The sequence below is a fragment of the Kitasatospora sp. NPDC018619 genome (assembly GCF_044391605.1).
In the GTDB taxonomy this organism is placed as follows: domain Bacteria; phylum Actinomycetota; class Actinomycetes; order Streptomycetales; family Streptomycetaceae; genus Kitasatospora.
This window is the reverse complement of record NZ_JBISAI010000015.1, coordinates 123,486-204,783: the sequence shown is the minus strand read 5'-3', so window position 1 is coordinate 204,783 and position 81,298 is coordinate 123,486. Positions and strand designations below refer to the sequence as shown.

At 75.7% G+C, this 81,298-nt stretch carries 73 protein-coding genes; 40 read left to right on the top strand and 33 right to left on the bottom strand.

All coding sequences use genetic code 11. The features are described from left to right. Window positions 1–708 precede the first annotated feature (708 nt). On the top strand, window positions 709–2,115 hold the full coding sequence (locus ACH5AR_RS24420; RefSeq protein ID WP_396303614.1) for a family 2B encapsulin nanocompartment shell protein: 1,407 nt from the start codon (window positions 709–711) through the stop codon (window positions 2,113–2,115). A 935-nt stretch (window positions 2,116–3,050) separates the two neighbouring features. Here the strand turns inward: ACH5AR_RS24420 and ACH5AR_RS24415 are convergent. Further along, entirely contained in the window at window positions 3,051–3,434 is a 384-nt protein-coding gene (locus ACH5AR_RS24415; RefSeq protein WP_396303613.1) for a hypothetical protein, read from the bottom strand. A gap of 313 nt (window positions 3,435–3,747) precedes the next feature. On the opposite strand from ACH5AR_RS24415, the gene ACH5AR_RS24410 reads away from it, so the two are divergent. Both ACH5AR_RS24410 and ACH5AR_RS24405 read left to right on the top strand, forming a co-directional pair. After that, window positions 3,748–3,891, top strand: a complete 144-nt coding sequence (locus ACH5AR_RS24410) for a hypothetical protein (protein WP_396303612.1) — start codon at window positions 3,748–3,750, stop codon at window positions 3,889–3,891. A 67-nt stretch (window positions 3,892–3,958) separates the two neighbouring features. Further along, complete coding sequence (locus ACH5AR_RS24405) at window positions 3,959–4,723, top strand: hypothetical protein (protein WP_396303611.1); 765 nt, start codon at window positions 3,959–3,961, stop codon at window positions 4,721–4,723. A 90-nt stretch (window positions 4,724–4,813) separates the two neighbouring features. Here the strand turns inward: ACH5AR_RS24405 and ACH5AR_RS24400 are convergent, their stop codons facing one another. Next, on the bottom strand, window positions 4,814–7,174 hold the full coding sequence (locus ACH5AR_RS24400; protein WP_396303610.1) for a glycosyl hydrolase family 18 protein: 2,361 nt from the start codon (window positions 7,172–7,174) through the stop codon (window positions 4,814–4,816). Between the two features lie 284 nt (window positions 7,175–7,458). Here ACH5AR_RS24400 and ACH5AR_RS24395 point away from each other — a divergent pair, with 284 nt between their 5' ends. Beyond that, window positions 7,459–8,115, top strand: coding sequence for a class I SAM-dependent methyltransferase (locus ACH5AR_RS24395; protein ID WP_396303609.1), 657 nt, complete (start codon window positions 7,459–7,461; stop codon window positions 8,113–8,115). Between the two features lie 1,145 nt (window positions 8,116–9,260). Here the strand turns inward: ACH5AR_RS24395 and ACH5AR_RS24390 are convergent. After that, window positions 9,261–11,663 (bottom strand): hypothetical protein, encoded by a 2,403-nt coding sequence (locus ACH5AR_RS24390; RefSeq protein WP_396303608.1) that lies wholly within the window; start codon window positions 11,661–11,663, stop codon window positions 9,261–9,263. Between the two features lie 377 nt (window positions 11,664–12,040). Here ACH5AR_RS24390 and ACH5AR_RS24385 point away from each other — a divergent pair, with 377 nt between their 5' ends. Then, window positions 12,041–12,628: a TerD family protein gene (locus tag ACH5AR_RS24385; RefSeq protein ID WP_396303607.1), complete on the top strand. Its 588-nt coding sequence runs from the start codon at window positions 12,041–12,043 to the stop codon at window positions 12,626–12,628. A gap of 669 nt (window positions 12,629–13,297) precedes the next feature. Here the strand turns inward: ACH5AR_RS24385 and ACH5AR_RS24380 are convergent. Then, the gene (locus tag ACH5AR_RS24380; RefSeq protein ID WP_396303606.1) at window positions 13,298–14,737 is read right to left on the bottom strand and encodes a lytic murein transglycosylase; all 1,440 of its coding nucleotides are present in this window, start codon (window positions 14,735–14,737) and stop codon (window positions 13,298–13,300) included. 535 nt (window positions 14,738–15,272) lie between these two features. Here ACH5AR_RS24380 and ACH5AR_RS24375 point away from each other — a divergent pair. Together ACH5AR_RS24375 and ACH5AR_RS24370 are read left to right on the top strand one after the other, a co-directional pair. Next, on the top strand, window positions 15,273–15,695 hold the full coding sequence (locus ACH5AR_RS24375; protein WP_396303605.1) for a hypothetical protein: 423 nt from the start codon (window positions 15,273–15,275) through the stop codon (window positions 15,693–15,695). 18 nt (window positions 15,696–15,713) lie between these two features. After that, complete coding sequence (locus ACH5AR_RS24370) at window positions 15,714–16,022, top strand: hypothetical protein (RefSeq protein ID WP_396303604.1); 309 nt, start codon at window positions 15,714–15,716, stop codon at window positions 16,020–16,022. A gap of 67 nt (window positions 16,023–16,089) precedes the next feature. Here ACH5AR_RS24370 and ACH5AR_RS24365 read toward each other — a convergent pair whose 3' ends face one another. Then, a complete protein-coding gene (locus ACH5AR_RS24365; protein WP_396303603.1) occupies window positions 16,090–17,427 on the bottom strand; it encodes an alpha/beta hydrolase in 1,338 nt (445 codons plus the stop codon). Between the two features lie 1,066 nt (window positions 17,428–18,493). Continuing rightward, a complete protein-coding gene (locus tag ACH5AR_RS24360) occupies window positions 18,494–19,348 on the bottom strand; it encodes a methyltransferase domain-containing protein (RefSeq protein WP_396303602.1) in 855 nt (284 codons plus the stop codon). A 29-nt stretch (window positions 19,349–19,377) separates the two neighbouring features. Between ACH5AR_RS24360 and ACH5AR_RS24355 the strand changes: the two genes are divergently transcribed. Beyond that, on the top strand, window positions 19,378–20,964 hold the full coding sequence (locus tag ACH5AR_RS24355) for a PLP-dependent aminotransferase family protein (protein WP_396303601.1): 1,587 nt from the start codon (window positions 19,378–19,380) through the stop codon (window positions 20,962–20,964). Between the two features lie 34 nt (window positions 20,965–20,998). After that, a complete protein-coding gene (locus ACH5AR_RS24350; protein WP_396303600.1) occupies window positions 20,999–22,192 on the top strand; it encodes a glycoside hydrolase family 3 N-terminal domain-containing protein in 1,194 nt (397 codons plus the stop codon). A 68-nt stretch (window positions 22,193–22,260) separates the two neighbouring features. Here ACH5AR_RS24350 and ACH5AR_RS24345 read toward each other — a convergent pair whose 3' ends face one another. Then, window positions 22,261–22,983: a polysaccharide deacetylase family protein gene (locus tag ACH5AR_RS24345; protein WP_396303599.1), complete on the bottom strand. Its 723-nt coding sequence runs from the start codon at window positions 22,981–22,983 to the stop codon at window positions 22,261–22,263. A 221-nt stretch (window positions 22,984–23,204) separates the two neighbouring features. Between ACH5AR_RS24345 and ACH5AR_RS24340 the strand changes: the two genes are divergently transcribed. From ACH5AR_RS24340 to ACH5AR_RS24330, 3 genes are all read left to right on the top strand, one after another. Further along, complete coding sequence (locus tag ACH5AR_RS24340) at window positions 23,205–23,666, top strand: hypothetical protein (protein ID WP_396303598.1); 462 nt, start codon at window positions 23,205–23,207, stop codon at window positions 23,664–23,666. Between the two features lie 237 nt (window positions 23,667–23,903). After that, window positions 23,904–24,245, top strand: a complete 342-nt coding sequence (locus ACH5AR_RS24335) for an ArsR/SmtB family transcription factor (RefSeq protein WP_396303597.1) — start codon at window positions 23,904–23,906, stop codon at window positions 24,243–24,245. Between the two features lie 43 nt (window positions 24,246–24,288). After that, window positions 24,289–24,450 carry a DUF6126 family protein gene (locus tag ACH5AR_RS24330; protein WP_396303596.1) on the top strand — a complete coding sequence of 54 codons (162 nt, stop codon included), beginning with the start codon at window positions 24,289–24,291 and terminating at the stop codon, window positions 24,448–24,450. Window positions 24,451–24,469: 19 nt separating this feature from the next. On the opposite strand, the gene ACH5AR_RS24325 is transcribed toward ACH5AR_RS24330, so the two are convergent. Next, window positions 24,470–27,034, bottom strand: a complete 2,565-nt coding sequence (locus ACH5AR_RS24325; RefSeq protein WP_396303595.1) for a cytochrome P450 — start codon at window positions 27,032–27,034, stop codon at window positions 24,470–24,472. Window positions 27,035–27,373: 339 nt separating this feature from the next. On the opposite strand from ACH5AR_RS24325, the gene ACH5AR_RS24320 reads away from it, so the two are divergent. The 4 genes from ACH5AR_RS24320 (at window position 27,374) to galE (ending at window position 31,260) form a co-directional block, all read left to right on the top strand. Further along, window positions 27,374–28,138 carry a sigma 54 modulation/S30EA ribosomal C-terminal domain-containing protein gene (locus tag ACH5AR_RS24320; protein ID WP_396303594.1) on the top strand — a complete coding sequence of 255 codons (765 nt, stop codon included), beginning with the start codon at window positions 27,374–27,376 and terminating at the stop codon, window positions 28,136–28,138. Window positions 28,139–28,191: 53 nt separating this feature from the next. Further along, on the top strand, window positions 28,192–28,719 hold the full coding sequence (locus tag ACH5AR_RS24315) for a hypothetical protein (protein ID WP_396303593.1): 528 nt from the start codon (window positions 28,192–28,194) through the stop codon (window positions 28,717–28,719). A 791-nt stretch (window positions 28,720–29,510) separates the two neighbouring features. Continuing rightward, window positions 29,511–30,146 carry a hypothetical protein gene (locus tag ACH5AR_RS24310; RefSeq protein WP_396303592.1) on the top strand — a complete coding sequence of 212 codons (636 nt, stop codon included), beginning with the start codon at window positions 29,511–29,513 and terminating at the stop codon, window positions 30,144–30,146. A 97-nt stretch (window positions 30,147–30,243) separates the two neighbouring features. Continuing rightward, window positions 30,244–31,260 (top strand): UDP-glucose 4-epimerase GalE, encoded by a 1,017-nt coding sequence (galE, locus tag ACH5AR_RS24305; protein WP_396303591.1) that lies wholly within the window; start codon window positions 30,244–30,246, stop codon window positions 31,258–31,260. Window positions 31,261–31,322: 62 nt separating this feature from the next. Here the strand turns inward: galE and ACH5AR_RS24300 are convergent, their stop codons facing one another. Beyond that, entirely contained in the window at window positions 31,323–32,015 is a 693-nt protein-coding gene (locus ACH5AR_RS24300; RefSeq protein WP_396303590.1) for a lytic transglycosylase domain-containing protein, read from the bottom strand. Window positions 32,016–32,086: 71 nt separating this feature from the next. After that, the gene (locus tag ACH5AR_RS24295) at window positions 32,087–32,293 is read right to left on the bottom strand and encodes an antitoxin (protein WP_396303589.1); all 207 of its coding nucleotides are present in this window, start codon (window positions 32,291–32,293) and stop codon (window positions 32,087–32,089) included. Between the two features lie 290 nt (window positions 32,294–32,583). Between ACH5AR_RS24295 and ACH5AR_RS24290 the strand changes: the two genes are divergently transcribed. Together ACH5AR_RS24290 and ACH5AR_RS24285 are read left to right on the top strand one after the other, a co-directional pair. Next, on the top strand, window positions 32,584–33,216 hold the full coding sequence (locus ACH5AR_RS24290) for a DUF6542 domain-containing protein (RefSeq protein ID WP_396303588.1): 633 nt from the start codon (window positions 32,584–32,586) through the stop codon (window positions 33,214–33,216). Next, window positions 33,209–34,840, top strand: coding sequence for an LCP family protein (locus tag ACH5AR_RS24285; RefSeq protein WP_396303587.1), 1,632 nt, complete (start codon window positions 33,209–33,211; stop codon window positions 34,838–34,840). Before ACH5AR_RS24290 ends, ACH5AR_RS24285 begins: the two co-directional genes overlap by 8 nt. A gap of 160 nt (window positions 34,841–35,000) precedes the next feature. Here ACH5AR_RS24285 and ACH5AR_RS24280 read toward each other — a convergent pair whose 3' ends face one another. Beyond that, window positions 35,001–35,810: a nucleotidyltransferase gene (locus tag ACH5AR_RS24280; RefSeq protein ID WP_396303586.1), complete on the bottom strand. Its 810-nt coding sequence runs from the start codon at window positions 35,808–35,810 to the stop codon at window positions 35,001–35,003. A gap of 125 nt (window positions 35,811–35,935) precedes the next feature. Here ACH5AR_RS24280 and ACH5AR_RS24275 point away from each other — a divergent pair, with 125 nt between their 5' ends. Then, window positions 35,936–36,373, top strand: a complete 438-nt coding sequence (locus ACH5AR_RS24275; protein ID WP_396303585.1) for a DUF4259 domain-containing protein — start codon at window positions 35,936–35,938, stop codon at window positions 36,371–36,373. A 7-nt stretch (window positions 36,374–36,380) separates the two neighbouring features. Here the strand turns inward: ACH5AR_RS24275 and ACH5AR_RS24270 are convergent, their stop codons facing one another. Next, window positions 36,381–37,604, bottom strand: a complete 1,224-nt coding sequence (locus ACH5AR_RS24270; RefSeq protein WP_396303584.1) for an MFS transporter — start codon at window positions 37,602–37,604, stop codon at window positions 36,381–36,383. A 150-nt stretch (window positions 37,605–37,754) separates the two neighbouring features. Here ACH5AR_RS24270 and ACH5AR_RS24265 point away from each other — a divergent pair, with 150 nt between their 5' ends. Beyond that, window positions 37,755–38,198, top strand: a complete 444-nt coding sequence (locus ACH5AR_RS24265; protein ID WP_396303583.1) for a winged helix-turn-helix transcriptional regulator — start codon at window positions 37,755–37,757, stop codon at window positions 38,196–38,198. 40 nt (window positions 38,199–38,238) lie between these two features. On the opposite strand, the gene ACH5AR_RS24260 is transcribed toward ACH5AR_RS24265, so the two are convergent. After that, window positions 38,239–38,613: a DUF1304 domain-containing protein gene (locus ACH5AR_RS24260; RefSeq protein WP_396303582.1), complete on the bottom strand. Its 375-nt coding sequence runs from the start codon at window positions 38,611–38,613 to the stop codon at window positions 38,239–38,241. A gap of 210 nt (window positions 38,614–38,823) precedes the next feature. Here ACH5AR_RS24260 and ACH5AR_RS24255 point away from each other — a divergent pair, with 210 nt between their 5' ends. Then, the gene (locus ACH5AR_RS24255; protein WP_396303581.1) at window positions 38,824–40,173 is read left to right on the top strand and encodes an acyltransferase; all 1,350 of its coding nucleotides are present in this window, start codon (window positions 38,824–38,826) and stop codon (window positions 40,171–40,173) included. 104 nt (window positions 40,174–40,277) lie between these two features. Here ACH5AR_RS24255 and ACH5AR_RS24250 read toward each other — a convergent pair whose 3' ends face one another. The 10 genes from ACH5AR_RS24250 to ACH5AR_RS24205 form a co-directional block, all read right to left on the bottom strand. Then, window positions 40,278–41,246 (bottom strand): alpha-ketoacid dehydrogenase subunit beta, encoded by a 969-nt coding sequence (locus ACH5AR_RS24250; RefSeq protein WP_396303580.1) that lies wholly within the window; start codon window positions 41,244–41,246, stop codon window positions 40,278–40,280. Beyond that, entirely contained in the window at window positions 41,243–42,247 is a 1,005-nt protein-coding gene (locus ACH5AR_RS24245; protein WP_396303621.1) for a thiamine pyrophosphate-dependent dehydrogenase E1 component subunit alpha, read from the bottom strand. Before ACH5AR_RS24245 ends, ACH5AR_RS24250 begins: the two co-directional genes overlap by 4 nt. A gap of 95 nt (window positions 42,248–42,342) precedes the next feature. Next, entirely contained in the window at window positions 42,343–44,277 is a 1,935-nt protein-coding gene (gene hppD, locus ACH5AR_RS24240; RefSeq protein WP_396303579.1) for a 4-hydroxyphenylpyruvate dioxygenase, read from the bottom strand. Between the two features lie 179 nt (window positions 44,278–44,456). Beyond that, window positions 44,457–45,734 carry a beta-ketoacyl-[acyl-carrier-protein] synthase family protein gene (locus ACH5AR_RS24235; protein WP_396303578.1) on the bottom strand — a complete coding sequence of 426 codons (1,278 nt, stop codon included), beginning with the start codon at window positions 45,732–45,734 and terminating at the stop codon, window positions 44,457–44,459. Then, on the bottom strand, window positions 45,731–47,347 hold the full coding sequence (locus ACH5AR_RS24230) for a class I adenylate-forming enzyme family protein (protein WP_396303577.1): 1,617 nt from the start codon (window positions 47,345–47,347) through the stop codon (window positions 45,731–45,733). The genes ACH5AR_RS24235 and ACH5AR_RS24230 overlap by 4 nt, the downstream gene beginning before the upstream one ends. Before the next feature lie 187 nt (window positions 47,348–47,534). After that, entirely contained in the window at window positions 47,535–48,155 is a 621-nt protein-coding gene (locus ACH5AR_RS24225) for a beta-ketoacyl synthase N-terminal-like domain-containing protein (RefSeq protein WP_396303576.1), read from the bottom strand. Next, entirely contained in the window at window positions 48,152–49,306 is a 1,155-nt protein-coding gene (locus ACH5AR_RS24220; protein WP_396303575.1) for a beta-ketoacyl synthase N-terminal-like domain-containing protein, read from the bottom strand. Before ACH5AR_RS24220 ends, ACH5AR_RS24225 begins: the two co-directional genes overlap by 4 nt. Further along, on the bottom strand, window positions 49,303–49,569 hold the full coding sequence (locus ACH5AR_RS24215) for an acyl carrier protein (protein ID WP_396303574.1): 267 nt from the start codon (window positions 49,567–49,569) through the stop codon (window positions 49,303–49,305). Before ACH5AR_RS24215 ends, ACH5AR_RS24220 begins: the two co-directional genes overlap by 4 nt. Next, a complete protein-coding gene (locus ACH5AR_RS24210; protein ID WP_396303573.1) occupies window positions 49,566–49,841 on the bottom strand; it encodes a phosphopantetheine-binding protein in 276 nt (91 codons plus the stop codon). The genes ACH5AR_RS24215 and ACH5AR_RS24210 overlap by 4 nt, the downstream gene beginning before the upstream one ends. A gap of 81 nt (window positions 49,842–49,922) precedes the next feature. Further along, window positions 49,923–51,344 carry a class I adenylate-forming enzyme family protein gene (locus ACH5AR_RS24205; RefSeq protein ID WP_396303572.1) on the bottom strand — a complete coding sequence of 474 codons (1,422 nt, stop codon included), beginning with the start codon at window positions 51,342–51,344 and terminating at the stop codon, window positions 49,923–49,925. 180 nt (window positions 51,345–51,524) lie between these two features. Here ACH5AR_RS24205 and ACH5AR_RS24200 point away from each other — a divergent pair, with 180 nt between their 5' ends. The 4 genes from ACH5AR_RS24200 (at window position 51,525) to ACH5AR_RS24185 (ending at window position 55,847) form a co-directional block, all read left to right on the top strand. Then, complete coding sequence (locus ACH5AR_RS24200; RefSeq protein WP_396303571.1) at window positions 51,525–52,625, top strand: alpha-hydroxy acid oxidase; 1,101 nt, start codon at window positions 51,525–51,527, stop codon at window positions 52,623–52,625. Window positions 52,626–52,759: 134 nt separating this feature from the next. Continuing rightward, window positions 52,760–53,554: a class I SAM-dependent methyltransferase gene (locus ACH5AR_RS24195; RefSeq protein WP_396303570.1), complete on the top strand. Its 795-nt coding sequence runs from the start codon at window positions 52,760–52,762 to the stop codon at window positions 53,552–53,554. 74 nt (window positions 53,555–53,628) lie between these two features. Further along, window positions 53,629–54,564: an alpha/beta hydrolase gene (locus ACH5AR_RS24190; RefSeq protein WP_396303569.1), complete on the top strand. Its 936-nt coding sequence runs from the start codon at window positions 53,629–53,631 to the stop codon at window positions 54,562–54,564. After that, window positions 54,561–55,847, top strand: coding sequence for a PLP-dependent aminotransferase family protein (locus ACH5AR_RS24185; RefSeq protein ID WP_396303568.1), 1,287 nt, complete (start codon window positions 54,561–54,563; stop codon window positions 55,845–55,847). Before ACH5AR_RS24190 ends, ACH5AR_RS24185 begins: the two co-directional genes overlap by 4 nt. 195 nt (window positions 55,848–56,042) lie before the next feature. Here ACH5AR_RS24185 and ACH5AR_RS24180 read toward each other — a convergent pair whose 3' ends face one another. The 4 genes from ACH5AR_RS24180 to ACH5AR_RS24165 all read right to left on the bottom strand — a co-directional run bounded on the left by ACH5AR_RS24180 (window position 56,043) and on the right by ACH5AR_RS24165 (window position 59,535). After that, window positions 56,043–56,807 (bottom strand): ABC transporter permease, encoded by a 765-nt coding sequence (locus ACH5AR_RS24180; protein ID WP_396303567.1) that lies wholly within the window; start codon window positions 56,805–56,807, stop codon window positions 56,043–56,045. Between the two features lie 143 nt (window positions 56,808–56,950). Then, entirely contained in the window at window positions 56,951–57,925 is a 975-nt protein-coding gene (locus ACH5AR_RS24175; RefSeq protein ID WP_396303566.1) for an ATP-binding cassette domain-containing protein, read from the bottom strand. 147 nt (window positions 57,926–58,072) lie between these two features. Next, window positions 58,073–59,239: a glycosyltransferase gene (locus ACH5AR_RS24170; protein WP_396303565.1), complete on the bottom strand. Its 1,167-nt coding sequence runs from the start codon at window positions 59,237–59,239 to the stop codon at window positions 58,073–58,075. After that, complete coding sequence (locus ACH5AR_RS24165) at window positions 59,236–59,535, bottom strand: hypothetical protein (RefSeq protein ID WP_396303564.1); 300 nt, start codon at window positions 59,533–59,535, stop codon at window positions 59,236–59,238. The genes ACH5AR_RS24170 and ACH5AR_RS24165 overlap by 4 nt, the downstream gene beginning before the upstream one ends. Window positions 59,536–59,676: 141 nt before the next feature. On the opposite strand from ACH5AR_RS24165, the gene ACH5AR_RS24160 reads away from it, so the two are divergent. From ACH5AR_RS24160 to ACH5AR_RS24140, 5 genes are all read left to right on the top strand, one after another. Further along, on the top strand, window positions 59,677–60,609 hold the full coding sequence (locus ACH5AR_RS24160; RefSeq protein ID WP_396303563.1) for a 3-oxoacyl-[acyl-carrier-protein] synthase III C-terminal domain-containing protein: 933 nt from the start codon (window positions 59,677–59,679) through the stop codon (window positions 60,607–60,609). Between the two features lie 127 nt (window positions 60,610–60,736). Then, complete coding sequence (locus ACH5AR_RS24155) at window positions 60,737–61,027, top strand: phosphopantetheine-binding protein (protein ID WP_396303562.1); 291 nt, start codon at window positions 60,737–60,739, stop codon at window positions 61,025–61,027. Between the two features lie 4 nt (window positions 61,028–61,031). After that, window positions 61,032–61,913: a hypothetical protein gene (locus tag ACH5AR_RS24150; RefSeq protein ID WP_396303561.1), complete on the top strand. Its 882-nt coding sequence runs from the start codon at window positions 61,032–61,034 to the stop codon at window positions 61,911–61,913. Next, the gene (locus ACH5AR_RS24145) at window positions 61,910–62,587 is read left to right on the top strand and encodes a 4'-phosphopantetheinyl transferase family protein (RefSeq protein WP_396303560.1); all 678 of its coding nucleotides are present in this window, start codon (window positions 61,910–61,912) and stop codon (window positions 62,585–62,587) included. Before ACH5AR_RS24150 ends, ACH5AR_RS24145 begins: the two co-directional genes overlap by 4 nt. Before the next feature lie 134 nt (window positions 62,588–62,721). Then, on the top strand, window positions 62,722–64,476 hold the full coding sequence (locus ACH5AR_RS24140; RefSeq protein WP_396303559.1) for a condensation domain-containing protein: 1,755 nt from the start codon (window positions 62,722–62,724) through the stop codon (window positions 64,474–64,476). Window positions 64,477–64,505: 29 nt separating this feature from the next. On the opposite strand, the gene ACH5AR_RS24135 is transcribed toward ACH5AR_RS24140, so the two are convergent. Together ACH5AR_RS24135 and ACH5AR_RS24130 are read right to left on the bottom strand one after the other, a co-directional pair. After that, window positions 64,506–65,327 carry a hypothetical protein gene (locus ACH5AR_RS24135; protein ID WP_396303558.1) on the bottom strand — a complete coding sequence of 274 codons (822 nt, stop codon included), beginning with the start codon at window positions 65,325–65,327 and terminating at the stop codon, window positions 64,506–64,508. Beyond that, window positions 65,324–65,923: a sigma-70 family RNA polymerase sigma factor gene (locus tag ACH5AR_RS24130; RefSeq protein WP_396303557.1), complete on the bottom strand. Its 600-nt coding sequence runs from the start codon at window positions 65,921–65,923 to the stop codon at window positions 65,324–65,326. The genes ACH5AR_RS24135 and ACH5AR_RS24130 overlap by 4 nt, the downstream gene beginning before the upstream one ends. 283 nt (window positions 65,924–66,206) lie before the next feature. Here ACH5AR_RS24130 and ACH5AR_RS24125 point away from each other — a divergent pair, with 283 nt between their 5' ends. The 5 genes from ACH5AR_RS24125 to ACH5AR_RS24105 all read left to right on the top strand — a co-directional run bounded on the left by ACH5AR_RS24125 (window position 66,207) and on the right by ACH5AR_RS24105 (window position 70,852). Further along, window positions 66,207–67,010 carry an SAM-dependent methyltransferase gene (locus ACH5AR_RS24125; protein WP_396303556.1) on the top strand — a complete coding sequence of 268 codons (804 nt, stop codon included), beginning with the start codon at window positions 66,207–66,209 and terminating at the stop codon, window positions 67,008–67,010. Between the two features lie 132 nt (window positions 67,011–67,142). Then, window positions 67,143–68,087, top strand: coding sequence for a class A beta-lactamase (gene bla / locus ACH5AR_RS24120; protein ID WP_396303555.1), 945 nt, complete (start codon window positions 67,143–67,145; stop codon window positions 68,085–68,087). 186 nt (window positions 68,088–68,273) lie between these two features. Then, window positions 68,274–69,161 carry a hypothetical protein gene (locus ACH5AR_RS24115; RefSeq protein WP_396303554.1) on the top strand — a complete coding sequence of 296 codons (888 nt, stop codon included), beginning with the start codon at window positions 68,274–68,276 and terminating at the stop codon, window positions 69,159–69,161. Window positions 69,162–69,239: 78 nt separating this feature from the next. After that, the gene (locus ACH5AR_RS24110) at window positions 69,240–70,082 is read left to right on the top strand and encodes an SDR family NAD(P)-dependent oxidoreductase (protein WP_396303553.1); all 843 of its coding nucleotides are present in this window, start codon (window positions 69,240–69,242) and stop codon (window positions 70,080–70,082) included. Further along, window positions 70,079–70,852, top strand: coding sequence for a polysaccharide deacetylase family protein (locus tag ACH5AR_RS24105; protein ID WP_396303552.1), 774 nt, complete (start codon window positions 70,079–70,081; stop codon window positions 70,850–70,852). The genes ACH5AR_RS24110 and ACH5AR_RS24105 overlap by 4 nt, the downstream gene beginning before the upstream one ends. 109 nt (window positions 70,853–70,961) lie before the next feature. Here ACH5AR_RS24105 and ACH5AR_RS24100 read toward each other — a convergent pair whose 3' ends face one another. The 3 genes from ACH5AR_RS24100 to ACH5AR_RS24090 are packed head-to-tail and all read right to left on the bottom strand — an operon-like array spanning window position 70,962 to window position 74,157. Then, window positions 70,962–72,053, bottom strand: a complete 1,092-nt coding sequence (locus ACH5AR_RS24100; protein WP_396303551.1) for a hypothetical protein — start codon at window positions 72,051–72,053, stop codon at window positions 70,962–70,964. A gap of 12 nt (window positions 72,054–72,065) precedes the next feature. Further along, window positions 72,066–73,010, bottom strand: a complete 945-nt coding sequence (locus ACH5AR_RS24095) for an NAD-dependent epimerase/dehydratase family protein (RefSeq protein ID WP_396303550.1) — start codon at window positions 73,008–73,010, stop codon at window positions 72,066–72,068. A gap of 22 nt (window positions 73,011–73,032) precedes the next feature. After that, window positions 73,033–74,157: a DegT/DnrJ/EryC1/StrS family aminotransferase gene (locus ACH5AR_RS24090; protein WP_396303549.1), complete on the bottom strand. Its 1,125-nt coding sequence runs from the start codon at window positions 74,155–74,157 to the stop codon at window positions 73,033–73,035. A gap of 382 nt (window positions 74,158–74,539) precedes the next feature. On the opposite strand from ACH5AR_RS24090, the gene ACH5AR_RS24085 reads away from it, so the two are divergent. From ACH5AR_RS24085 to ACH5AR_RS24075, 3 genes are all read left to right on the top strand, one after another. Next, the gene (locus tag ACH5AR_RS24085) at window positions 74,540–76,741 is read left to right on the top strand and encodes an MMPL family transporter (RefSeq protein ID WP_396303548.1); all 2,202 of its coding nucleotides are present in this window, start codon (window positions 74,540–74,542) and stop codon (window positions 76,739–76,741) included. Window positions 76,742–76,929: 188 nt separating this feature from the next. Then, on the top strand, window positions 76,930–78,291 hold the full coding sequence (locus ACH5AR_RS24080) for a sensor histidine kinase (RefSeq protein ID WP_396303547.1): 1,362 nt from the start codon (window positions 76,930–76,932) through the stop codon (window positions 78,289–78,291). Then, entirely contained in the window at window positions 78,288–78,965 is a 678-nt protein-coding gene (locus tag ACH5AR_RS24075; RefSeq protein WP_396303546.1) for a response regulator, read from the top strand. The genes ACH5AR_RS24080 and ACH5AR_RS24075 overlap by 4 nt, the downstream gene beginning before the upstream one ends. Window positions 78,966–79,339: 374 nt before the next feature. Here the strand turns inward: ACH5AR_RS24075 and ACH5AR_RS24070 are convergent, their stop codons facing one another. Next, window positions 79,340–80,155: an SAM-dependent methyltransferase gene (locus ACH5AR_RS24070; RefSeq protein WP_396303620.1), complete on the bottom strand. Its 816-nt coding sequence runs from the start codon at window positions 80,153–80,155 to the stop codon at window positions 79,340–79,342. 288 nt (window positions 80,156–80,443) lie between these two features. On the opposite strand from ACH5AR_RS24070, the gene ACH5AR_RS24065 reads away from it, so the two are divergent. Further along, window positions 80,444–80,791, top strand: a complete 348-nt coding sequence (locus tag ACH5AR_RS24065) for a PRC-barrel domain-containing protein (RefSeq protein WP_396303619.1) — start codon at window positions 80,444–80,446, stop codon at window positions 80,789–80,791. Between the two features lie 98 nt (window positions 80,792–80,889). Continuing rightward, a complete protein-coding gene (locus ACH5AR_RS24060; RefSeq protein WP_396303545.1) occupies window positions 80,890–81,156 on the top strand; it encodes a metal-sensitive transcriptional regulator in 267 nt (88 codons plus the stop codon). Window positions 81,157–81,298: the final 142 nt, after the last annotated feature.

Here is an 81,298-nt window from a genome sequence, read left to right as displayed (position 1 = left end):
GACACACATGACAGTGATCTTCTCGGATGCCCCGATCGCGAAGATCACCGCCGGTGCATCACGCCACGGAGTTGATCACTTACCCAACACTTTCTGACCCGCCGCCCCGCCTGACCGGTCGGATTCGCCCGACCCGCCTGACCGTCGGCCCCGGCCGGGCCGACGGCCCGCCCGCCGGCACCCGCGCCCCGCGCGCACCGCCCCGGGGCGGCTCCTCCCCGTCGCAGACCCCCACTGCGCACCCCCCCAGTCACCCGTCAGGTGCCGGCTTCCCCCGTGCCGGCACCTGACGGGCCGTCGGCATGCCCGGCGGCCGTCCGCGCCGTGCCGCCGCCACGCCGCAGGGGTGCGCCGGATTGACGCCGGGGTGCCCCCGGGCCGTCCCATGGCGCCCCGGCCGGGGCGGGGAAGCCGTTGGTGACACGGGGGCCGCAGGGGCGAACGGATGTTCCCGGAGTTGATGGGGCCGCGGGGGTGCGATAGGAGAGATTCACCCTATCGGGGGGTAGTCAGCCGCTCTGCGGGCTCCGTCGGGCCCCGATGATCTAGGGTTCCGGATGGGCCGCCGGGAGACGGTGGTCGCCTTTCGCGTCAATCGCCAACGCCCCCACCGATAAACGGATCTGATGATCCGTCATGGCATGCGTCAGGGCGGGCCGGTGTGCCCCTGTACGCGTGAACCGATCACAGGAATGGAGAGCCCTGCCGATGACCGTGGACACGAGCCCGGAGGCAGTGCAGGCCAAGCAGCAGAGCCTTGCGACGGCTGCTGCCCGGAACCTTGCCACCACGACCAAGTCCGCACCGCAGATGCAGGAGATCACCTCCCGCTGGCTGCTCAAGGTGCTCCCCTGGGTCCAGGCGGCCGGTGGCGCCTACCGCGTCAACCGCCGGCTCACCTACGCCGTCGGCAACGGGGTGGTGGAGTTCATCAAGACCGGCTCCCAGGTCCGGGTGATCCCGGCCGAGCTGGGCGAACTGGCGCTGCTGCGCGGTTACGAGGACGAGGAGGTCCTCACCGCGCTGGCCGACCGCTGCCAGCAGCGGGACTTCGGCCCCGGCGAGGTGCTCACCACCCAGGGCGAGGCCGCCGACAGGATCTTCCTGATCGCGCACGGAAAGATCAACAAGATCGGCACCGGCAAGTACGGCGACGACACCGTGGTCGGCGTGGCGGGCGACGGCGACCGCTTCGGCGACGACGCGCTGCTGAACCCGGACGCCGTCTGGGAGTTCACGGCCAAGACCGCCACCTCCGGCGTCGCGCTGACGCTGAGCCGGGCGGACTTCGCCGCCGTCCGGGACAACGCGCCCGGCCTCCAGGAGCACCTCCGGGGCTTCCTGGCCCTGCCGCTCCAGGCGCAGAACGAGCGCGGCGAGGCCGAGATCGCCATGTCGGCCGGTCACCACGGGGAGTACGAGCTGCCCGGCGCCTTCGTGGACTACGAGCTGAAGCCGCGCGAGTACGAGCTGAGCGTCGCGCAGACCGTCCTCAAGGTCCACACCCGCGTCGCCGACCTGTACAACCAGCCGATGAACCAGACCGAGCACCAGCTGCGGCTGACCATCGAGGCCCTGCGCGAGCGCCAGGAGCACGAGATCGTCAACAACCCGGAGTTCGGCCTGCTCAACAACGCCGACTTCGACCAGCGCATCCAGACCCACTCCGGCCCGCCCACCCCGGACGACCTGGACGAGCTGCTCAACCGCCGCCGCGACCCCGACTACCTGCTCGCCCACCCGCGGACCATCGCCGCGATCGGCCGGGAGTTCAACGCCCGCGGGCTGTACCCCACCCACGTCGACCTCGGCGGGCAGCAGGTGCCGGCCTGGCGCGGGGTGCCGATCCTGCCGTGCAACAAGATCCCGATCACCAAGGAGAACACCAGCTCGATCCTGGTGATCCGGGTCGGCGAGGACAACCAGGGCGTCATCGGCCTGCACCAGACCGGCATCCCGGACGAGTACCAGCCGTCGCTGTCGGTCCGTTTCATGGGCATCGACGAGAAGGCGATCATCTCGTACCTGGTCAGCGCCTACTACTCGGCCGCCATCCTGGTGCCGGACGCGGTCGGCGTGCTGGAGAACGTGGAGATCGCGCACCGCCGCGGCTGAGCGGGTGGAACGGCGAGCAGGGGCCGTAACCGGTCGGCTCGATGATCGTTTGACCTGAAGACGGACGGCCCGCCCCCTCGATGGCGGGCCGTCCGCCTGACCGCATCTGATCATTTCCGGTCGCACTCGATGGAGTTTCCGTCGGGAGAGCGACCGGATTCGACTGTTCATCCATGCTGCTCATTTCCCAGCGGCCGGTCGGCCCGAGCCCGATCCGTCCTCTCCGGACGGTCCGAGAGGTGTGTGGAGCCCATGCCCCAGCTTCGGCAGATCCGCCGGATACCGCCCGGTCACGGCGGGGGCGCGGCGCCCGGGCGGCGGGTGCGGCTGGCCGGTGCGGCGGCCGGTGTGGTCGCCCTCTGCGCGCTGGCCGCCGGCGCGAGCGCGTCCGGAGCCGGGAAGCCCGGCTGGCACCCGCCCGAGCCGGCGGTGGACATCTGCGTGTGCAGTGAGACCGGCATGTCGATGTCGGTCCGGCCGAGCGGGCAGGTGAGCGTCGGCGTGGACGTGGACGTGGACGTCCAGGCCGGCGTCACACCGGGCGCCGGGCCGGGGCAGCACTGGTCCAGGCCCCCGCACTGGCACCACCCCTGCCATCCCCACGAGCCCACGCCGAAGCCCACTCCGACGACGACATCCCGCCCGACCGGGCCCAGGCCCACCGCGCCGCACTTCCCCTCGCCCTCGCTGCCCTCGCCCCACGACCCCCTGCCGTCCTTCTCGCTGCCGTCCTTCTCGTTGTCCGCCCTTCCCGCGCCCTCGCGGCCGGAGGGGTTGCGGAGCGCGTCCGCTCGGCCGACCGGGGCGCAGGCCGCCGCCGGGCAGGGGGGCCCGGGCCATGACCACGACGGGTCCGAGGACGACGGGTACCAGGACGGCGACGACGGTCACGGCGGCGACGGGCACGGTGACCACGGCTGGCACCATCACCACCATCACCACCACCCGTGCCCGAGCCCGAGTCCGAGCCCGTCGCCGAGCCCCTCCCCGTCGCCGAGCCCCAGCCCGAGTCCCTCCCCGTCGCCCACCCGCACGCCGAGCCCCTCCCCGTCGCCCACCCGCACGCCGAGCCCCACACCGACGCCCACACCCACGCCCACACCGACGCTGACCCCCACTCCGACCCCGACGGCCACCCCGTCGCCGTCGCCGAGCCCGAGCCCGAGCCCCAGCCCCAGCCCGAGCCCGAGCCCGACGGTGACCCCGAGCCCGACCCCCACGCCGTCGCCGTCCCCGTCGCCGGCCAGCCCGACACCGGCTCCCACCCCCTCGCCCGCGTCGCCCGCGCCCCCGGCCTCCCCGGCAGCGCCCGCACCCACGCCCGCGCCGGTGCCACCGGCCCCAGCCCCGCCAGCCCCGGCCCCGGCCCCGCCAGCCCCGGCCCCAGCCCCGCCGGCCCCGGCCCCGCCGGCCCCAGCCCCGGCGGCACCCGTACCGGTGGTGCCGGTACCGGCCGCCCCGGCCCCCACGCCGCCGGCCCCCACGCCGGCGGTTTCCGTCCCCACGCCGCCGGCCCCCAGCCCGGCCGTCGTCAACCCGGTGACCCCGAGCCCCGCCGCCTCACCGAGCTCGGCGCGACCGAGCCCGCTCTGGCCGACCCCGTCCGCGCGGCCGACCTTCCACCCCCGGGGGGTGAAGCCCGCGCTCTCCCCGCCGACCCACCACGGGACCCCGACGATCACCGTGCTGCTGGTGATCATGGTTCCCGGCGTGGTCGCCGCAGTGGCCCTGCGCCCGGGCAGGGGCCGGGGCGGCGGCCGGTCGGGCCGCTCCTGACGCGGTTCCCGGCCGGTCCGCGGGCCCGGTCGTCCTGTCACAAGTCCTGCCAGAGAAGGGAGTTCCCATGTCCGAGTGGGTGGCGTTGACCGTCGCCATGGCGTCGGCCGTCGCCGTGGTGGTGGTGATCCTGCTGCTGAGGCGCCGTCGAATGGGCGTCGAGGAGAGCACTGACGAGACCCCGGACGTCATCGAGTACATCACCATGATGATCGGGGTGGTCTACGCGATCGTCCTCGGTCTCGCCATCGCGGGTGTCTGGGAGGCGCGCGGTGCCGCCCAGGGCGACCTGTTCAACGAGGCGCAGTCGCTGCGCCAGGTGAGCGACCGCGCGGTGATCTACCCGGCGGAGTTCCGGGACCAGGTCCGGGCCGACGTGGACGCCTACGTCTCGTACGTGGTGAACACCGAGTGGAGCTACATGCAGGAGAACGGCGGGATCACCGACAAGGGCGACCAGCTGCTGCGGAAGCTCCAGACCGACGTCGCCACCCGCCCGCCCGCCTCCGACGTGGAGTCGGGGGCCTACCAGTCGATGAACGACCTGATCGGGCAGGCCTCCGAGGCCCGGAACTCGCGCGGGCAGAACGCCGGTCCGACGATGCCGGGCGTGGTCTGGTTCGGGCTGATCGGCGGTGCGGTGGTGACCATCGGCATGCTGTTCGCGCTCCAGATCCGGAACACGCCCAGGGAGCTGATCCTGGCCCTCTGCTTCAGCGTGCTGATCGCCTTCGCGCTGTTCATGATCTGGGACTTCGACAACCCGTTCGCGCGGAGCGTCTCGGTGACCACCCAGCCGTTCGAGGACCTCTTCCCCTCGCTCTTCGGCTGAGCGGGCCGACGGGGGCGCGGAGCGCTCCCGGAACGGCGGACGGCCCGCGCGGAGTGTCCGCGCGGGCCGCCGACCGTAGCCGGTGGGCGGTCAGCGAAGGCTGCTGTCCATCGCGTTGAGCATGGTGGCGGAGGCGTCGTCGTTCTCCAGGGAGAAGGCGAACAGCCCGGCCAGGCCCTTGCTCTTGGCGTAGGCCCCGCGCGCCTGGACGGCCTGCGGGGTGTCACCGGTCCAGAAGTTGGTGCCGTCGTAGACCCAGCTGCTCTCGGTGACCGGGTCCCAGTGGGTCTGCGCCGCCGTCGGGTTGAGCTCCTTCCAGGCGGCCAGGCCGGCCTCCTGGCTCAGCGGCTTCTTCGCCGTCGGGCCGGTCGCGCTCTGGTAGAGGCCGAAGTCGGAGCCGGCCGGGACGCCCGTCCAGCCGCGCCAGTAGAACGGGATGCCCAGCACGATCTTGTTCGCCGGGAAGCCGCCGGGGACGCCGTACTCGGGCAGGCCGGTGGTGTACGCGGCGAGGGTGGTGTCCACGTTGTACTTGCGGGTGCCCGGGGTGATCGGCGTGGTCGGGTCGGCCGGGCTGTCGTGCAGCGGGTCCTGGTGGTTCGTCGGGCCCGTGGCGTCCCAGGCCCCGTGCATGTCGTAGGACATCACGTCGGCGAAGTCCAGGTAGGCGCCGATCTTGTCGGTCTCCAGCTGGGCGATCTTGTCCTGGCCGCTGGGCAGTGCGGCGGTCAGCAGGTAGCGCTTGCCCTGGGCGGCGCCGAGGGCGTCCAGCTGGGTGCGGAACTCCTTGAGCAGCAGGGTGAAGTTCTGCTTGTCGGCCGCGGAGTAGTGGTTGCCGGTGTGGCCGCCGGCCGAGCCCGGGTACTCCCAGTCGAGGTCCACGCCGTCGAAGAGGCCCGCGGCCGAGGCGGGGCCGCCGGAGGCGTCACCGGCCACGCCGGTCGGCAGGTTCCCCTTGAGGAACATGTCGACGCAGGAGGAGACGAAGGCCTTGCGGGAGGAGTCGGTGGCCGCGGCGTCCGAGAAGTACTTGGAGTACGTCCAGCCGCCGATCGAGATGGTGAACCGCAGGTTCGGGTACTTGGCCTTCAGCTGGCGCAGCTGGTTGAAGTTGCCCTTGAGCGGCTGCTCCCAGGTGTCGCTGCTGCCGTCCACGCTGGTGGCGCCGCTGTAGTCGGCCTGGTAGTCGGCGTAGGCGTCGCCCGCGCCGTCACCGGCGTTCGGGTTGGACTCGTTGGCCGAGTCGGAAGCCTTGACGGCCTGGAAGCAGGTGAACCTGGTGGGGTCGATGTTGGCGAACGCGTAGTGGACGACGTCCAGCTTGGCCGCCGCGCCGCTGGTGTCGACGTTCTTCGCGTTGTACGCGTTCTCGTAGACGCCCCACTGGTCGAAGTAGGCCGAGCGGATCGGCTGCTGGGCGGGCGCGGCCGCGGTCGTGGTGCTCACCGGCGCGGACTGGGCGGAGGCGTGGCTGCCGGAGTACCCCTGGACGCTGAAGGTGTAGCTCCGGCCCGGGAGCAGCGAGCTGACCGCGACGGAGGTGCCCATCGAGGTGGCGACCAACTGGCCGTTGGACCACACCTTGTAGGCGATCGGGCCGTCCCCGCTGGTGAGGGTGGAGGGCTGCCAGGTGAGGACCACCGCGTTGGACGTCGTCCGGGTGACCGCGAAGCCGGTCGGGGTGGTGACCTTGCCGTCCCCGGCCGGGCCGGTCGCGGTGGCCGTCGGGGTCGGGGTGGTGGTCGTGGGCGTGCCGGACGGGCTGCCGGTGGCCGTCGGGGTGCCGGTGGCGGTGGGGCTGCCGCTCGCGGTCGGGCTCGCGGTGGCCGTCGGGGTGCCGGTGGGGCTGGGGCTGGCGGTCGCCGTCGGGCTGGCGGTGGAGGTCGGCCCGGCCGGGCCGGTCAGCGTGAGGTCGTCGGCGTAGTAGGTGCCGGTGCCGTACCAGCCGTGGGTGAAGACCGTGACGGAGGTCGTGGTGGCGCCGGTGGTGAAGGTGGTGCTCAGCTGGTTCCAGCCGGTCGCCCCCGGGGTCCAGACCGAGGAGTTGACGCCGGTGCCGGTGGCGCCCAGGTAGACGTAGCTGCCCTGGACCCAGCCCGCCAGGGTGTACGTGGTGTTCGGCTGGACGGTGACGGTCTGCTGGCACTGCGCGGCGTCCGAGGCCGAGGCGGCGCCGCTGAGCGCGCGGCTCCCGCCGTGCACCGGGGTGGTGACGACGGACCCGTTGGAGCAGGTCCAGCCGGCCAGGGTGCCGGTCTCGAAGCCGCCGTTGGCCAGCAGGTTGACCGGGGCGGCGGAGGCGGAGCCGAAGGTCAGGGCGAGGGCGGCGCCGCTGGTGGTCAGGGTGGCGGCCAGGGCCAGCGCGGTGGCCCTTCTGCGCTGGGCGGCCCGGCGGCCGGCGCGCTCCCCGGTGGGGTGAGCGGGCCGTGCGGGCAGGACACGGTCGTGCATGCGGTGGGTCCTCCGGATGTGTGGGGGTTCCGGCGGTGCGGTGGCCCGGGTGGGCCGAGGGAGCCGGCCCGGGCGCGGTGGGGGCGCGCGGGCTGGTGGTGCCTGCGGACGAGCGGTGCGCGGACCCGGCGGGCGGCCGACCCGTGCACGTCACGAGTGAACAGATTGGACTGGACCAATATTCGCCGTCAAGGGTGTCCGCCCGCCGGACGGTTCCCTGCCGGGCCGGCGGCGGCCGGGTAGGTTGGCCGGTACGAGCAGGCCCGTCGAACGGAGGAGGCGCGATGGACAGCCAGGACTGGGACGACCGCTACGCCGCGAGCGAGCTGGTGTGGGGCGCCGCGCCCAACCAGTGGGTGGTCCGCGAACTGGCCGGACGCACCCCCGGCCATGCGCTGGACCTGGCCGCCGGCGAGGGCCGCAACGCCATCTGGCTGGCCGCCCAGGGCTGGGAGGTCACCGGCCTCGACTTCTCCGCCGTCGCCCTGGAGCGCGCCGAGCGGCTCACCGCCGACCTGCCCGACGCAGTCGCCGACCGGCTCACCTGGCGCCACGGCGACGCCCGCGCCTTCGAGGCCCCCGCCGCCGGCTACGACCTCGTCCTGGTCGCCTACCTCCAGCTCTCCGCCGCCGACCGCCGGGCCGCGCTGCGCCGCGCGGCCGACGCACTCAGCCCCGGCGGCACCCTGCTGGTCGTCGGGCACGACCTGAGCAACCTCACCGAGGGCGTCGGCGGTCCGCAGGATCCGGCCGTGCTCTTCACCCCGGAGGACGTCCTGGCCGACCTCGCCGACCGGGGGCTGCGCACCGTCCGGGCCGAGCGGGTGCACCGGACGGTCGGCGGCGAGCCGGGCCACAGGGGCGCCGACGGCGAGGGCGGAGGCGGGGCCGCCAGGGTCGCGGTGGACGCGCTGGTGCGGCTGGAGCGCGGCGCCGGGTAGCGGGCCGGCCGGGCCGCCACCCGGCGCCCCCGGCCGTCCGGCGGCGGCCGATCCACCGTGCGATGTACGGTAGTTGACGACTCGTCAACTACCGTGTGGGGCATGAGGACTCGCACGCTTCCGGCGGCCCTGGTGGCCGCCGCGCTGCTGCTGGCCGGGTGCGGCGGACGGGATCCCGGCTCCGGTGCCGCCGACCGGGCCGGCCCCGGGCCGACCGGCGGGCCGACGACCGGTGCGCCCGCGACGGGTGCGCCGGCGACCGGTGACCTCGCCGCCGGTGACCCCGCCGCCGGTGACCCCGCCGCCGGGGGCCCGACGGCGGGCGGCACCGAGCGCCGGGCCGACGGCGCCCGGCTGCTCTACCGGGCCGGCGGCGGCCGCAGTGCGCAGAACCCGGCCTTCGCCCCCGACGGCCGCTCGGTGCTGCTGACCGAGTTCAGCGGGGGCTACAACCGGGGCGCGGCCGCCCTCGGCATCCTGCCGTTGGACGGCGGGGCGCCGCGCACCGTGGTGGAGGATCCCGACAAGGCGGCCGTCAACCTGCCCGGCAGCAGCTGGAACGCAGCCGTCGGTGCCTTCGCCTTCGCCACCGACCGGGAGTCCGAGCACGACGAGGTCTGGCTGATGCGGCCGGACGGCGCCCCCGAGCGGGTCACCAGGCACGCCGACGGCAGCGGCTACAGCGAGCCGAGCTTCTCCCCGGACGGCGAGTGGATCGTCTTCCAGCGGAGCCCGGAGCCGGAGCGCGCCGCCGGGCGGGGCGACGCCGCCGGGCAGGACGACGCCGCCGAGCAGGGCGCGCTCTGGAAGGTCCGCCGCAGCGGCGGCGCGCCCGTCCTGCTGGTCGACGGCCGCAGCACCGGGACCGACAACCGGCAGCCGAACTGGTCCCCGACGGGCGACCGGATCGTCTTCCAGCGGCGGAGCGCGGGCCGCGAGGACTGGTCGCTGTGGACGGTGGACGCGGACGGCGGCGGGCTGCGGAAGGTCGTCGACGCGCCGGGGGAGCACACCGACCCGAGCTGGTCGCCGGACGGCCGCTTCCTGGTCTTCTCCTCCACCCTGGGCGGCCTGCCGAACGCCCAGGTCTTCGTGGTGGACGCGGCCGGCGGCCCTCCCGTCCGGGTGACGAGGGACGACACCGCCTACGACGGCGCGCCCAGCTGGTCTCCGGACGGGCAGTGGATCGCCTTCGAGTCCGCCCCGGGCGGCGAGGCCAACCCCGCCGCCCTGTGGCGCATCCCGGCGCCGTCCGGCCGCAGCGGGCCTTGACCGACGGTGATCGTCACCACCGAGTACTGGGCGACGGTCAGCGGCACGCTGACCGTCGCGCCGGTGACGGTGTACGGCACGGCCCTGGGAGCCGGGTCGGTGCCGTCCGGGCTCGCGACCGTGACGGCGGTGACGCCCGCCCCGTCCGGGAGCGCGTAGGAGAGCGTGCAGTTGGTGGAGGTGCTGCGGAACGCCGCGGGGGAGTCGCCGAAGTTGGTGAAGTTCACCAGGTGGACGACGGTGTCGGCGCCGAGCCGCCGGGCGTCCAGGAAGATCCGGCGGTCTCCGGCCAGGGTGACGGCCGGCGGGGCGGACTCCCGGACGGCGGCGAGCAGTTGGTCCGCCGAGGCCTGGTCGGTCCTGGTGAGGTAGCTCAGCCCGGGCAGCGCCTTGACGTACCAGCAGGTGCCGCTGCCGAAGGCGTTCTTCCGGGTGGCGGGCAGCGGGTCGGCCCGGCGCAGGCCGAGGACGTCGGAGAGCGCGAACTCGTCGCGTCGGCCGCCCAGTTCGTCCAGTGCGGTGGGGGCCGGGCCGGTGATCACGATGGTGCCCCCGGCCGAGACGAAGGCGCGCAGCAGCGACGCCTCGGTGTCCGAGACCGCCTGGAGGTTGGGCAGCAGCAGGACCTTGAACCGGGCGAGGTCGTCGGCGGTCAGGCCGGGGCTGGGCACCGTGTCGAAGGGCACGTGGGCGTAGACCAGCGCCTTGACGGTGCCCCGGAACTCGCCGAGCCAGGGCAGCGAGGCGCAGCTCATCTGGGGGTCGTCGCCGCCCCACCAGTCGGTGACCCCGGCCGGCGCCGTGGCGTTGACGTACATCCCGTTGCCCTCGCCCGGGGCCACGTAGTCCCGGGAGGGCGCCGAGTGGTAGACGCCGACCTGCGCGATGGGGGCCGGGTCGTAGAGCTTCGCCTGGTTGACGCGCACGAAGCGGTACATCCGGGTGCGCATCGCGGCGTCCACGGTGTCGTTCTTGAACGGCGTCTTCACCTCGTACGGGTTGCAGCCGGCCGCGATCAGCTGGGACATCACCAGCGAGGCGTCGTCGGCCTGCCAGCCGTAGGAGAACGCCCAGGCGGGCTTGGTGCCGCTGGCGGCGCGGGCGTACTTGTACATGGAGATCAGACAGACCCAGTCCGAGGCGGTGGCGTGCCGCATCCCGTCGTAGTTGCCGAGGATGTCCACCTCCCAGACCTGGCTGACGGCGCCGGGGGCCTGGCGCAGGTAGCCGCCGTCCAGGCCGATCGAGGTGGCGTAGCGGTAGTCCATCGACACGGTCTCGACGAAGGTGACCAGGTCGGGGTTGACGGAGCGGCCCGCCTCGGCGATGTCCAGCTGGAACCGGAGCAGGTTGCGGTGGCGCCACTCGACGTAGCGGCGGAAGACCGGGTCGGCGTAGTTCGCGGCCTTGGGCAGGTCCAGGCCGGTGTCGGCCTTGAACGCGGCGGCGCCCCAGCTGGAGGCGTCGCACCAGGAGAGCACGCCGTCGAAGTAGATCGGCACGTCCGGCCAGATGCCGTCGACACCGGTCGCGGCCACGCCCTTGACCCGCTTGAGGTAGTAGTCCCGCCAGGGCGAGTCGGGGCTGAGCCAGACGCTCTCGTCGCCCGGGTCGACCCAGACCACCACGCTGCCGTAGAAGACGTTCGGCTTGCCGGCGAGGTCGCGCTGCACCCAGTTCTTGCCCTGGTCGTTCTTGTAGAAGGAGCGGCCCTTCTCGCCGCCGGGGGAGATCAGCTCCAGCGACGGGTAGTACATGACGACCTTGAGGCCGGCCGCGTGGGCCAGGCCGGTGAACTGCTTCACCTCGGCCATGTGGGCGGCGAACTGGGCGTCGGTGAGCCAGTCGGAGAGCAGGGTGTCCAGCTCGATGACGCTGACCTCCTGCGCCTTGAGGGCGTCCACGGTGCCCTGCATGTCGGCGGGCTCGTTGAAGGTGCCGTCGGCGATCCGGGCGTAGCGGGCCCAGTCCGGCCAGGCCGGTGCGGTGGTGGCGGGGCGCGGCGCGGCGAGCCGGGGGCAGAGGCCGTCGTACGTCGCCGAGCCGAAGTCGGTGTCCGGGGCCGGGGCGGCCCAGGCCGCGCCGCCGGGCAGCAGCCGGACGGTGGCCAGTGCGCCGCCGGCGCCGAGGCCGGCCCGGAGCAGTCCGCGCCGGCCGAGCCGGGAGCCCCCGGGGCGCCGCGGCGTCGCGTGCGGTGCGGTTCCTTCGTGCTGCTCGGGTCCTTCGTGCGGTGCGGTTCCTTCGTGCTGCTCGGGTCCTTCGTGCTGCTCGGGCATGGTGGTCCCCCCAGCGTGAGCGGGCCGGCGCCGGTCGGCCGGGCCCGGGAACGGTCGTGAGCACGGCGAGTCGCGGGCACTGCGGGTCGCGGGCGAGGCGGGTCGGGCGCGCCGTGACGGGTCCGCGGACGGCGTGCCGTCGCCGCCGGGCGCCGTCCCGGAGCCGACCCTAGACCGTGCGCCGCCCCGGTCGTCCGTTCACGCCCCACGGCTACGCCAGACGTCGGACCGCCCGTTCCCCCAGGGTGCGGACCGTCGTCGGGGTGAGGGCCGGGGGAGTTCGGGGTAGGGGGACCGCAGAGCGCCGTCGATGATCACAAATTCTCTACAGTGCTGTAGATTCGCGGCACGGGCGGTGGCAGAACGAGGAGGACGCGGTGAGCGTTTCGCTGGCCAAGGGGCAGAAGATCAGCCTGGAGAAGCCGGGCGGTGGGCAGCTGAGCCTGGTCCGGATGGGCCTCGGCTGGAAGGCGGCGGAGCGCAAGGGCTTCCTGGCCAAGCTGCTCGCCGCCGGGCGGGAGATCGACCTGGACGCCTCGGCGGTGCTGTTCGCCCAGGGGCGGCCGGTGGACGTGGTCTTCTTCCAGCACCTCAACAGCAACGACGGCTCCGTCCGGCACAGCGGGGACAACCTGGTCGGCGGCGCGGGCGACGCGACCGACGACGAGTCGATCACGGTCGACCTGACCGCGGTGGCCGCCGAGGTCGACCAGATCGTCTTCACCGTCAACTCCTTCACCGGGCAGACCTTCCAGGAGGTCGAGGCGGCCTTCTGCCGGCTCGTGGACGAGACCACCGGCGTCGAGCTGGCCCGCTACACGCTCACCGGCGGCGGCCCGTACACCGCCCAGGTCATGGCCAAGGTGCAGCGCACGGCGACGGGCTGGCAGATGACCGCGATCGGCCAGCCGGCCAGCGGGCGGACCTTCCAGGACCTGATGCCGGAGCTGGTCAAGCACCTCTGACCGCCGCGCGCCGGTTCCGGCACCGGGCGTCAGCCGACGTCACGGCGCCGGAACCCGGCCGGGACCAGGGCGACCAGGGCCGCCGCGACCGGGCAGAGCGCGGCCAGCGGCGTCCAGTCCGTCGCGGCCGCCCGGAGCCGGGGCACCCGGTCGTACGGGGAGAGCGCCGCCAGGCCCGCGGGGAGGTCGAGCAGGGGCCCCGGGTGCCGGATGCCGTCCCGGGTCTTCTCCTGCCTGATGGCGGGGGAGAGCGGGGTGCTCGCCTCCGCGGAGCTCTCCGAACGGCTGAGGATCAGCCCGGCCGCCGTCTTCGGGGCGATGCGGGACCTGGTCCGGGTCGGTCTCGTCGCCAGGGAGCGCGAGCCCGGCTCCCGGCGGGACCGCTACCGGGTGCTCGACGACGCCTGGTTCGAGTCGCTGCCCCGGCGCGACGAGAACCTGCTGCGCTGGGTCCGGGTGCTGCGCGAGGCGAGGCCACCGTCGGGACGGGCTCCGCGGCGGGGAGCGGCCGGCGGAGAGCGCGGCCTTCTTCGAGTTCATGGTCGACGAGCGACACGGGACGCCGGTCCGCCGGCGCGAGCACCGCGCGGCCGGGGAGCGGGAGGCACGGGCCCGCGCCGGCCGGGGGGCCGGGGCGCGGTCCCCGGTGCGGGAACCGCGCCCCCCGGCTCACTTCGTCGGGGCGGCCGACGGCGAGAACGCGGCGCTGGGGGTGGCGGGAGCGCCGCTCGGGGTCTGCGTCGCGGTCGGGTCCGGGGTGGGGCAGCCCGGCAGGGGCGTCGCCGTCGGGCTGCCGGTCGGCGTGGCGGCCGGGGACGGGGACCCCGTCGGGGTGGGCGCGCCGGACGGCGACCCGGTGGGCGTGGCCGTCGGGTCCGGGCAGGCGGTGGGCGTGCCCGTCGGGGTGCCGGTCGGCGTGCCGGTCGGGGTGGTCGTGGGCGTGCCGGTCGGCGTGGCCGTCGGGGAGGCGCCGCCGCTCGGGGTGGTCGTCGGCGTCGCCGTGGGCGAGGTCGAACCGCCGGGCGTGGGTGCGACGGTGGCGCTCGGGCTCGGCGACGGCTGGGCGCTCGGCGACTGCTCCGGGGCGGGTGTGACCGGGACGGTCGGCTGCGGCTCCGTGCCGGGCGTGGTGCCGGTGCCCGCGCCCGGACCGCCGGTGGGCAGGCCCGGCAGGCCCGGCAGGCCCGGCAGGCCCGGCAGGTACGGCGTGGGCAGCGGGGAGGGCGGCACCGGGGAGCCGGGCCGGTTCGGGACGGTCGTCACCGTGCCGCTGCCGTAGTGCGCCATCCAGTTGCGCACCGTCCGCAGGTACTCGCCCGAGTTGTTGTAGCTGAGCACCGCCCGGTCGAGCTGCGCCGGGTCGGCGAGGTCGCGCCCGCCCGCGCACAGGTATCGGCCGGCCGCCTCGGCGGCGTCGAAGACGTTGTTCGGGTCGGCCTTGCCGTCGCCGTTGGCGTCCACGCCCCAGGCGGCCCAGGTGGAGGGGATGAACTGCATCGGGCCGACGGCGCGGTCCCAGCGGGAGTCGCCGTCGTAGCGGCCGCCGTCGGTGTCGGGTATCGCGGCGAAGCCGTTGCCGTCCAGGGCCGGGCCGAGGATCGGCGTCAGCGTCGTCCCCGCGGCGTCCACCCGGCCGCCGTTGGCCTGGCCGGACTCGACCTGGCCGATCGCGGCGAGCAGCTGCCAGGGCAGGTGGCAGCCCGGCGAGCGCTGCGCCAGCGAGGCCTCGGCCTGGCGGTAGGCGGCGAGCACGGTGGCGGGCAGCGCGGGGCCGGTGGCCGCGAAGGGCCCGGCCGAGGACAGGCCGGGCAGCGTGCCGGGCGGCTGGGGCAGCAGGACGGTGCCGCCGCCGTCGGCCGGCACGCCGGTGCCGAAGGTGCCGGGGAACTCCGTGGAGGCACCGGCTCCCGGCAGCGAGCGGCCGGCGTCCTGGCCGTCGGCGCCGGCCGCCTGGCCGGCGTCGGCGGCCGCGACCGGGGCGAGCCCGAGGCCCGTCACCTGAGAGCCGGTCAGCGCGGCCAGCGCCGCGAAGGCCGCCGCCGTCCCCGTGACCCGCTTGCCGATCCGGACCTTCCGCCCGCCCCCGGCCTTGCCGATCCGCACCGTCATCCGCTACCCCTCCCCGTCGCCGTCCGGACCCTCCCGGAACGGTTGAGCTGCCGTCATCGTCCCCGCCCGGTCGAGGGCGGGGCCCGCTGCCGGGACGATTAGTATCACGACGATCTGACAGGGACAGGGTGGCCGGGGGGCGGACCGGGGCCCTCCGAGGGGTAAACGCTGCACCTCAGCGGGGGTGCGGCCGGGCGCCGCGCCGTCCCGGGGCCGCGCCGCGTACCGTCTCCCCGCCGCGGCCCGTGGGCAACTGCCGTTCCGGTACGGAAAGTTGACCGGGGAACCAACGGCGGTGGGACGGGCGCTTCCGGGCGCCGGACCGGCGGTCCGGGGCACGGGGGTGGTGCGGGCCGGGCGCTTCGGGCCCCCCGGCGCCGCCCGCCCCCCGTCCCCCTGACCTGCCGGAACGCCGCAGGACGGGCACGGCGCCCTCTACCAGGACGGGCGGCCGGGCGCCAGGGGACGGCCCCGACTCGGCCCTGGACGGGTGACGTTCTGGTGAAAATGGGCATGCCAGGAAGCACCGCCCGGCATGCTGTGGCGCGTGATGATGCGGATGGAGGTCCAGACCGTGAGCCCGAACCTGCCGGAGACCCTCACCGAGGGAGCGGTCGTCCTGCCGGCTCCCCCCCGGGTGGTCGACGACCTGGCCCGTGACCTGACCCAGGCCGCCGCGGCCGTCCGGGCGGTGTCGCGCACCCGCCGCTCCGGCGGGGACGTCGCGGTCGCCGCGTACACCGCCGTGGTCTGCACCGGGCGTTCGGCCGCCGCCGCACTGGAGGAGGCCGCCGCGTGGTGCCGGCAGGCCCCCGAGGCCGAGGTGCACTCGCTGGCCTGGGCGCGGGTGCCGGGGCACCGCGAGGACGTCCACGAGTACCGCGTCACGATGGCCGTCAGCTTCCCCGACGGCGAGACCGGGGAGCACCTCGGCGACACCCACCACGCGTGCCGCTGACGGCATATCATCGCCCCCATGGTCGATGGGGGTACGAACGAGATGGCGCAGGATCCGAGCGCGGACCCGGACGGCACGGTCGCGGGGGAGCGCCCCGACGGCCCGCGGGAGCTCTCGCGGGCCGCCGCCGTCGCGGCCACCGTGCTCGCGGCGGCCTGCGGCGCCGCGGTCCTGCTGGCGGTGTTCCACTGGCTCGGGTGGGGCATCCCGTGGGTCGGCTGGCTCGTCGCCAAGGCCGGGATCAAGCTCGCCGTCGGGGGCTTCGCCGGGCTGGCCGTCGGCCTCGCCTGGTTCCGGGCCAGGCTGGGGGCGTGGCGCCGGGGCTGACCGGGGCCGGGCCGGCGGCCCGCCGGCGTATCGGCCCGGTGGCGTACCGGCCCGGTGGCCTGGTGGGTCAGCCGGCCTGCGGGGGCGGGCAGGTGAGGTCGTGCTCGGGGGCGGTGTCCTCCAGCAGGTAGCGCTCCACCACCCCGCTGACGCAGGCGTCGGAGGTGGGGTACTGGCCGTGGTCGCCGTTCCCGGTGACGGTGACCAGCCGGGAGCCGCGCAGCGCGCGGTGGGCGCCGAGCGCCGCCTCGTAGGAGGTCACCGGGTCGTGGACCGAGTTGAGCATCAGGGTGGTCGGCAGGTGCGCGCCGGTCACCGTGACCCGGGGCGCCGGGGCCACCGGCCAGGCGGCGCAGACCGCGGAGAAGGCGAGCGTCCGGGCGCCGACGAGAGGGAAGCGGGCGGTGTTCTCGGCACTGCGCCCGACCCAGGTGTCCAGGTCCCTGGTCCACGGGGTGTCGTTGCAGGTCACCGAGAAGTACTCGGCGAGGAACTCCGGGCTGAGGTAGCTGTCGAAGGCCTTCGCCGCTGCCGCGCGGGTGGCCGGGTCGGCGCCCTGCCAGTCGTCCAGGGTGACCAGCAGCCGGGCCAGGTCGGGGTAGTTGGCGGCCCGGTAGAGCGCCGAGATGGCGACGTTGTCCAGCTGGTTCGGGCCGATCGTCACCGTGCCCTCGACGACGGGCGCGTCGTGCAGGGCGGCCCGCCGCCGCTCCCAGTGCGCCCGCACCTGCTCCGGCGTGGCGCCCCAGTGGTAGGTGGCGTCCCGGGCCGCGAGCCAGGGCAGGAACTCCTCGTCGAAGCTGCGCTGGAAGCTGGCCGGCTGGCCCAGCTCGAACGCCTCCCAGGTGCCGTCGAAGCCGACGTTGCTGTCCAGCACCATCCGTTCCACCCGGTGCGGGAAGAGCGTCCCGTAGTAGGCGCCGACCATCGAGGCGTAGGACGGGCCGAAGTAGCTGATCCTGCGCTCGCCGAGCAGGCCGCGGAACAGGTCGATGTCGCGGGCGGTCTGCTCGGTGGTCAGGTACGGGAGCAGGTCCCCGCTGCGCTCCTGGCAACTGGCGGCCAGTTTCTCGGAGTTGGCGATGACGCGGTCGATCGCGGCGGGGGACTGGTCGCGGTAGTCGCCGGCCAGGAACTCCCGGAACTCCTCGCGCGTCTGGCAGACGGCCCGGGTGCTCTCGCCGACCCCGCGCTGGTCGAAGCCGACGATGTCGTACGCGGCGGCGACCGCCGGGGCGCCGGCGGCCAGGTTGGCCGGGCGCACCAGGCCGGAGCCGCCGGGGCCGCCGGCCGCCATCAGCAGGGTGCCCCTGCGCTTGGCCGGGTCGGTGGCGCGGTGCCGGGAGACGGCGATGGTCAGGTCGGCCCCGGCGCCGGGGTGGTGCCAGTCGCGCGGGGCGGTCATGGCCGCGCAGTCGAGCGCGGGCTGCCGGGCGCAGGGCCGCCAGTCCAGGATCTGGTGGGTGTAGCGGGCGGGCGCCGGGGCGGCGTCGCCCGGGGCCCGGCCGGTGGCGGGGGCCCCGGGGGGGGGGGCCCCCCCCCCCCCCCCCCCCCCCGCGGCGGCCGCCCGCCGGGGCCCGGCGCCCCGGGCGGGGGGCCCGGGGCGGGGCGGGGCGGGGCGCGGGGCGGCCGGCCCCGGGGGCGGGGGGGGGGGGGGGGGGGCGCGGGGGGGGGGGGCCCGGGGCCCCGGGGGGGGGGGCCCCCGGGGGGGGGGGCCCCCGCGAGCCCGGCCGGCAGGACGGCGGCGACGGCGGCGAGGGCCAGGGCGCCGCGGCGGGTGCGCCGGGCGCGGGGAGGGGCGGCCGGGGTGTGCGGGGCTGCGGGGTGCTGGGCTGCGGTGTCGGTCACGGGAAAGATCCTGTCCGGGCCCGGTCCGACGGTCGATCACCCCTGCTGCCGTCTTCGGGGTGGTGCTGGCTGCACCTCGTCCGGGCGGTGGGCCCGCCGACGGTCGGTCACCCCCGTGTGGTCCGCGGGGTGGTGTGCGGTGCACCTCGGCGTCGCCGACGGCCGTGCGGCAGCAGCCGGTGCGCTCGCCCCGTTCCACCGGCGCGGCCGGGCCCGGCTCGTCGCCTCGGAGCCCCGGGCGGTGGCTCGGTGGGGGTCGAACTGCCGGCCGCAGGCCGGAGCAGCTCCGGGGCCGGGGACATCGGCTGCCCCGGCTCCGGGCCCGCGTTCCCGGCCCGGTCGGGGGGGGGGGGGGGGGCCCCCCCCCCCCCACCCCCCCCGGGGGGGGGCCGGGCGGGGCCCCCGGGGCGGGGGGGGGCGGCCGGCGCGCCCCCGCGGGGGGCGCGGCCCCTCGGGCGGCGGGGCCCGGGCGCCGGGGCGGCGCCCGGGGGGGCCGGCGGCCCTACCCCCCCCCCCCCCCCCCCCCCCCCCCGCGACCGCCGGGCAGCGGCCCCGGGCCGGGCGCGGCCCCGGGGCGGGGCACCTCCCGGCCGGGGCGGGTGAGCCGGCCGGGCAGACGCGCCCTACGGCCGGACCGCCACCGCCTTGAAGAAGGTGTAGTGGAACGTCCCGCCCGGTCCGGCCGCGCGGCGCAGCTCCGCGAGGCCCCCGTCGAACTCCTCCGGGGTGGACAGCCCGGCGGCCAGCGCCTCCGCCCGGACGGCCTCGACCATGGCGACGAAGGTCCGCCGGGTGAAGCCCTCCACCAGGGCCGGCCGGGAGCCGTCGGCGTAGACCGTGCGCGGCTCGACCGTCACCCGGCCGAAGCCGGCCGCCGTCAGCAGCGGGTGCAGGCGCCGGCCGAGCAGGCCGTCCCCGCCCGTCCGGGCCTGGAGCCGGACCAGGTGGTCGATCGTCCGGCGGGCCGCCGGGCTGTCCGGGTGGAAGAACGCCGAGCCGTGGTCGCCCTCGATCACCGTGATCGTCCCGCCCGGCCGCAGCACCCGGCGCAGCGCCGCCAGCCCGGCGGCCGGGTCGGGCAGGTGCTCCAGGACGAAGCACAGGAAGACGTGGTCGAAGGAGCCGTCCGGGAACGGCAGCCGGTGCAGGTCGCCGTGGTGCCAGGTGACGTCCGCGCCGGGCGCCTGCGCGGCGACCCTGGCACGGGCCCGGTCCAGCGAGTCGGCCGACAGGTCGGCCGCCGTCAGCCGTACGCCGGGGCTGGCGGCCAGCAGGTGGACGGTCTGCGCACCGACCCCGCAGCCCGCCTCCAGCACTCGGCTGCCCGGCGGGTAGGCGGTGCCGGTGTGCAGCAGTGCGGCGAGGGTGTCCGCCTGGTCGCCGAGGCGCCGGGCCTCGGTCCGCGAGTAGCCGTGGACGTAGTCGGGGCCCTGCTCCGGCGCCGCCGCTCGCGCGGTCGCCGTCGTTTCCGTGGTCATGGACCCACCCTCGCCGCCACTATGGTCCGGTGAACAGGTCCAAAGCCGAGGCATCCGACCGGTCCAAAGACGCCGGCGCCGACTTCCTCCAGCTCGACACCGCCGACGCCCCGCCCGGCGGCCTCACCGAGTGGCTGGCCCGCCGGCTGCGCGGGGCCGTCGCCGACGGGCGCCTGCCGGCCGGCTCGCGGCTGCCCGCCAGCCGGGTGCTGGCGGCCGAGCTCGGCGTCTCCCGCGGGGTGGTGACCGACGCCTACCGGCGCCTCGCCGAGGAGGGGCAGGTCGTCGGCCGCGGCCGGGGCGGCACGGTGGTCGTCGCGGCCGCCGCCGCGACGCAGGAGGCCCCCGTACCGGCACCGCCCGGCCCGGCGCCCGCGCTGTTCCGGGACGACCCCCACCCCGAGGTCTTCGAGCTGCTCCGCGCCGCCCCCGCCCGGATCGACCTCACCCCGGGCGTGCCCGACCTCGCGGCCTTCCCCCGCGCCGCCTGGCTGCGCGCCGAACGGGCCGTGCTGGACGGCCTCGCCGCCGCCGACCTCGGCTACGGCGACGTGCGCGGCACCCCCGCCCTGCGCCGGGCCGTCGCCCACTGGCTGGCCCGCAACCGGGGCCTGCGCGCCGACCCGGACGAGGTGCTGGTCGTGGCCGGCACGGCCCAGGCGCTCGCCCTGCTCGGTCGCGCCCTCGGGCGGGCCGGCATCGACGAGGTCGCTGTGGAGGACCCGGGCTCGGTCGGCGCCCGGCAGCACCTCGCCCACTGGATCGCCGCCACCCCGCCCGTCCCGGTCGACGCCGAGGGCGTCCGGGTCGACGCGCTGCGCGCCACCGGCGCCCCGGCCGTCCTGCTCACCCCCGCCCACCAGTACCCGACCGGCGTCGTCCTCGGCGGCGACCGGCGCCGCGAGCTGTTGCGCTGGGCGGGGGAGGGCGGCCTGGTCATCGAGGACGACTACGACGCCGAGCACCGCTACGACCGCCCGCCCGTCCCGGCCCTGCGGGCCGCCCTGCCGGAGCGGGTCTGCTACGCGGGCAGCGTCTCCAAACTGCTCGCGCCCGCGCTGCGCACCGGCTGGCTTCTCGTCCCGGCCCGGCTGCGGGACGCCGTCCTGGAGGCCAAGCGCTTCGCCGACCTCGGCAGCCCGGTGCTGCCCCAGCTGGTCCTGGCCCGGCTGATGGAGTCCGGCGAGCTCGACCGCCACCTGCGGCTGCTGCGCCGCCGCCACCGCCGCCGCCGGGACGCGATGATCACCGCCATCCGCACCCACCTGCCGGGGGCGACCGTGCACGGCGCGGCGGCGGGACTGCACCTGATGCTGACCCTCCCGGAGGGGGCCGTCCGCAGCGACACCGAGCTGGCCGCCGCCGCTCTGGCGGAGGGCGTCAAGGTCCAGCCGCTGTCCTGGCACGCCCGGCTCCCGTACCCGCCCGGCCTCGTCCTCGGCTATGCGGCGGGCTCGGTGTCCGAGATCGCCGAGGGCCTGGCGGTGCTGGGCCGGCTGGTCCGCCGGCCGACGCCGGCCGCCGTCGGGCCTGGGCCGGACGGAGGTCGGGTCGTCGGGGCATCGGATGAATCCGGCGCGAAGGGGAGTGTGCCGTCGGCCCGCGGGGTACGTTGACATGCCGAAGTCAAATACCGGTCCGGGAGGCGTGATGACCGCGATCCGAAGTGTCGCCCAGTGCGGGGTGGTGCTCGCCGTCATGGGGGCCGCGCTCGGCCCGGTGCAGCTCGGCTCGCCGGGGCGCCCGGACGGCGGACCGGGCGCTTCGAGCGTCTCGGGCGTCCTGGGTGCTGCGGGTGCGGCGGAGGAGAGGACCACGGGGATGGCCGGCCAGGAGCGGGAGGACTCCCGGGTGCTCGCCGGGCGGCGGATCGTGCTGTCCTACCCCGGCCCGACGCCGCCGGCCGGGGTGCTCCAGGCGATCCGGGAGGGCCGGGCCGCCGGGGTGATCCTGTTCGGGGAGAACGTCACCAGTCCGGACCAGCTCGCCCGGGCGGTGGGCGAGATGAAGCAGGCGGCGGCCGAGGCCCCGCACCCGCGCCCGCTGCTGCTGATGACCGACCAGGAGGGCGGCAAGGTCCGCCGGCTGCCCGGTGCGCCCGAACTGTCCGCCCGGCGCGTCGGGTTGGCGGCGGACCCGCCGGCCGCCGCGGCGGAGTCCGGGGCCGGCGCCGCCCGCACGCTGGCGGACGCCGGGCTGAACCTCAACCTCGCCCCGGTGCTCGACGTCTACGACAAGCCGGACAACTTCATCGACCACTACGAGCGCTCCTACGGCCAGGACCCGGCCGCGGTGGCGGAGCTGGGCAGCGCGTTCCTCAGTGCCCAGCAGGGCCTCGGGGTGGCCGCGACGGCCAAGCACTTCCCCGGCCTCGGCGCCGCGCCGCTGGGCGCGAACACCGACGAGCGCCCCGTCACCCTGAACGTCCCGCTGGCGCAGCTCCGCACCCGCGGCGAGGCCCCGTACCGGGCGGCCATCGCGGCGGGCGTGCGGCTGGTGATGGCCTCCTGGGCCGTCTATCCGGCCCTGGACCCGGAGCGCCCGGCCGGGTTCTCGCCCGCCATCATCCAGGGCGAGCTGCGGGGCCGGCTCGGCTTCGGCGGCGTGACCGTCACCGATGCCATGGAGGCCGAGGCGCTCGCCCCGTACGGCGGCGCGGGCGACCGCGCGCTGGCGGCCGCCGCGGCCGGGATAGACCTGCTGCTCTGCTCCGCCCGCGACCCCCGGCAGGGCGAGGAGGCCGCCGAGGCGCTGGCGGAGGCCCTGGACGACGGCCGCCTGGACCGGCACGCCTTCACCGAGGCGGTGGCCAGGGTCGACGCCCTGCGCGGCTCGCTGGGCTGAGCCCGCCGCCCGGCCCGGCCCGTCCGGTGGGCCCGGCCGACCGGCGCGCGGGCCGCGGCCACGGCCGGTCACCCGTCGAGCACGGTGCGCAGGTCGATGACGCGGTAGCCGCGGGCACGGGCGCCGTCGATGATGCGGGGCAGCGCCTCGGCGTCGAGGCAGGTGTCCGGCCCGCTCTCCTGCGAGGCGCCGACGTGCAGTTGGAGCACGGTGCCCGGCGTGAGCGCGGCGAGGGCGCGCTCGACGGCGCGGTCCGCCGTCATGCCGTGCCCGGGGCCCAGGTAGCCGTTGGTGTCGGCGGTGAACTCGAGGTCCGCGTAGCCGAGCCGGTTGACGGTGGCGATCCCCTGCGGGGTGGTCGCGCTGTACGGGAAGCGGAAGAACGGCAGCGGTTCGGCGCCGGAGGCGCGGCGGATCGCCGTGTCGGCCCGGCGCACCTCCGCGCGGACGCGGTCGGCGGTGAGGTCGGAGAAGTCGGGGTGGCTGTAGGAGTGGTTGCCGAGCCCGTGGCCGGCGGCGGCGATCGCGTGGACGGCCCGCGGGTGGCGGTCGGCGAAGTCCCCGGTGGGGAAGAAGGTGGCGGGGGCGCGACGGTCGCGCAGCACGGCGAGGACGGCGTCCAGCCCGGTCTCGTTCCAGGCGGCGTTGAAGGTGAGGGCGAGGACCCGCTCCTCGGTCGGCAGGCGGCGGACCTCGGCGCCCAGGAGCGAGGGCGGGGGCGGGCCGGCGGCCGACAGGGCGAGCAGGGCGAGGAGGACGAGGACCGTCGCAGTGGTTCGGATGCGGTTCACCCGGGCTCAACGCGGGCGTTGCCCGGCTGGGTGCGGATGTTGGGCCATTCGAGAGTGATTGCGCCATCTAAGGCTCGGTTTCGGTCGAGCCCTCATTTCCATGGGTCAAACCGGGCTGACGCTTAGGAATCGCATGGCAGAGTTTCTGTCGTGGGCCTATGCAATGTCATATGTGCAACGCCACCTGTCTCAGCCCGTCCTTCCCCGTCCAGGAGGAACCCGTGAACCGGATCACCCGGATCGCCGCCGGCGCCGTCGGTGCCGCCGCCCTGCTCTCGGCCCCCGTCCCCGCCTTCGCCGTGGCTCCGGCCACGGCCGCCGGCACCGTCACGACCTGCGGCTCGTACAGCCTCCAGGCGGGCCTGGCCACCTACGCCTGCGCCGACGTGACGGGCGACAGCGTCGCGGTCTACGGGAAGGTCGGCCTGGCCGGCCCGCCGTCGCCGGGCACCCCGTGGCCGCCGGCGCCCAGGGAGCTGGTGACCCACCTCTCCGCCGACGTGACCGGCGGGGCCCCGCTCGGCACCGTGAGCGGCCGCACCGTGTTCCAGGTGTCCACCGTGCGGGTCGACGGCATCACGGCCACGGTGGCGTGCGGTTCCACCGTGCACGTCTCCTTCGACGTCGAGGGGTTCTGGAGCGGCCAGGTCCCCGCCACCGCCGAGGTGCCGGTGGTCTGCTGACGTCTCGCCATCAGCACCGCCGAGCCCGGGAGTCCGCAGCCTCCCGGGCTCGGCTCCGGCGTGTCCCCGCCCGGCCGCGCCGCCGCGCGAGCCCGTCCGGCCGACGGTCGCCGAGCGGCGACGCACGGTGACGATTTGAAGAAATCTTCATCCGTCGCGATGATGCCTACCGGCCGCGGCACCGATACCCGCCCGGCCGAAGGACCACCCAGCCGGAGCCGAGGGAGGACACGGACGATGCCGGTGCCGCTGTACCAGGCCAAGGCGGAGTTCTTCCGCACCCTGGGCCACCCTGTGCGGATCCGGGTCCTGGAGCTGCTCCAGGACGGCCCCCGGCCGGTGCGCGAGCTGCTGGCGGAGATCGAGGTCGAGCCGTCCAACCTCTCCCAGCAGCTCGCGGTGCTGCGCCGCACCCGGCTGGTCGCGGCGAGCCGCGAGGGCAACACCGTGGTGTACGCGCTCAGCACCCCGGACGTCGCCGAGCTGCTGCGGGCCGCCCGCCGGATCCTGACCGAGCTGGCCGCCGACCAGGGCGCGCTGCTCACCGAGCTGCGCGCCTCCGGCGGGCGGCCCCGCTGAGCCGCGTCCGGCCCGACCGACCGATCCGAGGAGAAGCACCACCATGAGCGACAGCACGAGCGGAGACAGCGCGAGCGGAGACAGCACGAGCGAGGAGAAGCGGCGCCGCAAGGCGATGCTGATCCGCGCGGGCATCTACATCTTTGCCACCCACCTGTTCGCCGGTTTCGTGCTGCTGCTGTTCGCGCTCGGCGGCCGGAAGTAGCGTTCCGCGGGCCGGCCCCTCACCGGCCCGGCCCGCGGCCCTGCACCAGGTAGCGGTGGCTGGTGCTGGTCCAGGCCTGGACGCCGCTGACCAGCTCCCGAGTGCCGTCCAGGTACCAGCGCCCGGCCGGGTGGCGGCGCAGCAGCTCGCGGCGCAGCTCCTCGCTCTCCTGGCACAGCCGCGCCACCCGGGTGCGCACCGCGTGGACGGCCCGGGCGCGGGTGCAGCCGTGGACCCGTTGGAGGGTGAGCACGGTGTTGAACGCCGTGCCGCCCTGTCGTTCCTCCCGCCTCAGTGAGTAGAGGTCGTTGATCAGGGTCGCGGCGTCGGCGGTGTTGGCCCGGAGCCGGTGCAGCGCGGGCTCCGCGTGCAGCGCGGCCGGGGCGTCGGCACCGTGGACCAGTTCCAGTATGTTCATGAACGGGTAGAGACAACTGCCGTGCCGGCGCAGCCACATGGTGTCCGTCAGGTCGAGCCCGAGGGCGGGCACCGTGCCGCGGGCGCGGTGTTCGGCCTCGGCGGGGAAGGTGGCCAGGCAGGCCCGCCACTCCCGGGCGGCCCGGGCGCGCCACTCGGGGGACATCGAGGCCGTCTGCCGGCTCCACAACTCCCGCCAGGCGAGCAGGACGTGGCTCTCCGGGGAGTTCCCGCCGCGGACGCCGTCGAGGACCGCGACCAGGGGGTCGACCACGGCGCGGGCCTCGGCGGGGTGGCGGCCGAGCGGGCCGTCGAAGCGGTCGTCCAGGATGGTGAACCAGCCCAGCATGTCCACCAGGAGGTCGAGCTCGGCGCCGCGGGCGCGGGGGTAGGCGTGGCCGATCAGCTCGTGCAGCTTGTAGGCCCGGTAGCGGGGCAGCTCGGCGGGGGTGAGCAGGCCGCGGCGGACCGCCCAGTCGGCGTGCCGGTCCGCGGCGAGGCGCAGGTAGGCACGCGGCCGGGGGCCCTCGGGGGCCGCGGAGCCCTCGGAGGCGGCGGGGCCCGGAGGGGCGGCGGGCGGTGCGGGGGCGGCGGGCGGTGCGGGGGCGGCGGGGGCGGTGGCGGGGGCGGTGGCGGGGGCGGAGCCGGTGAACGGGCACCGGCCGGGCGGCTCACCGCGCCGCGAGGGTGTTGTGCCCTCCGGTGAGGAGGCGGCATCACCCTCCCGGGAGGAGGCCGTGGAGCCGCCGCGGGGGGAGCGCGCACCGCGCGGCGCGAGCCGCACCCGCAGGCCCTGCGCCTGGACGGTGGTCCAGACCACTTCGCGGGCCCGGGAGCCCGGCACCGCCACCGGCCGCCAACGGCGCAGGATCGCCGCCGCCGCGACGGTCAGCTCCGCCCAGGCGAAGGCCTCGCCGATGCACTTGTGCTTGCCCGCCCCGAACGGCAGGAACGACGGCCGCCCGGATCCGCCGCCGTCCTGCCAGCGCTCGGGGCGGAAGGCCGTCGGGTCGGGGTAGCGCACCGGGTCCCGGTGCAGCGCGGTGAGGCTGTACAGCAGCTCGGTGCCGGCCGGGACGCGGTACGGGCCGAGCTCGACCGGCACCTGGGCGGTGCGCATCAGGAAGGCGTTCGGCGCGTGCAGCCGCACCACCTCCTGGGTGACGCTGCGGGTGTACGTGAGCCGGGCCAGCGCCTCCGGGGTGGGGACGGTGCCCGCCGGCAGGTGCTCGTCCAGCTCGGCGAGGATCCGGGCCTCCGCCTCGGGGTGGCGCAGCAGCTCGTCGAGCAGCCAGGTGAGCGTGGTGGAGACGGTCTCGGTGCCCGCCCCGAACATCGTGATCGCCTCGGAGCGCACGTCGTCCTCGGTGAGCGGGCACCCCGTGGCCGGGTCGGTCGCGGCGCGCAGCAGGTCGGGCAGGGTGCGCCGGCCCCCGCGGGTGCTCGTGGCACGGCCGTTGACGGCCTGGTCGACCACCCGGTTGAGCACCCGCACGGCCTCGTCGAAGCGCCGGTTGACGGGCAGCGGCAGCCGGGCGAGCGCCGGGTTCGGGTAGAGCGACTGGACGATCTGGCCCTTCACCAGGTCCGGCAGCGCCCGGTGGAACGCGACGGTGGCCTCCTCGCAGAGGCGGGCGTCGAACAGCGAGCGGGTGACGATCTCCAGTGCGAGGTGGTTCATCTCCTTGGCCACGTCCAGGACCTGCCCGGGGCGCCAGCGTGCGGCCCGCTCCTCGGTGACCTGCTGCATCACCGCCAGGTACTCGCCCATCCGGTCCGGCCCGAAGGCCGGCTGGATGATCCGGCGGCGGTCCCGGTGGGCCTGCCCCTCGGACATCAGCAGGCCGTCGCCGAAGGCCGTCTTGAGGGTGTCCTGGACGGCCCCGCGGGGGCAGTCGTGCGCCAGGGCGACGAGCAGGGTGTGCACCAGCCTGGCGTCGGTGACCACGCAGACGGTGCGCGGGCCGAGGCGGACGCGGACCACCCCGCCGTGGCGGGAGAGCGAGCCGAGGAAGCCGAGCGGGTCGCGCAGCAGGGCGCCGGCGTGCCCGAGGCCGGGCAGGGCGCCGGGTGCCAGGGGCGGGACGGCGGCGCGGGCCAGCGGAGAAGGGCCGGGTGCGGTTCTCGGGGGGACGGTCAGCTTCCGCTTCTCGGTCAGCAGGGACATGACACTACCTCTCAGCAGAGGGCCGGAACGGGCGGTGCCGGGTGGCAGCGGCGGACCGGCCGCGGACGGGGGCCCGCCCAGCGCGGGCCCCGCGCGCGCCCCCGGCGGGAGGGCGCACGTTTGGCAAACGCGCCGGTTTCCCGAGCGTTGCGCCGAATGTGCGGGGATCACTCCAACGGCCGAGTGGATCGACCCTTTCGTGCGTGCCCGAAGACCGGGGTTGACCTGCGTGGATGCGTCCGTCCGGGCGATCGCCGGACCGCCCGTGAGGCAGGGTCTTTGGACCCTCGCCGCACGGGCGTGCGAAGGCCAGCATGGATGCGGAGAAGGAGGAAGCTGATGACCCGTCTGCGCCACCGGCCGGCCCTCGACGTCCGGGTGGAGATCCGCGGTGAGCTGCCCCGCGGGGACGCCGAGTACGCCCGGGCCCGGGCGCTGGCCACCGCCGAGGCGCTCGGTCCCGACGCCCACGCGCTGCGGCTGCGGCTGACCCGCTCGCGCAACCGCTCGGTCACCCGGCCCGCGCTGGCCCAGGCGGACGTCGGGCTGGCCGGCGTCGGTCCGGTCCGGGTGCAACTGGCCACCGGCACCGCACGGGAGTCCGTCGACCTGGTGCTGGGCACGCTGGCCGGCCGGGTCGTACGGCTGCGCGAGCAGGGCGACATCGGCTTCGCCGCCGTGTACGGGAGCGCCTACCGCCCGCAGTTCGCCGACCGCCCGCTCGCCCAGCGGCGGATCGCCCGGCACAAGACGGTCGTGCCCGCCCGCCGCACCCCCGAGCAGGCCGTGCTCGAACTGCTCGCCCTCGACCGGCGGTTCCACCTCTTCGCCGACGCCGCGACCGGCCGGGACGGCCTGGTCCACCGCTGCTCGCCGGGCGGCGCGGTGGAGTTCTGCGTCGCGGGCAGCGGCTCGATGCCCACGCTCGACCTCGCCGAGGCGGCCCGCCGGCTCTGGCTCACCGGCCGCCCGTTCGTCGGCTGGACGGACCCCGACGACCACCGGGCCCGGGTGCTCTACCGCCGCTTCGACGGTCATTACGGCCTGATAGCGCCGGTACCGGACGGCCGGAACGGGGCAGGAACCCTTTCGGCACAGGACTGACACCACGACCCGACGACCACACCACGAACTCTCCACGACAGGGGGCCGGGACCATGGACTGCGACGAGGTCATGCTGACCGTCCGGATCACCGCCGCCGAGCGCGCGCTGCTGCGCGACCTCGCGCGCGGGCACGGCGGCGACGTCTCCGACGTGGCGGTGGACGGGCTGCTGGAGGTCATTCCCGCGCTCCACGACGACGCCTGCGCCCTGCCGCTGCTGCGGGTTCTGGCCAGACCGGCGCCGTTCGCGCTCACCCTGTGGCTACCCGCCGCCGTCGCGGACCTGCTGCCGCTGCTCGGCGAGCGGCTGGTGCGGACCGGCGGCCCCTCGACCGGGCCGGCCAGTGCCGCGCTCTCCGCCGCGCTGCGGCTCTGGCTCGCCGGGGACCGGGCGGCGCTGGCGGCCGGGCTGGCCCGGCTGCACGGGGGCTGCGGCCTCGGTGCGGCTCCGGCTCCTGCCCCGGTGGCGACTCCTGCCGCGGTGCCGGCTCCTGCCCCGGTGTCAACTCCTGCCCCGGTGGCCCGCTCCTGGACGGGGGTGACGGCCTCGGTGTCGGAGCCGGTGAAGGCCGCGGCCTGACACGGGAGCTGACGATTCGTCAGGTCTCCTGCGGGGTAATGCCGCCGTCTCCCCGGTCGGGGCGCTCGTCCCTCCCGGCCCCGCCCGGCCCGGGGAGTTCCGCAAGGGGTTTCTGCTATTCCCGCTCGCCCTTCCCGCTCTCCGGCGTGTCGGAAGGTCCGGGCCCCGCCGCGGGGCGCGGGCCGTCGCGCGAGAGGGGAACGCGATGGGACAGCGCAGCGCCGGACCGCGCCGGCGTCGGTGCCGCGGCCACACCGGCAGGGCGCCCCGACCCCGACCCGGCGGGGCTTCGGAGCCGAGGGGGCGTCGGACCGCGGGGTGGCGATCAGTCGGATCACGCCGAATTCCGCGGGCCCGGGCGGTAGCGCCGAGGCCGCCGACCGCGCCCCGAGGAAGCGGCGCCCCGGGGGCTGCAGTGCCCTGCGCCGCCCGGTGGCCGCAGTCCACCCCGGCCGCGCACGCGTGCCAACCCGCCCCCGTCGGCCACGGGTTGGCTCGTACCACCGGGCGACGGCCGGACCGCCCGGCGTCGAACGGCGGCCCCTACCAGAACTGTTCGCTGCCGAAGACCTCGTGAGCCGATCGGGGTAAGGCTGTTCCTGTGAGTCCGTAAAACCGGTCGGCCCGTACGCCGGCCGCACCCTTCGACCCGAGCCGCCGACGCCCGCGGGCCCCGAGCCCCGCGGGCCCGGGAGTCCGTCGCGCCGGGAACCGCCGTCCTCGCCCGGCGGCCGTCCCGGTGCCCGCCGTTCCCGCGTCCCTGCCCCCACACGCCCCGAGGACCCTCCCGTATGCGAACCCGCCCCCGCCTCACCGCCCTCGCCCTCGCCGCCGCGGCCCTGCTCTGCCCCGCCGCTTCCGCCGCCGCCGACGGCGAGAGCGTCCACCTGGACGTCACCGGCCAGCAGAACGGTCGCGTCAGCACTGTGGCCACCTGGGAGAACGACCACGACCCGGTGACCGGGGAGTTCACCGGCACGCTCTCCGCGGCGGCCGCCGACGGCCGCGCCGTGGGCCCCTGGCGCCTGGTCACCGTCCCGGACCGGCCCGGGACGTACACCACCCGGGAGATCCTGCCCGTCGGGCACTGGCGGGTGACGGTGGACTGCGCCTTTCCCGCCCCCGGGCACGGCGAGCGGGAGCTGGACGTCGAGGCCCTCGTGATCACCGACGCGGTGCCCCCGGCGGCCGGCGGCACCGCGCAGGAGGAAGCCTCGCCGCGCCCCGGCGGGGTGACGCCCGCACCGCTGCGGGAGGCCGACGGCGCGACGGGGACCACCGCGGCCCCCGTCTCCGCGCGGGAGGCCTCGCGCGTCCCCGTCCACGCGACCACCTCCGACGCCACCGCCTGGGCGGCGATCGGGACGGCCTGCGCGGCCGTCGTGCTGGTCGCCACCGGGCTCTGGCTGCGGCGCCACCGCGGCTGAGCGGGCCGGCTGCGGAACCGAGCGGATGCGAACCGACGTCCCTTCCGGTCACCGGGCACCACCGGGCGCCCGGACGACCGCAAGGGAGCGTTCGCCCATGAAGAAGGTCCTGATCACCGGCGGTGCGGGATTCATCGGCAGCACCGTCGCCTCCGCCCTGCTCGACCAGGGCATCACCCCGGTCGTGCTGGACGACCTCTCCCGGGGGCGGACCGAGTTCGTGGCGGACCGGATCTTCTACCGGGGCGACATCGCCGACGCCGCCCTGTTCGAACGGATCTTCGCCGAGCATCCCGACATCGACGCCACCGTGCACTGCGCCGCGAAGATCGTGGTCCCGGAGTCGGTGGCCAAACCCCTGTTCTACTACCGGGAGAACGTCGCCAAGACGGTCGAGCTCCTGGACGCCCTCCAGCGCCACGGCTGTACCCGGGTCGTCTTCAGCAGCTCCGCCTCGATCTACGCACCCACCCCCGACGCCCGGGTGGACGAGAGCAGCCCGGTCGACGCCGCCAGCCCGTACGCGCGCACCAAGCAGATGATGGAGCAGGTCCTCCAGGACTGGACGCGCGGTGAGGGCGCCGAGCGCCAACGGGTCATCGCCCTGCGCTACTTCAACCCGATCGGCGCCGACCCGCAGCTGCGCACCGGCCTCCAGGACCTCAATCCCACCCATGCGCTCGGCAAGCTGATCGAGGCGTACACCACCGGCACCCCGTTCACGGTGACCGGCACCGACTGGGCGACCCGGGACGGCTCCGGCATCCGCGACTACGTCCACGTCCAGGACCTCGCCGAGGCGCACGTCGCGGCGCTGCTGCGGTTCGACGAGGTGATCGCCCCGGGCGCGGCGGACCGCTACCGGGTGATCAACGTCGGCACCGGCGACGGGACGACCGTGCGCGAGCTGATCGCCGCCTTCGAACAGGCCGTCGGCGCCGGCGTCGAGGTGCGGGAGGCGGGGCCGCGGCCCGGGGACGTGATCGGCTGCTACGCCGTCGTGGACACCGCGCGGGACCTGCTCGGCTGGCAGCCCCGGCGCGGCATCGCGGAGGGGGTCGCCGACGCGCTGGCCTGGCGGCGGGTCTGGTCCGCCCGGATCGCCGTCGGCTGACCGGCGGAAGGCGCGCCGCCGGGGCGCCTTCCGCCCGGCGGCGGCGCGACCGCTCCGCGGGGCTACTTCACGGCCTCGCCCGACTTCGACCAGTTGTCCCGCAGCCGGTCCAGGTAGGACTGCGCCTGGGAGCCGACCTTGACGCCCCGGGCGAAGGCCAGCATGTTGCCCGCGCCCGCGTTGTAGCCGAGGGCGACCAGCTCGTCCCGGCTGAGCGACACGCCCGGGCGCTCGGGCAGTCGGGCGGCGAGGTCGTGCAGGTGCCAGGCGGCCGCCTGGACGGCCAGCTCGCGGTCGTCCGGGAGCTCCTCCCACTGCCGGGAGGCGAACGGGCGGCCGGGCTTGGTGTCGTCGAAGGCGGCCCGGTGCATGTTGGCGATGCCGAAGGAGGCGTCGGGCTTGCCGCGCTGCCAGGCCCGTTCGAGCTCCGGGTCGTGCGGCTTGTACGCCTCGTTGTAGAGGATCGCCATCAGCAGCTGGGGGTTGACCCCGGCCTCGGCGGCGTACTGGCGGACCGGAGCCGCGTAGTCGGCCGGGTCGTAGCGGCCCGAGGCCTTGGGGGGCTTGGCCGTCGCGCCCGGGGAGCCGGTCGACGGTGCGGCGCCCGAGGAGGGGGCGGAGGCGGCGGGCGGGGAGGCGTCGGCGGAGGCCGCGCCGTCGTGGCCGTTGCCGCGGACGAGTCCCAGCCCGGCCACCACCACGACGCCGATCACCAGCCAGCGACCCCGGCCGCTCCCCTTCTTCTCCTCGCCCACCGCTGCCGCCCCTCCCCGTTCGCCCGTGCGCCCGTTCGATCGCCGTGCGGGTGATCGTGCCCCGCGGCAGGTTACTCGGTCGGCTTCTGGCCGCCGTCGAGGTTGCGCAGGAAGTCCTTCGCCTTCTCGACGCCGGTGTCGATCTGCCCGCTGTACTTGCCGTCCGTGCGGCCGTCGATCGCGTCGCCGACCTTGTCCAGGCCCTGCCCGATCACGTCCCCGTGCTCACGGGCGAGGTCGGTTGCCTTGTCCGCGAGGTTCTTCAGACTCTCAAACATGGTGACGCTCTGCTCCTCTGATGCGTTCCTGATGATGTGCCGACGTGGCGGGGATCATGACCATCCTAACGACGGCCCACCGGGCCGTCCGTCGCTGCCGGGTGGCGGCGGGTGACTTTGCTGAAATGGGTTTGTATGCTCCAGCCCGTCTTCTACAGCGATGTAGAGGTCGGGTTCCCACCAGGACGCCACCGGACCGCCACCGGGACAACCACCAGGACCGACGGCGGGCCGGCACGCGCGGCGGTGCGATCGCGCCGCCGCAGCCGCAACGATCGAGGGAAGTGCGCATGGCCGGCCAGCGGGCGAGAACGCCGTACCAGGACGCGGGACGGCGCACCGAGGACCGCGCCCTGCCCGCCCAGCGCCCCTCGGCGCCCGGCGCCGCGGCCCCCGGTAGTGCCTCCGCCCCCGGGAGCGCGCCGGACGGAGCGGCACCCCGGAGGGAGCGGCCCCCGCGCCCCGGGTCGGCCCGCCGGCGGCAGCAGGCGCGGCGGCGGGCCGGCACGGCGGCCGCGCTCTCGGCGGTCGGCCTCCCGCTGCTCGGGGCGGTCGCAGACGAGCTCGACGGGCCGGGCGTCGGCCTCCTCTTCGCCGTCGGCTCGGTGCTGGGGACGGCCGCCGCGGCGCTGCTCTGCAGCCGCACCGGCCGGTGGTGGGTGGTGACGGCCGCCCCGGTCGTGGTGCTGCTCACCGCCTCGGGCGTCGAGTACCTGGCGCACCCCGGGACGTACCGGGGGAGGAACCTCGGCACCGGAGCGCTGCGCTGGGTGGTCGGGGCGTTCCCGGTGATGGCCGCGGCGGTGGCCGTCGCGCTCGCCGTGGTCGCGCTGCGCGCCGCCGCGGCCCGCCGCCGGTCGGTGCCGGAGCGTCGACGAACCGGCAGGACGGCTGCCCCGGCCGGAAGGGGCCGCCGTGGCTGAGCGCGGCAACAGCCCTACCGGCGGCCGCGGCCGGCGCGGCCACGACCCGCACCGTGCCGCCGCCCCGCTGACCGTCGCCGGGCGCACCCTCGCCTGCACCGTCTCGGTCGCGGTGCTCGGCGCCAGCGGCTTCACCTGGTACGAGTACCGCAGCCTGGACGACGGCATGGTCAAGTCCACCGCGCTGAGCGAGGCCAGGAAGAACGCCCCGCCGCACCTCGACAAGTCCGTCAACCTGCTGCTGATCGGCCTGGACAGCCGCAAGGACATGGACGGCAACGACCTGCCGAAGCAGTTCGTGGAGGACGAACTGCACGCCGGCTCCAGCGAGATCGGCGGGTACAACACCAACGCCCTGATCGTGCTGCACATCCCGGCCAACGGCGGCAGGGTCACCGCGCTCTCCGTCCCGCGCGACGACTACGTGCAGACCGTCGGCGCGGACGGGAAGATGCACAAGATCAAGGAGGCGTACGGCATCGCCAAGGAGGCCGCCGAACAGAAGCTGGCGGGCAAGGGGCTCTCCAAGGCGGCGCTGGAGCGGCAGAGCCGGGAGGCCGGGCGCTCGGCCACCATCCAGACCGTGCAGAGCTTCCTGGACGTCCCGATCGACCACTTCGCGGAGGTGAACCTGATCGGCTTCTACGACATCGCCAAGGCGGTCGAGCCGATCCAGGTCTGCCTCAACCACCCGGTGGACGACCCGATCATCGCCCGGACCGCCACCCACGAGGGCGGCGGCACCGGCCTGCGGCTCCCGGCCGGGATCAGCTCGCTCAACGCCGCGCAGGCGCTCTCCTTCGTCCGCCAGCGCCACCACCTCACCAACGGCGACCTCGACCGCACCCACCGGCAACAGGCGTTCCTGTCCTCCGTCGAGTACAAGCTCAAGCAGCAGGGCATCCTGAACGACCTCGGGCAGATGCAGAAGCTGTTCGCCGTCGTGAAGAAGGACGTGGTCATCGACAACGAGTGGAACATCCTCGACTTCGCCCAGCAGGCGCCCAACCTGACCGGCGGCAACGTGGAGTTCAACACCCTGCCGATCAGCGGCTTCAGGACGGTCGGCGGGCAGGAGGTCAACACCGTCAACCCGGAGCTGATCAGGAAGATCGTCCGGCAGCTGTTCAACCACGAGCCGGCGCCGGCCGTCCCGGCCGTCCCGGCTGCCCCGCCGTCCGGGGACGCGCCGGGCGAACCGTCCCCGTCGCCCACCCCGACTCCGACCCCCACGCCGGCGCCGAGTGCGACGCCCAGGGCGGTGGTCGACGTCAACGCGGCCGCGGGGGCGGGGGTGGCGGCCGACGAGTCCAGGGCCCTGGCCGAACTCGGCTACCAGGCGGGCCGGATCGGCGACGCCCCGGCCAGGACCAGGGTCACCACGGTCGCGTACGGGGCCGGTGCCAGGGCCGACGGGCAGCGCCTCGCCGCCCGGTACGGGGTGACGGCGGGCTACTCGTCGGCCGTTCCGGCCGGCCGCGTCCTGGTCACCCTCGCCGTCTCCCGCACCCCGAGCCCGACGGCCGTGTCCCCCGCCGCGGCCGACCCCTCCGCCGACCCGGCGGCCGGGCTGCCGATGCAGGGGCCGCCGGTGAAGGCGGGGGGGATCCCGTGCGTGGACTGAGGGTCGGTGCCGCGCCGGGTCCCCGGCCCGGGGCGGTCCGCTGGCGTCTCCGCCGCCGCTGCCGCCGCTGCCGCACGCCGCTGCCGCACGCCGTGGCCGGGCGTCGAGGCCGGGTGAGTGCTCGGCCTCCCGACCCGGGAGGCCGACCGGGCGCGCGCCGTCAGGGGCGGGGCGCCTTCACCCCGTGCACGGCGGCGTACTCGGCGGCGAGCCAGGGGCCGAGGTCCTCGACCAGCTCGGTCAGGGCGGCCCGGTCGGCGGTCGGAGTGCGGGCGATCGCGGCGGCGAGGCGCGCCTGGCGGGCCCGTTCGGGGTAGTAGCCGGCGAACGCCTCGGCGGAGGCGGCGAGGTCGCTCGTCCAGCCGCCCCAGCGGGGCATGACGAGGGTGAAGCAGGTCCGCACGAGGCGGCGGGAGACGGCACGGGAGAGGCCGCGCAGCTCGGCCTCCGTCGTGGCGGCGCCCAGGCGTTCGTGCCAGCCGGCCAGGGCCGGGGCGAGGTCGCCGTTGGTCTCCCGGGCGAGCAGGGAGGTGGGGCGGTAGCGGGGGAGCCGTGCGGCGAGGTCCTCGCCGAGCAGCGGGGTGCAGAGGCAGGCGACGAACCAGCCGAGGTCGTGCCGTTCGAGCTCGCTGAGCAGCGTCCCCGTGCCGAACAGCAGCACACCGACCCCGTTCACCTGGGCGCACTCCGCGTCGAGCGCGGTTTCGAGGGCGTCGGCCCGCGCCCGGTCGGCGGCCGTCGGCTCGTGGTGCAGGGCGAGCAGCAGGTCGAGGTCGGAGACGCCCGGGACCGCGGTGCCGCGCGGGACGCTGCCGTAGAGGTAGGCGCTGTGCAGCCGGTCCGGGCCGAAAGCGGCCGCGATCCGCGCGCGGGCGGCGGAGACCACCGGCGCGAAGGCCGGCGGCACGCGGTCGAGCGAGCCCTCCCGTGCGATGTACCCGTCCCGGTCGAGCCCGTGAGTGCTGGTCATGACGGCACTATGACCGAGAAGAACGGCGCTGACCAGCGGTTTTCGCGTGGCGCGGGGAATTGTCAGCGGTGGGTGCAAGCATGCGTCGGACACGGACACGGACACGGAAGGCGTGGGGCACGACCATGGGCACCTGGGACATCGGGCACTTCGACAACGACTCGGCGGCGGACTTCTGCGGCGGCCTGGACGACGCGGCGCCGGGCGAGCGCGAGGGTCTGCTCCGGTCGGCGCTGCTGCGCGCCCTCGGGGCGGAGGACTTCCTGGACTCCGACGAGGCGGCGGAGGCGGTCGCCGCCGCCGCGCTGGTGGCGGCGCAGTGCCCGGGCGGGGCGGCGGTGACGACGGCCTACGGGCCCAAGGAGCCGATACCGCCGCTCTCCGCCGAGCTGCGGCCGCTCGCGGCGCAGGCGCTCGACCGGGTCGTCGCGGAGGAGTCGGAGCTCGCCGAGCTGTGGGACGAGACGGGCGAGGGCCCGGCGTGGCGGCGGGGCATACGGGAGCTGCGCGCCGTCGTCGAGCCGGCCGCGCCGACGAACGGCGCGCCGTCTTCCGCGCGCTGAGCTCCCGTCAGCGTCGGGCCGCCGTCCACCAGTAGCCGAGCGCGGTGAGGCTGGTGACGGCCCCGAGCAGGCAGACGGCCGTCCAGCCGCCGCGGTCGTAGACGACGGTGGAGAGGATCGCGCCGGCGCCGCAGCCGGCGGAGTAGAGCAGCATGTAGCCCGCGGTCAGGCGGCTCTGTGCCTCCGGGCGGACCTGGTAGAGGAGGTGCTGGTTGGCGACGTGGAGGGACTGCAGGCCGTAGTCGATCACCACCATGGCGAGGACCAGCCACCAGACCGAGTGAGGCAGCAGGGCGGCCGGCAGCCAGCCGACCAGCATGGCCAGCAGGCCGATCCCGGCGGTGCGTTCGGCCCGGCCGCGGTCCGCCTGGCGGCCGGCGTACCCGGCGCCGAGCGCTCCGGCGGCACCGGCCAGGCCGAAGAGCCCGATCTGGGTGTGGCTGAGCCCGAAGGGCGGCGCGGCCAGCGGGAGCACCATCGGGGTGAGCAGCACGGTGACGGAGGTGAAGCCGAGCAGCGCGAGCACCGCTCGGACGCGGAGCACGCGCTCCTGGGCGAAGAGCGTGAAGACGGAGCCGACCAGACGCGGGTAGCCGATCCGTTCGGCCGTCCGGTGCCGCTCGGACGGGACGGCGGCGGCGACGGCGAGGGCCATGGCGGCGGTCGCGACGGCGGAGGCCACGTAGACGGCGCGCCAGCCGGCCAGGTCGCCGATGGTTCCGGCGACGGTGCGGGCGAGCAGGATGCCGACCACGATGCCGCTGGTCACGGTGCCGACCACCCGGCCCTGGTCGCCCGGGGCGGCGAGCTGGGCGGAGTAGGCGACGACCACCTGGGCGACGACCGCGAGGACGCCGACGGCGGCCATCGCGAGGAGCAGCAGGGGAGCGGAGGGGGAGAGTGCGACGGCCAGCAGGGCGAGGACGGACAGGCCGAGCTGGGAGGTGATCAGGGCGCGGCGGTTGACGTGGTCGCCGAGCGGTACGAGCAGGAGCAGGCCGAGGGCGTAGCCCGTCTGGGTGAGGGTGCCGACCAGGCCGATGGTCGCCGGGGCGATGCCGTAGTCCCGGGCGATCAGGTCGAGCAGCGGTTGGGCGTAGTAGACGTTGGCCACGGCGAGGCCGCAGGCGACGGAGAGCAGCCAGGCGGCGGCGGGTGACAGTCCGCGCGGCGGGGCTCCGGCGTGGGCGCCGCTCGGCTCGGAGGTGCCGGTGCGGGCGGGAGAGGTCATGGCGGGACTCCCTCGTGGGGCACGGTGGTTTCAAAGTGCTACCGCAGCACCCTGGCACATCCTGGTTTCAATAAGCAACCGCGCTCGGGTCGGTACGCTGGGCGTCGAACGGTGGGAGCCGGAGAACCGGAGAGCCGAGAGGTGGGAGAAGTGCCCAAACGCACCACGCACGAGGAGTCGGCCTGTCCGGTCGCCCGCCCGCTCGACGTCGTCGGCGACGGCTGGACGCTGCTGATCGTCCGCGACGCCTTCGACGGGCTGCGCCGCTTCGGGCAGTTCCAGAAGAACCTCGGCCTGGCCAGGAACATCCTGTCGGCGCGGCTGGCCAACCTGGTCGCCAACGGCGTGTTCGAACTCGCGCCGGCCGCCGACGGCAGCCCGTACCAGGAGTACCTGCTCACCGAGAAGGGCCGCGCACTGTTCCCGGTCGTCACGGCGCTGCGGCAGTGGGGCGACGAGTGGTTCTTCGCGGAGGGCGAGCCCCGGGCGCGCCTGGTGGACCGCGAGTCCGGCGCACCCGTCGCGCCGGTGGAGGTGCGCGCGGCGGACGGCCGGGTGCTCGGGCCGGACGACGCGAAGGTGCTGCTGCCCTGAGGGGGTGCCGATCCGGTGCGGCGAAGGCGCCGGCGTACCGTCAGGTAGCCCCGGCCACCAGGATGACCGCGGCCGGGACGGCCTGCCCGAGGGCGCCGCGCCACAGCTTCGGCTCCGAGAGGGCGAGGGTGATCCCGCCCGCGAGCATGAACGCGGCGACGTACAGCACCACCGCCCGCCCGGCTGTCGGGTGCCCGGAGTGCAGCAGGACCAGCCCGGCCGCCAGGCCCAGTGCCAGGAACAGGTTGTAGAAGCCCACGTTGACCCGCCAGAGCCGGACCTCCGGGGCGTCCGCGGTGCTACCGGTCAGTAGGCGGCGCACCTGCGGGTGCCCGTACAGGAAGCTCTCCAGCGGCCAGACGATCAGGTGGACCGCGGCGGCCAGCACGGCGAAGGCCTGGCTCACGGTGTTCATGGCGGACGGCTCCCTCGGGTGCTTTCCCCCTCGTGCGCATCCTATCGCCGCCGCTGCCGCGACGGCGTCCCGAAGAGCCCTTCCGGAGCGCGGGATTGGACTGGACCACTACCTCCGCGCAGCACTATCGTTCGGCGTGCCCGCGCAACGCGCGCCACCGGTGCGCCTCGCGCGCAGCCGGGAGTCGTCGAGTGCTTCGGAACGGAACCCATGAGCATCTGGCCGCAGTTGCGACGATCCCGGAGCGTCCGGGCGGGGAGGGCCACCGGCCGGGTACTGCGCTGCGGGCTGATGGACACCATGCTCGCCGACCTCGCCGTCTCGGTCGTGCTCTGCTTCGAGCACCCGCTGGACGACGACCGGCTCGCCGCCGGCCTGGCCCGCGCGCTGGAGCGGGTGCCCGTCTTCGGCGGTCGGCTGCGCACCGTCGAGGGCGTCCTGGAGGTGGTCTGCGACGACAGCGGCGTACCGTTCGAGGTCTACACCGTGGAGGGCACGCTCGCCGAGGCGATGGGTCGGGTGACGGCGCCCGGCTCCGAGCTGATCGCCCCGCTGGACGCCCCCGCCGCGCGCGAGGGCGGCGTCCCGCTGCTCACCGTGCGCCTCACCCGCACCGCCGACGGCGGCACGCTGCTCGGCTGCTCCTGGCACCATGCCGTCGGGGACCTGCACAGCTTCCTCCTGCTGCTGCGCAGCTGGTCCGCGGCCGTCGAGGGAGGGCAGCTCCCGGAGGTCGAACTGGTGGACGACCAGGACGAGTTGCTGGCCTCGCTGCTCCCGGAGGAGGACTGCGGCCGCCCCGGCTTCCGGCTGCCCTCGGCGCAGGAGGCGGAACTGCTGGCCCGCGAGGTGGCCGCCGGTCCACGGACCAACCGGATCGTCCAGATCGCCTTCACCGACGCCGAACTCGCCCGGATGCGTGAGGAGTTCGGTTCGGCGGCCGGGCGCAGGCTCTCCTCCGGAGACGTGCTCTGCGCCCACCTGCTCGGCACCCTGCGGGAACTGGACGGGGACGGCGCCGAACGGATGCTGACGGTGCCGGTCAACGTGCGCCGGTGGCTGGGCCTGTCGCCCGCGCTGGTGGGCAACCTGCTCAGCGAGGTCCATCTGCCGCACCGGCCGGAGGAGGGCCCGGCGGCGCTGGCGGGCGCGCTGCGCACGGCGATCGAGGAGTTCCCGACCGCGCACCTCAACCTCCGGGCCAACCTCTGGTTCCTGGCCGCCCTCGGCCGCTCGCGGCTGCGCGACTGCGTGCCGCTGGGCTTCGACCCGCAGGCCCGCCGGTTCAGCTTCTCCCACTGGAGCGGCTTCGGCGCCTATGCGGTGAGCTTCCAGGGGCGGTGCCCGGTGCTCTTCAGCCCGGCCGCCAACTACCCGATCCCCTGGGTCTGTTGGGCGGTCGAGGGATACCGGGGCGAGGGCCGGCTGGCCACCGTCGTGCTGCCGGCCCGGCTCGCCGCCAAGGTTCGCGGGACGCAGGGCCGGGCGGCGCTGCACCGGTTCCGCCGACCGGAGGACCAGCCGCCCGCCCCGCCCGGGGTGCTGCCCAAGGCGGTCTGAGCCCCGAAGGGCCGGCGGCCGGGCCGTTCCTCCGGAGCGGCGCGGTCGGTCGGCGGTGCTCCGGAGGATGCTTCAGCGGGTACTCCGCCCTGCTTCAGGCTGCTTCAGCGGTGCTTCGTCACGAGGTCCAGGGCGTGCCGCAGCTGCTCGCGGCCGGGCTGGACGGCCCGGTCCAGCCCGGGGGCGAAGGGCAGGACGGTGCCGTCCGGTCGGGTGATCCGGCGGGGCGGGGCGACCAGGCGCATCTCCTCGGCCGCGGTGGCGAGCACCTCGGCGCCGAAGCCGCAGCTGCGGTTGGAGTCGTCCAGCACGACCAGCCGCCCGGTGCGCTCCAGCGAGTCGGCGAGCGCCTGCCAGTCGAAGGGGTACACCGTGCGGGGGTCGAGGACCTCCACCGAGAGGTCCGGCGCCAGTTCCTCGGCGACCGCGAGGGCGTCGTGCACCAGGTGTCCGAGGGCGACCACGGTGACGTCGGTGCCCGGGCGGTGGATCCGGGCCCGGCCGAGCGGGACGGGTACGAGCTCCCAGGTGACGGTCTCGCGCACCGGCATCGCGGCTGCGGGCGCGAACACCACGACCGGGTCGGGGTCGCGGATCGCGGAGCGCAGCAGCCCGTAGGCGTCGGTCGGGGTGGCGGGCACCACCGTCTTCACCCCGGCGTGCGCGAACAGGCTGTACGGGTGGTCGGAGTGCTGCCCGGCCCAGCCGTCCCGGGAACCGGAGCCCGGCACCAGGCAGGTCAGCGGGACGGCCGCCTGGCCACCGGTCATCAGGGAGAACTTGTGCGCCTGGTTGACGAGTTGCTCGAAGACCAGGAACAGCAGGGACGGGATCTGGAACTCCAGCACCGGACGCCGGCCGGCCAGTGCGGCGCCGACCGCCATCGAGGTGAAGGCCTGTTCGGACAGCGGCGTGTCGACGATCCGCCCGGGGCCGAAGCGGTCGAGCAGGCCGAGGGTCGGCCCGGCCAGACCGGCGCCGATGTCCTCGCCGAAGACGCAGACCGCCGGGTCGGCGGCGAGTTCGTCGGCCAGCGCCCGGTTGAGCGCCTTGGTGCAGGAGAGCCTGGTCACGGTGTCACTCCCGCCCGGGGCCGCAGCCCGTCGGCGTACAGGTGGTCCAGCGCGCCCGCCGGGTCCGGGTGCTCCGACGCGAGCGCGAACTCCTCGGCGGCGGCCAGCTGTTCGGCCACCGAGCGGTCCAGCTCGGCGACCGTCCCTGGGTCGAGCAGGGCGGCCGCCCGGGGCAGTGGGTCGCGTGCGCGCCAGGCATCGACCTCCTCGGCGGAGCGGTAACGCAGCTTCATCCGGCGCTCCATGGTGTGGTGGCCCTCGTAGCGGTAGGTGCGGCAGGCGAGGAAGCCCGGGCCGCCGCCGTCGCGGGCGCGTCCGACGGCGCGCAGCGCGGCGGTGCGGACGGCCTCGGTGTCCATGCCGTCCACCTCCTCGGCGGGGATGCCGAAGGCGGCGGCCCGGCCGGTGGCGCTGCCCGCGACGGCGGTGGCGGCGGGCAGGGTGGTGGCGTAGCCGTTGTCCTCGCAGACGAACAGCACCGGCAGACGCCACATCGCGGCGAGGTTGAGCGACTCCAGCAGGACGCCCTGGTTGAGCGCGCCGTCGCCGAAGAAGGCCACCGCGACCGGCGTCCGGCCGGCCGCCGGGGCGGGCCCGGCGGCGCCGGACGGGGCCACCGCCCCTCGGGCGGGGACGCGTTCGGCGGCGGAGGCCGCCCAGGCCGCGCCCACCGCGATCGGCGCGCCGGCGCCGACCATGCCGTTGGCGCCCAGGATGCCCAGCGAGAAGTCGGCGGCGTGCATCGAACCGCCCCGGCCGCCGTTGGACCCGCCGACCCGCCCCAGGAGCTCGGCGAGCAGGCGGTGCGGCGCGGTGCCCCGGGCGAGCACGTGGCCGTGGCCGCGGTGGGTGCTGGCCAGCCGGTCGTCGGGGCCGAGCGCCGAGCAGACGCCGACCGCGACGGCCTCCTGCCCGATGTACGGGTGGATGCCACCGGGGATCGCGCCGGACCGCACCAGGCCGAGCGCCAGCTCCTCGAAGCCGCGGATCAGCCGCAGCATCCGGTAGCGCTCGGCGGGGCCGTCCAGCGGGGCGGGGCCGCCGGGCGCTGCCGCGGACCGGCCGGCCACGGGCACGGCGCCCTGCTCGGGAGCGGTCACGGCCGGCCCCGCCAGACCGTCGGGCAGAACCGCGGGTCGGCGTAGTCCGGCCGGCCGTCGTCCGTCCGGCGCACCAGCACGTCGTGGTTGTACACCACCGGCTCGCCGTCGGCCCGGTCGTGCCGGCGGTACTCGTTGGCGCCGTCCTGGAGGTGCAGCGAGACGGCGCGGCGCGGGTAGGGCGCGAGGTTGGGACCGCTGCCGTGGTAGGTGAGGCAGTGGTGGAAGGACACGTGGCCGCGCGGGATCGGCATCGGGACCTTGTGCACCCGCTGCCCGTTGTGGGCGGCGTTGGCGGCCAGGATGTCCTCCAGCTCGGAGCGGTCGCGGTCGGCGAAGTGCCGGGTGGAGTCCTCGCCGGAGGGCAGCTCCTCCCAGCGGTGGCTGCCGTCGACCATGGTGATGGTGCCGTTCTCCTCGCGGCAGTCGTGGAACGGGATGAACGCGGTGAGCATCTCCCGCGAGGTGCAGGTCTGCCAGTAGTGCTTGTCGAAGTGCCACGGCACCCGGTTGCTGGGCTCCTCGGGCACCGGGGGCTTGTAGATGAGCGTCGACTGGAAGATCCGGATCTCCTCGGCGCCGGCGAGCAGCGCGGCCACCGCGCCGACCAGCGGCTTGCGCAGGATCGCGCCGATCGCGTCGCTCTCGTAGTGCACGTAGTCGTTGTGCCGCTGGACCGGCCCGTCCGCGGCCCGCCAGGAGGCCAGTCGGGGCGGCCGGACGGGCAGCTCGCGGTCGCGCCGGCCGGTGTAGTACAGCTCGGTGGCGGCCTGGAGGGTGTCCAGTTCCTCGTCGCTGAAGAGCCTGCGGGAGAGGTACCAGCCGTGTTCGCGGTAGTGGGCCACCTCGTCGGGGGTGGGCAGCAGGGCGCGTTCGGCCTCGGTGAGCCGGAAGCCGGGGGCGGCGGCCGTCGGGCGGGCCTGCTGCGGACGGGCGGGGGCGGGCCGGTCGACGGCGGTGGGGCCCTGGCGCTCGACGGCCTCGTAGAGGGCCCTGATGTTCGCGGTGCCGAAGGTGCCCGCCCCCTGGCGCTCGATCAGTTCGTGGAAGTAGGTGCGCCGGGGGTGGGTCGAGCGGGCGAAGATCTGGAAGAGCTGGCCGCCGTGGTCCTGGTCGACCAGGACGTGGAGGTCGCGCAGGGTCGCCACCGGAACGGCCGTCTCGCCGAAGCGCTCGGCCACGGCGTCGTAGTAGGCGTCCGGGGTGGTCAGGAACTCCACGCCGCGCTCCCGGGCGGTACGGACGGCGCGGGCGATGTCACGGGTGCCGAAGGCGAGGTGCTGGACGCCGGCCCCGCCGTGGGCCGCGAGGAACTCGTCGATCTGGCCGGGGCGGCGGGCGGTCTCGGGCTCGATCAGGGTGAAGGTGGCGCCGCCGGAGGCGCTCTGCACCACCGCGGAGTCCATCGCCTGCTCGCCGACCTCGATGTACTCCTCGAAGACCGTCCGGAAGTCCAGCACGTCCTCGCAGAACCGTACGGCCTGCGCGAGCGAGCCGGCCGGCAGGCAGATCGCGACGTGGTCGAGGTCGTCCAGCAGGCCGGGCTCCGGGGCGGGGCCGGGGTCCGTGAGCGGCACCAGGCGCAGCGCGGTGTCGCCGAAGCCCTCGATCAGGGCGCCGGCCCGGTCGAGCACCCGGGCGCCGTGCCGCTCGGCCCGCTCCAGTGCGGCCGCCGGGTCGGCGCAGCCGAGCGCGAGGACGGCGACGCCGTCGCCGTGCCGGGCCACGTACGCGGCCACCGGGTGCTCCGGGTCGGCCGCGGAGGCCAGCCGGAGCCGGATGCTGCCCTGGCGCAGCGCGACGGTGCGGGAGCCGTCCGGGGCGGTGGTCGGGGCGTCGGCGGTGAAGCCGAGGTCGGCGCGGAGTCCGGCCGCGGTCTTGTCGGCGTCCGCGCAGTGGAACTCGACGTGGGTGATGGTCTGGATGGACAACGGGTTCTCCCCCCGGAGGGATGGTGGTTCGAGGAGCGGCGCGCTGCCGCCGGGCGGCGGTGCCCGGCGGGTGATCGCCGTCGGGTGGTGGGCCGCCACCGGGCGGCGGCGGTCGGCCGGTGGCGGTCGGGTGACGCAGGCCGGGTGACGCGGGTCGGGTGACGCGGGTCGGGCGGCCGCTAGCGGGTGGCCCGGGTGGAGGCCGGTCCGAGGATCAGGCTGAGGTTGTGGCCGCCGAAGGCGAAGGCGTTGCTCAGGGCGGCGCGCACCGGGCCGGACCGGGCGGAGCCCCGGACGTGGTCCAGGTCGCAGGCCGGGTCGGGATCGGTCAGGTTGAGGGTGGGAGGCAGTGTCCCGCGGGCCACCGCGAGGGCGGTCACCGCGGCCTCCAACGCGCCCGCGGCGCCGAGGAGGTGGCCGGTGGCGCCCTTGGTGGAGCTGACCGCGGGCGGGTGGGCGCCGAACACCGCGTGCAGCGCGGCGGTCTCGGCCACGTCGCCGAGCCTGGTGCCGGTGCCGTGGGCGTTCACGTAGTCGACGTCCTCCGGGGCCAGGCCGGCGTTGGCGAGCGCGGCGCGCATCGCGTCGGCGGCGCCGGTGCCGTCCGGACGGGGCATGGTCGGGTGGTGGGCGTCGGTGGAGGCGCCCCAGCCGAGGACGTCCGCATACCCGGCGGCGCCGCGCGCCTCGGCGTGCTCGGCCCGCTCCAGGACGAGGACGGCGCTGCCCTCGCCCAGCACGAAGCCGTTGCGGCGGCTGTCGAAGGGGCGGCTGGCCTGCTCGGGATCGTCCCAGCCCTGCGCCAGGGCCCGGGCGTTGGTGAAGGCGGCGGCGATCGTCGGGTGCAGCGAGGACTCGGTGCCGCCGCACACCACCACGTCGGCGTCGCCGGCCCGGATCAGCCGCAGCCCCTCCGCGATCGCCTGGGCGCCGGCGGCGCAGGCCGTCACCACGGCGGAGCTGTAGCCCCGGATGCCGTGCTTGATGGCGATCCGGGCGGCGGCCATGTTGGAGAGCATGCCGGGCAGCAGGTACGGGCTGACGCCGGGCCGGCCGCGCTCCAGCCGGCGGTGCGACTGCTGCTCGAAGGTCTCCAGCCCGCCGCCGCCGGTGGCCAGCACCACGGCGGTGCGGTGCGGGTCGGCGTCCCGGCCGACGGCCAGGCCGGCGTCGGCGAGCGCGTCGTCGGCGGCGGCCAGGGCCAGCAGGACGAAGCGGTCCACGCAGCGGGTCTCGGTGGGCGGCAGCACCTCCCGACCGTCCACGGCGGGGGCGATCCCGGCTGCGGGCAGCCAGCCGTGCGCGGCGTGGCCCTCGGGGACGGCGCCCAGGCCGGAGCGGCCGGCGGTGAGCGCCTCGAACACCCCGCCCGGCTCGCGGCCGAGCGGGGAGACCAGGCCGATGCCGGTGACGACGGCGCCGGGGCGCGGGCTGGGGCGGGCGCCGGTGGCGGTCACGCGCCCACCGCCGCGAGGTGGAGCTCGCGCAGCAGGACCTTGCGGACCTTGCCCGTCGGGCCGAGCGGGATGCGCTCGGGGGAGACCACCAGGACCTTGCGGACGGTCGCGGCGGCGGCCTCGTCCAGGGCGGCGACGACCGCCCCGGTGCGGTCCGCGGCCTCGTCGGCGTCGGCGGCGAGGAGCAGCAGCACGTCGGTGACGACGCGCTCGCCGTCCCGCACCGCGACGACCGTGCAGTCCAGCACGTCCGGGCAGGCGGCCAGCACCCGCTCCTCCGACATCGCGGTGAACAGCCGCTTGCCGTCGCCGAGTTCGACCGAGTCGACGGCCCGGTCGACGTGGTAGTAGTAGCCCTCCTCGTCCCGGTACACCAGGTCCCCGGTGAGGAAGCGGCCGCGCAGCCGGGTGCGGAAGGTGGTGGCCGAGTCGTTCCAGTAGCCGAGTGCCAGGGTGGGCGAGGCGGTGGCCAGTTCGCCGACCTCCCCCGGCCCGAGCGGCTCGCCGTCCGGGCCGACCACCTCGCAGTCGACGAAGGCGTGCGGTCGCCCGACGCAGCGGCCGTAGCGCTCGGTGCCGGGGGCGTGGGTGACGAAGAAGTGCGAGTGCCCCATCTCCGTGGAGCCGAGGCCGTCCACGAACTGGGAGCCGGGCACCCGGGTGCGGCCCGCCCGGGTGACGGTCTCCCGGCTGCCGGTGGCGATCAGGCGGCGGATGTGCACCTCGTGGGCGCAGTCGCCGGTGTTCCACCAGAGCGCGACGGAGCTCAGGTCGCGGGCGGTGAGGTCGTGCCGGGCGAGGTCGGCCCAGGTGGCGGCGAAGCCGACCACTCCGGTGGGCCGCCACCGCTCGACGGCTTCCAGTACTCCGTCGCCCGACTGCCGGGAGAGCAGGGCGAGTTCGGTGTGCGAGCTGAGCGCGAGGTTGAGCGCGATCAGGGTGGCGGCGTGGGGGGCGGGCAGTGCGCTGAGCATCCGGTCCTGGCCCTGTGGGCGGGGCAGGCGCAGCCGGTGGCGGATCGCGGCGTACAGGCTCGCGTGCGAGTGGACGACGGCCTTGGGCATCCCGGTGGTGCCGGAGGAGTGGGTGATGGCCACCGGGTCGCCGGACCAGTGCCGGTACGGCTGCGGGGCCGCGTCCGCGTCGCCGGCGCCGAGCGTGGCGATCGCGGGCAGCAGGGGCGCGCCGGGGTCGTGGCCGGCCAGGGCGGCCAGGCGGGCCGGGTCCGCGAGGACGCCGGCCGCGCCGAGGCGGGCGGTGTAGCGGGCGGCGCGCTCGCCGTCCAGGTTGGGGTTCAGCAGCGCGGGGATGGCGCCGAGCCGGGCCAGGGCGAGGAAGGAGAGCACGTGGTCGGCGGCGTCGCCCGCGTACACCACCACCGGGTCGCGCCGGGCGATGCCCAGGCCGTGCAGTGCGGCGGCGCGGGCCCGGACGGCGCGGTCCAGCTCGCGCAGGGTGAAGGGCTGCCAGGCGGGGTGGTCGTCCACCGGGGTGTCGAAGGTGATCAGGGGCACGTCCAGGTCGAGCCCGAGGGCGATCCGGGCGGTGAGGACGTTGCCGGCGCCCACGTCGGGGTCGTCCGCGAGCTGGGTGCGGAGGCTGCGGATGGTCACGGGGGTGGGTCCCTCCCTCGGGGCCGGTGGACGGCCCGGGCGGCTGATCGGGTGGCAGGGCGGTCGGCCGCACCGGCGGGAGGTGTGGTCGGCCGCGGGGGCGACGGGTGTCGGGAGCGAGGCGATGCCCGGGAGGGGCGCTGGTGTGCCGGGTAGGGCTGCGTCAGGCGCCGGGCTTCGATGGTTCCTACGGCCGGCGGTGGCCGGCGGGTTCAGTCCGTTCGGGCTGGTCGGCTTCGGGCTGGTCGGCTTCGGGTCGGTCGGGGTCCGGGGCCGGTCCGGCGAGCAGGACGGCGGCGGCCCGGCCCCCGTCGGGTGTCTGCTCGGCGGCGACGGCCAGCACCCGGTCGGCGTCGCCGTCCCGGAGCAGCAGCGCGGCGAGCTCGAACGCGTCGTCCGGGACGCCTCCGGGCGCGGCCTCGGCCGGGCAGATCGCCATGATCGGGCCGGTCAGGCCCCAGCGCGCGGCGATGTGGCCGAGGACGGCGTTGGGGTTGGACTGGAAGAACAGCAGCGGGCCGGTCCGCTGCCCGGGTTCGGCGCTGCGTTCGATGGCCCGCGCGGTGTCGAGGTCGCCGCTCGCACTGGCGAGCAGCAGGGCGGTCCGTCCGGGGGCGGGCGGCTCGCCGTGGTGGGCGCGCAGGCAGCGCTCGGCGGTGTCGGCGACCAGCGGGTTGAAGCCGGAGGCGGCGAAGCCGGGCAGCGGTGGCGGCGGCCCGTCCAGGCCGGGGGCGGGGCGGCGGGCCTCGGCGAGGACCCGCAGTCCGTGGGTGCGGTCGGCAGGGGCGGTCATGGCGGTGGTGGTCATCCCGGGGCCAGCAGGAGGGCGGTGTTGGCGCCGCCGAAGGCGGAGTTGAGGCTGAGCGCGTACGGGGGCCTGGCGGCGCGCGGGCCGTCCAGGACGAGGTCCAGGTCGAGGTCCGGGTCCCGGCCGAGCCAGCCGGCGTTGACGGGGAGCAGTCCCCTGTCCAACGCGCCGATGGTGGTGGCGAGTTCGAGCAGGGCGGAGGCCTCCAGGGCGTGCCCGTGCACGGACTTGCCGGAGCTGACCGGCAGGCGGTCGGTGTGCGGGCCGAACACCCGCCGCAGGGCGCGCTCCTCGGCCCGGTCGGCGAGCGGGGAGCCGGTGCCGTTGGCGTTGACGTAGCCGACCTCGGCCGGGTCGACGCCCGCGCGGGCGAGCGCGGCCTCGATCGCCCGGGCCGCCCCGAGGCCCTCCGGTTCCGGACGGCAGACGTGGTGGGCGTCCCCGGCGCGGCCCCAGCCGGCCAGCCGGGCCAGCGCGGGCGCGCCGCGCTGTTCGGCCGCCGGGGCGGACTCGACCAGGACGGCGGCGGCTGCGTCGGCGAGCAGGGTGCCTGTGCGGCCGGCGCTGAACGGGCGGGCCTCGCCGTCGCGGGCCAGCGCCCGTCCGGCGTCGAACACCGCGAAGACGCCCGGTTCGACCAGGTGCCCGGCCGCGACCAGGACCCGCTCGTGCCGTCCGCTCGCCACCAGTGCACCCGCGTCGGCCACGGCGCTGGCGGCGGCCACGCAGGCGTTGGTGTACACCCGGGTGACACCCGGTGCGCCCCAGCGGGCGCGGACCCCGGCGGCCACCGCGTCGGCGGTCGCCCGGGTGCCCGCGTCGCTGTGCAGCGCGAGCAGCACCGGCAGGTCGGCGCCCTCGGCGGCGGTCAGCCCGGCCTGTTCGCAGGCCTGGCCGATCGCCGCGAGCACGGCCCTGGCCAGCGGGAAGGTGCAGGCCGGCGGCACGGTGCCGGGGAACAGCGCGGCCCGGGAGGTGCGGCGGGCGCTCACGTCGAAGCGGGTGACCGGGCCGGACAGCACCCGGCCGTGGACGGCGGCCTCGGTCAGCGCGGCGAGCCCCGTCCCGGCGGCGCTGAGCACCCCGACCCCGGTGACCACCGGGCGGCCCTCCGCCCGGCCCGGCGGTGCGCCGGTGTCGGCGGGGATCACGGCCGGGTGCCTGCGCGGTCGGCGAGGACGGCCTCGCGGAGCAGTTCGGTGGCGTCGTCGACGGTGCGCACCGCCCCGAAGCGGTCGTCGTCCAGGTCCAGCAGGAGTCCGTAGCGCTGCTCGAACTCGGCTACGAGCCAGGTGAGTTCGAGCGATCCGAGGTCCTCGGGCACGGTGTCGACGGCGCGCTGCCCGAACGCCGCCAGCATGGTGAGCACCGCGAGCCGGTCCGGCAGGGCGTCGGGGCGCGGGGCGCCGGTCACGCGGCGCTGCCGGAGGTGGCGGCGAGGGCGTCGATCCGGCGGGCGACGTCGGCGGTGAACTCGTCCAGCGTCATCAGGGCGGTGGTCTCCATCTCGTCCAGGTCGAACTTGATCCCGAACTCGTCCTCGACCTGCACCGACAGGTCGGCCAGCGCGAGCGATTCGAGGTCGAGACCGGCCGGGCCGAGGTCGGTGTCCCCGGTGACCTCGGAGACGTCGTACTGCATCTCGGCGAGCGAGGCCAGGACGAAGGCGCGGATGCGGTCCTGCATGGTGGTGGCTCCTTGTCGGGGTGTGGTGCGCGGGGTGTGGTGCGCGGGGAACGGGGCACGCGGCCCGGGCGGCCGACGCGGTCAGCCGGCGGCGGCGCCGCGCAGGGCGGTCGGGTCGCGCAGCAGCTTTCCGGTGGCGGTGCGGGGCAGGCGCTCCAGCCGGGCGAGCCGGCGCGGCCGCTTGTAGCCGGCCAGGCGGCGGGCCAGCCCGTCCTGGACGGCGGCGAGGTCGGCGCCCGGGTCGGTGGCGAGGTACGCCTCGATCACGCCGCCGTCGAAGACCACCACGGCCTCGCGTACCCCGGGCAGCGCGGTGAGCGTCTGCTCGACCTCGGTGAGGTCGACCTTCAGCCCGCCGACCGAGACCTGGGAGTCCAGGCGGCCGAGCACGGTGACGGCGCCGTCGGCGGCCGGCTCGGCCGCGTCCCGGGTGTGCAGCCAGCCGTCCGACCAGCGGGTCGGGTCGTCCAGCCCGGGGTACGGGGAGGACGCCGTGCGGATCTGCAACTCACCCTTGACCGAGCGCAGTTCCATGCCGTGCACGGGCCGCTTGGCGGGGTGGAGGGTGCCGGAGAGGTCGGTGGCGATCACCCCGGTCTCGGTCATGCCGTACATCGTGCCGAGCGGGACGCCGTACCGTTCGGCGAACAGTGCGGGCAGCCCCGGGCGGACGAGCTCGCCCGCCACGACCATCCGCCGCAGCCGGGGCAGCGGCGGGGGAGCGACCACCCCCGCCAGCAGTTCGGCGTGGAAGGGCACTCCGATCACGGTCGTCGGCCGGTCGCCGGCGGCGACCTCGGCGAGGATCCCCGCCGCCGTCATCCGCTCCGGCACGGTGAGCGCGGCCCGGGCGTGCAGGCTGTTGAGCAGCCCCCCGACCAGGCCGAGCACGTGCACCACCGAGGAGAGCAGGACGACCCGCTCGCCCTCGCCGGGGAACTCCACCAGCCTTCGGTAGCAGTCGAGTTCGCGCAGCAGATCGGCCGCGGTACGGGCGATGACCTTGGCCGGGCCGGTGGATCCGGAGCTGAGCTGGACCAGCGCGTGTCCGGTGCGGGCCGGGCGCCCGTCCACCAGCGGGACGGCCACCGGCTCGACTTCGGAGAAGCCGCGCAGGGCCGCCGCGGTGCGATGGGCGGAGCCTACCAGGACCTGCGGGGCCAGCCGCGCCACCGCCGCGTCGACCTCGTGGTCGGTCAACCGGTGGTCGAGCAGGGCGGCTTGGCCGCCGAGGCGCCAGCATGCCAGCAGTACCGCGACGAACGCCACCGAGGGCGGCAGTCGCAGCGCCGCCGTTCCGCCGGGGCCGAGCCCGGCGGCCGCCAGCAGCTCGGACTGCTCGTCGACCAGGGCGCGCAGGGCGGCCCGGTCGAGCGGTGCGCCGAGGCGCAGGCACTCCTCGCCGCCGGGGCCGGCCAGCAGCTCCCGGTCGACCCAGGTGTCCGGGGCGTCGGAGTGCGGCGGGAAGGCAGCCGGAAGTACGGAGGGGGAAAAGCCGGTCAACGCGGCTCCACACAAGTGAGGGGATTTTGACATGAACGCCGTTAACAAATCCGAACGGCCAATTCCGTGGCCAGACCATGGCACAGACGATTGGTCAAATCAAGGTCTATACCAATGGGGTTGTTGCTCCTACGCTGCCCAACCGGGACCGGCCCGCGCGTGGCCGTCCTGGAACGAGGAATGCCCGTGGGAGTTCTCACGCCGGCCGGGATCGAGCGTGCGGCGCGCGCCCGACTGCCCACGGAAATCTGGGATTTCATCGAAGGCGGCAGCGATGCGGAACGCACCCTGGCGGCCAACCGGGAGATGTTCGGCCGCCATGCGCTGCGTCCGAGGGCCCTGGTCGACGTCTCCGCCTGCGACCTCGGGCTGACCCTGCTCGGCGCACCGCTGCGCGTCCCGCTCGGGATCGCCCCGATGGCCTACCACCGGCTGGTCGACCCGGAGGGGGAGACCGCCACCGCGCGCGCGGCCGGCCGGGCCGGCGCCCTGCTGGTCGTCGGGATGTTCGCCAGCCGCACCCTGGAGGAGATCGCCGGAGCCGCCACCGGGCCGCTCTGGCTCCAGCTGTACTGGCTGCGCGAACGCGCCGCCCTCGCCGCCCTGGTCGAACGCGCCGAGACGGCCGACTACCGCGCCCTGGTGCTGACCGTCGACGCCCCCAGGATCGGCCGCCGACTGCGCGACCTGCGCAACGGCTTCGCCGTCCCGTCCACCGTCCGGGCGGTCAACCTGGACCGCTCCCTGATGTCCGCCAGCCACCGTGCCACCGGAGGCAGTTCGGGCATCGCCGAGCACGCCAGGGAGCAGTTCGACCCGACGCTGAGCTGGGCCGACCTCGCCTGGCTGCGCGAGCGCACCCGGCTGCCGCTGGTCCTCAAGGGAATCCTCACCGCCGAGGACGCCCGGCTGGCCGTCGAGCACGGCGTCGACGCCCTGCTGGTCTCCAACCACGGCGGCCGCCAACTCGACGGGGCGATGCCCGCCCTGGCCGCGCTGCCCGAGGTGGTGGCGGCCGTGCCCGCCGAGCTGCCGGTGCTCTTCGACGGCGGCGTGCGCAGCGGCACCGACCTCGCGATCGCACTCGCCCTCGGCGCCCGCGCCGTGCTGGTCGGCCGCCCCGCGCTCTGGGGGCTGGCCGCCGACGGCGAGGCCGGGGTGCACCGGATGCTCGACCTGCTGCGCGAGGAACTGGAGCACACCATGGCCCTGTTGGGCCGCCCCCGGCTCACCGACCTGGACCGCACCGCCCTGGCGCCCTGGCCCTGCCCGGCCGGCTGAAGCCCGCCGCGCCCGTGGCGCCCGGGGCCGGCCGTCGATTCCCGGCCCGTCCGAGGAGCCCGACACCGCCGTGGCACCCGGCCGTTGAACCCCGCCGTACCCGAACCGCGTTCTTCCACCAGGAGGTCCGACACATGACCGAGCAGAGCGAGAGAGCCCCGGAGAGGTTCCCGGGCTGGGACTGGGAGGACCCGGACGGGCTCGCCCCCAGGCTGGACGCCTTCAGCGCGCAGGTCGCCACCTGCGACACGTTGCGGGCGCACCCCGCCGGGCTGCCCCGGGACCACCGCGGGCTGCGCGAACTCGGCATCACCGGCATCGAGTTCGCCGCCTTCCGGACCACCCACCCGGAGGGGCTCGGCACCGACCTCGCCGCCCTGCGCGCGCCCGCTGCCGGCACTGCCACCGCGCCCGGAACCCTCTACCGGGTCGACGGCGACCGCTGGTTCACGCAGCTCGACATCGCCGAACCGCTGCCCCTCGCCGACGCCAGCGTCGACTGGGTGTACGCCGAGCACCTGATCGAGCACGTCACCCTGCCCGTCGCCGTCGGCTGGCTGCGCGAGGTCCGCCGGGTGCTGCGCCCCGGCGGCGTCCTGCGGCTGACCACCCCCGACCTCGCCCGCTACCTGGCCGGCTACACCAACGACGACGGCTTCCTCGCCAAGCACCGCCGCCGGCTGACCACCCTCGGCTTCGGGCCGCCGATGCCCGCCCGCCCGGCCTTCCTGGTCAACCAGATCTTCCGGTACTTCGGGCACCAGTGGATCTACGACCTGGACGAGCTGCGGCACGTCCTCACCCGGGCCGGGTTCGACCCCGACCGGATCCGCCCGTGCGCCTACCGCCAAGGCGCCCGTCCGGACGTCGCCGACCTGGACACGGCCTTCCGCACCGACGAGAGCATCTACGTCGAGGCAGACCGCTGAGCCCGCCGCCGAGCCCGTCAAAGAGCCCGTCAAAGAGCCCGCCGCCGAGCCCCGCGCACCGAACGGATCCGCCCATGCCCCTGCACCCCCAGGCCGAGGCGCTGCGCGCCCGCCGAGCGAGCAGCGGAACCCCGCCGCTCTACGACCTCACCCTCGCCGAGGCCCGGGCCGCCGACCTCGCCGACATCCGCGCGACGGCCGGTGAACCCGAGCCCGTCGCCGCCGTCGAGGAGCACCGGATCCCCGGCCCCGGCGGCGAACTCGCCCTGCGGCTCTACCGCCCCGAGGCCCCCGGCCGCCGACTGCCCGCGCTGCTCTACCTGTTCGGCGGCGGCTGGACGCTCGGCTCGCCCGACACCAGCGACGGGATCTGCCGCCGGCTCACCAACGCCGTCGGCTGCGTCACCGCCTCCGTCGGCTACCGGCTCGCCCCCGAACACCCCTTCCCCGCAGCGCTGCACGACTGCCGCGCCGCCCTGCTGCGGCTCGTCGAGCGGGCCGAGGAGTTCGGCCTCGACCCGGAGCGGATCGCCGTCGGCGGGGACAGCGCCGGCGGCAACCTCGCCGCCGCGCTCACCCTCCTGCTGCGCGCCGACGGCGGCCCCGCCCTGTGCCACCAACTGCTGGTGTACCCCAACACCGACCACGGCGCCGACACCCCCTCGCTGCGCGCCCACGACGACCCGGCCCTGTTCAACCGCCGTTCGGTGGCCTGGTACTGGAGGCACTACCTGGCCGACCGCGCCGACGGCGCCAGCCCGTACGCCTCCCCGCTGCGCGCCGCCACCCTGGCGGGCCTGCCGCCCGCGACCGTCCTGACCGCCGAGTACGACCCGCTGCGCGACGAGGGCGAACGGTACGCCGAGGCGCTGCGCGCCGCCGGGGTCCCGGTGGCACTGCGCCGCTACCAGGGCATGCCGCACGGCTTCTTCGCCATGACCGGCACCCTGGACGCGGCCGCCGAGGCGCAGGACTTCGCGGCCGAGCGCCTGCGGGAGGCGCTGCGGTGACCATCCCCTCGACCGAACTGCACGCCTCGCTGGCCGATCCGCTGCTGGACGCGATGACCTTCCTCAACGAGGTCACCACCCGCTACCCGGACGCCGTCTCCTTCGCCCCCGGTCGACCCTACGAGGGGTTCTTCGAGCCCGAGGACGTCCCGGCCCACCTGACGGCCTACCTCGCCCACCTCGCCGAGCGCGGCCTGGACCGCGCCGCGGTGCGCACCGCGCTGTTCCAGTACGGCCCGACCAAGGGCATCATCACCGACCTGGTCGCCCGCACCCTGGCCAACGACGAGGGCCTCACCGTGGACCCCGCAGCCGTGGTGGTCACCGTCGGTGCGCAGGAGGGCATGCTGCTGGTGCTGCGCGCGCTGTGCGCCGGCCCCGACGACGTCCTGCTGGTGAGCTCGCCCTGCTACGTCGGCGTGACCGGCGCCGCCCGGCTGCTCGACCTGACCGTCCGCCCCGTCCCCGAGGGCCCGGACGGCGGCCCCGACCCGGCGGCGGTCCGGGAGGCCGCCCGCGCGGTGCGGGCCGAAGGGCGCCGGCCGCGCGCCCTCTACGTCGTCCCGGACTTCGCCAACCCCTCCGGCACCAGCATGCCGGTCGCGGCCCGCACCGGGCTGCTGGAGGCGGCCGCCGAGGAGGGCGTGCTCGTCGTCGAGGACAACCCGTACGGCTTCTTCTCCCGCACGCCGGGGCCGCGGCCCACCCTCAAGGCGTTGGACCGCCGACGGCAGGTCGTCTACCTGGGCTCGTTCGCCAAGACCTGCTTCCCCGGCGCCCGGCTCGGCTACGTCGTCGCCGACCAGGAGGTGTCCGGCCCCGGCGGCCGGCGCAGCCTGCTCGCGGACGAGCTGGCCAAGCTGAAGAGCATGACGACGGTCAACACGCCCGCGCTCAGCCAGGCCGTCATCGGTGGCATGCTGCTGGCCCACGACTGCCGCCTGCGGGCCGCCAACGCCGCGGCCACCGCCCACTACGCGGCCGGCCTGGACACCCTGCTGCGGGAGCTGGAGCGGCACTTCCCGGCCTCCGTGCGCAGCCGGCTGGGCATCTCCTGGACCAGGCCGGACGGCGGCTTCTTCGCCGTGCTGACGGTGCCCTTCGTCGCCGACGAGGCGGCCATGGAGCGCTGCGCGCGCGACCACGGGGTGCTCTGGACGCCGATGGCGCCGTTCTACCCGGGGGGCGGCGGCGAGCACCGGCTGCGGCTGTCGGTCAGCTCGCTGACGCAGGCGCAGATCATCGACGGGGTGGCGAAACTGGCGGCGTTCGTCACGGCGTGAGGCCCCCGGGAACGGCCGGGGAGGGACCGGCCAACGGCCGGGGAGGGGCCGGCCAACGGCCGGGGAGGGGCCGGCAGCGGACGGGGAGGGGCCCGGAGTGCACGGGACGGCCCCGGAGTGAGCGGGGTCGAGCCCCGGAGTGGAAAACGACGGAGGGCCCGGCTCATCGCGAGCCGGGCCCGTCGGGCATCCGGGTCAGCGCACCCGGGTGGAGAACAGCCGGGCCGACCAGTACACCGCCACGACGGTCATCACCGTGACCACCAGCAGCCCCTGCCAGACCACGCCGGCCCCGGTGTGCCCGGAGAACAGTGCGCGCATGCCCTCCACCGCCCAGTAGAAGGGGTTCCACCGGGCCGCCTGCTGAAGCCACTGCGGCGCCAGGGTGAGCGGCAGCAGCACCCCCGACAGCAGTGCGATCGGCTGCGCGATGGTGTTGACCACCGGCGACATCGCCGCGTCGGTCGGCACCATCAGGGCGATGCCGAAGGAGATCGCCGAGGTCATCAGCGCCAGCAGGCCGAGCAGCAGGTAGGCGAGCAGCAGGTTCAGCGGGCTCACCCGCAGCCCGAACGGCAGCGCGATCAGGGTGATCAGCACGGCCTGGACCAGCAGCGCCACCATCTCCCGCATCGCCCGTCCGAGCAGCAGCGCCAGCCGGCTGACCGGTGTCACGCGCGAGCGCTCGATGATGCCAGCCTTGAGTTCGCCGAGCAGGCTGAAGCCGGTGAACAGGCCGCCGAAGATGCACAGCACCGCCAACAGGCCCGGCACGTACACCTGGTAGGCGTCGGCGTAGCTGCTCGCGCCCTGCGGGGCGAGGACCTTCTTCAGCAGCGGGGCGAACAGCAGGAGGTAGAAGACGGGTTGGATGATGCCGACGGCGATCCAGACCGGGGTGCGGATCATGAGCAGCAGCTGGCGCTGGAAGACCAGCCAGGTGTCGCGGGCGAGCTTCACGGTCTCCCCAGGGAGGTGTGCGGGTCCGGGTGGTGCGGGGGTGGGGTGGGTGCGGCGACGAGCGGCCGGTACGGGGGCGGGGCGGCGGTAGCCAACGGCCGGTACGGGGGCGGGGCTGCTGCGCCCACCGCCCGGCGCCGGGGTCAGGACTGCCCCAACGACCGCCCGGTGCGGGCCAGGAACACGTCGTCCAGGCTGGGCCGTTGGAGCTGCACGGTGCCGGGCGTCACGCCCGCCGCGTCCAGGGCGCGCAGCAGCTGCGGGATGGCGGCTGCGCCGTCCTCCAGGTACAGCCGCAGGCCCTCGTCGCCGTTCTGCTCCAGCCGGTGCAGGTACGGCTGCGGGCGCAGCACCGCGGCCGCGCGCTCGACGGCGGCCTCCCCGGCGTCGAGCCCGACCAGGACGACGTCGCCGGAGATCTCGCGCTTGAGCGCCTCGGGGGTGCCCTCGGCCACCACCTCGCCGTGGTCGACGATGGCGACGCGGTCGCAGAGCGCGTCGGCCTCGTCGAGGTAGTGCGTGGTGACCACCACCGTCATGCCCTCGGTGCGCAGTCGGCGGATCTCCTCCCAGACGTACGCCCGGCTGGCCGGGTCCAGGCCGACGGTGGGCTCGTCCAGGAACAGCACCCGGGGCTGGTGGATCACCCCGAGCGCGATGTCCACCCGGCGGCGCTGGCCGCCGGAGTAGGTGGCGCACGGGCGGTCGCCGAATTCGGTCAGGTCGAAGGCCTTGAGTGCGTCCTCGGCGGCCTGCACGGCCTGCGCCTTCGGCGCGCCGTACATCCGGGCCTGGAGCACCAGTTCCTCGCGGCCGCTGACGTGGTCGGTGGTGCCGCCGCCCTGGGCGACGTAGCCGATCCGCCGCCGGACCCCGGCCGGGTCGGCGAGCAGGTCGGCCCCCGCGATGACGGCCTGTCCGCCGTCCGGGCGGATCAGGGTGGCCAGCATGCGCAGGGTGGTGGTCTTGCCGGCGCCGTTGGGGCCGAGGAAGCCGTAGATCTCGCCGGCGTCGACGGACAGGTCGATGCCGCGGACGGCGTCGACGGTGGCGTCCCCGCCGCTGCGGCGGGAGGTCTTCTTGCGGTAGGACTTGCGCAGTCCCGCGGTCTCGATCAACCGGAACTCCCGTGCGGGGTGGGCTGCCACGGCACCTGGAAAGGCGGGGCCCGGCACCTGCGGAGGGCGGTGCCGCTGCGACACCCTAGGGTGAACCCGGCCGCCGACACAATGGCCTAGACCAATGGACGTGCCCGCCCCGGTCTGCTACAGGGCGGCCCGGCCGCCTCGGGCGAGCGCCTCCAGCCGGTCCGCCGCGGTCGCCGCGCCGCCTCCGGCCAGGAGTTCCGCGCCCATCTGAACCGCTCGCTCCCGGTACGCCGTTGAGTCCAGTACGGCCCGCAGCGCGTCCGCCAGCCGCTCCGGCGTGACGCGCGCGAACGGCACCCGCAGCCCCGCGCGGGCCGCCGCCACCCGGCCGGCCACGACCGGCTGGTCGTGCCGGATCGGCGCGGTGACCAGCGGCAGGCCGTGGGCCAGCGCCTCGCCCACGGTGTTCATCCCGCCGTGGCACAGCACCGCGTCCAGTTCGCCGCGCGCCATCAGCTCCAGCACCGGAGCCCGGTCCACGGCCACGGCGTGGGCGGGCAGTTCGGGCAGCAGCCCGCGTGGCGCGGCGAACACCGGCTGGACGTCCCCGCCGCACAGCTCCAGGGCCCGGACGGCCCGGGCCAGGAAGTCCGCGCCCAGTTCGCCGGCCAGCGTGCCCATGGTGACCAGCACCCGCCGCCGCCCCGGCCGCAGCCGCTCCCAGGGGAAGTCCGGATCGTGCGGCCGTGCCCGGAGCACCGGCCCGACCGCCGCGTGCTCCGGCGCCGGGGCCGCGCCGGTCAGCGCCGGGCCGCTGGTGGAGACCACCAGGGAGGGGGAGAAGCGCGGGTCCAGGTACTCCTCCGCGGGCAGTGCGGCGCGCTCCCACAGTTCGCGCAGCAGGCCGGTCATCCAGGCCTCGACCTGCGGCAACGCCCGGTAGGGGCGGCCCAGTTCCATCGCCCCGGGCGCGAAGGACGCCCACGGCAGCCCGTGCCGGTGCGCCACCAGTGCGCCGGCCGGGGTGTGCTGGTCGACGAGGAGGACGTCCGGCCGCCACTCCCGGACGATCGCGTCGAGCGGCTTCGCGGTGAACCGCGCGTACGGGACGACGAAGCCCTCCCAGAGCGTGCGCAGGGCGGCCAGCCCGTGCCCGCCCTGGGCCCGGAAGGCCCGGGTGCCGGTGCCGAGCACCTCCGCGCGGGGGCCGAGCAGCGGGCGCAGCACGGATTCGGTGCCCGTCCAGGCGACTCGGTGGCCGCGTGCGGCCAGTTCGGCGGCGATGCCCGCAGCCGGGTTCACGTGGCCGGTCAGGGGTGGGGCCACCAGCAGGAACCGGGTCATCGGGTGTCCTCCTCGGGGAGCAGTCGCTGGAGGTCCGCGACGGTCAGGGCCTCCAGGGCGGGCAGGTCCAGCCCGGCGCGCAGCGCGGCCAGGTCGGCCTGCGGGCCGAAGCGCTCGCGCAGCCGCTCGGCCAGTTCGGCGAGTTCGTCCTCGTCCAGCAGCAGGTCGCCGTCCAGCCGGGCCTGCGGGGTGACGTGGCGCGCCCAGCCGGGCGGCGCGCCGGCCACCTCGACCAGCAGCGCCACCAGCTCCCGGTTCAACGGCGCGCCGGGGGAACGGGGTTCAGGATTCGGCATGAGAGATCTCCCACCTTGCTCGACGGCACGGGGTGAACGCGGCCGCACCGGAGCGCGGTCGGGTGCTCCCGCGGGGCGGCGGCGACGGAGGGGGCCCGAGATCACTTGTGCGACCAGGCGGGCGTCGGAATACTAGCCCTCGTGACCGCACTGGAGGCAGTGGCCGTCCACCTCCCCCCGCACGCCGTTCCGATCGAGGCGGTGGGCGAGCGCATCGGCCTGACCCCACGTCAACTCCGTCTCTTCCGCCGCTTCCACGGCCTGGACCAGCTGCGTCTGGACCCGGCCGGGACGCTGCCCGACCTGCTCGGATCCGCCCTGGACAAGCTGCCGGAGCTGCGCGGACGCGAACGCGACGTCCGCTTCGTGATCCACGCCCGCAGCATGCCGGTGGCGGTGCCCCATCCGCTCAACCCGCTGCACGACCTGCTCGACGCCCGTGGGCTGGCGCACGCGAGCGCCTTCACGGTGACCCACCACGCCTGCGCCGTGGGCCTGCTGGCCATCGACCTGGCCGGGCGGCTGCTCGCGGCCGATCCCGACCCGGCGGCACTCGCGCTGGTGCTGACGGGTGAGAAGACCTTCACCCGGGACGCCCAGGTGGTGCCCGAGACCGGCATCTTCGCCGAGGGCGCGGCCGCCTGCCTGGTCAGCGCCGACGGCGGGAGCCACCGGATGCTCTCCTTCGCGGTGCGCCAGCGCCCGGAGTTCGACGGCCGGCTGGCCGAGGACCAGGCCCTGCTCGCCCGCTACCAGCGCGAGTACCCCACCGTGATGGTGGAGGCGATCGAGGCCGCCCTGGACCAGGCCGGTCTGGACCTCTCCGACCTGGCCGCGATCCTTCCGCACAACGTCAACCAGGCGTCCTGGCGGATGATCGCGCGCCGGATCGGCTTCCCGGTGGAGAAAGTCGTGCTGGACAACGTGCGGTCGGTCGGGCACAGTTTCGCCTCGGACAGCCTCATCAACCTCCACACCGCCACCACACGCGGGCTGCTCCGCCGCGGCGACCACTACCTGATCGCCGCCGCGGGCGTCGGAGCGACCTTCTCCGCGATGGCGATGCGGTACTGACGGCCCGCCGCCTCCACGGACGGCCGCCGTCCGCACGGTGACGCCGGATCCCCACACCACCCCAGAGCCCCGGAGCGCCTGCAAGCCCCGGGAGCACACTTCCCACGGACGACGGGACGGGACACCCATGTCAGAAGCCGCGGTCCAGACCACCGACCCCGAACTGCGCGAGCGCATCCTGCACGGCATCGGCGAGCTCCTGCCGCGCGTCCTCAAGCGCGAACTGACCGAAATCCCCCAGGACGCCTGTCTCTTCGACGACCTCGGGCTCACCTCGGCCGGCACCATCGAGCTGATCCTGGAGTTGGAGGAGGCGCTGGACATCCAGGTGGACGTCGAGCAGATCACCGAGGACGACCTGCGGTCGGTCACCAGGCTGGCCGACTACGTCGCCGGGCACGTCATCCCCGAGGACTGACCGGGTGGCCCCCGGCCCCACCGGCCTGCGGATCACCCGGGCGCTCGCCCGCCGCTTCGACGGCCGCTCGGAGACCTCGCTCGACCCGGATCTGCGGGTCTTCGTCTCCGACCTCGTCCGCCCGCACGGCCTGCCGCTGCGCGAGGACCTGCTGGCCGAGGGCGTCGGCCACTCCTACGAGGAGCTGGCCGTCGGACCGCTGCGCGAGGCGCTGGCCGAGGACGAGCCGGCGGACCTGCTGATCCTGGCCTTCGACACCCCGGACGTCCGGCCCGGTGCGCCGTCCTCGCTGGCGCTCAGCCGCTCCGTCCCGGGGAGCCCGCTCGCCTTCGCGGTCTGCGACCAGGGCGGTGCGGCGGCCTTCACCGCCCTGCGGCTGGCCGCCGCCCACCAGCGCACCGGCACCTGCCGCCGCGCCGTGGTGGTACTGGCCGAACAGACCGCGCTGCACTACGAACCCCCCGGTCCGGTGCCGTTGCCGGAGCGGCACGCGGTGGTGGTGCTGGTCTGCGAGGAGGCGCCCGGTGAGGGCCTGGCCGTCCGGCAGGCCCGGGGCGCGGCCTGCCCGGCGGAGGCGGTCCGCGCCGAGGCCGAGGGGCTCGGGCCCCGGGCGGCGCTCCTGCTCGGGCCCGGCCTCGGCTCCGGGAGCGGCCTCGGCTCCGGGCCCGGGCGCGGCACCGGTTCCGGGCCCGGGCACGGCACCGGTTCCGGCGCGGACCGCACCGCCCGTCCCGGCGCCGGGGCGTCCGCACCGGCCCAGCCGTTCACCGGGCTCTGGGCGGAGTTGGCCGAGCACCTCCCGCGCTGGCGGGCGGAGGGCCGCCCCGCGTTGCTGGCCGGGTACGACCGGCGGCTCGGCGTGCTCAGCACGCTGGCCCTGCCGTGACGGCGGTCGGGCTCTGGCTGATCGATACGCGTCAACCAGCGTGCGTCTTCGACGAGTTGTGGCCACTGCTGGATCCGGGCGAACGGGCCCGGGCGGCGCGGTTGGCCCCCGGGGCGCGTGAGCGCTTCACGGTGGTCCGCGGCGCCGTCCGGCAGTTGGTCGCCGCCCGGCTCGGAGTGCAACCCGCCGGGCTGTGCTGGCGGTACGGCCCGCACGGCAAGCCCGAACCCCTGCGGGCCGGCGGCCTGCGGGTCAACTGGTCGGCCTCGGAGGCGCTCGCGCTGCTGGTCATGGCCGAGGGGCGGGCGGTCGGCGTCGACGTCGAGCGGCTCCCCGCACCCCGGACGGCCGAGCGGATGGCCGCCCGCTGGTTCCCGTCCGAGGAGGCGCGATTCGTGGCCGAGCCCGTGGATCCGGCCGAGCGGGCGGCACGGTTCACCACCCTGTGGTGCCGTCGCGAGGCCTGCGTCAAGGCGTACGGCGGGCGGCTCGTGCAGTCCTTCGGCCTGTCCGTGGGCGGCCCGGCACCGGTGGCGGTCGCCGATCCCGGCGGGCTCGGGCCGGGCCCGGCCCGGCTCTGCGACGCCTCCGTCCCGGGGCCGTTCCGGGCTGCCGTCGCCACCCTCGGCGAATCGCCGGTACACGTCAACTATGGCCAATGGTCGGTGAGTTGACGGTCCATCCAGCTATAGGCAATGTGGTCTGGACCAGATCGCGAGGGCGCTGGTAGCGTCCCGGTCACACCCCCCGCCGAGCCCTTCCCGGAGGTCTCCGCCCCTTCCCCGGCAAGCCGAAAGGCGCGTACGACGTGACTCCGCACGCCACCCCACCGCACGATCCGGCGTCACCCGGCGCGACGCCGTGCGGCACCGAACCGACCACCCGGCGGATCACCGTCCGGTACGCCGCCGGAAGTGGTGGGTCCGGCCCGCTCACCCGGGGCCAGGCCAACATGGTCCTCTGCATCCGGGGCGACGCGCCCGAGCGGATCAACCGGGAGTCCGTCTGGCCGGTGCCGGACGGCGTCTCGGTCCCTTCGGGGCTGGTCGCACTGCGGCTGCTGGTGGAACGCCACGAGTCCCTGCGGACGTCCTTCCCGGCGGGCCCCGGCCCGGACGGGTTCCCGGACCGCCAGGTGGTGCACGGCCACGGCCGGTTCGCCGTCACCGTGGTCCAGGCGAGCGGCCGGTCCGCGGAGGAACTGGACGCGCTGGCAGCCGACCTGGGGCGTACCGACGTCGCCCTTCCGGTGCCTCTGGACGCCCCGCCGCGGGCCCGGTTCACCATGGTCGCGGACGGCGAGCGGCTGCTGCGGCTGGTCGCGGTGGTCTGCCATGCGGGCGCCGACGGCGGCGCCACCGCGGTGCTGATCCAGGACTGGTACGCCCTCGCCGCCGGGAAGGAGCTGCCGCCGGTCACCGCCCTGACCCCGCTCCGGGTGGCCGTCGCGGAGCAGGGCGTCCAGGGCCGCCGCAGGGCCGCGGCCGCGCTGCGGCACTGGGCCCGGATCCTCACCACCGGCCCGCAGGTCGTCTTCGCCGACGCGCGGATCACCGGCCCGCCCCGCGACCACAGTGCCCTGCTGGTGCGCTCGCGATCCGCCGCGGAGCACCTGGCCGCCGTCTGCCGGCGCACCGGGGCCAGCCCCTCGGTCGTCCTGCTCGCCGCCTTCGCCGCGCTGGTCGCCCACCGCTCGGGGCGGCCCGAGCTGGTGCTGTCGGCGCTCTCCGCCAACCGCCAACGGGCCGCCCTGTTCGACCACGTGGGCACCCTCGCCCAGGACGCGCTGATCCTGCTGGACACCGGCACGGCCGACCTCGACCAGCTGATCGGCCGCGCCAAGTCGGCCTCGCTGAGCGCCTACTGGCACAGCACCCTGGACGCCCAGCGGGTCTGGCAGCTCGTGGACGACGCCGCCCACGTGCGCGGCTCCCGGTTCTCCCGCCAGGTGGTCGTCAACGACCTGAGCCTCACCGTCCCGGCCGTCGTCGCCGACGTCCGGCCGGCCCCGGCCCTCGACCCCGAACTCACCGCGCTGCCCGCCCCGCCGCTGCCGGTCCGGCTGATGCTCACCGTCCTGCGGATCACCGACAGCCTCGACTTCGTGCTGGTCGCCTGCCCCCAGGTGCTCGACCCCGAGGAGACCGAGGGCTTCGCCCGGGCCCTGCCGGCCCTGCTCGCGGCCGCGGCCGACGGCCCGGTGCCGCTGTCCGGTCTGCCCGCCGGGCTCGGCCCGCCGGACGGCGGGCGCGAGGGCGACTGGCGGCTGGTCGACGGTGCCCGGATCGACCTCGCGGCCGTCCGGAGGCTGCTGCAGGCCGCCCTGGGCGACCACGAACTGTCCGTGCGCGACGGCCGGTTGGCGGTCGAGCTGTCCTGCGACGACCCGGGGTTCGGCCCGGCCGAGGCCCATCGCGCGGTGATCGCGGCGCTGCCCGGGCGCGACACCGCGATGGCGCCGCACCACTACACCGTCCGGCACGCCACCCCGGCCGGGGAGCGGAGCGCGGCCGGGGACGGGCGCGATCCGGCCGTCGTGGCCCGGCTGTCCGCGCTCACCTGAAGGGATGATCACGACGGACCGTGCGGTGCTCACCCCCACGGGTCGCCCCGACCGTCCGGCGGCTCCCGGGAGAGGCCGCGGTCCCGGCCCTCCCGGCCCCCTGGCACCTCCCGGTCCGCTCGCTCCTCCCACCCCGCTCGCCTCTCCCGGACCTCCTGGGAACAGGTCTGCCAGGAACAGGCGGAGGTCGCCCCCGAGGTGAGCCCCCAGGGGCTGGGCACCTCCTCGTCGTCGCCGTCCTGCACCGGCAGGCGGTCGATCACCGCGACCAGTGCGGGCGGCAGCTGGGGAGCCAGCCCCCGGTGCACCCGCGAGAGGATGTCGCGCCGTACGTCGTCCGGCAGCAGCGGCCGGTCCATCCGCAACGCCCGCGGGCCGGGCGGGCGTCGCGCCGTGGCGAGCTGGTCCGACCAGGCCCGCCAGTAGTCGGCGTCGTCGGTCTCGCCGAGCATCAGATGGTGCAGGTGCAGGCAGTACGCGGCCGTCCCGCTGCCCGAGCCGGCCGCGAAGCGCCACCAGAACTCGGCGCCCTCCTCCCTGCCGGTGGCGTACAGCAGCGCGCCGAACACCTCGGCTCCCTCCGGCTGGATCCGGCGCGCGTTGACCAGCAGGTCGAGTCCGTGCGAGGCGTCCGGCGCTCCCAGCACCAGGGCCACCACCAGGCCGAGTTCGAAGGCGGCCTGCTCGTGCTCCGAGGGCAGGTGGACGGGTGCGGCCGTCAGCCGCGCCCGGCGCACGGCGGCGATCCGCTCCGCGTTGGCGCGCTGCGGGCGGGGGACGCGGAACACCGTGCGCCCGCCCTCCGCCCGATCGGTCTCCTCCGGGCACCGCTCCTGCGGTATCCGTGTCACAGATCCCCTTCCCGGTCCGGGAGTTCGCCCACCCCGAGCCGGCGGGCCAGTCGCTCCCGGGCGTGCCGCAGGTTGGAGTGCACCGTCGCCACCGGCCGCCCCAGGTACGCCGCGATCACCTTGACGTGCAGCCCGAGCAGGTAGCGCAGGATCACCACGTCCCGCTGGCGGTCCGGGAGTTCGAGGATCGCCGCGTACAGCCGTACCTCGTCGGCCTCGCTGTGCAGCAGCCCCTTCGCCACCTGCTTGAAGGCGCCGATCACCGCCGCGAAGGTGACCGCCTCCACCTCCACCGGCTCCTCGGCGGCCACCCAGTCCGAGACGTGCCGGTTGGCCAACCGCCAGGCGTACGCGGCCGGTTCCTCGAACCGCAGCACCTGGGGCCAGCAGCGGGCCAGGTCGGCCTTCACCGCCGCGACCACCAGCGCCGCGTCGGCCTGGTTGCCTATCCGGGTCAACGCGAGGGCGCGCCAGGCGGGTTCATGCGTCTCGCAGAAGGCCGCATAGGGGAGGCCCAGGCGAAGTTCGGGGTCGGCTCGGAGTCCGGAGGCGGCGTCGGCCCTCGGCTCGGCCGCCGTCCCGCGGTGGTGCGCCACGGCCGTTCCGCCCCGGTGCCCATGCGCCGGGACACCCCTGTCGATCGTCATCGAGCCTGCTTTCCGTGGCCGTCGGCTGCGCACCGGGCCACCCGAGGGTCGGGCTGTCCGCGCCCATCCTCATTCCATCAGCCCTGTCACTCCAGGCTGCAATCCGAATACAGATTGTCATCTCATGCAAACCGGTGATTGGCCGGAATGCTCGGAAACCGTTCGGAAGGCACCCGTCCGCGCCTATGGTGGGGCGGAGAGGATCGAACAGGACGCGAGCCGGGGGAGTGCGATGGGTCGCTACGACGGAGTGGACCTGCGGCTCAACGTCCCGCACTCGGCCCGGATGTACGACTACTTCCTCGGCGGCTTCACCAACTTCGCCGCCGACCGCGAAGCCGCCGGGCACGCCCTCGCCGTCGCGCCCTGGCTGCGGGCCGCCGCCCGCGTCAACCGCGCCTTCATGCAGCGCTCGACCAGGGCGCTCGCCGAACTGGGCTTCGACCAGTTCCTCGACATCGGCACCGGCATCCCCACCTCGCCCAACCTCCACGAGGTCGCCCAGGGCGTGCGGCCGAGCGCCCGGGTGGTCTACGCCGACAACGACCCGATCGTGCTGTCGCACGCCCAGGCCCTGCTCACCGGCACCCCCGAGGGACGCACCGCGTACGTCGAGGCCGATGCCACCGACCCGGCCCGGCTGCTCGCGGCCCCCGGACTGCGGGAGGCCCTCGACCTGTCCCGACCGGTGGTGCTCTCCCTCAACGCCCTGCTCCACTTCGTGCCCGACACCCATGGCGCGTACGAGCTGGTGGAGCACCTCAAGGCGGCCCTCGTCCCCGGCAGCGCCCTGGTGCTCACCCACGTCAGCCCCGAGTTCGCGCCCGAGGACATCGCCAGGCTGACCAGGATCTACGAAGCCGCCGGCACCGCGGCCCAGGCCCGCACCCGCTCGCAGATCGCCCGCTTCTTCGACGGCTGGACCCTGCTCGACCCGGGGATCGTCCCCATCGCGCAGTGGCGCCCGACGCCCGGAGCGGCCCCGGTGGCCACCGAGGAGGTCTCGCTCTACGCGGGGGTCGCCGTCCGGCCGTGACGGCCGCCGCCCGGCGCCCCTCCGACGCCCCTCGGCCACCGGTGCGCACCGCTGACGAACCATCCCCAGCCGCACCGCGTCCTGCCGGTGGAGAAGGCGGCTCGCGCCGCGACGTCCTACCGGAGGGGGAACATGCACCCGCAGTCCTCGGAAGCCCGCCACACCCGCCCCACCCGCCGCACCGTCCTCGGCCTCGGGCTCGGGCTCGGAACGGCTCTTGCCGCCACCGGCGGTCCGGCCCTCGCGGCGCCAGCGGACGGCTCCGCCGGCGGTCCGGGCCTCCAGCAGGCCCTCGCCGCCCTCGAACGGGAGCACGCCGCCCGCCTCGGCGTGTACGGTCGCAACCTGGCCACCGGCCGGACGGTCCGGTACCGGGCCGGCGAGCTGTTCCCGATGTGCTCGGTGTTCAAGACCGTCGCCGTCGGCGCCGTCCTGCGCGACCTCGACCGGGACGGCGAGTTCCTCGCCCGGAGGATCCACTACACCGCGGAGGACCTGGCCCGCGCCGAGGGCGGGCGGATCACGAGCGAGCCGGCGAACCTGGCGAACGGCATGACCGTCGCCGAACTGTGCGGCGCCGCCATCTCCTACAGCGACAACACCGCGGCCAACCTGCTGCTCCGCGAACTCGGCGGGCCGACGGCCGTCACCCGCTTCGCCCGATCGATCGGCGACCGCGTCACCCGCCTGGACCGCTGGGAGCCCGAGCTCAACTCCGCCGAGCCCGACCGCCGCACCGACACCACCACCCCGTACGCCATCGCCCGCACCTATGACCGGCTCGCGCTCGGCAGCGCCCTGCCGCCGGCCAAGCGGGAGCTGATCGCCGGCTGGCTGCGGGCCAACACCACCAGCCTCCACCGCTTCCGCGAGGGCCTCCCGGCGGACTGGGCCGTCGCCGACAAGACCGGCACCGGCCGCCACGGCACCACCAACGACGTCGGCATCGCCTGGACGCCGGGCGGCGCCCCCGTCCTCCTCGCGGTGCTGGCCACCAAGCCGGCCGACGAGGCGGCGGCCATGGACGAGCCGCTGGTCGCCCGCACCGCCGCGGTGCTCGCCTCCGCGCTCGGGTAGGGCGGGCCCGGCGCGAGCCCTTCGCCGGGCGGCGGGGCCCGGATCCCGGATCCGGACCCCACCGCCCGGCCCCACCCCACGCCTCCCACTCCTCCCACCCGTTCCAGTCGTCCCACCCGTGCGCCGCCGTCCGCCCGGGCCCAGACTGGTGGTGGATCGACGCTGCCCCGCGAGGCTGGGAGAGGCATGCTGCTGGGACTCACCACCGCCCTGGTCGCGACCGTCTGCTTCGGCTTCGGGGCGGTCTTCCAGGCGCGCGGCGCGCGGTCGGCGCCGCGCGCGGACCGGGTCCGGGCCGGTCTGCTGGCCGCGCTGGTGCGGTCCTGGCAGTTCATCCTCGGCACCCTGCTGGACATCCTCGGCTTCGTGCTGAGCATCGTCGCCCTGCGCACCCTGCCGCTCTTCCTCGTCCAGGCCGTCACCAACGCCAGCTTGGCCGTCACCGCTGTGGCGGCCGTCCGGCTGCTGGGCGCGCGGCTGCGCCGGGGCGACCTCGCGGGCGTCCTCGCGGTGGTCGTCGGGCTGACCCTGCTGGCGCTGGGCTCCGGCCACTCGGGCCGCGACCACGCCGCGCCCGCCTTCCACTGGGCGCTGCTCGCCACCACCGCCGTCATGCTGCTCGCCACCCTGGCGCTGGTACGGCGGCAGGGCAACGCGGCCGCGGCCGGCCTGGGGCTGCTGGCCGGGATCGGCTTCGGCGTGACCAGCCTGGCCGTGCGGGTCCTGGACGTCTCCGGCCCGGTCACCGCGCTCACCGACCCGGCCGCCTACGCCCTCGTCGTCGGGGGGCTCGGCGGCTACCTCGCCTACGCCCTGGCCCTGCAGCGCGGCACGGTGACGGCGGCGACCGCCGCCGGGACGGTGGCCGAGACCTTCGGCCCCGCCCTGGTCGGGGTGACGGCGCTCGGGGACGCCGCGCGCCCCGGCTTCGAGTGGTGCGCGCTGACGGGCTTCGCGGTGGCCGTGGGCGGCACCTTCCTGCTCTCCCGCTTCGGTGAGCCGGAGGGCGGGTCCGCCGAGGCCTCCGCCCCGCGCCGGGACGCCGAGGCACCGGCCGCCGCCCCGCCCCGGTAGCCCGGACGGCGCCGCCGTGCGAAGGTGACTTGCCGGACAAAACGGACGGCGAGACGGTCACAGAGCGGCAGGTGCCCGATGGCGGAGGAGCCCCACCCCCGACCCCGGCGGTCGGACCCGAAGGTCGTCACCGACCCTACGGAGCCCGCGGACCCGACGGCCCCGGCACCCCCGACCGACCGCCCCGTCGCGCTGATCACCGGGGCCTCCTCCGGGATCGGCCGCGCCACCGCCACCCGCCTGGCCGACGCCGGCTGGCACACCCTGCTCTCCGGCACCGACCGCGCCCGCCTCGACGAACTCGCCGACCGCACCGGCGGCCGCGCCCTGCCCGAGGACCTGAGCAAGCCGGACGGCCCGGCCCGCCTCGCCGAGGCCGCCCTGGCCGACGCCGGCCGGGTGGACGCCCTGATCGCCAGCGCCGGCCTGGGCTTCCGCGGCCCGTACGCGCAGACGCCCTCCGACGTCCTGGACCGGATGATCGAGGTCAACCTCGCGGCGCCGCTGCGCCTGGTCCGCCTGCTCCTGCCCGGGATGCTGGAGCGCCGCCGCGGCCGGATCGTGCTGCTCGGCTCGATGGCCGGCCAGGTCGGCGTGCGCGACGAGTCCGGGTACGCCGCCACCAAGGGCGGGCTGACGATGTTCGCGGAGAGCCTCTGGTACGAGCTGCGCGGCACCGGGGTGGGGGTGCGCCTGGTGCTCCCGGGGGCGGTGGACACCCCCTTCTTCGACCGGCGCGGCACCCCGTACCAGCGCGGGCGGCCGCGTCCGGTGCCGGCCGAGCGGGTCGCGGACGTGGTGGTGGCGACCATCACCACCGGGCGTGACCGGCTCTACGTCCCGCACTGGCTCGGCTTCCCCGCGCGCATCCACGGCGTCGCCCCGGGCGTGTTCCGCCGGATGGCCTCGCGGTTCGGGTGAGCGCCGCCCCCGGGCGGCCGGGCCGCCTCGCCGCCACGGCCCTCGCCCTCGCCGCGGCCACCGAGTTCCTGCACCTGGCCCCGGCCGCCGTCCGGCTCCCGCCGCTGCGCCGCACCCTGGCCCGCCGCACCGCAGGCCACGGCACCGCACCGGGCCACGTCGCCCTCACCTTCGACGACGGCCCCGACCCGCGCAGCACCCCGCAGGTCCTCGACGCGCTGGACGGAATCGGCGCCCGCGCCACCTTCTTCCTGCTCGGCTCGATGCTGGAACGCGCCCCCGAGCTCGGCCGGGAGCTGGTGCTGCGCGGCCACGAAGTGGCCGTCCACGGCTGGCACCACCGGCCGCAGTGGTACCCGGCCCCCGTCCGCGACCTGCGCGAACTGCGCCGCGCCGCCCGCGCCGTGACCGACCTCTGCGGGGCCCGCCCGCTCTGGTACCGCCCGCCCTACGGGGTCCTGACGGCCGGCCCGGCGCTGGCCGCCCGCCGGCTCGGCCTGCGCAGCGTGCTGTGGACCGCCTGGGGCCGCGACTGGACGGCGGAGGCCACCGGCGAGTCCGTCTACGCCACCGCCCGCCCCGGCCTCACCGGCGGCGCCACCCTCCTGCTGCACGACTCCGACTGCACCTCCGCCCCCGGCTCCTGGCGCGCCACCCTCGCCGCCCTCCCCCTGATCGCCGCCCACTGCCGCACCCACCACCTCACCCTCGGCCCCCTCCGCGACCACCGGGTACCCCCGCCCCCCGGCGGCGGGAGCCGCCCGCGCTGACGGACCGGTCGTCGCGGGGCCCCGCCCCGCGGGAGTCGCTGCGGGGCCGGTGCCCGCAAGGCCGTGCGCCGACGCGCCCGCCGCGGAGGACTCCGGGCCGGGCCGGCGGCTACCCCAGCCCCACCCGGCCCAGCGCCGCCCCGAACCCCGCCCGCCAGGCCTCCGGCGTGGCGCCGGGGCTCGGCGGCGGCTCGGGGCGGCCGAGGGCGGCCAGGGCGTTGCGGACCACCTCCTGCGGACGGGCGGTGGCGACGTCGGCGTGGCCGAGCTCCAGCTCGTGCTGGAGGTTGTCGCGCCCGTGCCCCTGCACCACGTCGAGGAGCAGCAGCCGCCGGCCCAGCGCCCGGGCCTCGCTGCAGGTGTCGCCGGAGGCAGTCACCACCAGGTCGGCGGCGGCCATCAGGGCGGGGACGCGGTCGGTGTAGCCGAAGGGGTGCAGCCGGGGCTCCCGGCGCGCGGCGGCCCGCAGCCGGCGCTCCAGCTCCCGGTTGCGCCCCGCCACCGCCAGCACGTGCGGCCCGGCGGCGGCCAGTGAGGCGGCGGTGCGGGCGAGCGGACCGAGCCCCCAGGAGCCCGACATCAGCAGCACGCACGCCGCGCCGCCCGGCACGCCCAGCTCCGCGCGCGCCGCGGCCCGGTCCGGCGGCCGGTAGAACGGCTGCCGCAGCGGTGCCGGCACCACGACGACGTCGGCGTCCGGGCGGTACCGCCGCACCGCGCAGGCGGCGACCTCCGAGGTGACCAGGAACAGGTCCGTCCGCTCCTGCACCCAGAGCCGGTGCGGCGTCACGTCGGTGCAGAACACGAAGTGCCGGAACGCCCGTTCCGGCGCCTGCCGCAGCAGCCGGTCGACGGCGGAGGTCGCGGTGGCGAACACCGAGACCACCAGCTGCGGCCGCTGCGCCGCGATCAGCTCCCGCAGCGCCGGGACCAGCCGGCCGCGGGCCGCCGCGTCGGCCGCCAGCGCGAGCCGGGCGCCCGGCCGCAGCGCAGAGAAGTGGAAGGCGTCGTACACCCCGGGCAGGTCGAGCAGCCGGCGGAACACCGCCTCCCCGGCCGCGCCCGAGCGCTGCCCGAGCAGGGCCATCGCGTCGACGGTGCGGGTGGTCCAGCCGCGCTCGTGCAGGGTGTCCGCGCAGGCCTGCGCCATCACGTCGTGGCCCTGCCCGAGCGAGCCGGAGACCAGCAGGGCGTGCGGCATCGGGCGGCCCCGTCAGGCGCCGGACGCCGAGCCGACGGAGGCCCGGTACCAGTCCGCGTACCGCCGCACGCCGTCGGTGAAAGTGGTGCTCGGAGACCAGCCCAGCAGCCGCTTGGCCTGCGCCGAGGAGATCCGCCGGCCCGCGTAGTCGGCCTTCCGGCCGTCGACGTGCTCGATGGTGACGGGCCCCAGCAGTCCGTCCACGGTGTCGGCGATGTCCCGCACCGAGACGGCCGTCGAGCCCTCCAGGGCGAAGGTCTGGTCCTCGGCGGCGGGGGAGAGCGCCCGGACGTGGGCGTCGGCGAGGTCCTCCACGTAGACGAAGTTGCGGCTCTGCCGGCCGTCCCCGGCGATGGTGATCGGCCGGCCGGCCAGCGCTGCCTGGACGAACCGGGCGACGACCAGCTCGTCGCGCATCCGGGGGCCGTAGGGGATGCCGTAGCGCAGGATGGTGAAGTGCTGCCCGTAGAGCTCGCGGTAGCTGTGCACCAGCATCTCGGCGGCCAGCTTGGTGGCCACGTACAGGTGGCCGCTGTGCTCCAGCTCGATCGGCACGTGCTCGTCCAGCTCCTGCTCCCCGCCGTCGAGCTGCTCGTCGGCGAGGGCGGCCCCGTAGACCCAGACGGTGCTCGCCAGCACCGTCCGGCTCAGACCGCTGCGCCGGGCGGCCTCCAGGACGGCCTCGGTGCCGTCGATGTTGGTCCGCACCGCGCGGACGGGGTCGGCGCTGACCCGCTCGACGTCGGCCATGGCGGCCAGGTGGTAGACCACCTCGCTGCCCGCCAGCGCCGCGGTGAGGGCCTTGAGGTCGAGGACGTCGAGCCGCGCGTGCTCGGCGTCCGGGTTGAGGTACTTGTCGGTGGTGTCCACCGCGAGGACCTCGTGGCCGGCCGCGATCAGGTGGTCCACCACGTGTGAGCCGATGAACCCGCAGCCTCCGGTGACGGCTATCCGCACGATCTTGCTCCCTTCGCTCCGGCTACCCGGCCAGGCGCCGGTACACCGCGCAGACGGCGTCGACCACCTGCTCCGTCTCGTCCTCGGTCATGTCGGAGTGCACCGGCAGGCAGACCTGCCGGGCACAGACGTCCTCGGCCACCGGCAGCGGGCCGCGCCGGTACGGGGCGAGCACCGGCTGGAGGTGCAGCGGCAGGTCGTAGACCTCGCCGGACAGCCGGACCCCGTGCTCCTCGGCCACCGCCCGCTTGAACTCCGCACGGTCCACCCCGGACGGCAGCAGGGCCACGTACTTGTAGTAGTTGCCGCGGCAGCCGGGCGGCTCCGGCACCGGGTCGAGGCCGGCCAGCCCGGCCAGCGCCGCGTCGTAACGGCGGGCGACGGCCCGGCGGGTCTCGATGAACTCCTTCAGCCGGCGCAGGTGCACCGTGCCGATCGCGGCGTGCGGCTCGCTCATCCGCCAGGAGTAGCCGAGCCGCACGTGGTGGTTGGTGGTGAAGGAGCCCTTGCCCTGGTCGCGGTGGATCCGGGCCTCGTCGCGCAGCTCCGGCGACTCGGTGAGGACCATCCCGCCCTCGCCGCTGGTGGTGACCTTCGTCGGGTAGAAGGAGAACGCCCCGGCCAGGCCGAAGGTCCCGGCGGCGCGCCCGTCGAAGCTGCTGCCGTGGGCGTGCGCCGCGTCCTCGACCAGCGGGACGCCGTGCCGGTCGCACACCGCGCGCAACGCGTCGACCTGCGGGGTGACCAGCCCGCCGATGTGCACCAGGACGACGGCGGCGGTGTCGGGGGTGAGCGCCGCCTCCAGGGTCTCGGGGGAGAGCGCGAGGGTGGCCGGGTCGACGTCGGCGAAGACCGGACGGCCGCCCGCGTGCACCACCGCGCCGGCGGTGGCGTAGAAGGTGACGGCGGGGACGACCACGTCGCGGCCCCGGACGTCGACGGCGCGCAGGATCACCTCCAGCGCCGCGGTGCCGCTGCTCACCGCGACGGCGTGCGAGGCGCCGTGCTCGGCGGCGAAGGCCTGCTCGAAGCGCTCGGTCCACGGGCCGAGGGTCAGCGCGCCGGTGGTGAGCATCTCGGTCACCGCCTCGGCGACGGCCGCGCGGTCGCTCTCGTCGAACACGATGCGGGCGGCTGGAACGCCCATGGGGCACCTCCGGCGGCGGGCTGCGAAAGCAGCACCGATCGGGTCGGATCCTCCCGAACCGCACGTCAGCGGACGGGTCAGGCACATCACGCTACTTCGCCCACCGGCCCTCGGCCCGCCGTCGCCGCCCGCGCGGGTGACCGGAACGGGCTCCGCCGCAGGTCCGGGGCCTACTTCGGGTGCAGGGCGTGCGCTCCTCCGTGCGGGGGAGGGCACTACTGCGTCCGCAGTACGCAAACGGCCTGCGCACGGATGACGACGGAGCAGGGGTCGGCGATCAAGGATGGGTCATGCTGCGGCGGACCGCGTCCACCAGGACGTACGGGGCGGCCGCGGCGCGTCCCGTGTTCCGAGAACCGCATCCGAAGGAGTCCACTCTCCCGTGGCCACGTTCCTCTACCGCCTGGGCCGATGGGCCTTCGTCCGGCGCCGGCTGGTGACCTTCCTCTGGGTCGCCGTGCTGGCGGCCGTCGGAGTCCTGGCGGCCAAGGCGCCCGCCGCCCCCGACGACGGCTTCGCGATGCCCGGCACGGAAGCGCAGAAGGCGTTCGACCTGATGAACGAGCGCTTCCCCGGCGGCCACGCCGACGGGGCCTCGGCGCGCCTGGTGTTCGTCGCCCCCTCCGGCCAGAAGATCACCGCCGCGCCCAACCAGCAGGCGGTCCAGCGGACGGTCGACGAGGTCGCCGGCTCCGAGCAGGTCACCGCCGCGGTGGACCCGTTCAAGATGCAGGGCGCCGTCTCCACGGACGGCACCACCGCCTACGCCACGGTGACGTACTCCGCCAAGGCCGGCGAGGTCTCCAAGGCCGCCACCGACACCCTGGAGCAGGCCGCCCAGCACGGCCGGGACGCCGGGCTCAAGGTCGAGATCGGCGGCACCGCGCTGATGGCCAAGCCCGAGGCCGGCGGCAGCAGCGAGGCGATCGGCATGGCGCTGTCCGCCGTCGTGCTGGTGATCACCTTCGGCTCGCTGCTCGCGGCCGGCCTGCCGCTGCTCACCGCGGTCATCGGCGTCGGCCTCGGCATGGCGCTGATCACCGCGCTCGGCAGCACGCTCGGGCTCTCCACCACCACCGGGACCCTCGCGATGATGCTGGGCCTCGCGGTCGGCATCGACTACGCGGTGTTCATCGTCTCCCGCTACCGTGCCGAGCTCGCCGAGGGCCGCACGCCCCAGGAGGCGGCGGGCCGGGCCGTCGGCACCGCCGGGTCCGCGGTGGTCTTCGCCGGCCTGACCGTGGTGATCGCGCTGGCGGGCCTGTCCGTGGTCGGCATCCCGATCCTGGCCAAGATGGGCCTGGCCGCCGCCGGGACGGTCGTCATCGCCGTGCTGGTCGCCCTCACCCTGGTGCCCGCGCTGCTCGGCTTCCTCGGCCGCAAGGTGCTGCCGCGCAAGGTCCGCAAGGCCCGGGGCGGGGCGGCCCCGGCCGCGAAGGAGAACGGCGGCGCCCGCTGGGCCCGCTTCATCCTGCGCCGCCCGCTCGCCGTACTGCTCGGCGGTGTGATCGGCCTCGGGGTGCTCGCCGCCCCGGCGCTCGACCTGCGGCTCGGCCTGCCGGGGGACGAGTCCAAGCCCACCTCCACCACCCAGCGCCGTGCCTACGACCTGCTTTCCGAGGGGTTCGGTCCCGGTTTCAACGGCCCGCTGACGGTCATGGTGGACGCCAAGGGCGTCGCCGACCCGAAGGCCGCCGTGAACGAGGTCGCCAAGAAGGTCTCCGGCCTGCCCGGCGTCGTCGCGGTGGCACCGCCGATGTTCAACCAGGCGGGCGACACGGCCCTGCTCAACGCCGTCCCGTCGACCGGCCCGAGCGAGGCCGAGACCAAGGACATCGTGCACGCCATCCGCCACGACGCGGCCGGCCTGAAGTCCTCCACCGGGGCGACGGTCCTGGTCAGCGGCACCACGGCGATGAACATCGACGTCTCGCAGAAGATGTCCGACGCGCTGCTGCCGTACCTCGCCGTGGTCGTCGGCCTGGCCGTCGTCCTGCTGATGGTGGTCTTCCGCTCGCTCCTCGTCCCGCTGAAGGCGGCGCTCGGCTTCCTGCTGTCGGTGGTCGCGGCGCTCGGCGCCGTGGTGGCGGTCTTCCAGTGGGGCTGGCTGGCCGACCTGATCGGGGTGGAGCAGACCGGCCCGGTGATGAGCATGATGCCGATCTTCATGATCGGCGTGGTCTTCGGCCTGGCCATGGACTACGAGGTGTTCCTGGTCACCCGGATCCGCGAGGGCTACGTCCACGGCGAGCAGCCGGGCGAGGCGATCGTCACCGGCTTCCGGCACAACGCCCGGGTGGTCACCGCCGCCGCGTTCATCATGATCGCCGTCTTCGCCGGCTTCATCGGGATGAGCGAGCCGATGATCAAGATGATGGGTCTGGGCCTCGCCGCGGCGGTCGCCTTCGACGCCTTCATCGTCCGGATGACCGTCGTCCCGGCCGTCCTCGCGCTGCTCGGCCGCCACGCCTGGTGGCTGCCGCGCTGGCTCGACCGACTGATACCCGACGTGGACGTCGAGGGCAGCAAGCTGGTGACCAGCGCCCCCGAGCCGGCCCCGGCCCGCGAGTCGGTCACGGTCTGACGCCAGGCCGGCACCGCAGCGCTCGGACACCGGTTCGAGCCCCACCCGTTACCGTTGCTGTCGGGGGCCACCGCGCGTGCGGAGGCCCCCGACGCGGCCCACCGCGCCCCGCCCGGGGCCGGGCACCGCACGAACCGAGAGTGCCCGGCTGCGGGCGTGGCCAGCGTCCCCGACCGGAGAGCACGAGCATGAGCGACACCTGGCAGCGCCTGCGCCGCGACCACCCCCGGCTGCTCGACGCCGCCGGAGGCGCGGCCCTGATCGCGATCACCGCCCTCGGCGCCACCGCGGACCAGACCGCCGGTCGGTTCGTCAAAGCCGATCCGACGACCTGCCTCGTCGCGCTCGTCGCGGCCGTCTCCGTCTTCTTCCACCGCCGCCGACCGCGCGGCGTGGTCGCCGTCACGCTGGTCTGCACCATGGTGCTCGCCTGGAGCAGCCCGCGGCTCACCCCGATGCTGGCCGCCCCGCTACTGCTCGCGCTCTACTTCCTCGCCGTCCACACCGACCGCGCCACCGCCCTGCGCGCCTCGGTCATCGCCGCCGTCCTGCTCACCGCGATCTCCCTGCTGCTCGGCCCCGGCGGCCCGCTCGGCGAACGGATCAGCGTCCTGACCTGGGCCCTGCTGCCCGGTGCCCTCGGCGACTCCATCCGCAACCGCCGCGTCCACCTCGCGGCCATCGAGGAGCGCGCCGAACGCGCCGAGCGCACCCGGGAGGAGGAGGCCCGCCGGCGGGTCGCCGACGAGCGGATCAGGATCGCCCGCGACCTCCACGACGTCGTCGCCCACCACATCGCCCTCGCCAACGCCCAGGCCGGCATCGCCGTCCACCTCATGGACAGCCACCCCGTCCAGGCCCGCGAGGTCCTCAACCACATCACCGACGCCACCGGCTCGGCCCTCCAGGAACTGCGCGCCACCGTCGGCCTGCTGCGCCGCGCCGAGGAGCCCGCCCCGCTGGAACCCGCCCCCGGCCTCGACCGGCTGCCCGAGCTGATCACCACCTTCGAACGGGCCGGCCTGCCGGTCCGGCTGACCGTCGAGGGCGAGGCCCGCCCGCTGTCGCCCGGCGTGGACCTCACCGCCTTCCGGATCGTCCAGGAGTCGCTGACCAACGTGGCCAAGCACGCCCACGGTGCCGACGCCGAGATCACCCTCACCTTCCGCGGCAGCCGGGTCGCGGTCAGCGTCGCCAACGGCCGCCCGACCGCGACCGGCCGCCCCCGCGCCGTCTCCCCGCCCGAGCAGGCCCCCGGCCAGAGCGGCTTCGGCCTGATCGGCATGCGCGAACGGGCCGGCGCGGTCGGCGGCCGGCTCAGCGCCGACCGGCGGCCCGGCGGCGGCTTCCTGGTCACCGCCGAACTGCCGCTGCGCACCGGCGCTCCCGACGACGGCCCCGAGGCGGCCGGCGCCCTCACCGCCGACGACCTCGCACGCGCCGCCCGGGCCGTGCGCACCGCCCGGGCCGACCAACCGACACCAGCCGACGCACAGGACGGCACCGCCCGAGCCGGCGGCGCGCTCCGAGAGGACAGGGACCACGCATGACCATCCGGGTACTGCTCGCCGACGACCAGGCCCTGCTGCGCGGCGCCTTCCGCCTGCTGATCGAGGCGGAGGAGGACATGGAGGTGGTCGGCGAGGCCGCCGACGGCCGGGAGGCGGTCGAACTCGCCCGGGCCACCAGGCCCGACGTCGTGCTGATGGACATCCGGATGCCCGGTACCGACGGCCTCGGCGCCACCGCCGAGATCTGCGGCGACGAGGAGCTCGCCGGCACCCGGGTGCTGATCCTGACCACCTTCGAGATCGACGAGTACGTGGCCCAGGCGCTGCGCGCGGGCGCCGGCGGCTTCCTCGGCAAGGGCGCCGACCCGAAGGAGCTGCTCGCCGCCGTCCGCACCGTCGCGGCGGGCGAGGCGCTGCTCTCGCCCGCCGCCACCCGCGCCGTGATCGACCAGTTCCTGGCCCAGCCCGAACCGGCGTCCGCCGTCCCCGTCAGCGAGCGGCTGTCCGTGCTCACCGCCCGCGAGCGCGAGGTGATGTCGATGGCGGCGACCGGCCTCACCAACGAGGAGATCGCCGAGCGGATGTTCGTCAGCCCCTTCACCGTCCGCACCCACGTCCACCGGGCGATGTCCAAGCTCGACGCCCGCGACCGCGCCCAGCTCGTCGCCATCGCCTACCAGACCGGACTGGTCCCGCCGGGGCGTCCGGTCTGAGCGGCTGGCGGGCCGGGGCGTCTGGCACGTCCCTGGGGGGCGGTCGTGGGTCGGGAGCGGGGCTGCCGCGGTGGGCGGGGAGTTTCGGGGCGGGCTGCCCTACCTCGCGGGCTGGGGGGGCTTGGTGGCCGCAGGCTCGCCGGGGCGTCCGGTCTGAGCGGTCGGGGGCTGGGGCGTCTGGCACGCCCCAGGGGCGGCTGCGGGGTGGTGGGGCGGTCGTGGGTCGGGAGCGGGGCTGCCGCGGTGGGCGGGCGGCTACGGGGCGGGCTGCCCTACCTCGCGGGCTGCGGGGAGCCCGGTGGCCGCAGGCCCGCCGGAGCCCGGGACGGGCCCGTCCGTGGCTCCGCCTGCCTCGCCGTCCGGCCCGGGGCTCCTCAGGGCTTGCGGGCCACCGCGCCGTACATGCTGACGCGGTCGGCGCCGGGGGCCGGGGCGGTGTCGGGGCGCCAGAGGGGGACGGTCGTGACACCGGGTTCGAGCAGGTCGAGGCCGTCAAAGAAGGCCCGGACCTCCTCGCGGGTGCGGCCGACCAGCGGGGCGGTGGCCTTGTCGTAGACGCCGGTGACCCGGTCGCGGATCTCGGGCGGGATGAAGTCGGCGGTGCCGTGCGACAGGACCAGGTGGCTGCCGGAGGGCAGGGCGTCCAGCAGGGTGGCGAGGGCCTGGTAGGGCCGGTCCTCGTCGCGCAGGAAGTGCAGGACGGCGGCGAGGACGAGCCCGACCGGGCGGGAGAGGTCGAGCAGGTCCGCCGCCCGGACGGCGTCCAGCAGGGCACCGGGTTCGCGCAGGTCGGCCCGGATGACGGTGGTGTGGCCGGGGCCCGACCCGGCCATCAGGGCGCGGGCGTGGCTGAGCACGATCGGGTCGTTGTCCACGTAGACGACCCGCGCGCCCGGCCGGGCCGTCTGGGCGACCTCATGGGTGTTGCCGACGGTGGGGATGCCGGTGCCGACGTCGAGGAACTGGTCGATGCCGAGCCCCGCGACGCAGCGCACCGCCCGGGTGAGGAAGCCGCGGTTGGCACGGGCGGTGGAGCGGAACTCCGGGTTGGCGGCCAGCGCCTTCTCGGCGGCGGCGCGGTCGGCGGGGAAGTTGTCCTTCCCGCCGAGGTAGTAGTCGTACATCCGGGCCGGGTGCGGCACGTCGGGCCGCAGGTCGGCCGGTATCCCCGCCGCTCCCGACTCCCACATGGTCTCGTATCCCACGGCTGCCGTCTCCTTTGCCCGGACACCACTGGCGATCCGTTCGCCCTCCTGCTGGCGCACAGCCTAAAGCCCTGGTCAAGGCCCCGGTACCGGGTGGGCGGGTCACCCCCGTATGTCCCTTTCGTCGGGCGCGCAGGGGTCGAGGGTTCGGTCCGCGGGCCGGCCCGGGGCTTCGCCGCGCGCCCCCGGCGCTCCTGGCGCAGGATGGGAGACCGGGCCGTGGAACAGCCGTGGAACAGGCCGGGGACGGGAGGTCGGGCCGTGGTCATCGCAATGGCGGACGTCCGCGAGTGGCGCAACCACGCCGTGGTCGACGAGAAGGGCCACCGCATCGGGTCGCTGGAGTCGGTCTACGTGGAGACGGCCACTGACGAGCCGTTCTTCGCCACCGTCACCGTCGGGTTCGCGGGCCGGCGCCGACTGGTGTTCGTCCCGCTGGACGGGGCGGTGGCCGGGCCGGACTACCTCCGGGTGGCCTACCCCCGCAACCAGGTCAAGCAGGCTCCATCGATCGGCACCGACGACGTGCTGCCGGCCGAGGAGGAGCCGGCGGTGTTCGCGCACTACGAGCTCCCGTACGAGACCGGGGCCGGCGGGGAGCGCCGCCTGGCCCGCCGCTGATCCGTGCCCGGGGCGGCCGGCCGCCTTCGCGCCCCGGGAGCGGATACCCCGCCGGGTACACTTGTCCATCGACAGTCGATGTGAAAGGCGGCCCCGGCATGCAGGTGGACGAGGAGGCGGTCGGCGCGGTCCTGAACCGACTGCGCCGCGCACAGGGCCAGTTGGCCGGAGTGATCGCGATGATCGAGGCGGGCCGGGACTGCAAGGACGTGGTCACCCAGCTCGCCGCCGTCTCGCGCGCGCTCGACCGGGCGGGCTTCAAGATCGTCGCAAGCGGGATGCGCCAGTGCCTGGCCGCCGCCGACGAGGACGCCCCGCCGATGAGCGAGGCCGAGCTGGAGAAGCTCTTCCTCGCTCTCGCCTGACCGGCGGCGCCCCGGCTCGGGAGCGTGGGGGGGGGGGGGGGGGGGGGGGGGGGGGGGCCGGGGGGCGCCCCGCCCCCCCGCCCCCCCGCCCCCCCCCCCGCCCCGCCCCCCCCCCCCCGCCCCCCCCCCCCCCCCCCCCCCC

Bases quoted from the DNA above. Each gene is read 5' to 3' on its own strand.
- ACH5AR_RS24420 (WP_396303614.1), top strand. From the start codon at position 709: ATGACCGTGGACACGAGCCCGGAGGCAGTGCAGGCCAAGCAGCAGAGC.
- ACH5AR_RS24405 (WP_396303611.1), top strand. From the start codon at position 3,959: ATGTCCGAGTGGGTGGCGTTGACCGTCGCCATGGCGTCGGCCGTCGCC.
- ACH5AR_RS24400 (WP_396303610.1), bottom strand. From the start codon at position 7,174: ATGCACGACCGTGTCCTGCCCGCACGGCCCGCTCACCCCACCGGGGAG.
- ACH5AR_RS24395 (WP_396303609.1), top strand. From the start codon at position 7,459: ATGGACAGCCAGGACTGGGACGACCGCTACGCCGCGAGCGAGCTGGTG.
- ACH5AR_RS24390 (WP_396303608.1), bottom strand. From the start codon at position 11,663: ATGCCCGAGCAGCACGAAGGACCCGAGCAGCACGAAGGAACCGCACCG.
- ACH5AR_RS24380 (WP_396303606.1), bottom strand. From the start codon at position 14,737: ATGACGGTGCGGATCGGCAAGGCCGGGGGCGGGCGGAAGGTCCGGATC.
- ACH5AR_RS24375 (WP_396303605.1), top strand. From the start codon at position 15,273: ATGCTGTGGCGCGTGATGATGCGGATGGAGGTCCAGACCGTGAGCCCG.
- ACH5AR_RS24370 (WP_396303604.1), top strand. From the start codon at position 15,714: ATGGTCGATGGGGGTACGAACGAGATGGCGCAGGATCCGAGCGCGGAC.
- ACH5AR_RS24365 (WP_396303603.1), bottom strand. From the start codon at position 17,427: ATGACCGCCCCGCGCGACTGGCACCACCCCGGCGCCGGGGCCGACCTG.
- ACH5AR_RS24360 (WP_396303602.1), bottom strand. From the start codon at position 19,348: ATGACCACGGAAACGACGGCGACCGCGCGAGCGGCGGCGCCGGAGCAG.
- ACH5AR_RS24350 (WP_396303600.1), top strand. From the start codon at position 20,999: ATGACCGCGATCCGAAGTGTCGCCCAGTGCGGGGTGGTGCTCGCCGTC.
- ACH5AR_RS24335 (WP_396303597.1), top strand. From the start codon at position 23,904: ATGCCGGTGCCGCTGTACCAGGCCAAGGCGGAGTTCTTCCGCACCCTG.
- ACH5AR_RS24330 (WP_396303596.1), top strand. From the start codon at position 24,289: ATGAGCGACAGCACGAGCGGAGACAGCGCGAGCGGAGACAGCACGAGC.
- ACH5AR_RS24325 (WP_396303595.1), bottom strand. From the start codon at position 27,034: ATGTCCCTGCTGACCGAGAAGCGGAAGCTGACCGTCCCCCCGAGAACC.
- ACH5AR_RS24320 (WP_396303594.1), top strand. From the start codon at position 27,374: ATGACCCGTCTGCGCCACCGGCCGGCCCTCGACGTCCGGGTGGAGATC.
- ACH5AR_RS24315 (WP_396303593.1), top strand. From the start codon at position 28,192: ATGGACTGCGACGAGGTCATGCTGACCGTCCGGATCACCGCCGCCGAG.
- ACH5AR_RS24310 (WP_396303592.1), top strand. From the start codon at position 29,511: ATGCGAACCCGCCCCCGCCTCACCGCCCTCGCCCTCGCCGCCGCGGCC.
- galE (WP_396303591.1), top strand. From the start codon at position 30,244: ATGAAGAAGGTCCTGATCACCGGCGGTGCGGGATTCATCGGCAGCACC.
- ACH5AR_RS24295 (WP_396303589.1), bottom strand. From the start codon at position 32,293: ATGTTTGAGAGTCTGAAGAACCTCGCGGACAAGGCAACCGACCTCGCC.
- ACH5AR_RS24290 (WP_396303588.1), top strand. From the start codon at position 32,584: ATGGCCGGCCAGCGGGCGAGAACGCCGTACCAGGACGCGGGACGGCGC.
- ACH5AR_RS24280 (WP_396303586.1), bottom strand. From the start codon at position 35,810: ATGACCAGCACTCACGGGCTCGACCGGGACGGGTACATCGCACGGGAG.
- ACH5AR_RS24275 (WP_396303585.1), top strand. From the start codon at position 35,936: ATGGGCACCTGGGACATCGGGCACTTCGACAACGACTCGGCGGCGGAC.
- ACH5AR_RS24270 (WP_396303584.1), bottom strand. From the start codon at position 37,604: ATGACCTCTCCCGCCCGCACCGGCACCTCCGAGCCGAGCGGCGCCCAC.
- ACH5AR_RS24260 (WP_396303582.1), bottom strand. From the start codon at position 38,613: ATGAACACCGTGAGCCAGGCCTTCGCCGTGCTGGCCGCCGCGGTCCAC.
- ACH5AR_RS24255 (WP_396303581.1), top strand. From the start codon at position 38,824: ATGAGCATCTGGCCGCAGTTGCGACGATCCCGGAGCGTCCGGGCGGGG.
- ACH5AR_RS24245 (WP_396303621.1), bottom strand. From the start codon at position 42,247: ATGCTGCGGCTGATCCGCGGCTTCGAGGAGCTGGCGCTCGGCCTGGTG.
- ACH5AR_RS24225 (WP_396303576.1), bottom strand. From the start codon at position 48,155: ATGACCACCACCGCCATGACCGCCCCTGCCGACCGCACCCACGGACTG.
- ACH5AR_RS24210 (WP_396303573.1), bottom strand. From the start codon at position 49,841: ATGCAGGACCGCATCCGCGCCTTCGTCCTGGCCTCGCTCGCCGAGATG.
- ACH5AR_RS24200 (WP_396303571.1), top strand. From the start codon at position 51,525: ATGCCCGTGGGAGTTCTCACGCCGGCCGGGATCGAGCGTGCGGCGCGC.
- ACH5AR_RS24195 (WP_396303570.1), top strand. From the start codon at position 52,760: ATGACCGAGCAGAGCGAGAGAGCCCCGGAGAGGTTCCCGGGCTGGGAC.
- ACH5AR_RS24190 (WP_396303569.1), top strand. From the start codon at position 53,629: ATGCCCCTGCACCCCCAGGCCGAGGCGCTGCGCGCCCGCCGAGCGAGC.
- ACH5AR_RS24170 (WP_396303565.1), bottom strand. From the start codon at position 59,239: ATGACCCGGTTCCTGCTGGTGGCCCCACCCCTGACCGGCCACGTGAAC.
- ACH5AR_RS24165 (WP_396303564.1), bottom strand. From the start codon at position 59,535: ATGCCGAATCCTGAACCCCGTTCCCCCGGCGCGCCGTTGAACCGGGAG.
- ACH5AR_RS24155 (WP_396303562.1), top strand. From the start codon at position 60,737: ATGTCAGAAGCCGCGGTCCAGACCACCGACCCCGAACTGCGCGAGCGC.
- ACH5AR_RS24125 (WP_396303556.1), top strand. From the start codon at position 66,207: ATGGGTCGCTACGACGGAGTGGACCTGCGGCTCAACGTCCCGCACTCG.
- bla (WP_396303555.1), top strand. From the start codon at position 67,143: ATGCACCCGCAGTCCTCGGAAGCCCGCCACACCCGCCCCACCCGCCGC.
- ACH5AR_RS24115 (WP_396303554.1), top strand. From the start codon at position 68,274: ATGCTGCTGGGACTCACCACCGCCCTGGTCGCGACCGTCTGCTTCGGC.
- ACH5AR_RS24110 (WP_396303553.1), top strand. From the start codon at position 69,240: ATGGCGGAGGAGCCCCACCCCCGACCCCGGCGGTCGGACCCGAAGGTC.
- ACH5AR_RS24100 (WP_396303551.1), bottom strand. From the start codon at position 72,053: ATGCCGCACGCCCTGCTGGTCTCCGGCTCGCTCGGGCAGGGCCACGAC.
- ACH5AR_RS24090 (WP_396303549.1), bottom strand. From the start codon at position 74,157: ATGGGCGTTCCAGCCGCCCGCATCGTGTTCGACGAGAGCGACCGCGCG.
- ACH5AR_RS24080 (WP_396303547.1), top strand. From the start codon at position 76,930: ATGAGCGACACCTGGCAGCGCCTGCGCCGCGACCACCCCCGGCTGCTC.
- ACH5AR_RS24075 (WP_396303546.1), top strand. From the start codon at position 78,288: ATGACCATCCGGGTACTGCTCGCCGACGACCAGGCCCTGCTGCGCGGC.
- ACH5AR_RS24070 (WP_396303620.1), bottom strand. From the start codon at position 80,155: ATGTGGGAGTCGGGAGCGGCGGGGATACCGGCCGACCTGCGGCCCGAC.
- ACH5AR_RS24065 (WP_396303619.1), top strand. From the start codon at position 80,444: ATGGCGGACGTCCGCGAGTGGCGCAACCACGCCGTGGTCGACGAGAAG.
- ACH5AR_RS24060 (WP_396303545.1), top strand. From the start codon at position 80,890: ATGCAGGTGGACGAGGAGGCGGTCGGCGCGGTCCTGAACCGACTGCGC.